Below are 113,794 nucleotides of genomic sequence, written 5' to 3'. Positions count from 1 at the left end.
ATCGTCAAGGAACTGCGCAAATGGAAGCAAGCCGAAGACGGCGACAAGTTCATTATCACCAAAGGCGATCTGAACGGCGTCGAGGGCGGCACCAACACGCTGAAAGTGGTTGTGGTCGGACAGGGCCTGACGCCTTAGCCGTTATTTGATTTCACAACTTTCGAGGGGTTGAAAAGTCCATGACGGATTTTTCAACCCTTTTTATTTTGCGCAACGGCAAATGGCCGTTACAGTTTGATGTTCAACGAGTGCAGCTTGCGGTATAAATGCGTGCGCTCCATCCCCACGATCGAAGACAGCTTGGCGACGCTGCCGCCGCTTCTTTCGAAATGGTATTCCAGATAAGCCTTTTCGAACTGGTCGCGCGCATCCTTCAACGGCAGATTGAAAAAATCCGGAACCGACGAAGACACGGGAACTTCGTTGCTCACCGTGCCCAGCGCCGACTTGACTTCTTCCAGTTCGATGTCTTCTCCGACGCCGAGAATCATCAGCCGCTGCACCAGATTCTTCAACTCGCGCACATTGCCGCGCCAGCTGTAATTGCGCAGAAAATTCTGCGCCGCCATCGAGAACTTCCGGAACGGCAGATTTTCGTGCTTTACGAAATAGTCCACATAAAAGCTCAACAGCCCCGGCACATCCTCGCTGTGCTCGCGCAAGGGCGGCATGGTCAGGGCCACCTCGTTCAACAGATAATACAACTCCTGCCGGAAGCGGCCGGCTTTGACTTCTTCGTCCAGAGGAATCCGGGTCGAGGCGATTACCCGCACGTCGACCCGCACCGCCTCGCTGCCTCCGACGCGCAGGAACGAGCTCGACTCCAGCGCGCTCAGCAGACGCAACTGCGTTTCCTTGTCCATTCCGCCGATCTCGCCCAGGAACAGGGTGCCGCGGTGCGCCCGCTCAAGCAGGCCCGGATTGATCTTGCCCGCACTTTCCTTGCCGAAAAATTCGACCGCCGAATTTTCCGGGGCGATGCTGCCGACCGCGACATCGACGAACGGCCCGTTCCGCCGCGGACTGTTGTTGTGCAGATAGCGGGCGAACAATTCCTTGCCGACGCCGGCTTCCCCGGCCAGCAAAACCCGCGCTTCGTGCTGCGCAAGGCGCTTGATTTGGTCCTTGATCCGGGCGATCGCGGCGCTTTTGCCGACCGGTTCGATGTCCGCGTACAGTTGCTGCCGGAGCCCGGCATTTTCCTTTTGCAGATTGCTCGTTTCCAGCGCACGGCCGACGATCAGCAGCAATTTGGCCAGCGACAGCGGTTTTTCGAGAAAGTCGTAGGCGCCCAGGCGTGTCGCTTCGACCGCCGTTTCGACCGACCCGTGCCCGGACATCATCACGACCGGACACAGCATCGCATCCTCGGCGACCCATTCCTTCAGCAGCGTGATTCCGTCGGTATCCGGCATCCAGATATCGAGCAAAATCAGGCTCGGGTTTTCGGTTTTCTTCAATTCGCGGGCCGCGGCGGCGTTATCCGCCATGGCGACTTCGTAGCCTTCGTCCGCGAGGATTTCGCCGACCAGGCTGCGGATTTCCGGCTCATCGTCAACGACGAGAATGCGAGTTTTGTTTGCGTTCATATCGGTTTGTTTGAAAGTTAAATGGCGGGCAGCTGAATGATGAAGCCCGCGCCTTGTTTGTGCCGGGTATCGACCCAGATCGCGCCGCCATGCTCCTCGATGATTTTTTTGACGATCGCCAGCCCGAGCCCGGTGCCTTTGGCTTTAGTTGTAACATAGGGTTCGAAAATTTGCTCGATTTGTTCTTCCCTGATGCCGGGCCCGTCGTCGAAGAACCCGATTTCGATAAAATCGCTGTTGTTTTTTTGCATCCGGCGTATGTCGATTTCGATATGGCCGTGGCCCTCGGTCGCTTCCAGGGCGTTTTTGAGCAGATTATGCAGCACTTGCCGGATGCTGATCGGATCGCCGTTGATGCAAAGCCGCTTTTTATCCTGTTCGGCCTGTACGGTAACGCCCGATTTCAGCGTATAAAGTCCGAGCACCTCCTGGACGAGCGCATAAAGGTCGACATTGACCGTCTGCTTTTTCGAAGTCTTCGCATATTCGGAAAAATCGTCGACCATTTCCTTCATCGCCTCGACCTGCTGCACGATCGTGCGCGTCGAGCGCTGCAGGATGTCGGCATCGCCGGATTCCAGCTTGGCGGACAGTTTAAGCTGCAAGCGTTCGGCTGACAATTGGATCGGCGTCAGCGGGTTTTTGATTTCGTGCGCGAGACGTCGGGCAACCTCGCCCCAGGCGGCGTTTTTCTGGGCCTGAATCAAATCGGTCACATCGTCGAACACCACGACCGCGCCGACGCGCGCACCGTCGTGCGAAAACATCGGGGTGCCGCGGCAAAGCAGCTCACGGCGGCCGTTCTGACCCAAAAACGCAATCCGCTGCTGCCAGATGTCGTCCGCCTGTTCCAGTAAACGCTGGATCGACTTCAGCGGTTCGGACAGTTCGCTATGCTCCTCGGCCAGCGATAACAGCGATTGGCCGATGAACTGGTTCACATGCACATGAAAAATCCGGAACGCCGCCTGGTTCGCGGTGCGGATCTTATACCTCGAATCGAAGCTGATCACGCCCGCGGTCAGGTTGGCCAGTATCGTTTCGAGATAGGCGCGCTGGTTTTCGACCTCGACGCCGGCGCGCCGGATTTCGTCGCGCGCCCGCGCGATGCGCTGGGTCATGATGTTGAACGACTCGACCAGAAAGCCCAGATCGTCCTGGGCGGCAACCGGCAATTGCTGGTCGTAATGCCCCGAAGCGACCGCCTGCGTGCCTTTGACCAGTTCCTTGACCGGCGCGACGATGTTGCGGATGCTGATGAAAGCGACCCAGATCGCCGCCAGCAAGCTCATCAGCAAAACCAGCGACAGCGCCAGCGAAAAGGTCAGTTTCAGCGAATCCCTGAGAAAATTCATTTCCTGATAGCGTACGAAAGCGAACTCGACCGAATCGGCCAGATCCGCAATCCGCAAAGGCACCGGAAACAGCGCCTGGATATACCAGGTATCGAGGCCCCGGACCGCCACGATCGAGCGGATCATCAGTTCGTTTTCGCTGACCGGCGCCAGCGCGACGTAATCGTCGCTCTGGCGCAACTGCAGCCAGGTTTGCTCGTCGGGAATGCTGGGCAGGATATCGGTCGGGTTTGCGCTGCTGGATGCGATGATTCGGCCCTGGCGCGAAAACAGCGTCATTTCGGCGGCGCCGACCTGCGCCCGGTAATTTTCGATTTCATGCGCGGTAAAGCCGTCGGAACCGAGCCGGAGTTTTTCGGCCAGCTGCCGGGTCTGCATCAAATGCCAGTGCATTCGCTGGTCCAGTGACGCCTGGCTCAATTCGAGCGCATCTTCCATCGCCCGGTCGATTTCGACGTTGAACCAGCTGTCAATGCCCTGATGCAGAAACTGCATCGAAAAATAAAACACGATCGCGGCCGGCGCCAGCGCCTGCAGCACGAACAATGAGAGCATCCTCGTCGTCAGCCGCGAGCCGGCTTCGCGTTTTTTGAGCTGGCGCGCCAGTGCGTAGATGTTCGCGACCACCAGCGCGAGCAGCACCACCGAACCCAGCGCATTGATCAGCAACAGCCAGGAATACAGTGCGCTGAGTTCGGACGACTCCTGAGTCGCCGTGCTCATCAGTTGCAGCGAAAACAGGATCAGCGCGAACAGGACCAGGATCGATGCACTGACCGGCGGTTTCAGTTTTTCAGATTCCATGAGTACCAGTCGCTCGATAAATACCACTGCGGATTGAGATAGGCGAAAGGACGCAGCGGCAAAGGCAACAATTCGCGGTCGAAGACGACCCGCAGGCCCGCCGTATAACGCTCGCCGGCGGCCAACTCCGATTTGGCCGCAACCGGCACGTATCGAATCGTCGACAGCGCATCCAGCGCCGAGGCCAGCGATGAAAAACTGCCGCCTTCGCCGCTGTCTTCGTTACGGACCCGGTAGACGTTGAGCAGGGCCTGATATTGAATTCTGAAGCGCAGACTTTTTTCCACGATCGTTTCGTCCGGCCAGAAGTCGCGCTGGCGCTTTACCCGGATATTGACCGCCCAGAACAGCGGCACGCCGTTTTTGAGGGCGTCGATCGCTTTCGGGCTGAGCCGGTAGCGAATCTCGGCGGATAATAAATATTCTTCTCCCTGTAAGCCCAGCTCGGCGTATTCGACAAGCGCAGAATAAGCGCCCGCCGACGCGGGCAAAGGTATCAGCCAGCCCAAAATCAGCAGACAGACCGCCGCCTTACGCTTTGCGGAGGCGGGCATAATAAAAACCGTCCATCGCCAGGTCGCCGGGCAGAATCTGCCGCCCTGCCGCGCGCGCGGCACCCCATTCCGCCGTGATCGGCCATTCGATCGCGTCGGGATGGCCGGCCAGAAAGTCTACAATTCGACGCTCGTTCTCTTCCTTCAACACCGAGCAGGTGGCGTACAGCAGGCATCCCCCCGGCGCCAGCAGGCTCCAGGCCGCGTCCAGGATCGCGCGTTGCAGCGCGGCAAGCGGTTCGATATCACCGGCGCGGCGCAGCAGTTTGATGTCGGGATGGCGGCGAATCACGCCGAGCGCCGAACACGGCGCATCGACCAGAATCCGGTCGAACTGCCGCCCGTCCCACCAGTCTTCCGGATGCGAAGCATCGCCGGCTACCGTCTTGGCCTCCAGCCTGAGGCGCCGTAAATTGTCCTCCACGCGGCGCAGCCGGTTTGCGTCGACATCGATCGCAACCATTTCTTTCAGTTGCGGCTGCATCTCGAGAATGTGCGCGGTTTTCCCGCCCGGCGCCGCGCACAGGTCGAGCACCCGCTGCCCCGGTTGTACGTCGAGCAGGCCGGCGGCCAGTTGGGCGGCGGTATCCTGAACCGAAACCAGGCCTTCGGCAAACCCCGGCAGCCTCTCGACCGGCACCGGCTGGTCGAGGATCAGCGCGGAAGCGCAAAAACCGGGCAGCTCGGCGGCGAGGCCTTGCGCGTTCAATAATTCACGATAGGCTTCCCTGGAAATCCGGGCCAAATTGACGCGCAATGCGAAAGGCGGCGGCTGGTTGTTTTCCCGCAGGCAGCGATCGGCTTCATCTGGCCAATCCTGGCGGATTTTCGCGATCAGCCATTCGGGATGGCTACAGCTTGCCGAAGCATTCTCGTCGGCCGCTTTTTCGAACGGTTCCCGTTCCCGGAGATAACGCCGCAACAGCGCGTTGATCAAGCCTTTCGCCCAGGGTTTGCGTCCTGCCGCATTCACCGTTTCGGAAACCGCCGCATGCGTTTTGATCCGCATGAAGCCGAGCTGGTAAAGCCCCACGAGAATCAACAGCCGGATGTGAATATCCTTCAGCGGCCTGTCGAGAAGTTGGGACAGAATGAAGTCGAGCCGGTGGTACTGCCGGCAGACGCCGTAGCACAAGGCCTGCACCAGGGCCCGATCCTGCGGGGACTCGACGGTTTGCAGAACCTGCTCCAGCGCCACGGTCAGGGATTGGCCGTCCACCACGACCCGGGTCAGCACTTTGGCTGCAAGCAATCGTAAGTTCACGGCGGATCAACCCAGCTTCAGGCCATGTACGTCATGCGCATTCAGAAACGCCTGCGCCGGCATCCGTTTGCCCCCGGGCAACTGCACTTCGAGCAGCCTGAGCCAGCCGCTGCCGGTCGCCACGTCCAGATGCTTGTGCGTACATTTCACCTGTCCGGGTTCCGTCCCCGTCTGTTCGAGGAGCGGCTGCGCGCGCCATATGCGCAGCGCTTCCTCCCGGTAGAGGGTTTGAGCGACCGGCCAGGGGTTCAGTCCGCGCACTCGCCGGTCCAGTTCGTCCGCCGGTTTCGTCCAGTCGAGCTCGGCTTCGCTCTTTTCGAGCTTGGCGGCATAAGTGACCTGGGCTTCGTTTTGCGGCTCGGCCCGCACCGTCCCGGCCTCGACCTGGCGCAAGACTTTTTCGAGGCCGATCGGCCCCAAGGCGGCCAGCTTGTCGTGCAGATCGCCAGCCGTATCTTCCGCACCGATCGCGATAGCTTCCTTGTGCAGCATGTCGCCGGCATCCAGCTTCAAGGCGATGCGCATGATCGTGACGCCGGTTTCGGCATCCCCGGCCATCAGCGCGCGCTGGATCGGTGCGGCGCCGCGCCAGCGCGGCAGCAGAGAGGCATGCACATTCAGGCAGCCGTATCTCGGCACATCGAGTACCGCCTGCGGCAAAATCATGCCATAGGCGACGACGACCATCAGATCGGGTTCGAACGCGGCAAGCAAAGCAATCGCTTCGGCCGATTTGAGCGAATCGGGCTGCAGCACCGGAATGCCGGCGGCCAGGGCGGTTTCTTTGACGGGGCTCGGTTGCAGCTTGCGCCCGCGTCCGGCGGGACGGTCGGGTTGGGTATAAACGGCGCAGACCTCGTGTCCGGAAGCCAGCAGCATGTTCAGGGTCGGCACCGCGAATTCGGGGGTACCGGCAAAAATGATCCTCATGCTTTGCCGGCTTCCATTTTATGTATTTTTTCGAGTTTCTTTTTGATACGCTGGCGTTTCAGCGGGGACAGATAATCGACGAATAATTTGCCGTCCAGATGGTCTATTTCATGCTGAATACAGACCGCCAGCAAGTCTCTCGCTTCAAGTTCGAACGGCTGGCCGTCGCGATTCAGCGCCTTGACCCGGACATGCTCGGCCCGCTGGACCTTCTCGAAAAAGCCGGGCACGGACAGGCAGCCTTCTTCGGATTCCTCGACGCCGTCTTTCGCGACGATCTCCGGGTTGATCAGGCAAAGCGGCACATTTTTTTCTTCGCTGACATCGATCACGATCACCCGCCGCTGCACATTCACCTGCGTCGCTGCCAGCCCCACGCCGCGCGATTCGTACATCGTCTCGAACATATCGTCGACCAGTTTCCGAATCGAATCATCGATCGCCTGGACTTTTTCGGCTTTTTTGCGCAACCTTTCATCCGGAAATTCCAGAATGGTTAAAATACTCAACGAACTCTCCACACTTGGTAACTGTTATCAATACTGGAATTCTATCTGAATTCATCTAAACTTTAAAATCAGACAGTTTAAAAACACTCGGCAGGTTTTTTATGGCTTTTCGAACGATTCTCAGCTTTATAGTTCCCTTGGTGTGTTGCTCTGCGGTGCTGGCCGAAGAAATCAGATTGAATCCCTCCCATCCCGACCGCTATACGGTCGTAGAGGGCGATACGCTCTGGGACATCTCCGGAAAGTTTTTAAAGAATCCGGGGCAATGGCCTCTTCTGTGGAGTTATAATAGTCAGATCAAAAATCCGCATCTGATCTATCCCGGCGACACGGTCTATTTTTCGATGGTGAACGGTCAGCCCCGGCTGAGTTTCTCTCCGACCGAAACGGCCGCCGTTTCTCCTTCCTCCGGACCTTGCGTCCTCAACGAAGCGGACATCCAAAACGGACGCACCAGTTTTGCGCTGTCCCCCGAAGGCAAGCTGCAACCCTGCATACGCGAGTCGGCAACCGCCAAGGCCGTACAATTGATTCCGGCCGGAGCGATTCAGAAGTTCCTGTCCCTGCCGCGCGTGCTCGGTGAAAACGAATTGAACCAGGCGCCTTATATAGTGGACATTGCCGGAGAGCATCTGATTGCAGGTAATGGCGACAAGGTGTATGTTCGTGCGATCGAACGGCCGGACAGTCTGACATATGCCGTCTACCGCGAAGGCGATATCTTGAGAAATCCAACCACCCAGGAAGTGTTGGGGCACGAAGCCAAGTACATCGCCGACCTGACCCTGCAGGAGCCCGGAGACCCCGCGACCCTGACGATTACGCAGGCTAAAGGTGAAATCCGTGCCGGCGACCGGGTTCTTCCCATCGGCGAAGAAGAGGTCATGCTGAATTATTTTCCGGTGCCGCCCGAAGAAAGCATCAAAGGCAGCATTATCGGCGTACTCGACGGCGTGACGCAAATCGGCCGGTATAATGTCGTGGTGATCGACAAGGGCATTTCCGACGGCCTAAAAACCGGCCACGAACTGGACATTTACCAGCGCGGCAAAGTCGCGTCGGACCCTTACAGCCCGGTCAAGAACGATACCGTGCAAATGCCCGACGAATACGCCGGCAAGCTGATGGTGTTCAGGCCGTTCAATCGGGTCAGTTATGCACTGGTGATGCAGGCGCAGCGAAACATTCATGTTCTCGACAAGGTTCAAACTCCGGAGTAACGTTACGTCAACCCCCTCTTGCGATCTTTCTTATTGGCTTGCACTGCTGCGCGTGCCGGGAGTCGGCAGCAGAACTTTTCTCGAACTGTTGGAAACGCACTCACCGGCGCAGCTGTTTTCCGAGTCTTCCTCCGCGCTGGCCTCCCTGGGTCTGAAGCCCGCCGCTATTCAGGCGATCAAGCATCCCGACTGGCGGTTGATTGAAGCCGATCTGGCTTGGTCGAGCGGAGCGGATCAACACATCGTCACGTTCGACGACCTTCTTTATCCCGAGTTATTGAAGCAAATCGCCGATCCGCCGCCGGTGCTGTTCGTGCGCGGGGATCCGGCTCTCCTGGCTCGGCCGCAAATCGCGATCGTAGGCAGCCGCAATCCCTCCGCACTGGGACGGGAAACCGCCTTCCAGTTCGCCAAAGTGCTTAGCGCACACGGCTTCGTGATTGTCAGCGGCCTGGCCCTGGGAATCGATGCGGCCGGCCATGAAGGCGCTCTGGAAGGGCAAGGGTTGACCGTGGCCGTGGTCGGCACCGGTCCGGACCGCATCTATCCCGCCGCAAACAAAAACCTGGCCATGCGCATCGTCGGGCAGGGCGCCATCATAACTGAACTGCCGCCCGGCACTCCTGCCAAGGCGCATCATTTCCCGCGCCGCAACCGGATCATCAGCGGTTTATGTCGGGGCCTTCTGGTCGTCGAGGCGGCCAGAGAAAGCGGCTCGCTGATCACGGCGCGCCTGGCGCTGGAGCAAAACCGCGAGGTCTTCGCGATTCCCGGCTCGATTCACAATCCCCTGGCGCGCGGCTGCAATGCGCTGATTCGGGAAGGCGCCAAACTTGTCGAAACGGTGCGAGATATTGTCGAGGAATTAGGTCAATATTATCAAGAAGATATGAATTACATCGCGACGCAGGAGCAATCAATGCTTGACCTGGAGCAGCAAACATTATTGAATCTTGTCATGTATGACCCCACATCCATCGACGATCTGGTCGAGAAAACCGGCAAATCGGTCGAAACGATCGCCTCAATGCTGCTAATCCTGGAGCTGAATGGTTACGTTTCAGCTGTCGCGGGTGGCCGTTATACCCGAATTAAATAATCTCTGGCGGGCGCTATGAAAGAAAATATTTTTGATGTTCTGATGTATCTCTTCGAAAACTATATGGAAGGCGAAACCGAAATTCTTCCCGACAGCGATGTGATCAGAACCGAGTTGCTGGAAGCCGGCTTCGAACAGATCGAAGTCAGCAAGGCGTTCGACTGGCTGGAATCGTTGAGTTTGCAAGGTGCGATTTCACCGACCGTCGCCCCGGCGTTCCGCATTTTTTGCGCCGAGGAAAAAGCCAAGCTGAGCACCGATTGCCTCGATCTGATCCTGTTCCTGGAGCAGAAAGGCATCTTGAGCTCCGCCAATCGCGAAATTGTGATCGATCGGGCGATGGCGCTCGAAAACGAGGAAATTTCGGTCGAAAAACTCAAATGGATCGTGCTGATGGTGCTGTTGAGCCAACCTGATCAGGAAATCGCCTTTTCCCGAATGGAAGATTTCGTTTACGATCTGATTCCAACCTATTTGCATTGATGTTTGAGGCTCGGGTACGCGATTCGAGGTTCGAAGACTTCACCGATTCATCCGATCGCCCGTACTTGGGCCTTGACTTTATTTAAGGATAAATGAGCAAAAATCTTGTTATCGTCGAATCTCCCGCCAAGGCCAAAACCATTGAAAAATACCTCGGCAAGGATTTTCAGGTGCTGGCGTCCTATGGACATGTCCGTGATTTGATCCCGAAGGAAGGCGCGGTTGATCCCGATCATCATTTCGCGATGAAATACGAGGTGATCGAACGCAATTTGCGCCACGTGCAGGCTATCGGCAAGGCGCTCAAAGACGCCGACGCCTTGTATCTCGCGACCGACCCCGACCGCGAGGGCGAAGCGATCTCCTGGCATCTCTATGAGTTGCTGAAGGAAAGAAAAGCTTTGAAAAACAAGGCAGTGCACCGGGTCGTCTTTCACGAAATCACTAAAAAGGCAGTTACCGAAGCGATCGCGCATCCGTCCGAACTGGCAACGAACCTGATCAATGCGCAACAGGCGCGGCGGGCGCTCGATTACCTGGTCGGCTTCAAGCTGTCGCCGCTGCTCTGGAAAAAGATCCGCCGCGGCCTGTCCGCCGGCCGTGTGCAGAGTCCCGCGCTCAGGATGATCGTCGAACGCGAGATGGAAATCGAAGCGTTCAAGAGCCGTGAATATTGGACCATCGATGCGCTGCTGACGGCGGACGAGCAGAACTTCAAGGCCAAGCTGACTCATCTGGCCGGCGAGAAACTGAATCAGTTCAGCATGACCGACCGGCAAACCGCCGACCGGGCCCGGCAAGCCTTGCTGGAGGCCGCGGACGGCCGCCTGATCGTTTCCAAACTCGAAAAGAAGCAGCAGAAGCGCAACCCGGCGCCCCCCTTCACGACCTCGACCCTGCAGCAGGAAGCCGCGCGCAAGCTCGGCTTTACCACCAAACGCACGATGATGGTCGCCCAGCAGCTGTACGAAGGCATCGACATCGGCGGCGAAACCGCCGGGCTGATCACCTACATGCGGACCGACTCGGTCAATTTATCGGTCGAGGCGGTCGCCGAAATGCGCGAGATGATCGCGGAAAACTACGGCCCCGAAAACGTGCCGAAAGAACCGCGGATATTCAAGACCAAATCGAAAAACGCCCAGGAGGCGCATGAAGCGATTCGGCCGACTTACCCCCGCTATCAACCGGCTCAGCTCAAAAAGCATCTCAGCGACGAGCAGTTCAAGCTTTATGACCTGATCTGGAAACGCACGATTGCCTGCCAGATGGCTCAGGCCACGATCAACATGATCGCGGTCGATCTGACCTGCGGCGAACGCAATGAGCATGTATTCAGGGCGACCGGTTCGACGATCGCCTCTCCGGGCTTCATGGCGGTTTATCTGGAAGGCAGGGACGACGCCGGCGACAGCGACGACAAGGAAAGTTTTCTGCCGCCGCTTGCGGAAGGCAGACCGGTGCCGCTGAACGACATCGTCAATGCGCAGCATTTCACCGAACCGCCGCCGCGCTACAGCGAAGCGAGCCTGGTCAAGGCGCTCGAAGAGCATGGGATCGGCCGGCCGTCGACCTATGCCTCGATCATTTCGACCCTGCAGAACCGTGACTACGCGACGCTCGAAAACAAACGCTTCCATCCGACCGATGTCGGCCGGATCGTGAACAAGTTTCTGACCGAGCATTTCACCAAGTATGTCGATTACGACTTCACCGCAAAGCTCGAAGACGATCTCGATGCGGTGTCGCGCGGCGAAAAGGACTGGATTCCGCTGATGGGCGAGTTCTGGAACCCGTTCAACACGCTGATCCAGGAAAAAGACGAAAACGTGCAGCGCAAGGACGTGACCCAGGAAGCGCTCGACGAAAGCTGCCCCGAATGCGGCAGCCCGTTGTCGATTCGCCTCGGCCGCAACGGCCGCTTCATCGGTTGCACCAATTATCCGGGCTGCTCCTATACCCGCAATCTGAACGAGGATCAAAACGAAGCCGCGGAGCCTGAAGTTGTCGATGGACGGACCTGCCCGAAATGCGCTTCGCCACTGGTGCTGAAATCGGGGCGCTACGGCAAATTCATCGGCTGCAGCGCCTACCCGAAGTGCAAACATATCGAACCCTTGGAAAAACCGCTCGATACCGGCGTCGAATGTCCGAAGTGTAAAAAAGGCAGCATCCTGAAGCGCAAGTCGCGCAGCAACAAGATTTTTTATTCCTGCTCGGAATATCCGAAATGCGACTATGCGCTCTGGAATGCACCGCTGAAGGAAAGCTGTCCGGAATGCAACTGGCCGGTGCTGACCGTCAAGGAAACGAAGCGGCGCGGCGTGGAAAAAGTCTGCCCGCAGAAGGATTGCAGCTACGCGACGCCTTATGAAGGCGACCCCGCAGACGCGCAAGGGCCGAAAGAGACCGTCTGATTTGTCGGGCCGATACCCGCTCCCGAACCGAATTTATGCCGAATATCATCATCTACACGACCAAAATCTGCCCTTACTGCATCATGGCAAAACGTTTGCTGGACAGAAAAGGCATCAGCTATACCGAAATCAATGTCGATGCGGAACCCGGCCTGCGCGAAGAAATGATGATCAAATCGAAACGCCGCACCGTTCCGCAGATTTTTATCGGAGACCGCCATATCGGTGGCTTTGACGAGCTGTATGCGCTGGACCAGTCGAAACAACTGGATCCGCTATTGGAGAAATGAGAAGCCGACGGAAGCGGGCCGGGAGTCGGGGCGATTGACGCCCCGGAAAGAATGAAGGCTCAAAACCCTAATTCAGCCTCGTCCAGATCGTCGAACTGCTCTCTGAGCCGCTTTTTTTCCCAGTAAATTTCAATTTTCCGGCGAGCATCGCGTTTGATGGTATCGCCTTCGCTCGAATCGAGCGCTCCAAATTCGGCATCGTCGAAAATGTCGTCCTCATGATCCATATGAGTCAAGGGTTCATCGGCTTTGCTCGCCAACTTTACAGAAGTTCTTGCCATAGTTACACTCTTCAAAAACAAGGATGCTTCCCGGCGGTTTTGCGGAAAGATCGGAAACAAATTGAATAACGCATTCGGTGTCCGGTCCGGCATCGAAACGCTATCCGTTTCAAACAGCCAAACCCAAGGGTCTTGAAATAATGGCGGCGGCTTTCTCGAATTTCAAGCCGTTCCGAAGTATTTCGTATCGAAAAAATCAGCCGTTTTCCACCGCGCATCCCCGCTGATCTACGATGTTAGTGGGGTCAAGAATCCCTCAGAATGGACGCCGGGAGAAACCCACCCTCTATCTTACCGATAAACAGTCGATTTCCTTTCTAAGGACCGGAAAAACCTTCAAAAGTTCTCTGTCGGCCCTCAATCTTTCAAGCCGACGCAAAGCGGAGCCGGAGGAAGGGCTTGAACCGCATCGCCCTTCCGACAGCCCCGCTTTACGGAGAGCGGATTTACCGCTTTTCGAGCAGATAATCCAGCCACAGATTCGACAGCTTTTCCTGCACCGTATTTTGACGCAGGCGCGCGTTCAGATGCGGGAAGTCGACCTTGTCCAGATCCTGATCCTGGTTGTAGCAGGAATACACGAAATATTCCTTGCCGGATTCCGCATCGACGTGCTTGCACAGGCATTGCGCGCAGATGCCTTTCATCATGCACTGCATCGGCGAGTTGATCGAACCGATGGCATGCTGGACCTTGTTCAGGTACGGCTTCAGCACATTGAAGCGGGCATCCTTCACCGCGGCCATCATCCGGTCCGAACCGATCACGATCAGGTGGTCCACATCGGCAAGCGGAATAGGCTGCTCGCCGAGTTCGCCCTTCGCATAGGCAACCATGCACTCCAGAATATTGCCGACGAAGGTCTTGTCCTGCGGCCGCGTCGGCGGGAACGCTTCGGCGCCCGGCGTATTGTCGATCGACCAGATGATTACGTCGGATGCCGCCTCGATGTCTTCGACCTTGAAAATGTCCCGGCGATACTTGTAGCCGGCGAAATAGATCACCTTGTTGCCGGCGTTGCGCAATGCCTTGCCGATCGAGAACAAGACCGCATTGCCGAGGCCGCCGCCGATCAAGAGCACGGTCTGGCCGGTCGGGATTTCGGTCGGCGTGCCGGTTACGCCCATCAGGATCAACGGATCGCCGACCTTCCAGGTCGCGCACAAGCGCGAAGACGAGCCCATTTCCAGCGCGATCAGCGAAATCGTGCCTTTTTCCTTGTCGACTTCCGCTCCGGTCAACGCCAGACCTTCGGACGCCAGCACGGTGCCTTCCTTGACCGGCGCATGGGCTTCGAAATTCTGCAGACGGTAGAACTGGCCCGGCTCGAATTTGGCCGCCGCCATCGGCGCCTTCACGACCACTTCGATGATCGTCGGCGTCAGCCGGTTGATCGCCACGATGGTCGCGCTAAAGGCTTCGTCCAGCGACGCGAAGAACTGTTTCAGGCCGGCGTTGCGTTCGGCTTGCTGGGACGGATCGAGTTCCGCCAGTTCTTTTTCGAATAGTTTCGCAATGTGCGGATAGCCGTTTTTCGCGCTCGCCATCGCCTTGACTACGTTGCCGGCATAGACCGGGTGGTTGTCCCCGTAGAAACTGATGAACCTGCCGTCCTTTTGATAGGAAGTCAGCGGCGCGGGCTTGCCGAGTTTCGGCGCGGCCTCGTCGTGCATCGCCACCAGTTCCAGGTTGCCGCCGTGCCATTCCGGCTGGTAGCGCTGGAAGAACCATTTATCCATCACGAAGGTATCCGGGTACTCGCTCTGGTAAATCGTGTTCGGCGAAGTGCCGGCCGCGATGTACAGGTTGCGCAACGGCACGGTCACCCTTTGCTTCTTGCTGACCCAGCGGCCTTCTTCGAACTCCAGTTTTTCGAATTCGACGGCTTGCAAATGACCGTACGGGTCAGGAATCGCGCTGACCGGACTCATGCCTTCGGCAAGCGCAATGCCTTCTTCGAGCGCTTCGGAAATTTCCTCGTGGTTTTGCCGGTAGGCCGGCGCATCCTTCATGCCTTTACGGTAGAACAGCGTCACGCCGCCCCAGCCCTCGACCAGCGGCTGGAAGTTCGGCGCTTCGCCGGCCGTGGCGGCGCGCTCGCGTTCGGTGCGGATCGCCCGGCCGTGCCCCAGGAATTCGTCCAGGATGATTGTTTCTTCCTGATCGTAGCGCTTCCGCACCGCTTCTTCGCCGTAGACCGACGCCAGCGTTTCGTAGCGGCCGAGCAGTTTTTCGACCTGCACCGGATAATAAGCCATCAGTTCGGTCGCGGTATCGATCGCGGTCAGGCCGCCGCCGATCACGCCGGCCGGCAGGCGTACCTGCAGGTTCGCCAGTGAAGACGACTTCGCCGCGCCGGTCAGCTGCAGCGCCATCAGGAAATCAGACGCCTTGCGGATGCCGCGCAGCAGGTTGTTCTTCAGATCAATGATCGTCGGCTTGCCGGCGCCGGACGCGATGCAGATGTGGTCGAAGCCCATCCGCCAGGCGTCTTCGATCGTGATCGTGCCGCCGAAGCGGATCCCGCCGTAAGCGCGGAACGCGTTCCGGCGCAGCAGCGTCAGGTAGATCACCTTCAAAAAGTTCTTGTCCCAGCGCACGGTAATCCCGTATTCGGCGACGCCGCCGAAACCGGCCAGAATCCGCTTGTCCAGGTCTTCATACAGTTCGCGGAAATCCGCAATCGGCGGAGGCACTGTGTCGCCATCGCCGGTCAACGCGGCAGGCAAAGGCTCCAGCTTCAGGCCGTCGATGCCGGCCACGCCGAAGCCTTCGTTCAACAGGTAATGGCTCATCGTGTAGCCGGCAGGGCCGAGGCCGACGACCAGCACGTTCTTGCCGTTGTAAGGCTGCATTACCGGACGCTTGACGTTCAAAGGATTCCAGCGCGTCAGCAGGCTGTAAATCTCGAAACCGTACGGCATGAACAACACGTCGGTCAACACGTTCGTTTCGATCTGCGGAATATTGACCGGATCGGTTTTCTGGTAGATGCAGCCCTTCATGCAGTCGTTGCAGATCCGGTGGCCGGTGCCGGGGCACATCGGATTGTCGACGATGATGATCGCCAGCGCGCCGATATTGTCGCCGCCGCGCTTGACCAGGTGCATCTCCGAAATCTTCTCTTCGAGCGGGCAGCCGGTCGTGGTGACGCCCAAAGGGTCGACCTTGTAAGTATTGGTTTTCTTGTTGCGCATGCCTTTCGAGCAGGAATCGGTATCCCGGTCATGGCAATAGATGCAGTGATCGACTTCGGACAGGGTTTGCCGCTCGTTGTAGCGCGGATCGGTCAGCTTGAAACCGTCGCGGCGGCGGCGGTGCGCCAGTTCGCCCATCCAGACCGAAAATTCGCCCTTGGCGACGACATCGTGCTCGACCAGATTTTCGAAATCGCGTTTTTCGGGAAATTTGAAACTGAGCCAGTGCTCGGCGATCTGGGGATCGTGCTGGGCAATGAAAGCCCAACGCTGGGCCAAGTCCATCAGCCCATCGACAAAGCTCGCCGCATCGGCTGCCGCGATGATTTCGGCGAACGCCTTTGCCGCTTCGGGATGCGCGGCAAGCTGCGCGCGCAGTTTTTCGGCGGCCGCGTCCGCATTCGGGTAAATGCCGTCCTTGCCTTTCGCAACCGCTTTGTAATGCGAGGACAACTGCCCGATCAGTCCGCCCGCGCGCGCAACCCGGCGCTCGGCATCGCTGTCGTTGACCGCTTCCGGAAACGCGGCCTGAATCAATAACTCGAAGCGGCTTTTGATCCCGCCGACGTCCCACTCGGAAATTGCCTGATTCTTGAAGACCAGATTCAATTTCGCGACGACTTCGTTCTTGTAAGTGAAGATGGTATCGAACTCTTCCCGAATCTTTGCCGCCTGGGCCTGATGCGCTTCCTCGACGCCGAACAGTTTCGCGACGAAACGCCCGACATAAGGCCCCATCTTGACCAGCAGATTCGATACCGCCTCGACCGCCATCCCTTCGCCCTGACATTGGCGGTAAGCGGCAAATTTCTCGAACAATTCGGGGTCATGGCGTTTCACCGAGGCATCGAACGCTTCGAGCAGATCGTTCAGGCGCCGGGCGTCGTACAAATCAGGATAAGTAAAGCCGGAAATTCCAAGCGTAAAGTCGTTATGATCCATAGTCACTTAGGGTCGATTAGCTCAAGACAGTCCAAACGTTGCGAAATTCGCCTGCGTCAGATCTTATGAGAATTGCAAATGAGTCGATGTAACAGGCCATTATATAAATTTTTTATTGACATTTCTACAAAAACCGAATCATTAACCCGCCTGGCTTCTTCAGGCCGGCAAATCTTACGGCACAGCCTGTTGTTGCCGGGCGAGATTTTTGGCGGTTCGGCAAAAAAACTCGGTTACGGCCTGCGATACGGGCCATCCACCTATCCTGTGGATAACTCTGTGGGTAAACTGCCGACAACTATCCGGAGCGCTTCCTGCGATGAAATCGGCAGCCTGGCTGGCGAGGCGAACAGGTCACTGCAGATTTAGAAATTTATAACTTAATATCAATGGGATATAGGATATCAAACGGCATTGCCGGGATGCTTCGATAAAAAAATAATGCTCGCCTTACGACCCGTCGGCCAGACCGGACAATGTTGCCGGCTGTGGAAAAACCTGCGGAGAACCCTGACGCTTTCGGCCAGGCGTTTCCGTGATTCGGGCAAACCGTTTAAGATTCAATGCGAATGGACCGATAGTATTATATAATGAGAAATTTTGAAACGATTCGCCGGATTATCGGCATTATTAAAGATCAGCCATGCGATGTCCGTTTTGCGCCGCCCAGGATACGCGCGTTCTGGATTCCCGATTGACGAATGAAGGCGACCAGGTCCGCCGACGCCGCGAATGCACGGCCTGCAAGGAACGGTTCACGACTTTCGAAGCCGCCGAATTGAGCTTGCCGCGCGTGGTCAAGCGCGACGGCAGCCGCCAGCCGTTCGACGAAAAGAAACTGCGCTCCGGGATGTTGAAGGCGCTCGAAAAACGGCCGGTCAGCGGCGATGATATCGAAATGGCGCTGAACCGGATCAAGAAAGCCTTGATGAGCTCCGGCGACCGGGAAATTACCGCCCAGCAGCTCGGCGAAAAAGTGATGCATGAATTGAGTCATCTCGATCATGTCGCCTATGTCCGCTTCGCCTCGGTTTACCGGAGCTTTCAGGATGTCAGCGAATTCACCGACATGATCAAGCATCTGCAAGAAAAATAGATGGATTCCGCAGACAGCCGGGATTTTCATTACATGGCCAGCGCCTTGCGGCTGGCCCGGAACGGCTTATACACGACCCATCCGAACCCGCGGGTCGGCTGCGTACTGGTCCGCGATGACGAAGTGATCGGCGAAGGCTGGCACGTCAGGGCCGGCGGCGATCATGCCGAAATTGCGGCACTCAAAAGCGCGGATAACGCGAGCGGTGCTACTGCCTATGTGACGCTAGAACCGTGCAGCCATCACGGCAAAACGCCGCCTTGCGCCGACGCGTTGATCGAGGCCGGCATCCGCCGGGTCGTGGCGGCGATGCCGGACCCCAACCCTCTGGTCGCCGGCAGGGGTCTGGCCAAGCTCCGGGAGGCCGGCATCGAAGCCGTCTGCGGCGTGCTGGAAGAAGATGCGCGCCGATTGAACCCCGGCTTCATCCAACGGATGACCACGGGGCGGCCTTTCGTGCGCAGCAAGCTCGCGATGAGCCTGGACGGACGGACGGCGCTGGAATCCGGCGAAAGCCGATGGATCACTTCCCGCGAAGCCCGGCAGGACGTGCACCGGCTCCGGGCGCAAAGTTCGGCGATCCTGACCGGCATCGGCACCGTGCTGGCCGACGATCCGGCGCTGACCGCCCGGATCGGGGACGACGTGCTGCAGCCGGTCAGGATCGTGCTGGATACGCACCTCAGGATGCCGCCCCACATGCAGTTGGCGAAATTGCCGGGGCGCAGCCTGATTTTGACAGCCAGCGGCGATCGGCGCAGAATGGCGGACTTGCAGAAAGCCGGTTTCGAAATTCACCGAATCGTCGAAAAAAACGGCCGCATCGATCTGAACGTCGTAATGACTTTTATGGCCGACCAGCAAGTCAACGAATTGCTGGTCGAAGCGGGACCGGTATTGAACGGCGCCTTGCTGGCCGAGAACCTGGCCGACGAATGGATTGTCTATATGGCACCTTGCGTATTGGGCGACCGGGGACGCGGCCTATTCACGCTGCCCGGCATAAGAACGATGGCCGACAAAAAATTATTGAAGCTGGCCGATGCCCGGCAGATCGGCCCGGACCTGAGATTGACTTACAAGATGTAGGGTACGCGGTGCGTACCTTTGCCAGAGTTGCCGGCCGACTTCCCACTTAGAAGAGGTACGCACAGCGTACCCTACAGTTTTTAAATATATTCGCTTACTTCATGTTCACAGGCATCATTCTGGCAGTCGGAAAAATCACCGCGATCGAGCAACAGGCCGGCGACTGCAGGCTCACGATCGACACCGGCAAGCTTTCGCTGCAAGACGCCGCGCTCGGCGACAGCATCGCGGTGAACGGGGTCTGCCTGACCGCGATCGCGCTGGGGCCGCATTCGTTTTCCGCCGACGTTTCGAACGAAACCCTGTCCCGTACCAGCCTGAAAAGCGCCACGGTCGGCACGCCGGTCAACCTGGAACTGGCGCTGACTCCATCGACCCGTCTCGGCGGCCATATCGTCAGCGGCCATGTCGACGGCCTCGCGACCGTGATCGACAAAAAACCGGATGCGCGCTCGGTGCGCTTCAAATTCAAGGCGCCGGACCCTCTGGCCAGATACATCGCCGAGAAAGGTTCGGTCTGCCTGGACGGGATCAGCCTGACCGTCAACGAAGTCGAAGGCAGCGTTTTCGGCGTGAACATCGTGCCGCACACGCTGAAGGAAACCACGCTGGGCTTTGCGGCTCCCGGCACCGTCGTCAACCTCGAAGTGGACTTGCTGACCCGCTATCTGGAGCGGCTGATGCTTGGCCAGAGCGCCCAGCCCGAAGAAAAGGTCACGCTCGACCTTCTGCAGCGCAGCGGATTTTTAGGCTGACCGAAATCAAAAGCTATGAACACGATCGAAGAAATCATCGAAGATTTGCGCCAGGGCAAGATGGTCATCATCATGGATAACGAGGACCGCGAGAACGAAGGCGACCTAGTAATGGCGGCCGCATTTACGCGCCCCGAGGACATCAATTTCATGGCGCGCTACGGCCGCGGCCTGATCTGCCTGACGCTGACCGGCGAACGCTGCCAGAAGCTGCGCCTGCCACTGATGACCAACGAGAACAAAACCGCGCATTCGACCAATTTCACCGTCTCGATCGAGGCGGCGACCGGCGTTACGACCGGCATTTCGGCCGCCGACCGGGCCCGTACCGTGCAGTGCGCGGTCGCGCCGGACGCCAAGCCGGAAGATTTGATCCAACCCGGCCACATCTTTCCACTGATGGCGAAATCGGGCGGCGTGCTGAACCGGGCCGGCCACACCGAAGCCGGCTGCGATCTGGCGCGCCTGGCCGGCGTCGAGCCGGCCGCGGTGATCGTCGAGATCCTGAACGACGACGGCACGATGGCCCGGCGTCCCGATCTCGAACGCTTCGCCGCGGAGCATAATTTGAAGATCGGCACGATCTCCGACCTGATCCACTACCGGATTCAGCACGAAAATACGCTCGAACGGATCAGCGAATGCCTGCTTCCGAGCGAATTCGGCGATTTCCGGCTTTACGCGTACCAGGACCGCAACGACAACAACCTGCATCTGGCACTGGTGATGGGGCAGGTGTCCGGCGACGAACCGGTGCTGGTCCGGGTGCATGCCCGCAACCTGCTCGACGACCTGTTCGCCTCGAAACGCAACGCGAGCAGCGTCTCGATTCGCGCGGCGATGCAGAAAATCGCCGAAGCGGGCCGTGGGGTGCTGGTGGTGATCCGGCGCAGCGACGATACCAAGTCGCTGGTCGAACTGATCCACCGCTATCAATTGCAGGATAACGGCATCCATGTCGGCGAAGACGAATTCGAAGGGCCGGACTGGCGGATGACCGGCACCGGCGCGCGGATACTGGCCGATCTCGGCGTGCACAAGCTGAAAGTGCTGGGCGCCCAGAAAAAATATGTCGGCCTGTCGGGCTTCGATCTGGAAGTGTCCGAACATGTCGGCGCGGACGCGTCGGACGAATCGTCCGCGTAGGGCGGATTCGGCGTGCTCGGCGCAAACCTGGCGGGTTCGTCAATGCGTTCCGCGCGCCGAATCCGCCATTGGCTGCTACCTCTCTGTCCAAAACGTCAGCCCCGCGTAAAGCCCAACGACTTTCCCCTGAGCGAGCAGGGCTTTTTGAACCCGCGTATTCTCGCGTACGAGCATACGCGCGCACGGCCTCTGTCTGCCGGCGCATTTCTCTTTATCTGTGCGGATTTTCTATGAGCATTACCACGTTTGAAGGCAATTTCTCGGCGGAAGGCGGCAAATTTTGCATCATCGCCTCCCGTTTCAACAGTTTCATCGTCGAGCAACTGGAGGCCGGCGCGATCGATACGCTGGTTCGCCACGGCGCGAACAAGGCGGACATTCATCTGGTCAAGGCACCCGGCGCGTTCGAATTGCCTTTGGTCGCGCAGCGCGTCGCCGCTTCGCAGAAATACCATGCGCTCATCGCGATCGGCGCGGTCATTCGGGGCGGCACGCCGCATTTCGAATATGTCGCGGGCGAATGCGTGAAAGGGCTGGCCGGCGTCTCGCTGCAATACAATGTGCCGGTCAGCTTCGGGGTATTGACCGTCGATACGATCGAACAGGCGATCGAACGCGCCGGCACGAAGGCCGGCAACAAAGGCGCCGAAGCGGCCCTGTCCGCGATCGAGATGGTTAGCCTGTTCAACCGGCTGGACAACTGATGAGCCAGGCCCGTACCCATGCCCGCCAAGCCGCTGTCCAGGCTTTGTATCAATGGCAGATGAGCGGACACAACCTCGGCGAGATCGAGCGCCAGTTTCTCGAAGACGGCCGCCTGAAAGATGCGCAGAAAAGCTATTTCAACGAGCTCTTGTTCGGCGTTCCGAAAAACCTGGAGGCGATCGATCAACTGCTGGCCGAATTTGTCGACCGGCCGATCGACAAGATCGATCCGGTCGAACGTGCGATCCTGCGGATCGGCGTTTACGAGCTGGAGTACCGCCTGGACATGCCGTACCGGGTCATCCTAAACGAAGGGATCAATCTGGCCAAGTGCTTCGGCGCCGACGGCAGCCATAAATATGTGAACGGGATTCTCGACAAAGTCGCGCAAAAAAAACGCGCCGCGGAAGTCAAAAGCAAAAAAAGCGCGGGAACCAAAATCCAGGGACCGGGGTAGGATGGGTAGAGCGAAGCGAAACCCATCAGTCGGTGTACGGCATGGTTATTTGTCGAGATGGGTTTGGATCGATAGGTTTCGGCTGACGCCTCTCGGCAACTGTTCCCAGCGTTGCTCTAGCTCCTGCATCCATGCAGTCGTACCCATCCTACCCTTGCCATCCGGAATGAATGCCCTAAAATCATGCCCCTCTCCGAATTTTCGCTGATACGGCGTTTTTTTACCGAACAACGAGCCGGCAATCCGAGCACCCGTCTCGGCATCGGCGACGATTGCGCCTTGCTTTCGATTCCCGAAGGCTACGAGCTCGCGATCACCGCCGACACGATGGTCGAAAACGTGCATTTTTTCGCGGGCGCCGATCCGCAACGGCTGGGGCATAAACTGCTGGCGGTCAATCTCAGCGATCTGGCCGCGATGGGCGCAAGCCCCCTGTCCGTTACGCTGGCGCTGACCCTGCCGAAAGTCGACGAAGCCTGGCTGGCCGATTTCGCGCAAGGCTTCCTGGACCTGGCCGCCCGCTACTCGGTCGACCTGATCGGCGGCGACACCACGTCGGGACCGTTGACCCTGACCGTGCAGGCGATGGGCCTGGTGCCGGCAGGCCAAGCCTTGAGGCGCTCCACCGCCAGGCCCGGCGATTCAATCTACGTGACCGGCCATCTCGGCGACGCCGGACTCGGCCTGAAGATCTGCCAGGGTTACCGCTGCGACCGGCCGGAGGCGGCCTTAAACCGTTTCCACCAGCCCGAGCCGAGGTGCGCCGAAGGCCAGGCGCTGCGCGGCATCGCGAACGCCTGCATCGACATTTCGGACGGCCTTGCCGGCGATCTCGGCCATATCCTCGCGCAAAGCGGCGTCGGCGCGACGCTCGACTGGGATGCGCTGCCGCTGTCGGCGGAAGTGCAAGCCTACATCGAAGCGACCGGCAACTGGCGACTGCCGCTGACCGCCGGAGACGATTACGAACTGTGCTTTACGGTCAGCCCCGAAAAAATTTCAACATTGCCTTTGGAATGTCATAAAATCGGTATAATCGGGCCGGAGCCGGGACTGCGGCTGAACAAAGCGGACACGATATATTTTTTGAAGGCGCAAGGCTATGAACATTTTTCATAAAACGGGACTGGGCCAAAACCAATTGACCGCCAAGCAGATCATGACCGATCCGGTGCTGTTCCTGGCCTTCGGGTTCGGCTCCGGGCTCGCCAGAAAGGCGCCCGGCACCTTCGGCACGGCCGCCGCGATTCCTTTGTACTGGCTGTTCGTGCAAATGGGCCTGCCTGTCTACAGCGTGCTGACCGTCGCCGCGATACTGGCGGGCATCCCGATTTGCGGGATCGCGGCCGCAAAACTCGGCGAGCATGACTTCAACGGAATCGTCTGGGACGAAGTCGCCGGCCTCCTGGTCACGATGTGGCTGGTTCCCTTTTCCTGGAAAGCCTTGCTGCTCGGCTTCGTGCTGTTCCGGATTTTCGACATCGTCAAACCCTGGCCGATCAAATGGATCGATCGGAAAATGATGGGCGGCCTCGGCATCATGCTCGACGACGTGCTGGCGGCGGTGTTCGCGGGCGCGCTGCTGTGGGCGGCGGCGCAGCAGGGCTGTCTTTGAGGGGGGCGTTGACCGTGGCGGATAACGGCGCCGAACCCCGGCCGCGTATCCTGAACATCGCTCATCGCGGCGCGCGCGCTTTTGCGCCCGAAAACACCCTGGAGGCGTTTGCGAAGGCGCAAACCTTCGGCTGCGAGATGATCGAGCTGGACGTGCACCTCTCCCGGGATAGCGAGCTCATCGTCCACCACGACGATAATCTGCTCCGCTGTACCGATATCGAGGATCAATTTCCGGGACAGCCGAGCTACTTCATCTCCGATTTCGCCTACGAAGAAATCCGGCAGCTCGATGCGGGCCGCTGGTTTACGCAGGAGCTGGCACTGGCGCCCGAAAAACGGCAAGGGTTCCTGCAGAGCCTGACGCCGGACGAATTCGCCCGCTACATTCCGCCCGAAGATCTCGCCCATTACGCCTCCGGCGCGGTCAGGGTGCCCACGCTCCGGCAGGCGCTCGAACTGGCCAGAAACCTGGGCTTGAAGGTCAACATCGAACTCAAGATGCTGCCGCGCATGTATTCCGGCCTGACCGACGCGGTGCTCGATCTGATCGAAGCACTGGCGATGCAGGCCGATGTCCTGATTTCTTCGTTCGATCACGAGCAAGTGCGGCAGGTGCGCCAGCGTACGCCGGCTGTAGCGACCGCGGTCCTGACCAACGAACGCCTAGCCTTGCCCGGCGACTACCTCGAACGCATCGGCGCGAATGCCTTTCATCCGGGTACCGAACCGCTAGGGCTTCATGCCGTCATCCGCCGCCTGGACAGCGAACCGATCGATGCCCTGCGCAGGCGGGGCAAACAGGTGAACGTCTGGACCTGCAATGACAAAGCGCAGATGCGGCAGCTGATCGCGGCGGGCGTGACCGGCCTGATTTCGGATTATCCGAACCGGGTTCGCGAGGTTCTCGACGAAACGTTCGCGCCGACGTCTTAAACCGGGAGATTGACTCATGAAACTCGAATTCCACGGCGCCGATCAAAATGTAACCGGCTCCTGTCATCTGCTGGAAGCCGCCGGCAAGAAAATGCTGATCGATTGCGGGCTCTACCAGGGCGGCCGCGAAATGGAAGAAGAAAATGCCGAACCGTTCGGCTTCGATCCCGCAGGCATCGATTACCTGCTGCTGACGCACGCCCACCTGGATCACTGCGGACGCATCCCGTTGCTGGTCAAACAGGGATTCAAAGGCGAAATCATCGCGACCGCGGCAACCTGCGAACTGGCGCGCATCGTATTGCTGGATTCGGCGAAGCTGCTCGAAGACGAAGCCAACTATAAGGCCAGGAAAGCTTCCAGGCACGGTCATGAAGCCTCGATCGAGCCGATCTATAATGTGGTCGACGTATTGAACTGCTTCGGTTTTTTCGGCCGCGCCGCGACTTACGACCAACCCGTTGCGATCGCTCCGGGGATAAAGGCGACCTTCATCGACGCCGGGCATATCCTGGGTTCCGCCGCGATCGTACTCGATATCGAACAGGGGGGGCGGCCACACAGGCTCCTGTTTTCCGGCGACCTGGGCTACAGCGGCCGGGCCATTATCCGGGATCCGGCGCCGCCCCCGCCAGCCGATATCGTGGTGATGGAAACCACTTACGGCGACCGTCTGCATAAAGCGCTGGAACCGACACGGGAAGAATTCTACGCGGCCATCCGCAAAACCCTGGGCCGGGGCGGCAATGTGATCATTCCCAGCTTCGCGCTCGAACGCGCGCAGGAGCTGCTCTATTACCTGCGCGAGGGGATCGAGCAGAGGCGCCTTCCACCTTACCTGCCGGTGTTTCTCGATTCGCCGATGGCCATTTCCGCAACGCAAATCTATCAGCGCCATCCGGAGTGTTTCGACGAGGAAACCCGTGCGACTCTGGCTTCGGGCCAGGATCCGTTCATGTTTCCCGGCCTGCGTTTCTGCCGGGAAACCGCCGATTCGATCGCGATCAACAATTTTGCCGGCGGCGCGGTGATCATCGCCGGTTCCGGGATGTGTACCGGCGGCCGCGTCAAGCATCATCTCAAGCACAACCTTTGGGGACGGAACAACGCGGTCATTTTCGTGGGTTTCGCCGCGTACGGGACGCTGGCGCGCCAGATTGTGGACAGCGCCGAGTCGGTCAGGATCTTCGGCGAAGAGATTCCGGTCAATGCCGAGATCCATACGATCGGCGGCTTCTCCGCGCATGCGGACCAGGCCGAACTGCTGGCCTGGCACAAGCGGGCCGGCCGGCCGAAGGTCACTTTTCTGGTGCACGGCGATAAAGAGGTGATTCCGATCTTCGCGAACAAACTGCTGAATACCGAGGTGGAGATACCGGCCCTGCATCAGCGTTACGATCTGGAAAAATGGCTTGAGTCGCCAGGAATGATTCCATCCTGAAATCCAACTGCTTGAGGTGCCGCCATGCCTGTAAATTCCACTTCTTCAACAGATCCGTTCATGCTGGCGGCGATTGCCGAGGCGGAAGCCGGCCTGAGTGAAGGCGGCATCCCGATCGGTTCGGTGCTCGTCCATCAGGGCAGGATCATCGGCCGGGGCCACAACCGCCGGATCCAGCAGGGCAGCGCGATCCTGCACGGCGAAATGGATGCGCTCGAAAATGCGGGACGGCTGCCCGCCTCGGTGTACACGCAGAGCGTCCTGTACACGACGCTGTCTCCCTGCGCGATGTGCACCGGCGCGATTTTACTTTACCGCATTCCACAGGTCATCGTCGGCGAAAATCTCACTTTTTTGGGCGAAGAAGCGTTGCTGCGGAACCGGGGCGTGAAAGTCGACGTGCTCCAGAATACCCGCTGCATCGACCTGATGAAACAGTTCATCCGGAATCATCCGGCACTCTGGAACGAAGATATCGGAGCCTGAATTCCGGCGTAACGGCACCTCGCTGCCCGCCGTACGGCGCGCTTCCGGTTGAACGCGCGGCGATCGGGCCGGAAACCCGCGGCATCGTCCCCCTTATACCGTCAATCGCCAGGGTTCGCCCAAGCGCGCATTCTGCAAAACACGGCCCGAATCCCCCGGAAACGGCGAAACATCCCGCGCAAACCAGCCGGCGACTTCGGCGGCGGGAACGGGGCGGCTAAAGTAAAACCCTTGCACTTCGTCGCAGCCTTCGTTTTTCAGAAAATCCAATTGAGCTTTCGTTTCCACCCCTTCGGCGATGACGGTAAGCTGTAAAGTATGCCCAAGCAGAATGATCGCCCTGGCGATCGCCGCATCTTCCGGATTGCTCGCCAGATCGCGCACGAAGGACTGGTCGATCTTGAGTTTATCGACGGCCAGCCGTTTCAGGTAGGACAGGCTGGAATAGCCCGTGCCGAAATCGTCGATCGACAGCTTGACTCCCCTCTCCTTCAATTCGGCGATGGTTTTTATGGCGGCTTCCTGGTCTTGCAGCAGGATGGATTCGGTCAGCTCCAGTTCGAGCAGACTGGGCGGCAAACCCGAGTCTTCAAGCGCATGCGTGACGGTTTCCAGAAGATTGCCGCGCTTGAACTGCAAGACGGAAAGATTGACCGCCACGACCAAAGGATGCCCTTCGTCGAACCATGCCTTGGCCTGGCGGCACGCTTCGTTCAGCACCCATTCGCCGATAGGGATGATCAAGCCGCTGCGCTCGGCAAGCGGAATGAACCGGGCGGGCGAAATCATGCCCCGCTCGGGATGTTCCCAGCGCAACAGCGCTTCAACGCCTGCGATGCATCCCCTGGATAAATCGATCTGCGGCTGATAGTGCAGCCGCAGCTCCCGGTTTTTCAGCCCGCCGCTTAACTGGCCTTGCAGCCACATCTGCTCCATCCCGTCGCTGTTCATTTGTTTGGTATAAAAACAGTAGGTGTTCCGGCCGCTGTCCTTCGCGTAAAACATCGCCGTATCCGCTTTTTTGAACAAGGCGTCAAAGTCGGCGCCGTCGTTCGGAAACACGCTGATGCCGATGCTGAAAGTGGCGTTGATGAGGTTGTTCTCGACCGCGAAGGGCTCGGCAAAAGCCTCGATGACGCTCCGGGCAACCGCATCGATGCAATCCGGCCGGCGCACATTCGCCATCAACACGACGAACTGATCGCCGCCGTTGCGGCCCAGCATGCCGGTGTCCCGGACGCAGCGGTTCAGCCTTTCCGCGACGAGAACCAATAGCCTGTCGCCCTGGCTGTGGCCCAACGTATCGTTGACTTGCTTGAAATTGTCCAGTCCGAGATAGAGCAGGGCTACCTGGGCGGCATTGCGGCCGGCGGGCACGATCTCCTGATCGAAGCGGGCATGCAGCAGCCGGCGATTGGGCAATTGCGTCAGAGGATCGTGGTAGGCCATGAAGGACAGTTGTTCCTCCGCCCGCTGATGTTCGGCCCTAGTGCGCAACGTCTCGATTCCATAGGCAAGGTCGCCGGCCAGCTCTTCCAGCAGTTGCACCTCCTCGGCGCTAAAGGCGAAGGATTCCTGCGAATAGAGGGTGAGCGCGCCCAAAACGCCTTTGTTGCCGATCAAGGGCAGTGCAATGCTCGACCGGTAGCCGCACTGCAACGCCGCTTCGCGCCAGGGAGCCATGCGCGGATTGTCCAGGTAGTTCTGGTTGATGTCGGTCAGGCCGGTTCTGATCGCGGTACCGGTCGGGCCGCGTCCGCGTTCGGTATCGGCCCAGGTGACGTTTATGTTGTTCAGATAGCCCATTTCGAAACCGGCTTGCGCTACCGGGCGAACGGTCTTGGCTTCGTCGTGTTCCGCAAATCCCACCCACACCAATAGATAGCCGCCCTGCATGACGATCAACCGGCATATCTCGGACAGCAGCTGATGCTCTTCTTCGGCGCGCACCAACGCCATGTTGCAGTCGCTCAACAGTTTGAGCGACCGGTTGAGCCGGCGGGTATGGGATTCGCTCTCCCTCAATTCGCGGGTCATATCCCGGGCCATCGCGAACGCGCGTTCGCGTCCCGTCACCAGCAGCCAGACGGTCAGGCAGGCAAGTAGACTGCCGAGTCCTCCGGCAATGCGGATGAATTGCGCATTTTGGCTTTTCAGTCTGGATTCGAAGTCGGGCAGCGAACGCACTTCGATTGTCCAGAGACGGCCGCCGACATCGAAGGTTCTGATCGAGCGGAAAACCGGCTCGCGGTCGTCGGCAGCAACCCCGGTTTCCGCGCCGGAGTTATACATCAAAGCAGCTTGCAAAGGCTGGTCCCCGTCATAGATATAAAAGATCAGCGAATTGCCGATCTCGCCGAAGTGTTGACCCAATATGCCGTGCATCAGGTCGAACATCCGGAAGGGCGCGTAGACCCAGCCGATCAGGTTTTTCCGCCGATCCGCCAGCGTATCGTCCGGCAGGCCGTTGCGATAGACGGGAAGATACATCAGAAAACCGGGCTGCATATCGTTTTCGGTCTCCTGCACCAGCGTCACCTTGCCGGAAACGATGGCCCGGTTCTCGTCGCGCGCACGCTCCATGGCGGCACGGCGCACCGCTTCCGAATACATGTCGTAGCCGAAGGCGCGCTGGTTGCGCCAGTCGAAGGGTTCCAGGTAAATAATGGAGGTATAGAGGTCGCGCACCCCGTCCGGACGGATCGTATAGTGGGGGAAGCCTTGATTGCGGATGCGCCTGATATGGGCCTTTTTGTCGGGCGCCTCGATCAACTGCGAAAACCCCACGCCCTGGATGCCGGGATACTGCTGTTGCAACATGAGCCTGCCGACGTATTCGCGGAATTCGTCGCGTTCCACGGAGACCGACGAGACGAACAGCGCTTTCGCGCCCAACAGCACCTGTTCGTAGCCCCGCAGCCGGTTTTCGATATTGACCACGATTTCGTTGCAACGAAAGTCGAAATGCTCGCGCACATTCTCCCGGTTATTGCGGGATACGGCATTCTCCAGCGTATAAGTCAGCAGCAGTACGCTGCACAGAACCAGCCACGGCAACAGCGACGGGATGGAAAATCTGCTTCGGGAAGTGGCATGTCGAGTTTCTGTTTTCACGCGGAAAGGGTAGCACAGGAATAGGACTTTGCGGAGTTGCCCCGCCTATTTTCGGTATTGCAAAGTCTTGCTCTCTCGGACCGCCCGCCACGGCTATCGGAAGTGGTCGGACCGATACGGCGAAACTGGCCGATGCCTTTATCTTCCGCTACACGGGGAGGCATCACTGCGCACTTGGCTTATTAACGGCAATGCCCCGGATCCTGTCCGAAACCCAAACGCTCCACAGGGGGCGGATTTCTGCGGCAAGCCGGATTCCCCCCCCCTTCCGGCTTACAGGCCGGAACGATGGTCAGTGACCAATATCTTGGGTTCCAACATTTCCATCATCGCATATTTCGGCCCTTCCCGTCCCAGCCCCGAATCCTTGACGCCGCCGTAAGGCATATGATCGGCACGGAAGCTCGGCGCTTCGTTCACCAGGACGCCACCGACATCCAGATTCTGAAAAGCATAGCGGATTTGCCGGCTGTCGAAGGTAAATAGGCCCGCCTGCAAACCGAAGTTCGAGGCATTCACCGCGTTAACCGCGACCTTGAAATCGGTAAAGGGTTCGATCACCACGAGCGGCGCGAACGCTTCCTGCGCGTAGACTTTCATGCCGCGATGGACGCCGGTCAATACGGTCGGCGCGTATAGGCAGCCCTGGCGCGTTCCTCCCGCCAATAACGTCGCTCCGCCCGCGACAGCTTCCTTTACCCAGGATTCGATGCGCATCGCATGTCGTTCGGAGATCATCACCGACAGATCGGTATCGGGTTTCTCCGGATCGCCGATCACCCATTTCACCATCGTATCCAGAAAATGGCTGACGAACGGCTCGAAAACCGGCCTTTCGACATAAATCCGCTGGGTATGGATGCATGACTGTCCGGCATAGGTAAAGCCGCCCTCGACCGCTTTCGCGGCGGCGGCCGCCACATCGGCGTCTTGCGAAACGATCAGCGCCGCGTTGCCGCCGAGTTCCAGCAGCACTTTCTTCTTGCCCGCCTGCTGTTTCATTTTCCAGCCGTTCTCCGCCGAACCGGTGAAGCTGAGCAAAGCGAAACGCGGATCGGTGACCAGCCGATTGCCGCCCGCGCGGTCCATCGGCAACACCGATAAGGCGCCTTTCGGCAGACCGGCACGGTCGATGATCTTGGCCAGCGTCAGCGCCGTGATCGGTGTTTTCGACGCCGGCTTCACGACAATCGGGCAGCCGGCCGCGATCGCCGGGGCGATTTTATGCGCGACCAGATTCAACGGAAAATTGAACGGGGTGATCGCCGCTACCGCGCCGACCGGAAAATAGTTGACGATGGCGTCTTTATGCAGGCCGGAACGGTGCCAGTCGATGCTGAGCACTTCGCCCGGCAGGCGCTTGGCTTCTTCGGCGGCGGTCTGAAAAGTCTGCGCCGCGCGTTCGATTTCGGTGTTCGCGGTCTTCAGCGGTTTGCCCGCTTCGCGCGCCATGATCACGGCCAGCTCGTCGCGGTGGGCAAGAATGCCTTGCGCAGTTTCGGCCAAAATTCGGAAGCGCTCGTAAACCGGTAAGTCGCGCATCGATCGGCGCGCTGCGCAGGCAGCGGTAACGGCCGCTTCATATTCGTCTGCGCCGGCGGTAAAAGTCCGGAAAACGCACTGCTGCGTATAAGGACTGAACACAGCGAGCGTATCGACGGCGGTTTTGAACTCTCCGGCCACGTAAATCGGATGAGGAGATTGCTGAATATCTGCCATACGCGTCTAGTCTCACGGAAATTCTCTTGCAGATCGGGAGCGAGCAAATCGCCCGTCCGGCTGAATCTTACCCTCCGGTTAGCGTCCAGGTTTAAGCCAAGGGATATAATCCTTCAGACAGAAAAACGGGGGAATTTATCCGGAAAACGGCGCCGGCAAGACCACATTCGCCCGGCCGGCGCTATAAAAGCGCCGAATGGATTTTCGTGAAGAGATAAATCGAGATTTCCGATGGGGCAACCCGAGCCGCATTCGCCGGACCGTAAAAATGTCCGAAGCCGGTAGCGCCGGCAACGAATGCCGATCGATAAAGCGCATGGCGGGCCGAAAAACCCGTCATGTCTTGGCATCGGCAATCAGTTATCGGCGCCGGATTCGGAATGCGCATTTTCCACCGTAACAGGAGCGGATTTAGCCTCGGCGCGGCGCGGGCGTTCCGGTTTCGGCGCGGCCTCCAGCTGCGGATCGGCGCCGGGAACAAAATCGTTCTTGGATGCGGAAGCCTCTTGATGGCCGGCGGTTTCGGCTCCGGCTTCTCCGGCGGCGCCATTCGCCTCCTGCCTTTTTTGCCCGGAATGTCTCGAACGGCGGCGCGGGCCGCGGCGCTTGCCGTTGAACGGTTTTTTCTGCTCGCCGTTGCCGTTGGTTTCAACGATCTGCATCTCGGCGTCAGGCACCACCGCCGCCGTTTCCGAAGCCTGCGCGTCAGGCTCCAAGGTCGGCTCGGACGCTTCGGGCTTTTGTTGTCCGGCCGGCTTCTGCGGCTCGCGCGGAGGACGCGGCGGGCGCGCCTCCTGTTGTCTTTCGGTCTGTTCCTTGCCTGGCCGCTTTTTGTTCCTGTCGTGCCGCGACGGTTTGTTTTTCTCCGCCGTCGGCGCCGGCTTTTCCTTGGCGGGCGTCTCGTCCGGCTGGGGTTTCGGCAAGCCGACCAGTTTGTGCCAGAAGCGTTTGATCAGGCTGGCCGCCTCGCTACGGTTCTGCATCGGGGCCGGCGATTCGGGCAGAAACTCCCGGATCGCGGCCTTTTCGACGCGCTGTCTCGCCTGTTGCGCAAATTCCGGCAGCGCAACCTCCTCGGCCTTGATCTGTTGATAGCTGACTTTTTCCTCCGTCGCATCCTTCTCCTTGATCCGCTCGATATCGTAGGCGGGCGTTTCCAGATGCTTGCTGGGCAGGATGATAATGTCGACCTTCAGCCGGTTTTCGATCTGCTCGATGTTGTTGCGTTTCTCGTTCAGTAAAAAGGTCGCGCAGTCGATCGGCAGATGCGCAATCACCTTTTCGGTGCCTTTTTTCATCGCTTCTTCTTCGATGATCCGCAGCACCGACAGCGCGACCGATTCGACGTTCCGGATCGTGCCCTGGCCCTTGCAGCGCGGACAGGGCAGTTGGGTCGACTCGCCGAGCGACGGGCGCATCCGCTGCCTGGACATTTCGAGCAGGCCGAAGCGCGAAATGCGGCCGATCTGGATCCTGGCCCGGTCGATCTTGAGCGCCTCGCGCAGCCGGTTTTCGACCGCGCGCTGGTTCTTGCTCGACATCATGTCGATGAAGTCGATCACGAACAGGCCGCCGGAGTCGCGCAGCCGCAATTGACGGGCGATTTCGTCGCAGGCTTCGAGGTTGGTGTTCAGCGCGGTTTCCTCGATGTCGCTGCCTTTGGTGGCGCGGGCCGAGTTGATGTCGATCGAGGTCAACGCCTCGGTATGGTCGATCACCAGCGCGCCGCCCGAGGGCAGCGGCACTTCGCGGCCGTAGGCCAGTTCGATCTGCGATTCGATCTGGTAACGGCTGAACAGCGGCACCGAATCCTGGTAGAGCTTGGCCTTGGGCAGGAAATGCGGCATCACCTGCTTCATGAAGCTTTTGACCAGGTTGAACGATTCCTCGTTGTCGATCAGGATTTCGTCGATGTTGCCGCGCAAATGGTCGCGCAGCGCGCGGATGATCACGTTGCTTTCCTGGAACACCAGAAAAGGCGCGGTCTGCTCGGTCGAAGAGCGTTCGATCGCCTCCCAGAGCTGCATCAGGTAGTTCAGGTCCCATTGCAGTTCCTCGGCGTTCTTGCCGCAGCCGGCCGTGCGTACGATCAGGCCCATGCTGTCCGGAATTTCGAGCGCGGCCATCACTTCGCGCAGTTCGCTGCGGGTATCGCCTTCGATGCGGCGGGAAATGCCGCCGGCCTTGGGATTGTTCGGCATCAGCACCAGATAGGTGCCGGCCAGGCTGATGTAGGTGGTCAGCGCGGCGCCTTTGTTGCCGCGTTCTTCTTTCTCGATCTGGACCAGGATTTCCTGGCCTTCCTTCAACTGGTTCTTGATCGATTTGCGGCCGCCGCCTTCGCTCTCGCCTTCTTCGGCGCTTTGACGGTAGGCGGGGGAGATTTCCTTGAACGGCAGGAAGCCGTGTTTTTCGGCGCCGTAGTTGACGAAGGCGGCTTCCAGGCTCGGCTCGACCCGGGTAATGATGCCTTTGTATATGTTCGACTTTTTCTGTTCTTTCGAAGGAACCTCTATATCAAAATCATAAAGCTTTTGACCATCTACCAAAGCGACCCGCAATTCTTCCGCCTGCGTGGCATTGATAAGCATTCTTTTCATTTTGTATCCTTGTTTGTATCCTGCTCCTTGGTCAGACTTTACTCTTGCAGACTGATCGTTGTCCCTTGACTGGTCCGGCTCGGCAAAACGCATCGAATCCTGGGCGTTTGCGGCCTCCAACGTGTTTGGCTTGGCTTGGCAGGGCTTGTTCACGGAGTCGAGGGGCTTTGCTCCCTGCCCGGAGATTCGGCGCCCAAAAGGCCGGCCGGATTAAAATCGTCTCAAGCTAAACACTTGCCATGCTGTCTTTCTATCGTCTTGACGGTAAATTCTGTCTTCAACAGGTGTTATAAATCGTTCTTTTTAATCGTTTTTGCTATTCGCGGGGGCATGTGCCCGGAATTCTTCGCCATCAATGACTTACGCCCTGGGCTGATCTTTTTGACGACGGTTCGGGGCGGTTTTCCGGATGGAAAAGCCGCCGGGAAAAGGGAAGTTCTTATACTATAGCCAGTCTAATATAACAACCTTATGGCTTGACATCAATTTAAACAATTAATCCGGCCGTAATGCTGGTATCATTTACCGCATGAATAAAGATTCCGAACCCTTACTACCTACCGTACAACTAGTCGAAATCACCGAAGACAACAACGATCAGCGCCTCGACAATTTTCTGCTGACCCGCCTCAAAGGCGTCCCGAAAAGCCGGATTTACCGGATCGTTCGCAAAGGCGAGGTACGCGTCAATAAAGGCCGCGTCGACGTCAATTATCGGCTGATGACCGGCGATATCGTCAGAATCCCACCCGTTAGGGTCGCCGAAAAAGCCGAACAGGCCGCCTTCGTGCCGCAGGCCTTGCGCGATGTGCTGCAACGCGGTCTTCTGTATGAAGACGAAGGCTTCATGGTGATCGACAAGCCGGCCGGCTATCCGGTGCACGGCGGCAGCGGCGTCGACGCCGGAATCATCGAAGGCTTGCGCCGGCTTCGCCCGGAGGCGACCTTCCTGGAACTGGTGCACCGGCTCGACCGGGACACCTCCGGCTGCCTGATCGTCGCGAAAAAGCGCAGCGCCTTGCGCAGGCTGCACGAGCTGTTCCGCGACGATCATATACACAAAACCTATCTGGCGCTTTTGGCCGGCCAATGGGCGCGCAAGAAAATGGTCGTGAACGCGCCGCTGCTGAAAAACGTCAGCAAGGGCGGCGAGCGGATGGTGGTCGTCAGCCAGGCGGGCAAGGCGGCCGAAACGGTGTTCCGGCGTCTGAAGTTGTTCAAAAACGCGACCCTGATCGAAGCCACTCCGAAAACCGGACGCACGCACCAGATCCGGGTGCATGCCGCCTGGCTCGGTCATCCGATCGTCGGCGACGAGCGTTACGGCTTGGCGGAGGTCAACAAAGCCTTTCACCGCAAAGGCTACAAGCGGATGTTCCTGCATGCGCGGGAACTGGCTTTCGAGCACCCGCTCACCGGCAAGCCGATCCGCTTCGAAGCGCCCTTGCCGCCGCAGCTGCAGGAACTGCTGGACCATGAAGAACCGGTTTGATTTGTTGATCTTCGACTGGGACGGCACGCTGATGGACTCGATCGGCTGGATCGTGCATTGCCTGCAGACCGCCGCCGGCCGGCTCGGCTGCCCGATCCCGGCGCCCGAAGCCGCCAAGGATGTGATCGGCCTGAGCATCGTCCGCGCGATGGATGCGCTGTTCCCCGAGGCCGGCCCCGAACTTCGGGAACAATTGGTGCGGGCCTACAGTCAAGAGTATGCGTCCAGAACCCTGGGGCCCGGCGATTTGTTCGCAGGCGTCCGGGACATGCTGGAAATGTTGAACGGCGCGGGCTACCGCCTGGCGGTCGCGACCGGCAAGACGCGCGCCGGGCTGCAAAAAGCGCTGCAGGCGACCCAAACCGAAGCGCTCTTTTATACCACCCGTGCCGCGGACGAAACCGCCTCCAAACCCGATCCCCTGATGCTGCTGGAGATCATGAACCATGCCGAGGCGGTGCCGGAGCGCACATTGATGATCGGCGATTCGATTCACGACTTGCAAATGGCGCAAAATGCCCGGATATCCGCAATCGGCGTTTGCTGCGGCGCGCATCCCGAAGAAATCCTGCAACAATACCGGCCGCTGCGATGCTTACGGCAACCGGCGGAGCTGCTGAATATCATTTGAGGTAACCATGACGGAAAATCAACAAGACAAAGCGGGCGCGAATCCCTCCGGCGAAGCGGGGTGGGAACGATCCGTGCTCGAAAAAGTCGCGCTGGCCGCGATCGAGGAGCAGGCCAGGGCGCGGCGCTGGGGCATCGTCTTCAAGTCCGCGACGCTCCTGTATCTGACCGTGCTGCTGGGCGTGGTCGCGCTGCCGGCGCTAAAAAAGGACATCGGCGGCGATAAGGAGCATACCGCGGTGGTCGAGGTGATCGGCATGATCGCGGAAGACAAGGCGGCGAACGCCGATTCGATCATCAAAAGCCTGCGCAAGGCGGTCAAGGACGAGCATACCAAAGGCGTGATTCTGCACGCGAATTCGCCCGGCGGCAGTCCGGTGCAGTCGCATTATGTCTATGAAGAAATCCGCAAGCTGAAGAAAGAATATCCGAAAACTCCGATCTATGCGGTGGTCGGCGATATCTGCGCCTCGGGCTGCTATTACATTGCCTCCGCCAGCGACAAGATTTTCGTGAGCCAGGCCAGCCTGGTCGGCTCGATCGGGGTAATCATGGACGGCTTCGGCTTCGTCGAAACGATGCAGAAATTCGGCATCGAACGGCGGGTGCTGACCGCGGGCGCGCATAAGGCGATGCTCGATCCGTTCTCGCCGCGCAAGGAAGACGAAACCCGGTTCATGCAAGACCTGCTCGAACAGGTGCACCAGCAATTTATCAAGGCCGTCAAAGACGGCCGCGGCGACCGTCTGAAAGACTCGCCGGACCTGTTTTCCGGACTGGTCTGGACCGGCGAGGAAAGCCTCAAGCTCGGCATCGCGGATGCCTACGGCAGCGACGATTCGGTCGCGAAGGAAGTCATCGGCGCGAAAAAGCTGGTCGATTTTACTGAGCAGGGAAGCGTGCTGGACCGGCTGGCCGGCAAGCTGGGCACTTCGTTCGGGCGCGAGATCGGCAGCCTGCTGCAAAACTGGGACCTGAAGTAACTGCGGTTCATGGCTTATTCAGCCAATTGGGTTAATATTGATTTTTAAACTAACCGTTTTTCAGTTGCAGGCATGCCGCGGCTCCCGCCTTCGAGAGCGCATGCCGGTGTCCGGATCATTATGAGACAGTTATCCGTGTTGCTTTTATTATGCGCTGCGTTGGCCGGCCATGCCGCAGCCGATGACTTCATCGTCAGAATCAGCCTCGATCAGGCGACCCGCCAGGTGCTCGGCAGCGGCAACCACCGTGTCCTGGGCGCGCAGACGATCAGGATCGACGGCAGGGAAGTGCATGTGATCAAGGTGCTGACGCCCGACGGACGCGTCCGCTATTTCCGGATCGACGCCGAAACCGGCGCCCCCGTGGGCTGATCGGCGCAGCAAACGGAGTTCTCATGCGTATTCTGGTAGTCGAAGACGAACAAACATTATCCGAGCAGATTCAGCGGTTTCTGGCCGACAAAGGTTTTGCGGTCGATAAGGCGCATAACGGCCGGGACGGCTTGTTCATGGTCAGGGAATACCCGGTCGATGCCGCGATCATCGACCTCGGCCTGCCCGATTTTTCCGGAATAGAATTGATCCGGCGTCTGCGCAAGGACAAAGTGACCGTGCCGATCCTAATTCTGACCGCGCGCAGCCGCTGGCAGGAAAAGGTCGAAGGACTCGAAGCCGGGGCGGACGATTACTTAGTCAAGCCGTTCCACTACGAAGAGCTCTTGGCGCGAATCAACGCCCTGCTGCGCCGTTCGGTCGGCCGGGCGCATCCGGTGCTGACCCACGGCAATATCGAGCTCGACACGGTCGCGCAGGAGGTCAGCGTCGACGGCGTCAAGCTCGAACTGACCGCCTACGAATACAAGGTGCTCGAATATCTGATGTTCCGGAAGGGCGAGCTGATTTCGAAAACGGTATTGACCCAGCACATCTACGACGAAGATTTCGACCGTGACAGCAATGTGATCGAAGTCTTTATCGGCCGCCTCAGAAAAAAACTCGATCCCGACGGTACCCGCAAGCCGATCGAAACGCTGCGCGGGCGCGGCTACCGGATTCCGCTGGAGCCTTCCTGAAGGGCCTGTGTCGGCGGCTGACAAAATTTGAAGTACGCCGGCCTGGGCTTGCGCCTCCCTTCTCCCGTTTGCTTGACGGTCAATCCCGCCTCCCATGAAAAGCCCGTCCTCTAACCCGGACTGCCGGTTTGAAAGTACCGCCGAGTTCCGTTTTTACGAAGAGCTGAACGATTTTTTGCGCCCGCAACAGCGCAAGCAAACGCTGATTTACCGCTTCAACGGCCATCCCGGCATCAAGGATCCGATCGAAGTGCTCGGGGTGCCGCATACCGAGGTCGATCTGATCGTCGTGAACGGCGCATCGGTCGGCTTCGGTTACCGTCTCAAAAATGCCGACCGGGTCGCCGTCTATCCGGTATTCGAAAGCTTCGACATTTCCCCCCTCGTCCGCCTGCGCGCGGCGCCGCTGCGCACTACCGCCTTCATCGTCGACGTGAATCTGGGCAAGCTGACCCGATTGCTGCGGCTGTTCGGTTTCGATACGCTGTTTGCCGACGCGCTGGACGACGGGGAAATCGTGGCCGCTTCGGTCGAGCGGCAGCGCATCATTCTGACCCGCGACCGGCGCATGCTATACGCGAAAGCGGTCACGCACGGCTATTGGGTGCGGGCGGTCAAGCCTTTGGATCAGCTCGCCGAGGTGGTAAAACGCTTCGACCTGGCTAATCAACTGAAGCCGTTCAGCCGTTGCACGGCCTGCAACGGCCTGATCGAGCCGGTCGAAAAACGGGCGGTGATGGATTTGCTGGAGCCGAAAACCCGGCGGTATTACGAACGCTTTTACCGGTGCCCGGCTTGCAGGAAAGTGTATTGGGAGGGATCGCATATCGATCATATTCGGCAGCGCTTTGCCGAATATCTTTGGTAAGATCAGGCAACTTCGTTTTCATCGTCAATCGATGCTTCCAATTGCCCAGGTTTGTAAAGCCCGGCAGGTCTTCGCAATCATCAATGCAATTCCCGGTGCCGGACGATCACGTTCAGGAACGGGCTGCGGAAACGCTTGGCCAGCGAGTCGATCAGGTAGACCGAGCGGTGCTGGCCGCCGGTGCAGCCGACCGCGATGGTCAGATAACTGCGGCCTTCGGCTTCGAAGCGGGCAACCCAGCGTTCGAGAAGACCGGCGATGTCCTGGTAAAACTCGTTGACCAGCGGCTGGCTTTTCAGAAATTCGATCACCGCATCGTCCTTGCCGGTCAAACCGCGGAGCTCGGGCAGCCAGTAAGGATTGGGCAGGCTGCGCGCGTCGAACACGAAATCGGCGTCCAGCGGAATGCCGTGCTTGAAACCGAAGGACTGGAACTGCAGCGAGATTTGCCGGGTATCGCGCTCGCCGATCTGATTGCGGATCAGTTCGCGCAATTCGTGGTAATGCGTCCGGCTGGTATCGATTACGAAGCTGGCGTAGCGCGCGATCGGGGTCAGCATTTCCTTTTCGATCCGGAGCGCTTCCTTGAGCGGGGTATTGAAATCGGTCAGCGGGTGCTTGCGGCGCGTTTCGCTGTAGCGCTTCAGCAGCACCGACTCTTCCGCCTGCATGAAGATCACTTCGCAATCGATTTTTTTCTTGCGAATCGCGTTCATGCTCTCGGAAAAATTCAGCAGGCTGTCCGACGGGTTCCGCGAATCGATTCCGATCGCGGTTTTGGCGTAAGTGACCTTATCGGTCAGCATCACGCGGGTGATGAAATCGTCCAGCAGCGAGACCGGCAGGTTGTCGATGCAATAATAACCGCAGTCCTCCAATGTATCGAGGGCAATGCTTTTGCCCGAGCCTGAAAGTCCGCTGACGATCAATAGTTTCATGGGAAAAAGGTCCAGGGTTCAGGGTTCACGGGGAGAGGCCGGATGCGGCTGCGCTATGCCCCTTGCACCCTGTACCCTGTGCCCGCTTTATCAATGCCCCAAATGCTTTTCTTTGTGTTTGATGATTTGACGGTCCAGTTTGTCGACCATATTGTCGATCGCAACATACATGTCGTCCTGCTGGTCTTCGGCGAACAACTTCGCGCCGCTGATTTGCAGAGTCGCCTCGGCTTTGTGAATCAACTTTTCGACGGCCAGGATGACATGGACGTCGGCCACGTTGTCAAAATGGCGAGCCAGCTTTTCAAATTTCGAATCCACGTGCGCTTTCAGCGAGTCGGTGATTTCGAGATGATGGCCGGTGACGATAACGTGCATATTAAACTCCTCTTTTGTTGAATGATTGTTATGCGAAGGCCTACAAAATGCGTTTTCTTTCGCTTGATGAGGCGATCAGCATGGCTTCGCGATATTTCGCAATGGTTCTGCGGGCGACTTGAATGCCCTTTTCTTGCAGCAGTTCGGCTATTTTACTATCACTGAGCGGTTTTGCCGGATTTTCGTTACCGATAAGTTCCTTGATGAAGGCGCGTATCGCGGTGGACGAGCATTCGCCGCCGCCTTCGGTCGAGACGTGGCTGGAGAAAAAATATTTGAATTCGTAGATGCCGCGCGGCGTGTGCATGTATTTTTGGGTGGTGACCCGGGAGATGGTCGACTCGTGCAGTTCGAGTTCTTCGGCGATTTCTTTCAAGACCATCGGTTTCATCGCGATCGAGCCGTGTTCGAGAAAGCCGGTCTGTTTTTCGACGATGCTGCGCGCGACCCGGAGCAGCGTATCGTTGCGGCTGTTCAGGCTCTTGATGAACCAGCGCGCCTCCTGCAGATGATCCTTCATGCAGACGTTGTCCTTGCTGTCGTCGGCGCGTTTGATCATCGACGAATAGTACGGGTTGATGCGCAGTTTCGGCGCGATGTCGGGATTCAGGCTGACCTGCCAGCGGCCGTTCCGTTTGGCGACGTAGACGTCGGGAATCACATAGCTCGATTCGGCCTCCTGGATTTTGGCACCGGGCTTCGGGTCGAGGGTCCGGATCAGCGCGACCGCGGCGGCAAGCTGCTGCTCGCCGAGATTCAATTTCCGCATCAGTTTGTTGCGTTCCTGCGTAGCCAACAAATCCAGATATTGGGTCACGATGCGCAAGGCTTCCGCGTGGTAAGGCGTATCCAGCGGTAACTGCTCCAGCTGCAGACGCAGGCTCTCGGCCAGATCGGCAGCCGCCACGCCGGGCGGGTCGAAATGCTGGAGCCGGTGCAGAACCGCCTTGACTTCGTCGACGTCGAGCTCGCCGATCTGGCTGGAAAGGCCGTCGAAAATCTCCTCGATGCCAGCCGTTAAATAGCCTTCTTCATTGATCGAATCGATGATCGCGAGCGCAATCGCATGGTCGCGTTCGGTAAATTTGGTCAGATCGACCTGCCAGAGCAGGTAGTCGTGCAGCGTCGACGATTTGCTGCGCTGGGATTCGAAATCATGCTCGTCCGAACCGTCGTTGCCGCTCCATTCGGGCGTGGCGTCGAAAATGTCTTCCCAGGAAGAATCGACCGGCAATTCGTCCGGAATGTCGGTCAGCGAACCTTCGCTGGTGACCGTGTCGGAGTTGTCGACCTTTTTTTCCGGTACCGGCTCGAGCATCGGCGCATTATTCTCGTCTTCGCCGAGTTCCAGCATCATGTTCGATTCGAGCGCCTGTTCGATTTCCTGCTGCAAATCGAGCGTCGACATCTGCAAGAGACGGATCGCCTGCTGCAATTGCGGCGTCATCGTCATTTGCTGGCCGAGTTTGAGATGGAGCGACTGTTTCATGGCGGTGAGTAAGGTAAGCGTTCGGATTTAAAGACTAAACTTATCGCCCAGATACACTTTGCGCACCTCTTCGTTGGCGACGATCGCATCGGCCCCGCCTTCGGCGATGACCCTGCCGTCGTTAAGTATATATGCTCTGTCGCAAATACCCAGCGTTTCCCGGACATTGTGTTCGGTGATCAAGATGCCGATGCCGCGGTCTTTCAGATGGACGATGATGTTTTTGATGTCTTCGACCGAAATCGGATCGACGCCGGCGAACGGTTCGTCCAGCAGGATGAAGCGGGGATGGGTCGCCAGCGCCCTGGCGATTTCCAGACGCCGCCGTTCGCCGCCCGAAAGACTCATGGCCATTTGCTTCCGAAGGTGCGGAATGTGCAGTTCCTCCAGCAGGTTTTCGATGGCCAGATTGACCTCGCCGCGGCTCAGGTCGCCGCGCAGTTCCAATACGGCCCGAATATTGTCCGCGACGCTGAGTTTGCGGAAGATCGACGCCTCCTGCGGCAGATAGCCGATGCCCAGACGGGCGCGCAGGTGCATCGGGTGATGGGTAATGTCCAGGTCGTCGAGGGATATCCGGCCGCCGTCGGCCTTGACCAGGCCCACCATCATGTAAAAGCTGGTCGTCTTGCCGGCGCCGTTCGGCCCCAGAAGGCCGACGATCTCGCCGGTATTCACTTCGAGCGAGACGCCTTTCACGACATGGCGCTGATTGTAGTTCTTGATCAGTTGGCTGGCGGTGAGTCGGGTCATCGCGGTTTATTTCTTGGCTTTCGCTTTCGGTTGCAGGGTTACGCGCACGCGCTTGGAATCGGTCGATGTGTCGCCGGCCTTGACCAGCGAAGTAGTGATGTCGTACTCGATATAATCGCTCTTGTAGGTGCCGTTGCCTTGTTTGACCGTGGCGTTGTTCTTCAGAATCAGCAGGTTCTTCTTCGGGTAATACTCGCCGATCAGCGCATCGCCGAGAATGTCTTCCTTGCCGGGGCTCGGTGTTTGCTTGAAATGGGCCGGATTACCGGTAAACACCAGTTTTTCCGCATCGCCGTCGACGAAATGCACGACCAGTTTGTCCGAATTGACCTTGATGCTGCCCTGAATCGAAATCACGTCGCCGGTGTAAATGCTGACCGCGGCCTTGTCGTCATAGGTCGCGGTATTCGAATCGATCGTGATCGGCTGCTCCGCATCGGTCGCCAATGCATAGGCATCGGTCTCGTATAGACCGGACAGCAGCAGACAAAGGCTTAAAAAGCCGCAAAATTTACTTGGTTTCATATTTACCCTGTACTTTCGACAGCAGCTGCAGATGCACCGGCTGCTCGAAGACCAGTTTCATACCGACGCCGACGGTACGGTTGGGCGGACTGATCAATTCGGCCCATTCGTCGGTTTCGGCGTAATGCGTTTCGGGTTTGACCCTGGCATTCGAGGTATTGATCAGCAGCGGCCTCACGCCTTTGCCCGCGGCCCGCTCGACCTTCACCTTGCCGTTCAATTGCAGATCCTTGCCGTCGGCGGACAAAATACCCGCTTCCGCATGGATCACCCAGGAAGGCGCCGTTTCATTATGGAAAATCATCAGCGGTTTGTCCAAATGGGTGGTGCCGTCGTCGCTGTAATGGGTCATCCTGTCGGCCGTCAATTGGTTCTTCAGCAGACCGTTTTCGCCCATCTCCCATTTGCGGTAGCCGACGCTGAAATAATCCGGGCTGTGCGGCGGCACCACCAGCACGCCGCCTTCCTCGGTGACGGTCAGCCTGACCAGCCCCCAGCTCAACAGGGCGAGCACGCCCAGCAAGGCATGCAGGCGTAAATGGCGCAGCCTCATTGCAGGTAACTGTTCAAAATCGCTGCGTAATTGCCCTGCGCCTGCATGATCAGATCGCAGACCTCCCGGACCGCGCCGCGGCCGCCGGGCAGTGCCGTACTCCAGTGCGCATGTGCCTTCACGTCCGGATGCGCGTCGTTCACCGCGACCGCGAGGCCGGCCCGGACCATTAGCGGCAAATCCAGCAGGTCGTCGCCGACATAAGCCGTCTGTTCGGGCGTGCGCCCGGTCCTGCCGAGCAGTTCTTCGAAGGCGTGGCGTTTGTTCTCGTGGCCCTGGTAGACGTATTCGATGCCGAGCATCTTCATCCTGATCGCGACCGACTTGGACTTGCGCCCGGAAATGATCGCGATATCCACGCCGGTGCTTTTGAGCAGTTTGATGCCGTGGCCGTCGCGGGCATGGAAAAACTTGTACTCGTTGCCGAAAAAATCGAACAATAGCCGGCCGTCGGTCAAAACGCCGTCGACGTCGAGCACCAACAGTTTGATTTTTGCGGCTCTTTCAATCACTGCTTGCATGAGTATTCCTAGACGATGCCGGCCCGGATCAGGTCGTGCATGTTCAACGCGCCGACCGCGCGGCGTTCGGCGTCGGTCACGATTAGCGCATTGATGCGTTTTTGTTCCATGATTTGCATCGCTTCGGCCGCCATCGTACCGCTGCCGATCGTGGTGCAGTTGGCGGTCATCACTTCGGCGATCCGGGTCTTATGGATATCGAAGTTCCTGGCGAGCATGCGGCGCAAGTCGCCGTCGGTGAAAATGCCCGCCACCTTGCTGTCCGCATCGACGATCGCGGTCATGCCCAGTTTCTTTTCGGTCATTTCGAGCAGCGCTTCGCTGATCAAGGCATTTTCGCGCACCGCCGGCATCTCGGCACCGGTATGCATGATGTCGCTGACCCGGAGCAGCAGGCGCTTGCCGAGGCTGCCGCCCGGATGCGACAGCGCGAAATCGTCGCGCGTAAAACCGCGCGCTTCCAGCAGCGAAACCGCGAGCGCATCGCCCATCGCCAGCGCGGCGGTGGTGCTCGACGTCGGCGCCAGGCCGAGCGGACAGGCCTCCTGGGCGACGCCGACATGGATATGCGCGGTCGCCAGCAAGCCCAGGGTCGAGGCCGGATTGCCGGTCATCGCGATCAACGGCACGCCGAGCCGCTTGATGATCGGCAGGATCGTCAACACTTCCTCGGTTTCGCCGGAATTGGACAACGCCAGCACCACGTCCTGCTGGGTGATCATCCCGAGATCGCCGTGACTGGCTTCGCCTGGATGCACGAAGAACGCCGGCGTGCCGGTGCTGGCCAGCGTCGCGGCGATTTTGCCGGCGATATGGCCCGACTTGCCCATCCCGGTCACCACGACCCGGCCGGCGCAGGCAAACATCAGCCGGCAGGCCGTGGTGAAATGCTCGTCGATGCGTTCGGACAGCGCCGCAACGGCCTGCGCTTCCACCTGGATCACCGCCAGCGCCAGGGCGCGCAGCTCCTGATCGTGCAGCATCATCTGCCGGGACGGCGGCCGGGCCGCAGAATTAAAATCATCGACGAGCATCGGTTAAACATAAGGCATACATTATGCCATGAGTCGGCCGGTAATGGTCTATAGGCGGACAGTGAAAATTAGGAAGGCGCGTCCGCAGGGGGTTGATTACCAAACCGCACGGGATGCGAAAGAAACCCGGCATCCCGGACGGCGGCGGCGCGGCGCCGCCCGTTCATGATAATGTATTGACTTTATAAGGATTACTCAGTGAGAATAGAAAGTTCATATTGCCATTCCCAACCTGAAGCCGCGCATGGAAAACCGCGTAAAACAACAAGACAATCTGGTCAGCGTGCGCAATCTTTCGTTTTCCCGCGGCGAGAAAAAAATCTTCGAGGACGTTTCGCTGTCGATCGAACGCGGCAAAATCACTGCAATCATGGGGCCCAGCGGCACCGGCAAGACGACTCTGCTGAAACTGATCGGCGGCCAGTTGGCGCCCGCCTCCGGCTCGGTTCACGTCGACGGCCTAAATGTGCACCGGCTTAAGCGGGCGGAATTGTACAATCTCAGAAAGCGCATGGGCATGCTGTTCCAAAGCGGCGCGCTCTTGACCGACATGAGCGTTTACGACAATGTCGCGTTCCCTTTGCGCGAGCATACGCATCTGCCCGAGTCGATGATCCGCACCCTGGTGCTGATGAAGCTGCACGCGGTCGGCCTGCGCGGCGCACGCAACCTGATGCCGAGCGAACTGTCCGGCGGGATGGCCCGGCGGATCGCCTTGGCACGGGCGATTGCGCTCGATCCGATGATGATCATGTACGACGAACCGTTTACCGGCCAGGACCCGATCTCGATGGGCGCGCTGGTGCATCTGATCAAATCGCTGAACACGACGCTCGGCCTGACCAGCATCATCGTTTCGCACGACGTGCAGGAAACGCTGGTGATCGCCGATTATGCCTACCTGATCTCGGACGGCAAGGTGGCCGGCCACGGCACCCCGGAAGAAATCCGGCAATCCCCGTCCGAGTGGGTGCAGCAGTTCATCACCGGAGCGGCGGACGGTCCGGTGCATTTCCACTATCCCGCCAAAGACTATTTCGACGACCTGATCTCGACAGGACGGCGGTACTGATTTCCGGACGATGATTAAGTTTCTGAATTTTTTGGGCAGGACAACCACGACCGGCTTCACCAAGCTGGGGCGAGGCTCCTATTTTCTGCGGGATACCCTGGCCGGCATCGGGAGCATGGCGCTGCGCCCGCGCCTGGTGGTCAACCAGATCTATTTCGTCGGCGTCTTGTCGTTCCTGATCATCGTGATTTCGGGACTCTTCGTCGGGATGGTGTTGGGCCTGCAAGGCTATTACATTCTGTCCGATTTCGGCGCCGAAGAAACGCTGGGCCTGATGGTGGCCGCCTCGCTGGTCAGGGAACTCGGTCCGGTGGTGACCGCTCTGTTGTTTGCGGGCCGCGCCGGGTCCGCGCTGACCGCCGAAATCGGCCTGATGAAGGCGACCGAGCAGCTTTCCGGGATGGAGATGATGGCGATCGATCCGATCAAGCGGATCATCACCCCTCGCTTTCTGGCCGGCTTCATCGCGATGCCGCTGCTCGCGGCCCTGTTCAGCGCGGTCGGCATCGTCGGCGGACAACTGGTCGGCACGGGGCTGCTCGGCGTCGACGACGGCGCCTACTGGTCGCAGATGCAGGCCAGCATCGATTTCGAGGACGACATCGTGAACGGCGTCATCAAAAGCCTCGTGTTCGGTTTCGTAACGACCTGGATCGCCCTGTTCGAAGGCTACGACACGGTGCCGACCTCCGAAGGCGTCAGCCGCGCCACCACCCGCACCGTCGTGAATTCCGCTTTCAGTATTTTGGGTCTCGATTTCATCCTGACCGCACTCATGTTTGGAGACGATTAACATGCAGCACAGCAACACCCAGGATACCCTGGTTGGGCTTTTTGTCGCCGCCGGCATTGCCGGCCTGTTTTTCCTGGCCCTGCAGGTCAGCAATTTGAGCTCTTTCGTCGAGCAAGACACCTACTCGGTCACCGCCAGCTTCGAAAACTCGGGCGGACTGAAAGTCAAGTCTCCCGTATCGGCCGCGGGCGTCAAGATCGGCCAGGTCAGATCGATCAGCTTCGATCCCAAGACCTACCAGTCGGTCGTCGAAATGGCGATTTACTCGAAATACAAGACTTTGCCGACCGACACGACCGCCAGCGTCTTTACCGCGGGTCTGCTCGGCGAGCAATACGTGAACCTGGAGCCGGGCGGTTCGGACGAGTATCTGCAGAACGGCGGCAAGATCGAGATTACCCAGTCGGCGATCATTCTCGAAAAGGCGATCGGCCAGTTCCTGTTCAAATCGGCCGAAGAAAAGGCCAAGAAATGAGCGGCCTGAACATCATCGACAAGGGAGCCGGCCATTATCTCGTCGAGGGCGATCTGACCTTCGCGACGATCGACAAGCAGACGGTCAAATCGCTGAGTTTCTTGACCGCCTACAAGGAGATCACGCTCGATCTCGGCCAGGTCCGGAATACCGACAGTGCCGGCCTGGCGTTGATGATAGAATGGATCAAATATTGTCGGGCCAAGCGCACTTTGCTCCGTTTCAGCAATGTGCCGAAACAGTTGCTGAGCATGGCCCGGCTGAGCGGTTTCGACCAGGACGCGCATTTCGCGGTCCATCTCGGATAAAACCGGCGCCAATGACTTTCTTACCGAATCTATTGTTTACAAATTTCCTATGGACAAACTGATCATCACCGGCGGCAAACCCCTCGCCGGCGAATTGCGCGTTTCCGGCGCCAAAAATGCCGCGCTGCCGATTCTGGCCGCCACCCTGCTTGCGGAATCTCCGGTTACCGTCGGCAACATCCCGCACCTGCACGACATCACGACCACGATGGAGTTGCTCGGCCGGATGGGCGTACGCCTGCTCGTCGACGAAAAAATGAACATCGAAGTCGACTGCCGCTTCATTCACAGCTATGAAGCGCCTTACGAACTGGTCCGGACCATGCGCGCCTCGATCCTGGTGTTGGGCCCGCTGCTCGCGCGCTTCGGCGAAGCGCATGTGTCGCTACCCGGCGGCTGCGCGATCGGCACCCGCCCGGTCGACATCCACCTGAACGGCCTGATGAAGATGGGCGCCGAAATCAAGGTCGAAAGCGGCTACATCCGCGCACGCGCCGAAAGACTGAAAGGCTGCCGCCTGGTGCTCGAACAGGTCACGGTGACCGGCACCGAAAACCTGATGATGGCGGCCTGTCTTGCGGAAGGCACCACGATCATGGAAAACGTCGCGAAAGAGCCGGAAGTGACCGACCTTGCACATTTCCTGAATGCGCTCGGCGCGAAAATTTCCGGCATCGGCACCGACGTGCTGACGATCGAAGGCGTCGAAAAACTCGCCGCCGAGAATGTCCATTACAACATCATGCCGGACCGGATCGAAACCGGCACCTATCTGGTTGCGGCCGCGATCACGCGCGGTTCGGTCAAGTTGAAGAACACCCGCCCCGACATCCTGGATGCGGTGCTCGAAAAGCTGGCCGAGGCCGGCGCCGAAATCTCGACCGGGCCGGACTGGATCAAGCTCGACATGAACGGCCGGCGGCCGAAGGCCGTGTCGGTGCGCACCGCGCCGTACCCGGCGTTTCCGACCGACATGCAGGCGCAGTTCATCGCGCTGAACTCGGTCGCGGAAGGAGTCGGGATCATCACCGAAACGGTGTTCGAAAACCGCTTCATGCATGTGCAGGAATTGCAGCGGATGGGTTCCGACATCAAGCTCGAATCGAATACCGCGATCTGCACGGGCGTCGACAAGATTACCGCCGCGCCGGTGATGGCGACCGACCTCAGAGCCTCGGCCAGCCTGGTGATCGCCGCATTGGCCGCCGAAGGCAGCACGGTCGTCGACCGGATTTACCATATCGACCGCGGCTACGACCATATCGAAGAAAAATTGCAGCAACTCGGCGCCACGATCCGCCGCGTCCCCAATTAAGGTAGCCCGATGCTGACCATAGCCGTATCCAAAGGCCGGATTTTCGAAGAGGCGCTGCCGCTCCTCGAAGCCGCCGGCATCACCCCGGTCGACGATCCGAAGACCTGCCGCAAACTGATTCTTCGAACCACCCGCGAGGACGTGCAGCTGGTGATCATCCGCGCCACCGACGTGCCGACCTTCGTCGAATACGGCGCGGCCGACCTCGGCATCGCCGGCAAGGACGTGCTGCTCGAACACGGTGCGGAGAGCCTGTACGAGCCGCTCGACCTGAACATCGCGCGCTGCCGGCTGATGACCGCCGCGCACAAGAACGCGCCGCCCTTGTCCGGCCGGCGGCTCCGCGTCGCGACCAAATACGTGAAGATCGCGCAGCGCTATTTCGCGAACCAGGGCATCCAGGCCGAGATCATCAAACTGTACGGCTCGATGGAACTGGCGCCGCTGGTGGGTCTGGCCGACTGCATCGTCGATCTGGTCGAAACCGGCAATACGCTGAAAGCGAACGATCTGGAGCCGCGCGACCTGATCATGCACATCAGCTCGCGGCTGGTCGTGAACAAGGCCGCGATGAAGATGAAAAACCGCGCGATCGCGGAACTGCTGAATCAATTCGAAGCGACTCTCGCCACTCAAGGTTAACGCCATGCCCAAGATCACCCTGACCCGCCTCGACGCCGCCTCGCCCGACTTTGCCGCCAGACTGGACCGGCTGCTGGCCTGGAACGAAAGCGACGACCTCTCGGTTCATCAGCGAGTGCTCGAAATCATCGCCGAGGTGCGCGCACGCGGCGACCGGGCGCTGATCGACTATACCACCCGTTTCGACCGGCGCGCATTGAGCGATGCATCCGAACTGGAGCTGGACAAGGCGCAGCTGCAAGCCGCTTTCGACACGGTGTCCGAAGCGCAGGCGAAGGCGCTGCAAACCGCAGCAAGCCGGATCCGTGCCTATGCCGAGCATCAAAAAATGGCATCCTGGCGCTATACCGAAGCGGACGGCACCGTACTCGGCCAGAAGATCACCCCGCTCGACCGGGTCGGCCTGTACGTGCCGGGCGGCAAGGCCGCTTACCCGTCGTCGGTGCTGATGAACGCGATTCCGGCCAAGGTCGCCGGCGTTCCCGAACTGATCATGGTCGTGCCGGCCCCGCAGGGCGAATTGAACCGGCTGGTGCTGGCCGCCGCCCATATCGCCGGCGTCGACCGCGTGTTCACGATCGGCGGCGCCCAGGCGGTTGCCGCCCTGGCTTACGGCACCGAAACCGTACCGCCGGTCGCGAAAATCGTCGGTCCCGGCAACATCTATGTCGCGACCGCGAAGAAACTGGTTTTCGGCCAGGTCGGGATCGACATGATCGCGGGCCCTTCCGAAATCCTGGTCATCTGCGACGGCAAGACCGATCCCGACTGGATCGCGATGGACCTGTTCTCGCAGGCCGAACACGACGAAAACGCGCAGGCGATTCTGATCAGCGACGACGGCGCGTTTCTGGATGCGGTCGAGCAGAGCATCGACAAACTGCTGCCGGAAATGGAGCGCGCCGAAATTATTGCCGCTTCGCTGAACGGACGCGGTGCGTTAATTAAAGTCGAGAGTCTGCTGCAAGCCGCCGGCGTCGCGAACCGGATCGCGCCGGAGCATCTGGAATTGTCGGTCGACGATCCGGAAGCATTGAGCGAACACATTCGCCACGCCGGTGCGATCTTCCTCGGCCGGCACACCGCCGAAGCCTTGGGCGACTACTGCGCCGGCCCGAATCACGTGCTGCCCACCTCGGGCACCGCGCGCTTTTCCTCGTCGCTCGGGGTTTACGATTTCCAAAAACGCACCAGCCTGATCAACTGCTCGCCGCAAGGCTCCAGCGAACTCGGCAAGACCGCGTCGATTCTGGCGCGCGGCGAAAGCCTGACCGCGCATGCGCGTTCTGCGGAATACCGGATCAAAGCCGGCTAAAAGGCTGAGCCAATGCTTAGCCAGCTCAGTAGCCTGAGCTTGCAAAACCGACTGTTTTACTTTATTTTAGCGAAACCCGTATAGGCTGGGGGTGCTTGCCGCGCGGCGGCAGGCTGAGAATCACCCTTTGAACCTGATTCCGGTTAATACCGGCGTAGGAAAGCCCTAACTTCCTTGCGCCTTGTCTGTTTTTTGTTGTTGGAGAAACGCAATGAGCGCCGTCCTCAAAGATCTGACCGCCGATGCGGTCAGCCAAGTCAAAATCGATCCTTATCCGGCCTCGGAAAAAATCTATGTGCAGGGCAGCCGCCCGGACATTCGGGTGCCGATGCGTAAAATCACCCTGTCCGATACGCCCGCGCATTTCGGCGCCGAAAAAAATCCGCCGCTGTATGTGTACGATACCTCGGGCCCTTACACCGACCCGAACGTTGCGGTCGACCTGAAGAAAGGGCTGTCTTGGGTCCGGGTGAACTGGATTCTGGAGCGTAACGATACCGAAGAACTGGAAGGCCCGACCTCCGCCTACGGCCATCAGCGCCTGCACGATCCGGCCACCCAGCACCTGCGCTTCGAGCATATCCGCAAGCCGCGCCGCGCGAAGGCCGGCATGAACGTCACCCAGATGCATTATGCGCGCAAGGGCATCATCACCCCGGAAATGGAGTTCATCGCGATCCGCGAGAACCAAAAGATGGACGCGATGCGCGAATTGTGGAAAGACCAGCATCCGGGCGAATCGTTCGGCGCCTCGATTCCGGACGTGATCACGCCCGAATTCGTGTGCAGCGAAGTTGCGCGCGGCCGCGCCATCATCCCGGCCAACATCAACCATCCCGAACTGGAACCGATGATCATCGGCCGGAACTTCCTGGTCAAGATCAACGGCAACCTGGGCAACTCGGCGGTCACGTCCTCGATCGAGGAAGAAGTCGAAAAGATGCTCTGGGGCATCCGCTGGGGCGGCGACACGATCATGGACTTGTCGACCGGCAAGAACATCCACGAGACCCGCGAGTGGATCCTGCGCAACGCGCCGGTGCCGATCGGCACGGTGCCGATCTATCAGGCGCTGGAAAAAGTGAACGGCAAGGCCGAGGAACTGACCTGGGAAATCTTCCGCGACACGCTGATCGAACAGGCCGAGCAGGGCGTCGATTATTTCACGATCCATGCGGGCGTCCGGCTGAAATACGTGCCGCTGACCGCGAAGCGGATGACCGGCATCGTCTCGCGCGGCGGCTCGATCATGGCGAAATGGTGCCTCGCGCATCATACCGAAAGCTTCCTGTACACGCATTTCGAAGAGATCTGCGAAATCATGAAGGCTTATGACGTTTCGTTCTCGCTGGGGGATGGCCTGCGTCCGGGCTCGATCTACGATGCGAACGACGCGGCGCAGTTCGGCGAGCTCGAAACCCTGGGCGAACTGACTCAGATCGCCTGGAAGCACGACGTGCAAACGATGATCGAAGGCCCCGGCCATGTGCCGCTGCACATGATCAAGGTCAATATGGAAAAGCAGCTGAAAGAATGCGGCGAAGCGCCTTTCTATACTTTGGGGCCGCTCACGACCGATATCGCGCCCGGCTACGACCACATCACCTCCGCGATCGGTGCGGCAAACATCGGCTGGTACGGCTGCGCGATGCTCTGCTACGTAACGCCGAAAGAACACCTGGGCCTGCCGAACAAGCAGGACGTCCGCGAAGGCATCGTCACCTACAAGATCGCCGCGCATGCGGCCGATTTGGCGAAAGGCCATCCCGGCGCGCAGGCGCGCGACAATGCGATGTCGAAGGCGCGCTTCGAGTTCCGCTGGGAAGACCAGTTCAACATCGGCCTCGACCCCGAAAAGGCGCGCGAATTCCACGACGAAACGCTGCCGAAGGAATCGGCGAAAATCGCGCATTTCTGCTCGATGTGCGGCCCGCATTTCTGCTCGATGAAAATCAGCCAGGATGTGCGCGATTACGCCGCCGAGAAGGGGCTGAACGAAGAGGAAGCGTTAGCGAAAGGCATGGACGAAAAATCGAAGCAGTTTCTCGAAGAAGGCGCGGATATTTACCACAAGGTGTAAAAAAACCAGGGCAAGGCGGAAAAACCCCGCCTCGCCTTTTACCGGCCTCGTTTCTCCCTTTTACGTTATCGCTAACCCCTCGGCAATCCCGGAGAACGGCCAATCTCCGCAGGGTAAGCGCCGCAGCCTGCCGCTTGATTCCAGCCCCACAGGGCCAGTGAACAGCCTTTTGAAAAAGTAATACATAACCTGAGTTCGGGATAAGAAATCCAGCGCACACCTTTTCGCGTAAAAATTCGTTTCAGCAAACTTAATACTGAACGGAATCGGCAGGCGCTTATCGACCGCTTCGTAGGGTACGCTGTGCGTACCTTTTTCGGCGGTAAACGGTACGCACTCGGCAATTGCTCCTGCATTGCTCTCGATCGCCTGTTCCCGACGCGATCTACCTTCTGCCTCCCTGCAGCAACTGTGTTAAAAATCAAGCTAAACTGCATAGCCGGGATCCCCTTCGCGGTCATTTTTCGTCAAGGTATTGAGAATGGTCAGCAGCTTTCTCATGCAGGCCACCAGGGGACCTTTTTGGGCTTGCCACGAGACAGCAGGCGGTCGTAAAAAGCTTTGGTCGGCTTATGAAACGGACGGCGCTCAGCGTTGCCATATACCGTGTCGATCGAATCAACTGACGTCCACCAAAGACCTGTCGCCGCCCTGCCTTTTGGCCGCTGTCCCGGCAATAAGGCGCCAAGCCCACCAACCCGTAAGGTGGAACCGGCTTGCCGGGTTCCGCCGAATGAGATTCTGCCGCGGAATGTCGGATCGCTTGAATCACGGACAAACACGGGGCATAGTCCATCCTGTTGTCCCGGCCGCCCATACCGAAGAACAGGAAGCGGCTATGGCGGCGTTTTTCATTCCCGTCGCGCAGCTCCATTGCCTCGTTCTCGCCGGTCGAGGCGCCGGATGGAACAGAAGCCGTACCGATCATACCGTTATCCAACCGGACGTTTACCCGCACCGTGGGGTTTCCTCGGGAATCGAGGATTTCATAGGCTTCGAGATTCTGAATACGCGCAGTCATGAGCCATCTCTCCATAATTAACGATGTGCTGAAAAAGAGGATATGCTGGGAATATTATCAATCCTTTCACACGCCGCCATGACCGGAACATGACAATTTTGCCAGAATCGGGTGCATCGCTGTGCGAAACGTTAAAGACGGGAGCATAATACTTTCCCGATATCATCCTTTGTTGGACTGAGAAAGTTGGAGACAGGTCATGACAAACCGGCAAATTACCGTGGTGCGAATTTATCTGCGCGAAAGCGAGCATCTCCTGCATAAAATCATCAAGCATTTGCACGATGACGCGAAGGTGCTTGGCGTCACCGTCTTCCGCGGCATCGAGGGTTTCAGTGAGGATGGGACAATACGTACTGAATCTTTAGTGGATTTATCGCTCGACCTGCCGCTGGTTGTCGAGTTTTTCGATGATCCGGACAAGGCTGAAGCCGTCGTCGAAACCCTGATCGACAAGCTGCACCTGCACCACATCGTAAGTTGGCCGGCACTCGCCCATACCCGGGTTTAACGAGATGATCAGTGAGGTATAAAAATGCTTGAGATCGACATTCCAGGATACAAAACTTTGCGGCTGGAACATTTGCTGCTGGATTACAACGGAACGTTGGCTTATGACGGCGAGCTTTTGGATGGCGTCGATGTCGATTTGTCCCAATTATCCCATAACTTGCATATCCACATTCTGACCGGCGATACTTTCGGCCGCGCGCGCGAAGAATTGTCCGGCATGCCTTGCGAACTGGTTATCCTGCCTGCTTGCAATCAAGACAGCGCGAAATTGGATTATCTTCAGCGATTGGGCACTAAAAATTGCGCCGCTATCGGCAACGGCCGCAACGACCGTCTGATGCTGAAAACCGCCGAGCTTGCCATTGCCGTCGCCCAGCACGAAAGCGTTGCGGTGGAGGCGCTGATGGCGGCGGACATTCTTGTCCCGAATATCGGTGCCGCCTTGGGTTTGCTTTTACATCCTTTGCGTTTGATGGCCACATTGAGGTCGTAAATGCTGCACCCGAAGCCGAGCGGAACCGAGTTGGCGGAGAGGCGAGTGTCCTATTGTCCTCGGCATTCGACCGCAAAGGCTCCGTTCTGGCAACCGCTATCAACACCGAATTGTCCGCAGTTCGCGCCAAGCTGCTGAGCGTGCTCCAGGCAACTGCCGATGCGTTCGGTTTGCGCCATCGATGAGGACGATCTGCCGAAACCCGCCAATCTTCCGGTATACGGTAAAAAGCGATTTTTTATTGGCGCAGCGCCCCATCGAAAACGATGGAGCGGGTTTGTCGTCTAATGATTTGGAAACGTTGCGGAAAGATGGGGAGTCGTTGCGGCAAACGAGTGGCTGAGCCATGCTTCCGGCAGACCCATTTTCTTTCCTCACTACATCGGCGGGAGCGGCACCATGAATCTTCGGCGCGTGGTATTGAATGTGGATATGGCGGTCAAACAACCGTCGCCGCATCCCAAGCACCGCCTTGATCTGGTCGCGGGTTGGCGCGACGGCATTTTGACCGCGTTGACGCTGGCGTCCGGCAGGCTGCTCGATGCCGATACGCCGATCGATGCCGGCCTGGCATTGCGTGTCGCCACGGCGGCCGCCGTGTCGGGAGGATTCATTTTGTTTGTCGCGCATTATGCCGAACTGCGCAGTGAATTGATTCATGCCGAACGGCAATTAAACTTAAGATCGCACGGCTGCCTCGCTGCCACGCGTCTAGGGCGCATGGCCCTGTATAACGCCGCCTAATTGCCGGCATATGCAGTTTTTGCGGAGCGCTGTTGCCCTTGCTGCTGGGAGTGCTTATGCCCCAGGTTTCGTGGTGCGCCATTGTCGTTGCGTTGGGCGTTTTGGCGTTGCTGGGCGGCGTACTGTTGGCGTATATCGGCAGCCGTCTGGAAATCATTTGACGCGCTCGCAGACTTGTTTCATCGCCCCTCAGAAATCATGAAGAAATCACGGCCTCCGCAGCAACGTAAATATTCTCCGCCGCCCTGGCATCTGCTCGAATCGTGGCAAACTACCGCCTGGCTCAAGGTCGATCCCGAAAAAGGTTTGAACCAGGATGAAGCGCGGCAGCGGCTGGCGGCCTACGGTCCCAACGTGCTCCGGGAACCGCGGCGCAGGAGCATGGCGAGGATGTTTTTCAGCCAGTTCGCCGATTTCATGATTATCGTGCTGATTTTAGCCGGCGCGGTATCGGGATTCATCGGCGAATTGACTGATACCGTCACGATCATCGTGATCGTCGTGTTAAACGCCGTCATCGGCTTTGCCCAGGAGTATCGGGCGGAACAGGCGATCATCGCGCTCAAGCGCCTGGCGAGCCCCATCGCCCAGGTGCTCCGGGACGGCGAAATCCGCACCGTCGCGGCACATGAACTGGTTCCCGGCGATCTGGTCCTGCTCGAAGCCGGCAATGTGGTTCCGGCCGACCTCCGATTATTGGACGTAGCCCGGCTGAAAGTCGAGGAAGCCGCGCTGACCGGCGAATCCCACCCTGCCGAAAAAACCGGCGCATTGATCAAGGAACTGGATTCGCCGCTCGGCGACCGCCATAACATGGCTTATAAAGGAAGCGTGGCCACCTATGGGCGGGGCGTCGGCATCGTCATCGCTACCGGAATGGACACCGAACTCGGCAAAATCGCCGAGCTGCTGCATCGCGAACGAGAAACCAAAACGCCGCTCCAGCAACGTCTCGCCCGTTTCGGTCAACGCCTGTCGTTATTGATTCTGGCGATTTGCGCCATCATTTTTCTGGCGGGTCTGCTGCGCGGCGAAACGCCGCTACAGATGTTCCTGACCGCGATCAGCCTGGCGGTAGCCGCAATTCCCGAGGCGTTGCCTGCGGTAGCCACGGTATCTCTGGCCGTGGGCGCACGCAGGCTGGTAAAGAAAAACGCGCTGATCCGGCGCCTGCCCGCGGTGGAAACGCTGGGATCGGTGACCTTTATTTGTTCGGACAAGACCGGCACGCTGACGCAGAACCGCATGGTTGCGGAAGCGTTTTATGTGGGGAATCGGTTACACAATAATATCGATGGCAATTTTCCCAGCTTGCTGCTGCGCGCTTTTGCCCTCAACAACGACATTCGCTGCGGCCGGAATGGCCGGCTGCACGGCGATCCCACCGAAATGGCTTTATACAAAGCCGCCGCCGATGCCGGTTATGACGGCGCCCAATTAGCCAAGGAGGCGCCGCGGCTGGATGAAATCCCTTTCGACTCCGAACGTAAACTGATGACCACGCTGCATTCGGAAAACAGCGAAGTCATTGCTTACAGCAAAGGCGCTCCGGAAAATTTACTGCCGCGCTGCGGCACACAATGGACGGCCGACGGGCCGCAAGCGTTGGATAGCAAAAAAATTATGGCCGCTGCCGAGCAAATGGCGGCGAACGGTTTGCGGGTATTGGCGCTGGCATACCGTCGTTTGGCCGAACAGCCGCAAGCGCCGAGCGCCGATGAAATTGAGACCGAACTGTGCTTTTTAGGTTTGGCCGGATTGCTGGATCCGCCAAGGCCGGAAGCCCGCGAAGCCGTGGCGCTGTGCAAGAGCGCCGGCATCACGCCGGTGATGATTACCGGCGATCATCCGGCGACCGCACTCGCCGTCGCAGTACGGCTAGGGATTGCCGAAAAAGCCGATAAGGTGCTTATCGGCCGGCAACTCGCGAACATGAGCCTTGCGGAATTCGAAAAAGAGGTCGAGTCGGTGCGGGTTTACGCGCGCGTTGCGCCGGAACAAAAGATCAAGATCGTCAAAGCGCTGCAGGACAGAGGCGAATTCGTGGCGATGACCGGCGACGGCGTCAACGACGCCCCGGCGTTGAGATGCGCCAATATCGGCATCGCGATGGGAAAAATCGGCACGGACGTGGCCAGGGAAGCGGCGCACATGGTGCTGCAGGATGACAACTTCGCCACCATTGTGACGGCGGTCCGCGAAGGCCGGCGCATTTACGACAACATCCGCAAGTTCGTCAAATATGTCATGACCGGCAATTCGGCGGAAATCTGGACGCTGTTTTTGGCGCCTTTTGTCGGTTTGCCGTTGCCTTTGCTGCCGATTCAAATTCTTTGGATCAATTTGGTTACCGACGGTTTGCCGGGGCTGGCCTTGGCGGCCGAACCGGAAGAACGCGGCACCATGCAGCGCCCGCCGCGGCCGCCGCAGGAAAGTCTTTTTGCTCAGGGCATGTGGCAGCATATCCTGTGGATAGGCCTGCTGATGGGTGGGATTTCGCTATTTTCTCAAGGCTGGGCTTATTTTGGCGGCTCCACGCATTGGCAGAGCATCGTGTTCACCGTCTTGACCCTGTCGCAGATGGGGCACGTGCTGGCGATACGTTCCGAATCGGTGTCGCTGTTCGGCCGGGGATTTTTTTCCAACCGGCTTCTTTTAGGCGCCGTGGCTTTGACCTTCGCACTGCAAATGGCGGTGCTGTATGTCCCGTTTTTGCAGCCTATCTTTAAAACCGAAGCCTTGAGCGCCACTGAACTGTTGTTCAGCTTGGCGCTTTCTTCGGTGGTCTTTTTTGCGGTAGAGATCGAAAAGTGGCTGCGCCGCCGCGGTTGGCTTTACCGAAACCATCACAACGGTTAAAGCCTTTTGCAGGCAATCGGAGAGATTCCATGAACAACAACGCTGCGCCTTTGACGGCCATGCGCTTTGTCGGCGCTGATCGGCAGCGTCAGCCTGTTCGCCGACATGACCTACGAAAGTGCGCGTGCGATCACCGATCCGTTTCTTGCCGTTTTGGGCGCAAGCGCCGCGACGGGGGGGTATTGTTGCGGGCTTCGGAGAACTGGTCGGTTATTTGTTGCGCCTGGTTTCGGGGTATCTGGCGGACCGGACGCGGCTCTACTGGCCGATCACGATGATCGGCTATGCCGATTAGCCGCTGATCGCCTATCATTTCGAAAAAGCACGGACAGTATGCCGGATGTTCCACGCGGCGGCGATAAACGCGGCAAAAAACAGCACGATGAGATCGTGCATCGGGTTTTATTAGCGCGTGGAGACGCGAAGTTGGCTTTTATGTCAGAAAGTTTTTTAAATTACTCGCCGGCAACATGACTGACGCCGGCCCAACTGACAATATGCGGCAAATGCAGGTGTTGGATGAGTTTATCGATCACGGCTTCCATCTGGGCCGGCTCTCCATAAAATTCCACGACCAACGGCAGATCGAGCGAAAGATCGACCAGTGAAGCGGTACGCAAGACGCCGTCCGGGCCGAATCCGCTGATGCCTCGAAAAACGGTTGCGCCCTGAACGCGCTCATCGTCGTGAAGTAATTTCATCACGTCATGCTGCTGATGTTCGCCCTCGCGCAGATAAACGCGCACTATCGTGACGGATTGAGCTGCCATAACCAATTTCCCATGACTGTACCTAACCAAACCGCCGCCACGCCGAACAACGCGTTGATGATGAAAAGACTTAACAAACCGTGAAATTCAAAACGAATTTCGGTCAAATTGAAGGCCAACCACAAGGTCGATGCGATGGTGATCAGCCCCAAAATCAGAATCAGGCCGACGGCCCTCATCTCCAAAGATAAATTGAAGCGATGAAACAGATATTCCGCCAGCACGGTCAACAAAAACGCCGCGATCACGCCCAATCCCAAATGCAGGTAAGGCAGGCCGTGACCCAGCCACGGGTACGAATCGCCGGTGAAGAGTTGCCGCCCCACGATCATGCCTATCCATACCGCGGCCAGGCAGAGCACAACGCTGAGAAAAATATTCAGCCCTGCTTTGAGCAGGCTGCCCTCTTCGAATAAATTCAACGTTTCCAGCGCGAATGTGGAAAAAGTCGTGTAAGCGCCTAGAAAACCGACCAGAACCGCCGCCCGATACTCCACGGCCACGGCGAAACGCTGCAGCATCAGCGCCGTCAAAAATCCCATGAGGAACGAACCCGACACATTGATAAACAAGGTGCCGTGGGGAAAACTGCGGCCCAGCCAGGTATAGATGCCGTTGGCGACAAGAAAGCGCGTGACTGCGCCGACCGATCCTCCCAGGGCGATGGCAATGATTTGATTCATCAGTCTGTGCTCAGCGTAAACAAGGCGTTGTCCATGATTTCAATTTAACGATTTTACGATCAGCGTCAGGCCGGAAACCGCCAGAAAAGCGGCAAAAAAACGCTGATACTTGGCGCGGTCGAGCGCGTTGTAGAGCATCTCGTCGCTGAGCATGAACACCAACATCCCGACCAGCAGATAAACGGCCGTATGGTTGATCGACAGGTCGATTTGTTGGGCGCTGAACAGCCATAGCGTCAGCAACTGCACGGCCGCGAAGGTGGCGTAAGACGCGGCGACGGTAACTCTGGCGGCGTCTTTTTCATAGTGTTTGTGATGCACCAGCGCGGTCAACAACGAACCGCCCAAATTGCTGACCCCATGCACGATGCCCATCAGCAAAAAATACGTTTTTTCAAACGCCATTATCCGGTCGAGCATTTTGGCGATCGACGCCGAGTATTCCTTGCAGGCGATAAATAATAAAAAGACGCCGATCAGCAAACTGATGTTGATCCGCGCATGCGTCACCAGAAACAGGAACAACGCAATCGGCGGCAAAGTTAAAATTAATACGTTACGGTAAAACGCGAAATCGATATGAACATGATGCTTGATGATTTGCAATAGGTTGATGCCGATCGAAATCGGCAACAACACGACCAGAACCTCCACGAACCCGTGCCCGAACAACAACAATAACGGCGTGCCGAACAGCAAAACGCCGGCACCGAATAGGGACTGGATCATTGTGGTCGCGACCACCGTGAGCATGATATCGACTGGCATCGGCTATTCCGCTTGTCATTGCTGATGAGATCAGAGTATTGCCATACATTTTTCGATATGGCGGAGGGAAAGGTAGAAAGTTTATTTTTTATACGCCTGATCTGTCAACAATCCCTTTTTAACGGCAAGCAAGGCAACAGCCAAAGGCGGAAGATTGTTCGCAATGGCTCTAATCCTGTCTGTCGATCGGTATTCGAGCCGCTTTTTTGCTCCGGCCTTTGTTTAAGGTCGGTTTCAAAGATTTGGCGCATAGGTTATGAACGCTTTATCCAATCATACCCATTCGGCTTCTTGCTTTATCGGATCTGGAGCGGTACATTCGCAGCTACAGGCAAAAACACGGAGGTTGGCGTCATGAAATTTCCTCACATGCGACGTTTATTCATCACCTTTCTTTCCGGCCTTGCGTTGACCCGGTTCAGGATGCGGGCCTGCCGATACGCTTCCACCGGGTCCGCGTAGCGCCTCCCGGCGTATTTTCATCTCATGTATCTGCAGGGAGTCGCGGATTTTCTCGACGACATTCTCGGTGGCTTTGCGCTGATCGGTTTCAGCGCGATCGTGGGCGGACTTCTGTGGCACCTGACGGTACTGGATACGGCCTCCGATACGCCTTCGGCTATCCCGATGCGGCGCCGGAACGCCTGGGGCATCGGGGCGGGCGCGGTCCTGCTGGCCGCAGCTACAGGGCTCGAACTGATCGTGAAAGCGGCCATTCTAGCCTCCGCGCTGGGCGAGTTTCCGTTCGCCGCCTATGCCGGCAGCATTCAATTCAAAGCCGGCGCATTACGCTGCCTGCTGGCCTTGGCGCTGGCGGGAACGGCCTACCGTTTGTTTCGTTTTCCGCAAAATGCGGTGGCCCGAAAGCTGGCCGCCATTCTGGCCGTCGCGTTGATTATCGGCGGCGCATGGCGGGCCCATGCCGTCGCCCGCTTCGAAAACCGCGCTTTGTTGATGGCGATTACGGCCGTGCATCAAGCGGCGGCCGGGGTATGGGTCGGCGGTGTCCTGCAACTGCTCCTGCTGCGCGAGCTCGGCCGCCGCGATGCCGCAGCCCGGGCTTTTTGGCCGCTGGCCCTGGCGCGGTTTGCCCGGCTGGGAATCCCGGCGGTTCTCGTCCTGACTTCAACGGGACTGGTATTGGCCTGGCACTATGTGGGAAACTTGAAAGGCATGGCCGGGACCGGCTACGGCAGCCTGGTTGCGGTCAAAATCGCCTTGCTGGGATGCGCGCTGGGTTTCGCGCTGCTGAACTATCGCGCCGCGCGGCAGCCGGCCTCCGGCGACATCGAGCGTAAGACGCCGTATTACATCGAGACCGAGTCCCTGGTACTGGTCACCGTGTTGTTCATCGCCACCGGCCTGGCGTCTCAGCCGCCCGCTGCGGACATTCCCGAGGCCACGGCCAACCTGTCCGAAGTGGCTGCCATGTTCATGCCCCGCCTGCCACGCCTCACTTCCCCCAGCCATGCCGAATTCCTGGCGGGCGAAGCCGGCCGCACCGCCGTCGTGGATCAGATTCCTTCCCGAGCGGCTGCAGCCTGGTCGGACTACAATCACAACGTCTGCGGGCTGTTTATCGCGCTGATGGCGATTGCCGCCCTCGTCTCCTATCATTCCCGCTTCCGCTGGGCGCGGTTCTGGCCCCTGGGCTTCGCCGGCATCGGCCTCTTCCTGTTCTTCCGCAACGATCCCCAGGCATGGCCGCTGGGTCCGATGGGCTTTTGGGAAAGTACGCTGGGCGACGGCGAAATCATGCAGCACCGTATCACCACGCTCTCGACCTTTGCGATGGGCGCGCTGGAGCTTCGGGTCCGCAGAGGAAAGGGCGGCGCCCGGCTGCCTTATGTGTTTCCCGCTTTGATGGCGCTCGGCGCCATTGTTCTGTTTGTTCACGGCCATGCGGGCTTTGAACTGAAAAGCGAATATCTGATCCGGTCCACCCATACCGCGATCGGGTTCCTGGCGATCGTGATGGCCGGCGGCCGCTGGCTGGAACTCCGCCTGATGCAGGCGGGGCATCGGACGGAAGGGCGTTTCGCCGGCATTGCCGGCTGCCTGGCCATGCTCGCGGTCGCCGTGATCCTGCTGTTTTACCGTGAACCTTTATACTGATGATGATCCGCGCCAGACGGGGCATGTTGCCCCGTCCGTAACGTTTACCGAGTATTTCCGAATATCATCAATTGTCAGAATGTTGGGGACGGGGCTGCAAACCCATACCGTTAAGATAAGCCGGAGCCAAGCCATTCCGAATGGAGTACAAAGCTGGCTTTGTCGCTCCGTTTCGTCAGTTGCAAAGCCAGCCTTGCAACGCCTCGGGGCTCAGCTTAACGGCATGGGTTTGCAACCTCGTCCCGCGTCATCTTCGACAGGTTGCGCAGGAAATAGGCGAATTGGCCTTGCCGGTAATAGCCTTTATACTGGTAAGGGAATTATTCGGTGAAATGGATCAAGTGCTATGGTAGAATGGTCCGTTTGCTCAGAAAATAAAATAAGAATATGTTTTTAAAAGCATTTTATGAGGATCGTGACGGATTTGCCGCCATTTCCGCCGAGCGGGCGAGCCGGTTTGCCAAAGAGGTCGCTCATGATTTCAATCCCCTGCACGATGTGGATGCCAAACGTTTCTGCGTACCCGGCGATCTGCTGTTTGCGCTGGCCTTGGAAAAATATGGGCTGAGCCGGCATATGCACTTCGTCTTTTCGGGCATGGTGGGGCATGGCGTGCTGTTGGATTTTCCCGACACCGATGCCGGAGAGATCGAGGTGAAAGACAATCAGGGCAAAGCCTATCTGCAGATCGAACGCTCGGGCGGCCTGAGCCGGGATTCGGCATTGATCGAAAGCTTTACTCGCGATTATGTCGCCTTTTCAGGGCAGAACTTTCCCTATGTGCTGGTCCCCTTGCTGGAGAAAGAAAACGTGATGTTCAGCCTCACGCGCCCGCTGGTGATTTACGAAAGCATGACCCTGTCGTTCGATCATCTTGATTTTCAGCAGGCGTCCGTGGAAATGATGGAGCCGAAGATGGAAGTCAACGGCAAGCGCGCTTCGGCTTATTTACACTTTCGGATCAAGGCGGGCGAAAATAGCGTGGGCGCAGGCTTTAAAAAACTCGCGATCAGTATTCAGGGCGGTTACGAATCCGGGCCGATGCAGGCATTTGTCGAAGAGTATCTGGCCAGAAAAAACGACTATCTCGGCAATTTGCCAGTTCCGTAGTGCGTGGATGCGCTGAGCTTGCGAAGCGCATCGATCGCGCCCTTTATACCCTAAAGGGCGCTCGGTGCAGCCTATCGTCACTGCATCCTACGGGCAGGGCGAGACTACCGTTAAATAAGCGGCGAGCGAAAAAGAATCGAGGCGGTTAGAGAAACGCCGCTCCCGCAAGCTTACCCATCGGTCCGAATCGTTTTACCCTATTTTTTGACTCTCTTCGCCCGCTCCGCAGAAAACGGGAACTACCGTGAGGGAGGCACGGCAAGCCACCGGACCACCGGGGCGCCAACCGGTCTGGAAAAAGTGAATTCGGCCGGTTTGAGCACGAGCGTATCGGCAAAAGTCGTAATGCTGTCGTGCGGGGGAAATACCGTTGCGGCCGCAGCCATCGGCGATAGGACGGCGAAAGTTCCGACTCCCAGCAGCGTGGCCAGGAATCCGGTCGGCCTGAAAAAGCCGATGTCGACGGCTTTATCCCACAGGGTAATTTCTTCGGATTGTGCCGGTGTCGCGCAGACAAGCAATATACAAATTAAGAGGTGTCTGATCATATTTTTGCGCCCATCGCTTTTATTTCAGAGTTTCCGGCTGCCCGGCCGCGTCATTTTATCCGCAAACGCGGCCGGCCGATACCCATTCCGGTACACATTCACAAAAATGGCCCTGCAGTCTTTCAAGTGGTCAACCCCAAAACGAACGGCGGAAGGCGCCGGCCAGAGCAAAAGCTCCCCGAAAAGCCAAAAACGGGCCATTGCAGCCAGCACCGGACGGTATGGCAATCAACGTCGACAGGATGCCGAAATCCCGCGCGGTGTATAACCACCGGATTACGGGGGCTTTTTCAACCATCAAGGCCGCCCATTCCGTTAATTCAATCGCCGCTATCTTTTAAGCGGCTGTTTTTAAAAATATTTAGTAAAAATAAACTTTTGGCATGCTTTCTGTATCTCCTGGATGTCGGAAAAACGATTTCGATAACATCGCCATGATCGATAACGGAACCCGGCATCGATCAACTTTATCTTGTGGAACATTGAGGAGTCTTTTATGTTCAAGATCATCAGTACCTTATTAATGGCTTCCGCCATCTCTTTTTCCTCCCATGCGGCAACGGAAGACGCTGCCTCGAAACGCGAAGAAGCGGCCAAAGCCCGTGAGGAATATATAAAACACCATAAAGCCGCCGCCGAACAGTACAAGGCCGGCAAATATGAGGATGCAAGAGGGCATGCTGAAAATGCCGGCAAGGATTGGGAAGCAGCCCATACGAGATCCAAAGAAGCTGCCGAACAGTACAGGGCAGGAAAACATGAAGAAGCAAGGGGGCATGCTGAAAATGCCGGCAAGGATTGGGAAGCAGCCCATACGAGATCCAAAGCCGCTGCCGAACGCTACAAGGCAGGAAAACACGAAGAAGCAAGGAGGCATGCTGAAAATACCGGCAAGGATTGGGAAACAGCCCATACTCGGGCCAAAGCCGCTGCCGAACGTTCCACCAAGTGATTCCTGTGTCCCCGGCAGCGTAACCGCTGCCGGGGCGTTGATGAAAATGCCCGAGCATCAACGGGAGAAAAAATGCGTTTTAATGGCCGGGCAAGCGACTCAGGCAACGGCCTCTGGAGAGATGGGTTAAAAAATCACCGAAAATTCGTTGACCGGGCTGCAAAATTCTAAAGTACCGTCAATGATTTCAGACAAGTTGCGGCATCCTCAGGGATGACTACCCGAGAAGAGAGACGCAAACGATCAACAACGCCGGAGTGCTCCGTGAAAGAGAATCGCCGAACCGCAAAAACAAAAGCCGATCCGGCCTTTTTCTGGTCCATTGGCGTGGAGCGGCATCTGGTGCGGTTGCAAACCTCGGCGCAAGGCTTGAGCGGCGGGGAAGCCAGAGCACGCCTTAAACGTTTTGGCATCAACCGATTGAACGGAAAGAAAAAAACGGGGGCCTGGCGGCTGTTTTTCGCGCAGTTCAAAAGCGCCATCATTCTGATTTTACTGTTCGCAACGGGATTATCCTTTTTCCTGCATGACAAAGTCGATGCGCTGATTATTTTATCCATCGTCCTGATCAGCGGCATCCTGGGGTTCTGGCAGGAAAAAGGCGCGGCCGATGCGGTGGAAAAATTGCTCGCGCTGGTGCAAATCAAGGTCGCCGTACTGCGGGACAATACCCTGGCGGAAATTGCGGCGGATGAATTGGTGCCCGGCGATATTGTCCTGCTGAAAGCCGGCGACATCATTCCGGCCGATTGCCAGTTGCTGGCGGCCGAACATCTTTTCATCGATGAAGCGATCCTGACCGGGGAAAGTTATCCGGTCGAGAAATCGCCGGAGCTCGTTGCCGCCGATGCGCCGCTCGGCCGGCGCAGCAATGCGTTGTGGATGGGAACGCATGTGCAAAGCGGCGAGGCGAAGGCCTTGGTTATCGCGACCGGCCGGAGTACCGAATTCGGCAAACTGTCCGGACGCCTCAAGCTCAAAGCGCCGGAAACGGAATTCGAACGCGGCGTCAGGCGCTTCGGCTATTTGCTGATGGAAGTGACATTGATGCTGGTGATCATGATTTTCGCGGTGAACGTTTATCTCCATAAACCGGTGATCGACTCCTTCCTGTTTGCGCTGGCGCTGGCCGTCGGGTTGACGCCGCAATTGCTGCCCGCGGTGATCAGCATCAATCTGGCGCACGGCGCCAAGCGCATGGCGGCCGAAAAAGTCATCGTCAAACAGTTGGCGTCGATCGAAAACTTCGGCAGTATGAACGTCTTGTGTTCCGATAAAACCGGCACTCTGACCGAAGGCAGGATTCAGGTGCACGGCATCCTGGACGTCGAAGGCAATCCCGGCGACAAAGTCTCGCGTTTCGCTTATTTCAACGCCTACTTCGAAACCGGCTTCAACAATGCGATCGACCAGGCGATCCGGGACTTTCGCAGTTTCAATGTCGAGAATTGCCGCAAATTGGCCGAAGTTCCTTATGATTTTTACCGGAAGCGCTTGAGCGTGCTGATTTCCGATGCCGGCGCGAACGTTCTGATTACCAAAGGCGCGCTGACCCATGTACTGGACGCTTGCTCCCACAGTGAAAACCCCGACGGTACCCTGACCGATATCGAAGCGGTGCGCGAGTCGATTCAACAACGCTACGAACTGTTCAGCGCTCAGGGACTTCGCACCTTGGGCATTGCCTATAAACCGCTGTCCGAAGTGCCGGAGCAAGTTAAAGACGAAGAACGGGGGATGCGTTTTTTGGGTTTTCTGACCCTTTTCGATCCCCCTAAAAGCCACTGCGCGCAAACGATCGGCCGGCTCAGGCAGCTCGGCGTCACACTCAAAATCATCACCGGCGATAACCGGCTGGTGGCCGAAACCGTCAGCCGGCAATTGGGACTGGACACCGCCGAAATGCTTACGGGGCGGGAAATCGAACAGATGAGCGGCAATGCGTTGATCCATCGGGTGGCCGGGATTAACGTCTTCGCCGAAGTCGAGCCCAACCAGAAAGAGCGGATTATCTTGGCCTTGAAACAGGCGGGTTTTGTGGTCGGTTACATGGGCGACGGCATTAACGATGTCTCGGCCCTGCATGCGGCCGATGTGGGCATTTCGGTCGACGGCGCGGCCGACGTCGCCAAGGAGACCGCGCAGATCGTACTGCTGGAAAAAGATCTGGACGTCCTGATCGAAGGCGTCAAAGAGGGGCGCATGACCTTTGCGAACACATTGAAATACGTCTTGATGGCCACCAGCGCCAATTTCGGCAATATGTTCAGCATGGCCGGCGCTTCGTTGTTCCTGTCTTTTCTGCCGTTATTGCCGAAGCAGATTCTGCTGACCAACCTGCTGACCGATATTCCGGAAATGACCATCGCCTCCGATAATGTGGATGCCGACATGGTGACCCAACCCCGGCGCTGGGATATTCGATTCATTCGCAAATTCATGTTCGTCTTCGGCCTCGTCAGCTCGCTATTCGACTATCTCACCTTCGGTTTGCTGTTATGGCTGGAAGTGCCCTCCACGCAATTCCGCACCGGCTGGTTTTTGGAATCGGTCGTGTCGGCCGCCTTGATCGTATTGGTCGTTCGCAGCCGCAAGCCGGTCTTCAAAAGCCGGCCCGGCAACGCTCTCTTAAGCGCGACTTTGGCGATCATCGTTTTGACGATCGCCTTGCCTTATCTGCCGTTCGCCTCATGGATCGGCTTTCAGCCGCTTCCGCCAACGATCCTGGCTTTGCTGGGGACTGTCGTGATTTTCTATATCGCGGCCGCCGAAGCCGCCAAGCGGATATTTTATCGCTTCGTCAAAATTTAAGGAGTCCCTTCATGATGCCGTTGCCCCGATCCCGCCTTACCTGGAAATTAGCAGCACTCCCGGTCTTTGTCGCGCTGGTTTTGCTGCTGGGACACGAACTCGAACTCTATCTGCCTGATGTGGAAGTCTGGATCCAGGGCTTCGGCGTGTTCGCGCCGTTGGGCTTTATCCTCCTGTTTACGGTGCTTACGCCGGTTTTTGTGTCGGTGGATGCGCTCTGTTTGGCGGCAGGGGTGTTATTTCCCCTTGCGACCGCCGAAACGGTGGTCATTATCGCCACTTATCTGTCGGCTTCCGCCATATTTTTTCTGGGGCGGGATTTTTTGCGGGCCAGGGTTGAGACGTTCCTTGCCGGACACCAGCGCTTTGCCGCCTTGGACAAGGCGATCAGCGGAAAGCGGGCCTTCCGGGTCATGTTTTTATTGCGCCTGACGCCGCTCCCTTTTGCCATGCTCGGTTACGCTTTATCGGTTACGGGGGTCAAGTTCCGGCCCTATTTAGGGGCGACGACCGGCATTTTGGTTTACAACGCCAGCCTCGTCTATTTCGGTTATGCGGCCAAGCATTTAACGGGCCTGGTTCAAAACCGGCCTGCGGCCGGCTTTGTTTCCTACGGTTTGCTGGTCTTGGGATTAGGGGTTTCGGTCGCGGTATTGATCTTTATTGCAAAAATGGCAGCCAATTTATTGAAGGAATTGAGCTTGGAAAATTCCGCGCATTGAAGCGGAAAAGGCGATAGGCCTCTCGCCCAGCGGCTTTTAAATCTTCGGAGAATCATGATGGCAACTCGACGCAATCCCGGGCTGATAACCAAAGTAATCATCATCGGTATCGTAATAGCGGTTCTCAGCTACCTGTTTCATCCCGAGGTGGGCCGGTTGAGCGTGACGATCGATGGCCAACCGGCCGCCGACCCGCTCGTCCGCATCGCCGCCATCCCGACCTTTCTGGCGATTGCAGGGCTCGCCGTTATCCTGACGATCATGCTGTTTCTAGGGATCGGAATGTTCATTTTTCTGGGCTCGCTATTGCTCGCTTTAGCGGCTTGCTTTATGTTGGCGCCCTATTTCTGGCCGGTACTGGCGATCGCTTTCCTGTTAATCGCGGTGATGTCGATCAGCCACGAAAGATGACGCGCTTTGAGGCCGGATTTTCTCTCCGCAAAAACGGCTCGCCGTCCCCCACCGCTACCCGATACCGACTTTCTACGTGTGCTTCCGCACAGACGCCTTCAAGCCGGCTGTCTTAATCTTCAGCTTGAGTAACCCGGCATGGTATTTTGCAACTGCCGATAAATCCTGAAACGGGATGACAGGGGCGAAAAACAATCCGCTTGGGCAAACGGTTCTGCCGGAAAACGATGCCCGCCAGCTTCTTGCGATGCACCGATCGCAGCGAAACCGAACCATTAGACAACAAGGATCCGTCATGAACAACGCCGAATACACGTTAGCGGCCCCGCGCCGCCCCCAGAAGATACGCAGCCGCCGCTGGCGGTTGCCACGCTTCAGCCGGATACGGACGGCTGCCCTGATCCTGGGAATCTCTCAGTTTTTGCTGCCCGGGTTAAACGCGGTGGAAGCGGCGAAAGCCGATAAATTGAACGGCCATGCCGTCGTTTTGGATAGCGGCAAGAAAATCATACCGTGGACGCCCAATCCGGCGCACGGCTATGGCGAGGTGATGGCCAGGGCCTGGGATTATTTCCTTAACCGCGTTCCCAACGATCCCGCTACCGGGAAGCCCGCCTACTTCAGCCAAAGTTATCTCAATCCCGATACCCAGCAGATGGCCAACTGGCCGCACAATCCGGCGGGACTCTACGCCATGCTGATAGAATCGGCGCTGAAATATTATGCGTATTCCGGCAATCTCGCGGTCATGCAAAAGGTCGAGGAATTGGCCGTTCACCAGTTGGATAACGGCATGACGCCCTCCGACTGGGTTTGGAGCAGTGTGCCCTATGCCAGCGGCGATGCCGGTTCTCTGACCTATCGGGGAGCCGCCTACGGGGACGAGTCGGGCCGCGGGGACGGAACCTTCTATCTCGAACCGGACAAAGTGGGCGAATTGGGTTACGGCTGGCTGCAGCTCTACCGGTTTAGCGGGAACGTCCGGTATCGGGATGCCGCCATCCACGCGGCCGATGTGCTGGCAAGCAAGGTACGGACCGGAGATTCCACCCAATCGCCCTGGCCGTTTCGCGTCCATGCCCAAACCGGGCAGATCCGGGAGAACTACTGCGCGCAGGTAGTCGGTGCGATCGCACTGTTCGATGAACTGATCCGGTTGACGCTGGGCAATACGGCCGATTACCGGACGGCGCGCCAAAGCGTGTGGAACTGGACGATGGCCTTTCCGATGCAAAACAATGTCTGGGCCAACTATTTCGAAGACATCCCGATTCAAACCGACCTCGGCAACATCAACCAGTTGAATCCGATGATGCTGGCCCGTTATCTGATGGAGCATCCGGAAAACGACGCGAACTGGGAAACCCATGTTCGCGGCCTGATTGACTGGGCCGAGAAAAACTTCGCCGACCCGCAATACGGCGCCAACATCATCCGGGAACAGGAGGAATTCCAGCATCCGATGGGCAGCCACACCTCCCGCTACGCCTCGATCAACGCCATGCTTTATGCGCGAACGGGCGATCAGGTTGCCAAGGAAAAAGCCTACCGGGCTTTCAACTGGGCGACTTATATGGCCAGGCCCGACGGTGTCGTGATCGATGGCCCGACCGTGAACAGCCAGTGGTTCACGGATGGATACGGCGATTATATCCGCCACTTTATGACCGGCTTGCAGGCGATTCCCGAATGGGCGCCCGCCGGCGAAACCCATATCACCGGCTCGTCGTCGATCGTCAAATCGGTGAGTTACAGCGCCGCCGGGGTGGACTACGTTACCGCGGACGCCGCATCGACCGAAGTGCTGCGGGTCGCCTTTGTGCCGTCCGGCGTGTCGGTTGACGGCCAACCGCTCGGCCAGCGAAAGGATTTGGCCGGGCCGGGCTGGACCTTTTCTCAGGCAACCGGCGTGATGCGTATCCGGCATGACAAGGGAACGTCCGTAAAAATTAACGCGAGTACCGGTTCCGGGAATAACGGCCTTTTGGGTAGCTGGAACGCCTACAGCCAGTCCAAACTGAAGGTCTGGCGGCTCGGCTCCAGGTCAGGCGCAAACGATTCGACCTTACAGTTCAACGACGATGGAGCCTTTACGCTAACCGAAACCGAACCCCTGCAAACCTATGTTTATACCGGCCATTGGGTGCTCGTCAACGGAAAGAAGCTGACCTTGGAGCTGGACCAGGCCGGCCAGTCGGAACTCATGCGCCTGTGGACGAACCGGCTGGAAGAAGTGGCGGCCGAAAAAAGCCTGTCCCTGGACGACGTCAACTTTTCGGGATTAACCTTCGCCTTGTCCCGGCCTCGCATTCCCAAGAATAAACGCGTGCCCAAAACGGTTATTCTCAAGGCCAGAGGCTGGATCAACGCTTCCGCGAATGGCCAGGAGATTAAGAGAAGGTTCGCATACAGAAACCGCATAACCTTTTTGCAGGGTTAGCCCGGCGCCAACCGGCCGAACCCTTCCCGCCGATAGCGGTAGAGAGCCTCGCTAGAGCATTTTCATATCGCCTATAGGGCGATAATGCCGTTAAGTCAAATCGTCATCTCGGCAGGGATTCATGCCAGGCTTTCCTGCCTGGCCCCCTTCGGGTCAATGCAAATCTGTTCCAGACAGATTTGTGCCGAGATCCAGACTGCAGGGATGCATTAAAGCTTACCATCCCTGGCTTCTGGATTCGGCAACCGCTCCCTGCGTTGCTCTCGATCGCGTGTTCCCGACGCGATCTACCTCGCCCTTCCTTGGGCTCGTCGATCGCGTGTTCCTGACGCGATCTACCTCGCCCTTCCTTGGGCTCGTATCTCCTGCATCCCTGCAGTCGTCCGGCAATCCCTGCCGGAATGACGCGTTTCCCCTCACTTTGCGGCATGGCTTATGACCGTAACACCCAAAACGAAAATGCTCTAGACGAAGCCCGGACCGTCACCGCGAATCGCATCGTAAAACAACGATACAGGGCATAACGGAGGGCGATCCCGAACTTCTCGTTCGGCAAAATAGCTTGGCTGACCTTATAAGAAAATGGTTCAGCACATCAACAAACTTATCAAAACTGCCATCAGCCTGCATTTCTCCGATTAGCGAAGCGTAATCGGAGAAATGCAGATTGCCGAATTCTAACGGCTTCTGGAAGCCTTAGGTTGTCCGCGACGGCAACAGGAATAGTTAGCCCGCACTGGATCGCCACATCGGAATAGGTCATGGGGCTACCGCGATAACCGGACCGCTCCGGTTGGTGCCGGCTTTCAATCTGGGGGTCTTCAAACCAGAGCGTCAAGGCGCCCCGATTGACCGGGGATTCATTGTACGCTCGCCAATTCTTGAGCTTGCCGCAGGTTTTCGGCTTCTTCATTTCCCTAAATTTGGGGCCGCTGGGGATTTATGCGACAAAGCCAACCGGTTCCGCCATTTTAAATTCTTAATTGCTTCCCCTACAGGTTGTGTTATTATCCCGGTCAGTTAGAAAATCTAAACGGCCAGATAATTAGGAACTGTTATTGGGTTCCTTGTGCCATTGATCACTAATACGATGGAAGAGTTTTTATTTAAAAAAATTGAAGTCTGGATTGTCGTTCTCCTTGGAATTTTTGGTGTGGCGGGAACAGTTTTCTTTGGCGCCGCCGTACGCTATCACGAAGGAGGAAATTCCGGTCAATTTGGCGCATGGGCCGATACCATCGCAGCCATTCCGTCTACCGCCAAGACAATCATTAAAGGCAAGCATGGCAAAGCCGCCATGGAAGCGCACGAACAGCGATTCGATGGTCACTCCGGGTTTGTGTTCAATTATCAAGCCGGAGAGCGTCCCGATTTAGGCTACCTCCTGCTCAATCGCTATGACTTTGATCTTGGCATGTCCGTGTCCGAATTGGTTGATTTGAACACTCAGGAAACCTTGCATCGATGGCATTTTGATGTGGACCCGCTCTGGAAACAATCAAAACGGGTCAATCATCTAGAAGTCGATCATGCGACAAAGCGGTTTCGCAACCAACACGCCTATTTATTGAACAACGGATCGATCCTAACAGGAGTACAAGGTCCTTTGCTTTCAGCCGATCTTTGTTCCAATCTCAGCCTAATAAATGACCAAGCTTCATATCACCATTCAATTGAAAGAGACGACAAGGGCAATTTCTGGATTCCCAAACATTTTGTACCCAAAACGGTAAAAATCGGCAGCAAGCAATTTTCCGATGATGGGATTGCATTGCTTACCCCTGATGGAAAGGTGCTTTCAGAAAAGTCCATCATCTCCATACTGGATCAGAACGGTTTGGGCTACCTGATTTACGGGATGGGCCGCTACAATGACGATCCAATCCATCTGAATGATATTCAACCGGTTCGGAAAGATGGCCTCTATTGGAAAACGGGCGACATCTTTCTGAGCATCCGCAATTTATCCATGATCTTATTGTACCGCCCCAGTGCCAATCAAGTGCTCTGGTACAAGCAGGGACCGTGGATCCATCAACACGATGTCAACATTTTGGATGATCACAGAATCAGCGTCTTTGACAATCATGCCAGATTTGAATTTGATAAATCCACTGAAAACTTGGTTGTCGATAGTTCAAACAATGTGTATATTTTCGATTTTCAGTCGGATTCCGTTACCTCCCCTTTCCAGAATGCGTTTACATCTCTGGATATCCGCACCCCCACGGAAGGTCGCGGAAAAATCATCAGTTCCGATGAGATCTTTGTCGAGGAAACGAACTATGGGCGATTGCTCCAGTTCAATAACCGGGGAGAGATTATCTGGCAATATATCAACCGCGCATCGAACGGCAAAGTCTACTACGTATCATGGTCTCGGTTAATCTCTAGAGCGCGTGGAGACCGGATACGAAACGCCATAAAAGAGAGCCAATGTTATGAAAACTAGCTATTTACCCTTTCTGATTTTTATCTTAATGTCAACGCCGGCATACGCCTACATTGGCCCTGGCATGGGGGCCGGTGTTATTGCAAGTGTCCTGGGTATCATTGCCTCGATCTTTCTCAGCATATTTGCCGTCATTTACTATCCCATCAAGCGGGCGTTAAAAAAGAGAAAGAATCGTTCGCCGGCACATGACGAACGGCATTAAAAAATTCAAAGAAAAAATATGAATGAATTAGCCATTATTGGCGCTACCTGTCTGAGTAGTGAAATGGTACTGTGGTTGCCTCTGCCCAAAACAGCTAGAACTTTGGTCGATACACTGCATAGATCAAAAAAGATACTCTTATCAAAACATATTTCCGATGATTGGAAAGAAAAAATTCTACCGGTCTATGCGTTTCGGATCTTTAAGCAAAGTGTATTCCTGCCGATATTAATCGCTCTGATCATGGCGCCCATTCTGCTTATTTCTTGGGCGCTTTCACCCTCCTTCATCAGGACGATCGTCGATCTCACAAAGCCGTTCACGTTATCGATAATGGTTGCCACATCGGTTGTATACCTCATGATTCGAATGAAATTTTCTAGATGACCGGTTATTCGATTTCTGATCAGATCCTTCATCGCTTTATTCTCGGTTCATCATTTATAAACGAGTTTCTATTTGATTTGGAATGCTCGATTTTCGAAGAAAAAAAAGCATCTGAATTGACTCATAGGCCGGTCTTCATCACAGGGCTTGCCCGCGCTGGGACAACTATTTTGATGAGATCGTTGTACGAGTCCGGTCAATTTGCATCTTTGACCTACGACGACATGCCCTTTGTCATGGCACCCAATCTTTGGCGACGAATGACGTCAAAAAATAAGAAGGTTCGCATCAAAAGTGAGCGCGCTCATGGCGACGGGATCGAAGTTGACTTTGATTCACCGGAAGCGCTCGAGGAAGTTTTCTGGCGTACCTTTCATGGAAAGGAATATATTCAGCGCACAAGTCTAAGACCTCACGAGATTTCTTTGGAGACCCATCGCGCGTTCGAAAGTTATCAGGATCTTGTGTGTAAGAAGTACGGCAAAGCGCGCTATCTCGCAAAAAACAACAATCATATTCTCAGAATAAAAAGCCTGGCACGCTACTGTAACCACGCAGCCATTTTGATTCTTTTCCGCGATCCCCATGACCAGGCCAGTAGTCTTCTGAATCAACACAATAAGTTCCTCACGAGTCCGCCATTTACTCGGACTTATATGGAGTTACTTGCTCATCATGAGTTCGGCGCTACCCACAGGCCTTTTATTTTTAAAAAAAATCAACCCATCGAAGGCGATCCAAAAACCCTCGACTACTGGCTAGACCGTTGGTGCCAATATTATCAGTACCTGCTCGAATTTCTTGCCGAGCACAACCCGCAGAATGTGATGTTGGTGTCGTATCAGCGCCTGTGCCGGGAGCCGGAATATTGGAAAGCCATCTGTAAATTTGTCGACATTCCTAATATCCCTGCAAATTTTTCGGCGCCGCCTTCCGAGCATTTACCATCATCAATTGAACGGATCGAGCACGCGAATGCGCTATATAACGCGCTCGAACAAGCGGCTGCGGCCAAGATCGCCGATCCTAAACAACATCCCAAGACCGAAAATATAACGGGCTGTTGAAAAACGGTAGAATATTTATGTTTCCCGCACCCACTGCCCGCTATAAAAGGACTGTATGGCGGTGCGTAGCTTCGGCATCGGGGGCCACGATTCCAGCTCCCAATCTTCGGCGGGTAGGCGTAGCCTTGATTGCGTAGGCGTAAAATGTCAATACCCTACTTACGCGCATCTGGAATCACTTAAAGCCATGCTTCGAGAATATAAAGCTTAAGAAAGCCTATAACCCTCCCCGGCAACCCTTGCTGCGATTTTGACTTCGAGTCGCTCTGCGCATATTCCGTGCAAACCCATATCGATAGCTCGTAGAATGCGCTGACCATCGGGAAGCGCATCGTTCGCGAGAGAGGCGCTTTCTTGCGTTGACATAGGGTGCGCGATCACGAACGACGCGCTTCACTTCATTCAGCACATCCTTGTAGCTCTTGTAGGGCGGATTCGCCGCTAGGCAATCCGCCTCGCTTTGAAGCTTGGTTTTTCTATTCACCGACTTTACTCGGCTAGAGTTTTAATATTTATTTTTCCGGATGAATCACTTTATTCTTGAGATTTAAGAAGGTACTTTTGACCTTATCCCAAGCAGCCGCGGATTTTTTTGAATGAATTACGTCCTTTATATCGTCAATAGCGGTATAAAGCAGCTTGTAATCCTCTTTTTCACCATAGCCCAATGTTTCGGCCAATAACAATTGACTTTTGGCATCATTGGTCAATTTTTGAATGGCTTCTCGGCTGGCTTGCTGCGATAGATCCTCTTTATGCTCCAACTCAGACGCTTCCGTTAACATCGATTCCGCCCGCAACAGCGGCAAAGGAATCATTTCAGTAATGTCGACCAGCGTATTTAGGGTTTCGTATAACGCCGTTTTAGCTTCATCCATTTTGCCTTTGTCGATGAGGGCAATGATGTCTTTAATGGCGGCAGGGAATGTGCCTAAAGGAATGCTTGTGGTGGTAATTCGCACTTCACTGACCAACTGGTCCAGAATTTTACGGGCATCTTGGACTTTGTGTTTCGCCAGAAGGGTATCGGTTTGGTTAAGCAGGGTCTGCACATCCTTGACGTCGGCGGACTTGCCGTTCAGTTCGAAATCGTTGACATCGGCTTCGACATTGGCCGGAATGAGTTCAAGATCTGGGTATTTAGCCAAAACAATATCCAGCTTACCCGAAACCTCCTGCAATAATGCCTTTGTCTTTTTCGAATCCTGTTTTTGCAAGGCTATCAATGCATTTTGAGTACCGGCGATAGCTTCCAATGCTTCATGCTCGACTTGTACCTGTCTTTCGCCCAGAAATTTTTGCTTCAAAGACTGGGACTCTTTATCTCCCAACTTCGCCGAAGGGCCAACTGTAGCGGTAGGGGGAGCCGCCGAAATCGACTGCATTGTTCCAACAGACGCGGCTAATACGATGGCTATCGCTAGGCCGGATTTTTTCAATTGATAACTTTTCATGCTTTACCTCGTATGTGAAAGAACCGTCATGAGCCGTGCAAAATTCACTCATGCAGGGATTGTCCATGATTGGATAAAAAGATTCTTATTACTTCGCAAAGGAAAAAGCAAACTGTGTGCCATCATATAAAGTAGTAATTCCGAAGGGGCTGACCCGATTAGTCCAGATATTTAAAAACCCTTGAAGGACTTAGACTTATTTTCATTTCCCTTGAATGTACATGCCATCAATTTGATTTAAACGGGAGGGTGCGTCCGCTCAAAAAAGATGTTTTTAATGGTTTAAATAAACGCATGATTTTGGTTGAATACCACCGATAGGAGAGAGACGATCGAACGATTGCCTGCAATCCGCTTACTACAAGGGTTTCAGAATTTTAATTCTGAGCCTGTTAAATACAATTACCGTTCCATCGCTATCCCATCCTTGATTCGTATAAGCCGATTAATATCGGCAAGAACCTTTCTGAAAAAATTGTCCCTGTAAGCCCCGCAACGGCTACAAAAAATAGAGAAGTAACTAATTTTCTAATCAAAGAACCATTTCTGGTTTGAAGAACAAATGAAAAACTAAAAGCAATGCTTGCAAACGAAGCCAATATCGAAGCCTTACTTGCGAGTGCTGCCGAAATGCTTCCGTGCGACGCAAGATTGGCTGAAGCGGCCACGGCACTGGCGCTCGACATTAACCCGCCAATAATGCTAACGGTATAAAATCCGGTTTCTCCGAAAATACTTTGGGATATTGTTCCAAATATGTGAATGACTAGAAATATAAAACCATATTTCAAGGCAGTCCATAAAGAAAACGGTAAACCCAGTTTTAATTGTATGGGTTCGTTTTCGACGATAGCTCTACCACTACGCTGGCTGATTAAAACCAAAACGGCGCTTGTAAAAAACATCAATACAAACGCCAGCCAATTATTTAATAAAACATTTGGCGCCAGGATAAGCAAGAGCATCGCATTACGCGCTAACATCGCCGTTGTTGCCAATAATATGCTTCTATAAGCATAGTCGACCAACTTATCGTTATCTTTAAGGCGACGGGTAAGTTCAATGACAGTAAAATTACTATTTACCAATCCTCCTAAAAAACCCGAAATTTCCGTGCCTCGCGCGCCATAAATCTTTAAAAGAACATAGTTGGCAAATCCTATGCCTGAAATTAATATGACTGTCACCCATGTCGCTCTTGGATCGATCAATTTCCAGGGACCAATTGAACCGGATGGTAGTGCCGGATAAATAACAATGGCCAGAATCGCCAAAAGTAGTGCAGAACGTAGTTCGCTTTCCGTTAATCCGACCGAAAAACCGCTTAGAGGTTCTTTCAAGGCCAAAAGTGCGGTGACTATAACCATAACCGCCGCGGGAGAAATGGTATGTCCTTGTCCGCATAGAATGCCAGCGAAACAGGTGATTAACATGGCGGCGGAGGTTGTTAACTCGATAGTTTTTTTAGTATGCAATAATTGAATATTTAGGGTATACGTCAATAGCCCGACCAGGAAAAGGCTCAGTAAGGCAAAATTTTCCCCCATTGCGCCTCCTATTCCGCCGAGTAATCCAATAAATCCGAATGTTCTAAGACCGGCTTCTTTGTCGCGTCTTTCTCGCTCGAGCCCGATTAACAAACCTAATATCAGACTCAGCGACAAACGAATTAAAGTTTCGCCGTAAGGCCAAATAATCGTAGGCAACAAAATGGATTGATTCTGCATGTTATTTTAAAAATTTAATGATTAATAGATTCTATATTCAACACTTAAGAAAAAGCTCACTTATCCCAAATACACGATAATATCCAATCCGTTGGATTGTTAGTCTTCAACCTCTGAGTTAGTCGACTTCCGAGCGAAAAAAGAGAGTTGTCAAATACGGTGCAAAAGTTAACAATAATGACGAGATAGCCTAATCCTTGAACAGGTCTTTTAAAATCGATATAGCCCGCCTTCGATAAATTATGCGTATCCTGCTCGCCGAAGACGATCCGTCGTTAGGCGCCACCCTGCAATCCTGGCTGCAACTCGACGGCTATGCGGTCGATTGGGTTAAACGCGGCGACCATGCCGAAACGGCGTTGCGCGCCCAGCCTTACCAATGCCTGCTACTCGACCGTGGTTTGCCGGGATTGAGCGGAGACCGTTTGCTCTCCGGCCTGCGGGCTCATGGCAACGACATGCCGGTATTGCTGATTACCGCCCGCGACGCCTTGTCGGACCGCATTGCGGGCCTTGATCTCGGCGCCGACGATTATCTGGTGAAACCTTTCGACTTGGAAGAATTATCGGCGCGCCTCCGCGCCGCTATCCGGCGCGGCTCCGGGCAGGCCGCCGGCGTGCTGCGTCACGGCGGCATCGTGCTTGACCCGGCAGGCAAACAGATTACCCAAAACGGGGCGGCCGTCGTGTTGACGGCACGAGAATTCGCCATCCTCCATGCCTTAATGCTGCACGGCGGCCGGCCGGTCAGTCGCGATCGGCTCGAAGACGCCCTGTACGGCTGGGGCGAGGAAGTGGAAAGCAATACGGTCGAGGTACACATTTACCACCTGCGCAAAAAGCTGGGGCGCCGCCTGATCCGCACCCTGCGCGGCCTGGGTTATGTGCTGGAAGCGCCGTGACCGGTTGGCTTTCGCAATGGCTGCGCGGCAAGACCGGCGGCGTTTATTCGCTGCGTAGGCGATTGTTGGTTTCGGTGCTGGGGGCCAGCGCGCTGTTATGGTCGATCAGTTTGGCGATCATGGTCAATATTGCCTGGGACGAAACCAACGATGTGTTCGACGACGGTCTGGAAGACGCCGCGCAATTGATTCGCGCGGCGGGAGCCGATTTGTCCGGGCCGGCCGTGGCGAATACCGACCCGATAGACCGCGATCGCCGCCATGCCGGCATTTATTACCAACTCGTCGCCAATAACCGCGTATTGCGCCGCACCGGGCCGACCCCCGATGAACCGTTCGTGACCGATTTCGATCGGCACAAAGGGTTTCGAACCGCATGGGTCGGCATGGCGCCGTGGCGGGTATTCGTCTTGCGCGACGAAGAGGGCGGCCTCGAAGTCCAGGTCGGCCAGCCGCTGGAAGCACGCACCGAAATTCTCGAAGAATTGGCGGACGATCTGATCTGGCCGGCCATGACGTTACTGGCATTACTCGGCGCGGTTATCTGGCTGGCGATCAGCCGGTTGATCGGACCGATCGAACAAACGGCGTTGACCATCGCCGGCAAGACGCCGGAAGACTTGACGCCGGTGGCGGTTGTCGAACAACCGGTGGAATTGCAACCGATCGTCAATGCGCTCAATACCGTGTTGGGCCGTTTGGACCATGCGCTGCAAGCCGAACGCCGCTTCACCGCGGACGCCGCCCACGAATTGCGCACGCCGCTGTCCGCGCTGCGGATGAAGATCCAGTTGCTGGAACGGCAGCATCCCGAGCATCGGCCGTCGTTACGCCAGCTCTACCAGGACACCGACCGCTGCACCGCGCTGATCGAAAATCTGCTGGCGCTGGCCCGTTTCGATGCCGCCCAGGCGTCGGCATTGCCGCGCGAACCTGTGGCGTTGCCGGATTTGCTCGACGAACTGCGCTGCTATCATTTGCCCCAAGCCGAAACCGGACAGATCGGGTTGGCCGTGGAGTGCCGCGTGGCGGCATTAGTCGGCAACACGGATCTGTTGCGTATCGCGCTGCGCAATTTGCTCGACAACGCGCTGCGTTACTGCCCGCCGGGGTGCCGGGTGCGCATCGAAGCGCAGTATATTGCCGGCGGGATACGTCTGGCGGTGCGCGACGACGGTCCGGGAGTCGAAGCATCCCAGCGCAGTCGGCTGGCCGGGCGTTTTTTTCGGGTGCTCGGCAGCGACCGGAGCGGTAGCGGCCTAGGGCTGTCCATCGTCGAGCGCATTGCCGCGCTGCACGGCGCCACGCTGCATTTCGAGACCGGCCTCGATCAACGCGGCTTGAGCGCAGTGCTGGACTTTCCCATCGCCGGGCAGGAAAAAAACGCCGTTTAGCTTCATATTCGCTTCATCGCCGCATGGTCAAATGGTTGCCACGATCCCGGTGCATACCCACGTTTGTACGGGACGTGCCTTTCATTTATCGATTATTTGGAGAAGCAGCCATGAAACGCTTATCGACCTTAACGACCTTGATTATTCTCGCTTTCGTTGCCAATGCCGCGCTGGCGGAATACGCCGGCCCAAGCAATGTGCCGGCCATGACCGTCAAGCAATTGCTGGATACCGGCACGGACGACCAATACGCGACCTTACGCGGCCGGCTAGTGTCGCACGACGGCGGCAAACATTACACCTTTGCCGATGACAGCGGTAAATTGCGCGTGGAAATCGAACCGCAACTGCTGCCGGCCGGCCAAACCCTTGACGCCAAGACCCGAGTGGAAATCAGCGGCGAGTTCGACAAAGACTTCGGCGAGGCGGAAGAATTGGAGGTCAAACAACTCAAAGTGTTGCCTTGATTTATCCAGGGAACGGCTGGCTTCGCTCCGTTCCCTTTTATGAATTTTGCAAAACAATACGGATGCCAACGATGTCCGGAATCGTTAGCAAAGCGCTAAACAATCTTCATTTCCACAAATTGCCCGCCAGATCGGCTGGGTTCGTCCTGCTGGCGGGCAGCCTGTGGGGGGCAACGGCACAAGCCGATTCCGTGGAAAACATGGCGGGCAGTTGGAGTTCGCTCACTCTTTCCGGAAAGCTCGGCGATTTCTCTCCCGGGCTTCGGGGATTCCGCTGGACCCTTATCGATCAGACGCGCCTGCGGGACGACAGTCCCTCTGCCTGGCGCCTCAACGAAGACCAGTTCTATGCGCAGATGGGCTTTTCCGTCAATTCCTACGCCAGCGTCTGGCTGGGCTATGTCCATGATTGGCATCATTCTCTCGGCAAGACCGACTACCACGAAAGCCGGCCCTACCAGGACCTGCTGTTCGACTTTCCGGTCGCGCGCTTCAAGGCCAAGCTCCGCACCCGTCTGGAAGAGCGGGTCAACCAGTCTACGGGCAACGTGGGTATCCGTCTGCGACAAATGGCCACGCTCCGGCTTCCCCTGGCATTCATCGATCCGAAACTGTCGCTGTACTTGGGCGACGAGGTGCTCTGCCATCTGAACGCCAATAGTTTCGGGGCGACGGGTTTCAGCGAAAACCGCGCGATGGTGGGATTCAGTTTCCAACTCAACCGGCAGCTCGGCGTGGACCTGGGGTATGTGGGGCAAACCATTCAGGAAACCGGCGGTGACGTAGTTCTCACGCATAACGTGAATGCCAACCTAAGTTATCGATTCTAATATCATACGGTTTAAATATATCAAATGACCACAGCAACCCGCTTGTCATGAAAGACTACCGATTTTCGGACCTATCTTGTGCTTTGACCGTCACGATTGTTTTGGCTTCTGGATGCGCTAGAGCATTTTCAGATTGACTAAACAACCACCTGCTAAAGCAGGTGGGTTCGAGTAACGGACTGAAAGTCCGGATACGCGTCGACTCAACGACGCGTCTTAATCCGGCTCCATCTTAAAATTATCGTTCGGGTTGGGTTCAAAATGATGCTCCAAATAATCTTTGATCATCTCTTCCTTCATCTGCCCTACTGTGGCGCAGAAATACCCTCGCGCCCAAAAGTGTTGCCCCCAATAACGCTTCTTCAAATGCGGAAACTCTTCAAAGAGATAACTCAATGTCCGACCCTTGATTCGCCTCATTATTTCGCTCGGTGCCATAGACGTGTAGGTCGGGCACGCGTTTTTTGTGCCCGACATTTCCCATGCTTTGAAAGGTAACAGGGTTTCAGACCCGCGCAACATTCCGAAGCAGGATCCTCGGGCAACGATAAAGCGGTTGCCCGACCTACACGGCTTGTTGCATTGTTAAAACGGCAGAGACGGGATTGCAATCCCGTCCCGCTTGGGGCACCTCTCTCGTGAACGATCACGAACGATGCATTTCACTTCGTTCAGCACATCCTATGGCCCTCTTGTAGGGCGGGGATTCGCCGCCAGGCAATCCGCCATTGTTTGAAGTCTGTTGGCGTTTTGCTATCGCGAAAACGCCCTACAACTTTGCTCTTACGCTTGACGTGGATAACAGCCTGTAGGATGGGTAGAGGCGTGGCCGAAACCCATCAACCCCACGCCCATACTCGGCCGCAAGCCAAAAAGGAGACATACATTTATTTTCAGCTCATAACCCAATTATCGCGACTCCGGTTGTAATGGGTTTCACTTCATGCTACCCATCCTACCGTGCTAAATTGCCGTTTTAGCGCGTTTCAATAGATCGATGATTTCTTTCAGTCGAGAGATTTCTTCTTTTAACCAATCGATTTCTTTGCTCTGGTGATCGATAATCAGATGCGCCTTTTCGAGTTCCTGAACGCATTGAGCTTCAGTCAAAAGAATGGTGTGCGCTAAATTGCTATGCGTACAATTTTCCGCAAAATTAAAGACCGTTTTATCGTTGGTATCGATCAGTTCTTGCGTATCCACGCCAATCGCGTGAGCGATTTTTTCCAGTTTATCTAACTTGATAGCTGTTTCTCCCCGCTCGATTTTTGCATAAGTATTGACTGCACAGCCGAGCTTCTCCGCAAGCGCTTCTTGCGTCCAGCCTTTCCATTGCCGCATCACTCTCAGCTTTTCGTGAATTTGCATCAAATACCCCTAAATTGAGTTGTCATCACTCTTTTTCGATCTGTAATCAGCATCGGCCCTTAAATTAAAATGAAGTCATTGGCGCGTGATGCTGATCGTTACTAGCGGTGTTTTGGGAATCGCTTGTACCGGCCGGATTTGTTTGAGCGATATGCGCTAACGGCAACTTCCGTACGGCAAAGCCAATTGAATATCGGCCAATTATAAAATCTGACAAGTTTTTGTCAAAACTAAAACCCGCATGGAATTCATCGATTAAACCGATTAGTGCCAGCGGAACCGGGTAGGTCGGGTAACAGCTTCATCGTTACCCGGTGTTTAGGAGGCAATCTTGCTCTGCTATTGCAACAATCCGAAACCGGCTACCCAATTAAAACCTGAAAATGTCGGGCTACAGGGCTGGGGCATGCGCGAATTGATCGTCATACGAATTACAAAACGATTTAACGGTGAATGCCCAACTCCGCTAGATCTATGCAATGGGCAACAATGGAGTAACGATGTCAAAAAAGATGAATTTGCTTTACTTGAGTATAGGAGTTTTGCTTACAGGATGCACTTCTCAACTCCTCTCGAATGAGCGTATTGCTTCTGAAACCGCAGGAATCATCGGCGTTTCTCCGCAAGAGGTAACAGTCGAGAATAGACGGACAGAAATGACGAATACCTATTACATTGCCAAGACCAAAGATGGCAGCAGAGAATTAAGTTGTGTCATTAACGGTGGAAACATTGTCACCTTTGGTTTAGTCAATGCGCCAAGATGTGCGAAAAAGGGAGAGCCGATTAACGCATCTATATTCCATTACTAATGGAATAACCCGGTAAGGTGGATTCGCCGATAGGCAATCCACCAGGCTTTGAAGCCTGTTGGTGTTTTGCTATCGCGAAAACGGGCTACGGGCTACGAGCTAGAAAGCGTTAGGTATGCAACTAACAATGATTAAGGCAGGCAGAAAACTACTTGTCGCAATGCTGAATATTCTCAAGTTAATCTGCACATTATCGAGTATTCGATTAATTAAAGTGCGGACATACCAATTTTGTAAATAAACGACAATGAGTAGGAGACAACGTGATTTTTAAGAATAAAATTCAGCAGATGGCATTATCATTTTTTCTGAGTATCGGCGTTGCCGCAACTCCCATCTCGCCACTATCCGCAGATGTAACCATCAATAAGTTTCGTGGAGCCTGGAATGACACGACCAAATATAAGCCAGGCAATATTGTGACATTTAACGGCGCAGTCTATTTGGCTTTGGTTAAAAATTTGAATATTGAGCCGGACACCGACTCCAGCCAATGGTTTACCCTAGCACCGAACCATGATGCCGCTAATACCAGCGTGAATACTTTATCTAGCCAAGTGAATAAGCTAAGTGACGACGTAGCTTATTTACAAGGGCATCCTGCGCCAACACCCATCGCGTTAACGTATCAAAACCAATTTATTAATGCTCAGGTCACTGCCGTATCGTTGATTCGTGGTAAGTATAATGGTACTTACACTGATGACGTGACGACAAGCTTTACAATTACAAACAAAACATCATTAGATATTTATGTATTAGCAAAAAGTAGTTCTTTTTATATAACTACCAACCAGGGTGGAGCTTGCGAACAAAGGAGTCCCAGTGGACTAGATGCTTCACCTGGTAATAATAGTACAGGGCGATTAGATAGTAAAAACTTTGCGAAACTCGCTCCTGGATCAAGCTTATCACTAACTCTTAAGTGTACTGTTGATTACCCGCCATCTAGTGATACGCTTCCAACATCTGTTAATTTTGGCGGCGTTTTCTATTATTTTGATGAGGCGAATCCCAATGCTTCGTTCTCCGTTGCCTTTACCGGCGTAGCACCTAATTGATCGTACACGCCAAGTAAGCCCGGTAGCCCGGTAGGTCGGGCAACAGCTTCATCGTTGCCCGACATTTGGGCTACGGATATTTTCTACAATCGAAGATAGCGTAAACATAGGAAAAAGCGAGGTCAGGGTTGGCCGAGGCCAACGCGCTATCCCTCACCCCTAAAGGACGGTGTTTCTCGCGTACAAATTGATGAAAATTTTGTTGGTATCCACAGCATTTAATGGTTTAACTCAAAAATTTTTTAATGAATTGAGAGATAATAATCATGATGTTTCTGTTGAATTGCATCACGATGACGATCAACATCTGATCGATGGTGTTGAAAGATTTGACCCAGATATCATTGTGTGCCCATTCTTGACTAAAAAAATTCCAGCCGAGATTTATAATAAAAGGCTTTGCATTATCGTGCATCCAGGTATTCGCGGTGACCGTTCGGCCTCTTCATTGGATCACATGATCATGCGAAACGATGCCGAATGGGGCGTCACCTTGTTGCAAGCTGACGATGAAATGGATGCGGGAGATATTTGGACATCGCATAATTTTCAAACCCGCTGGACAACAAAAAGCTCAATCTACAATCGCGAAATTTCGGATGCTGCCCTGAAAAGTTTGAAAACACTGTTGATGTGCGTTAGTTCAACGCATTTCAAACCAGTACCCTTGGATTACAGCGATCCTTCCATAAAAGGATCTTTTCAGCCATTTCTCAAGCAAGCGGATCGAAAAATCGATTGGAAAAAGGATACTGCTGAATTGATTTGCAGAAAAATTCGTGCCGCTGATGGCACTCCAGGCGTGCTGGATATTGTTAACGGAAAAGAATATTTTCTGTTTAATGCCTATGTCGCTAAAGATTTCTCCGGAAAACCAGGGGTTTTGATCGCTCAAGCTAATAAGGCGGTTTGTATCGGGACAGTTGATGGTGGGGTATGGATTGGCCACTTGAAACCAAAAACAGCCGATAATACAGGCATTAAACTTCCAGCAATGCTTCATTTAAAAGCTCAATTGCCAAAAGTTGATATTGATTACCAAAAAGAAGGGCGACAGTTGCCTGTGCAAGAAGTTTGGCATGTTATTGAAAACAATATCGCCTATTTGCATTTTGAATTTCATAATGGAGCAATGAGCACAGAGCAATGTAATTTGATGCTCGATGTCTATCGGTATTTAAAATCGCTCAATGTTAAGGCAATTGTTTTAATGGGTGGTGAAGATTGTTTTTCTAATGGCATTCATCTAAATACAATCGAACATGCGGGCGCTTTTAGCTTAACTGAAAACGAAAAGCACAAAAAGCAAGCTGATGAATCTTGGGCCAATATTCTAGCGATCAATAAGATTGTAAATGAAATAGTTAATACCACAGACAAAATGGTGTTTAGTGTTTTTTCAGGTAGTGCCGGTGCTGGTGGCTTTTATCTTGGTCGAGCTGCCGATATTTGCTATGCGAGAAAGAATATAGCGATAAATCCGCATTATAGAAATATGGGCGGCCTATATGGTTCGGAAGCACATACATATATGCTTAAAAAGTATGTAAAAAATCAGGATGAAGCCCGAAAATTGGTTACCAAATGTTTGCCAATTAGCCCTGTAAAGGCACATGCATTAGGTTTGATAAACTATGTGTTGGATATGGATCACAGTGATTTTTATAATGAAATCCGCAGCCAAATCAACAAAACTGTGCATGATGAGGTTGTGTTTTCTGGGTTTATTTCCCAAAAGAATTTCGATAGGAAAAAGGAAGATCGCGAGAAACCTTTATCGAGTTATTTCGAGGAAGAGCTGAAGGAAATGCGTATTAATTTTTATGGGAAGGATCGTAGTTATCATTATGCCCGTGAACGATTTGTTTTTAAAGTAACTAAAGTAACTTGCGGAAAAACGCCAAGTAATATTGCTTTTCACAGAAAAAATGAAGAGGTCATGGCAGCCGGGTAGATCGGGCAACAGCTTCATCGTTGCCCAACGTTTAGGAGGCAATCTTGCTCTGTTATTGCAACAATCTGAAACCGCCACCCAATTGAAACCCTGCAAATGTCGGGCACAAAAAGCGTGCCCGACCTACAGGGCTTTATACACGGGTTAAAATAAGTCCTCCAGGGATTGCAGCAGCGCCGGTAAAATTTCTCCGGCACGGCCTTGGAAGTTGTAATGGACTTGACTATCTAGCGGCGTAGACGTAGCATTGATTTGTATGATCTTTGCTCCATGCAGCTTCGCTCTTTCCGGTAGTTGAGAGGCAGGCCGCACTAACCCGGAAGTCCCGATAGAAAAAAATACATCGCAAGCCATCGCCGCTTGCTCGGCAATCTCCCATGCCGATGACGGCAATGTTTCGCCAAACCAAACCACCCCCGGACGTATAGCGCCCTGGCATTCGCTGCATCTGGGCGGCTCTAAGCGTCTCCCTCCCGCCGGTTCCTCGGGAAGACCGGAAGGAAATGCATAAGAAGAGCCACAATCGAAGCAGCGGGGATGATGCAGGCTGCCGTGCAAATGTGTAACGCCGCAACTGCCGGCGCGTTCATGCAGATCATCGACGTTTTGAGTAACGACGGTCAGACGCTCGACAAAGCTCGCCAACTCGGCGATCGCATAATGCGCGTCATTAGGGGCAGCTTCTAACACTTGCATTCGCCGCCATTCATACCAGCCCCAAACCAAAGCTTGATCCGCTATAAACCCCGTGGGACTGGCTAAGGCATGTGGATCATAATGTTCCCATAGTCCGGTTTGTGCATCTCGAAAAGTCGGTATCCCGCTTTCTGCCGAGATACCTGCGCCGGTAAATACGACGATATGTTCGGCTCTGAGCAAGCCCATTAAAAAATCATTGGAAAACATTACTTACGCTCGAATTTTCATGAGGACGACCTAAGACTTGCAGGCTACGATGTTCGGAATTTTATCCAGCCCGCGCAGCATGTCATTCTTGCACACCTACCGAATCAGCACAGCCGGGTAGGTCGGGTAACAGCTTCATCGTTGCCCGACGTTTAGGAGGCAATTTTGCTCTGCTATTGCAACAATATCTGAAACCGCTACCCAATTGAAACCCTGCAAATGTCGGGCACAAAAAGCGTGCCCGACCTACAGGGCTGATGGCGGTATCTGAGAGCGGCATGACGGTACAAGCTCCGGCAAAGTGCGATATACCGCCATTTATACCGTCCAGTGTGACGGTATGTCAATGAACTTAGTTGGGTCTTTTTTGGACAATAAAAAACCCGCTAAGCCAGTAAACTTGCGGGTTTTTTGAATCTCGTTAAATGCTCAGTTGGCGGAGAGAGAGGGATTCGAACCCTCGATACGTTGCCGTATACACACTTTCCAGGCGTGCGCCTTCGACCGCTCGGCCATCTCTCCGAATTTTGAGCCCATCAGTATGGGAACCGCCAATGATACCGGTTTTTCGCTTTTTTGGCAATGTCTTGCTCAGCCATTTTCACCGGCCAGCGCTTCCAATTCGTCCCAGCGCTGGTAGGCTTGCTCCAGCGCGGCGATGGTCTGGTTCAGTGCGTCCATCGTTTTCGCGATCGTCGCCTGGTCGTTCTTATAGAACTCGAACGAATTGATCAGGCCGTTCAGTTCGGCCTGGCGCGTTTCGAGCCGTTCGATTTGTTCGGGCAGTTGGTTCAGTTCCTGCTGCTCCTTGTAGCTGAGCTTTTTCTTTTTGGCCGGCTGCGGCTGCTCGGCTTTTTCCTTTTCCGGCGCTTTCTTGGCCGGCTGCGCTTTCTGTCCGGGTTCGGGGCGCTGCCGGAACCAGTCGCTGTAGCCGCCGACGTATTCCTCGATGTTGCCGGTGCCGTCCAGCACGAAGACGCCGGTGACCACGTTGTCCAGAAAGGCGCGGTCGTGGCTGACCAACAGCAGCGTGCCATCGTAATTGACCAGTTTTTCTTCAAGCAATTCGAGCGTTTCGAGGTCGAGGTCGTTGGTCGGTTCGTCCATCACCAAGAGGTTGGCCGGTTTGGTGAACAGCCGGGCCAGCAGCAGGCGGTTCTTTTCGCCGCCGGACAGGCTTTTGACCGGCGAACGGGCCCGTGCCGGCGAAAACAGGAAGTCGGCCAGATACGACATCACATGCTTCTTGCCGCCGGGCAGGTCGACGAAATCGTTGCCGTGCGCGATCGTGTCCGCGACGGTCATTTCGGGATCGAGCTGGTCGCGGAGCTGGTCGAAATAGGCGATTTCGAGCCGGGTGCCCTGTTCGACCGTGCCGCTGTCCGGTTCGATCTGTTTCAGCAGCAATTTCAGCAGCGTCGATTTGCCGGCGCCGTTCGCACCGATCAGGCCGATCTTGTCGCCGCGCTGGATCAGCGTCGAAAAATGGCTGACGATGGGCCGGTCGCCGTAGGCGAAGCGGATGTCGTTCACTTCGATCACTTTTCTGCCGGAGGCTTCGCCGCGCTCCAGGATCATGCTGGTCGTGCCCTGCCGCTCGCGGCGCTGAGCGCGTTCGCGGCGCAGTTGCTCCAGGGCGCGCACGCGGCCTTCGTTGCGGGTGCGCCGGGCCTTGATGCCCTGGCGTATCCAGACTTCTTCTTCGGCCAGTTTTCGGTCGAATTCGGCGTTCTGGTTCGCCTCGTCTTCGAGCGCGGCGGCTTTCCGGCGCAGGTAGTCGTCGTAACTGCCCTGCCAGGACACCAGTTTGCCGCGGTCCAGATCGACGATCCGGGTCGCGAGTTTTTGCAGGAAGGCCCGGTCGTGCGTGACGAACAAGACCGCACCCTGGAACATCAGCAGTTGCTCTTCGAGCCAGGCGATGCTTTCGAAGTCGAGGTGGTTGGTCGGCTCGTCGAGCAGCAGCACTTCCGGCTCGATCACCAGCGCGCGGGCCAGTGCGACGCGGCGTTTCCAGCCGCCGGACAGTTCGCTGATCCTCAGGTCGCCGGGCAAGGCCAGCCTGCTCAGCGTGGTATCGACGCGGTTGCCGAAGTGCCAACCGTTATGCGCTTCGAGCTTGTGCTGCAGTTCGCCGAGTTCGCGCAATGCCTGCTCGTCGTGCGCGGACTGCGACAGATGATGGTAGCGGGTCAGCCACTCGCCGAGTTCGCCGAGTCCGCCGGCGACTGCATCATAGATCGTCGCATCGGCCGGCAGATCGGGGGCCTGTTCGAGCCAGGCCAGTCTCAGGCCGGGCTGGCGCCAGATTTCGCCGTGGTCGGCCTGGATCTGCCCGGCGATGATCTTCATCAGCGTCGATTTGCCCTCGCCGTTGCGGCCCAAAAGGCCGACCCGTTCGCCGGCGTCGAGCTGGAAGTTGGCGTTGTCTAGCAGGGCATGAACGCCGAAGGCGATCGAAAGGTTGGTTAAGCGTAGTAACGGCATGTTTATCGATTGTCTTGTAAGTGGCGGCGCAGCAGATCGAGCCCGAACAGCGCGGCCTGATTTTGCTTGCGCTCTATAGGGCCGGCCAGGATATGGCGGCTTTGCTGAAAGGAATTTTCGGTCAACAACGTATTATAGAGGATGATCGTCCGGTCTTTGTCGCGGAATTGGGACTGGCTGCCTTCATGAAGCTGGACCAGTACAAAATCGGCCGCCCGTTGATCTTGTAATGCTTTCGCAAGTCGCGCTCCCGTCTTGCTCAAATCATTTTCGTCAACGGCTGTGCCGAAACGTTCGCACAATGCGCTCGGCGACCGTTCAAATACGGCGATCTTGAGCCAGGCAGATCCCATGCATTTGGCAGAGAGCAGACCCTGGTTGACAGTCTCGACGACGGCTAGCGCCGCTCCCGTCTCGCACATCAGTTTGTCGACGACCGCGGCGAGGCTGCCGACTTTTTCGGTGAGTCCATCGATGCCGAATACGAAGCGGGAGCTCAAGCGTTCGGCGATTGTATAAGTCAATGCGGCTGTTTCTTCAGCCGGATAATCCGCCGGAAACAACAGTTTGGTTTGTACTTCGTCGATACCGGCACGGAAGCCGAGTTGCACCGAAGGCGGTATTTGGAGTCCGTCGAGACGCTGTTGAATGTCCGATTCGCCGATCCCCACGGTTTTGATCGTGACCAATCTGGAAGGGGTTAACACGAAGCGATCAGGCAGCAACGGCTTGACGCGTTCCAGAAAGATATTGCGCATTTCCGACGGCACGCCGGGCATGAACGCAAACCAGCAGCGGCCGGCCTGCAAGGCGAAGCCCGGCGCGGTGCCCCAGTCGTTGTCGAGGCGGATCGAACCTTGCGGCAGCAGGGCCTGCTTGCGGTTCACCTCGGGCATCGGCCGCTGGCGGTTGCTGAAATAGGCTTGAATCTGCCGGTAGGCGATCTCGTCGAATGCGAGCGGCAGCCCGAACGCCTTGGCGACCGCTTCGGCGGTCAGGTCGTCGCTGGTCGGCCCGAGCCCGCCGGTGCAAAGGCAGCAGTCGGCGCGTTCGGAAATTTCCTTCAACAAGCCGATCAGGTCGCCGAGTTTGTCGCCGACCGCGGTATGCCGGGCGACCGTAAAACCGAGTTGCACGGCTTGCTCGGAGAGCCAGGCGGCGTTCGTGTCGACGGTCTGGCCGGTGACGATTTCCTCGCCTTGGGAAAAGATTTCCAGGATCGGCATGCTCTTAGGTCCGTATGAATCAAAATCCGCCGGCCGCGACCCGATGCCAGAACGGCAGGGTAATAAGGCTCAGCAGGGTGCTGAGCGTGACCGACATGGCGTAAAGCGCGCTGTCGAGCCGGTAACGGTCGCAGAACACGATGCCGAGCACCATGCACGGCATCGCCATTTCCAGCGTCAGGGCGTTTTTATGCGCCTGGTCGAGCGTCAAATACTGGCTGAACCAGAGCGCGAACAAGGGCATCAATCCCATTTTGATCAGGATCACCGGCGCTACGTGCGGCAGATTGCGCAGCGTGACGGCACCCCAGCTCAGCGCCAGGCCCAGCGAGATCAGCATCAGCGGCACCACGCCTGCGCCCAGTTTTTGCAGCACCGAGGCCACCCCATTGGGCAGCGGAACATGGCAAAGATTCAGGATCACCGCGAGTATCGCAGCCAGAAAAGGCGGCGTCGTCAAAAACGATCCGACCGGCTGGCGAACGCTGTCGCCGTTTTGGCCGAAATGGCGCGCGGCCGCAATCCCGACCGTGAACAAGACCGGCGCGACCGCGAACAGATCGATCTGGATCGCCACCGACCGGGCCCAATGGCCGAAGGCCTGTTCGAGCACCGGCAGGCCGAGGTAGGTTACGTTCGGAAACACCGCCGCCAACAGAACCGCACCCATTTGCGGCGGCTCGAACCGGAGCAGACGGCCGCACGTCCAGATGCCGAGCATCCCGAACGCCAGGCAGACGGCGCCGAATAGGGTATATTGCAGCGAGTGGAGTCCGACATCGGCCTTCCAGAGCACTTCCAGTACCAGTGCCGGCAGCAGCAGGTAATAGACCAGGGTGGTCAGCACGGTCCGTGTCTGTTCTGCGGACAATCCGGCCGGGCGTGCGCAACGCCATGCCGCGCCGCAGGCAATCAACGCGAACATTTGCCACAATGTCGAAGTCATGAAGTCCCTGATGATTTAACGATGCGCTATTCTAACATCCGGCATCGCAAAGCAGGATTTCGGCCGCGGAAAGAAGCCGCTGGGGATGAGGGGGAGAAGGAGGCGAGGCGGAGAATCGGGTGGTGATCCGGCTGCAGGCTTTTATCGGCCTGCAGCCGGAACAAAGAAATCAAAGCGGAGTGACTTCTTCGGCTTGCGGGCCTTTTTGACCTTGGGTAATGTTGAATTTTACTTTTTGGCCTTCGTCCAGGGTTTTATAGCCCGTGCCGACAATATTGCGGAAGTGTACGAAAACGTCGGGGCCCGATTCCTGTTGAATGAAGCCGAAACCTTTTTCTGCGTTAAACCATTTTACGGTACCAGTTGCCATTGTTTATGTCCTTTAAAAAAAATGAAAAATAGCCTTCAAGGCGGGTGGTTAGAGCCGGGGAATAACGCGAATCACTTATGATAAACAGGACAAGCAAAAAACAAGGAACTGCGTAGAGATAAGCAACGGTAAATCACTCAGACTCGATTCATCTTAAAGGACACCTACGCTCCCTGTCAACAGCTTAGCTTTTAACCTAGCTTGAATCCCAACGAAAAGCCGGCCACGGCGCTAACGCCACGGGTCGTAATCGTCGACAGGCGGTCGACCAGGAAGCTGCCCGAATTCTTGGCGGCCTGGGTCGCCGCGTCCGCCACATGTTCGAGTTGCGCGCCGTTGATCGTGACCAGGCCGTAATACTCGCCCGCGAACATCAGCACGATCAGCCCGCCGCCGACGAACAGCGCGGTCTTCAGCATCTTTTTGGCGAAATAGCCGACCGCCATGCCGATCACGAACGGCGCGCCGACATTGCCCAGCAAAAAAGGCGCGCTGAAGATATCGTTATCGGAGGCCGAAGGAATGTCGATGGATTTTTGAGTCATACCGGTAAAAAGCAGATGGGCTGGCTTTACGCTGCCCGAATTTATCGCCGATAGTATATAGAATTCAGAACGGCAAATACACTTGAGCGTGTCGATCTCCGGCATCTAGAGCATTTTCGTATCGCGTGTAGGGAAGTCCTCACCTGCTGAAGGGCGCCATGCCGTTAAGTCCAGCCAGCCCCGTAGGGTACGCTGTGCGTACCCTCGATGTCGAAAGGTACGCATAGCGTACCTTACGGGGCTGCATGCCGGACGGGATATTTATCCCATCCGTAACGTTTAACACCGCGCGAACACAGACGAGGATTTTATGCTGCCGGTAGGTCTTCAAACGTGGGGAATGGGGTTATCAACCCATAGGCGCTAATCTAAGATATAAGATATAAGATATAAGATATAAGATATTGAAAATAAAAGGAATTTCACCTTAAAGTTTTACTTTGATTTGCCGTTCAAAGAGCAGCAACACATTGAAAATTAATGACTTTTATTGGAATGGGTCAATTTTTAAGTTAGCGCCTATGGGTTATCAACCATCCCGCTCAGGGGATTGCCGAGATCCAGATGATAGGGAGGTATGAGGGCTAATCCTCCTGGGTTTCGGGATTCCAGCAATCCCTGACCGGGGCAGGCTCTGCCGGAATGACGTGTTTTCCTTACGAAGGCCATATACCCCAAGCAAAAATGCTCTAGCGGCGCGGCTATCCGGAACCTTCTTCGTCACCGGCCTGACGGGTTCAAGCGTTCGCCTTCGCCGGTGGTTTGGCGGATAGAAAGCGGCTGGAGAACTTATAAAACCAGGGAACGAAGCGTTTAGCGGCCGGTCCGACTGATGTAACACCTTTACATCAGAGGAGAGCGTCATGACAACGCTCAAGAAAAAAATATTAAAAAACCCGCCCATTACGCTGGCGATATTATCCGTAACTCTGCTCCCCCTCAACGCCGGGGCCAATGACGGGCTGGGTACGGGAGCCGTGCTCTATACGACTCCAGCTTACGGCCCGGCCATTCACAGCTATCCCGGCAGTACGGTGGAAAAAAAGTCGCCGCGGCCGGAAATCGTTTACGTCAGCCTGGCTTACGGCCCGGCGATTTACGGTTATCCGCATGCGGGCCGCGAAAAAACCGTGCCCTGGAATGTCGAGTATGTGGATCCGGCTTACGGTCCGGCGATCTACAGCTATGACAGAATTCGGGTTCAGGACAAAGCCAGCGTGTTCTCGCTTCTGTTCGATTGAAGCGGCACGAAGATCGAAAGCCGGTTTAATTGCTGAAAGGCGCTGACAGACCCGCCGGGTTTTTAAAGTCTGGCGGGTTTTTTTGCGAAATACCATTTTGCGCGCGAATGCCGCGGGCCTACATCAACGGCAGGATTTGGTCGAGAAGCTTGCCGTTGGTCGCCAGGATCTGTTTCGGAAACAGTCCGGGGTTGCCTTTGAAGTCGGTCAGAGTGCCGCCCGCTTCCAGTACGATCAATGCACCGGCGGCGACGTCGTACAAATTCAGTTCCTGTTCCCAGAATGCATCGACCTGCCCGTCCGCGACCATGCACAGGTCGAGCGCGGCCGAGCAGAAACGGCGCTGTCCGGTGGTGCGCTGGGCGATCCGGCAGAAGCGTTCGAGGTTGTTGTCGGCCAGGTAGTTGCGCAGGCAGGCGAAACCGGTCGAAATCATCGCATCGCCGAGCACCGCTTCGTCCGAAACATAAGTCCGCTCGCCGTTCTTGACTGCTCCCTTCCCTTTTTCCGCGAGATAAAGATCGTTCAATACCGGGGCATGCACCGCGCCGAGCACGATCTCTCCGCCGATTTCGAGCGCAATACTGATCGACCAGCCGTACTGGCCTTTCGCGAACGAATGCGTGCCGTCGATCGGATCGACGATCCAGCGGCTGCTCTGGTCGGCGCTCTGTCCGGTTTCCTCTCCCCAGAAACCGTATTCGGGATACTCCCGGGTCAGCGTTTCCTTCAGGAATGCCTCGATCGCGACATCGGCTTCGGTCACGAAATCGCGCGCAGCTTTTTTGTTGATCGCGATGTTCTTGCGGTTGTTGAAATATTTCATGCCGATCACGCCGGCAGCGCGAATCACTTTTTCAAGCGCGGCTGGGGTGACCCTCATAGGGACAGTTCCGATAACGGCGGGGTTTGTCATAACGCAGCAAAAATCAATGAAAAAACGCCATTATACCAGCCGCCCCGCTTCGGCCGGCCGAAAAAGTCCCGAGTTGCCTTGCGCGGGGCGGAGATTTTGTTATATTGGCCCGCTGATCGGGGCGCGATGAAATCGCCTCTCGGAATATTGCGGATTTATTGATGATATTTCATGCTCAATTTTAAAAATATCGCTCTGCGCCGGGGCGCCAGACTGTTGTTCGACGAAGCGTCGTTTACGATTCACCAGGGCGAAAAAGTCGGGATCACCGGCGCGAACGGGGCCGGCAAGTCCAGTTTCTTCGCGCTGATCCGGGACGAACTGCATCCCGACGCGGGCGATTTTTCGATGCCGCCGGGACTCGAAATCGCGCATGTCGCCCAGGAAACCCCAGCCGCCGACTGCAGCGCGATCGACTACGTGATGGACGGAGACCGCGAACTGCGCCGCCTGCAGGCCGAACTGAAAGCGGCCGAAGCGGCTCATGACGGCCTGAAGCAGGCCGAGCTGCATGCGGCGCTCGACGTGATCGGCGGTTACGAAGCCCAGGCGCGCGCCTCGCGGCTGATGAGCGGGCTCGGCTTCAAAGCGGCGCAGGAACAGGCCGCGGTCGGCGCTTTTTCGGGCGGCTGGCGGATGCGGCTGAATCTGGCGCAGGCGTTGATGTGCCGTTCCGACGTGCTGCTGCTCGACGAGCCGACCAACCACCTCGACCTCGACGCGGTGATCTGGCTGCAGGACTGGCTGTGCCGGTATCCGGGCACGCTGCTTTTGATTTCGCACGACCGCGATTTCCTCGACGCGATCGCCGATCACGTCGCCCATATCGAACAGGGCAAGGTGAATCTTTATACCGGCAACTATTCGGCGTTCGAAAGAATGCGCGCCGAGAAGCTCGCCCAGCAACAGGCCGCCTTTCAGAAGCAGCAGCGCGAGATTGCGCACATCCAGAGCTTCATCAACCGCTTCAAGGCCCAGGCCACCAAGGCCCGGCAGGCGCAAAGCCGGATCAAGGCGCTGGAACGGATGGAGTTGATCGCGCAGGCGCATGTCGACTCACCGTTCCATTTCAGTTTCGCCGAACCCGGCCGGATGTCGAATCCGCTGTTGACGCTGGATGCCGCGGATATCGGCTACGGCGACAGGATCGTGGTCAACAAGGCCGGCCTGTCGCTGTCGCCCGGCGACCGGGTCGGGCTTTTGGGACCGAACGGCGCCGGCAAGTCGAGCCTGATCAAGGTGCTGGCCGGCGCGATGGCGCCTTTAGCCGGTAAGCGAAACGAATCGATGCACCTGAAGATCGGCTATTTCGCCCAGCATCAGCTCGAACAGTTGCGGATGGAAGAGTCGCCGCTCTGGCATTTCCAGAAATTGGACCCGCAGGCGACCGAAAAGGACCTGCGCAATTTTCTGGGCGGCTTCGATTTTCAGGGCGACAAAGTGATGGAGCCGGTGCGGCCGTTTTCGGGCGGCGAAAAAGCGCGGCTGGTGCTGGCGCTGCTGGTCTACCAGAATCCGAACTTGCTGCTGCTCGACGAGCCGACCAACCATCTGGACCTCGAAATGCGCGAGGCCCTGATCATGGCGCTGCAGGACTATCAGGGCGCCCTGGTCACCGTCTCGCACGACCGGCATTTGCTGCGTTCGGTCACCGACCGGCTGCTGCTGGTCGCGGACGGCAGGGTCGAGCCGTTCGACGGCGATCTGGACGATTATAAGAACTGGCTCGGCGAGCAGAAAAAAGCCGAGCCGAAGGAATCGGCGATCGAACCGGCGTCCGGCGTCAACCGCAAGGATCAGCGCAGGCTGGACGCCGAGCGCCGGCAGCGCAACAAACCGCTGATGGACGCGTTGAAGAAAGCCGAGCAGGCGGTCGAAAAATTCCATCAGGAACAGCGGCAACTGGAACAACAATTAGCCGACCCGGCGATTTATCAGGATGCGGACAAAAACCGGCTGAAAGACGTGATGGCACGAAAGGCGCAGGTGGACAAGGCGCTCGAAGACGCCGAGGCGCTCTGGCTGGAGGCGGAGGAAAAGCTCGCGGCGGCGCAGCAGGATTGAGCGGTCGCGGACATGCACCCGTAGGGTACGCTGTGCGTACCTTAACCATGCCGCCTCTGCGAAACGCTGTATTATTAAGGTACGCACAGCGTACCCTACCCGGAATGACGTGCTTTCCTTACGAAAAGGCCATATACCCAAAGCGAAAATGCTCTAGAAGCAAAGTAGGAGGCCCGCCCATGTACGAACTGATCGTTCTGCTCTTCGATATCTGCCGGTTTAAAAAGGGGCCGGAGGATTTGCCTTATTCGCTGGCGTTGCTCAAAATAGTCGCGGCCGCCTTCGCCGTGGTCCGGGTGCTGATGCATTACCGGGGACATAACCTGCTCGGCGCGGTTCTTGAGACGGCGGCGGAAGTCGGGTATATCGGGCTGTTCAGCGGCGTGATGCTGCAGACGCACCGCCACCTGAACCGTTATTACCAGGTTGCGGGCGCTTTTTTCGGATGTTATGCGCTGATCGGTTTTATCGCCTGGCCGGCTGCCGCGATGCTGGCGGTCGGGCAGTCCGCCGGTCTTGCCTTCATTTTGGCAATCGGCATCATCGTCTGGCTCTGCGCGGTCACGGCGCACATCGTTTATCATGCGCTCGCGCCGAACATTCTGGTCAGTTTGGGTTGGGCGCTGGCGTTTTTAGTCGGTTTCGTATTGCTGGCCATGTCTTTCGGGCAGGTCGACGGCATCGGTTAGGAGGAATTGTGAAGTCATACAAGCACATATTATTGGCGGTGGATTTTTTCGACCGGCAGACGGTCGTCGCCGAGCGCGCGAAGGATCTGGCCGAACGTTACGGGGCCAGGCTCAGCCTGATCCATGTGGTCGATGCCCTGCCGATCGGCGATCCGGCGAACGATGTACTGGTTCCTTTCGAAATGGATTTGTCGCAGGAATTTATTGCGCTCGGCCGCAAAAAACTGGCCGAACTGGCGTCGTCGTTGGGCGTTCCTGAGCATCAGACCTGGCTGGAAACGGGCAGTCCGAAACAGGAAATCCTCCGGATCGCCGAAGAAAACGGGGTCGACCTGATCGTGGTCGGTTCGCACGGGCGGCATGGCTTGGCGCTCCTGCTGGGCTCGACCGCGAACGGCGTTCTGCATCATGCCAATTGCGACGTGCTGGCGGTGCGTTTGCAGCATCCGTAGAGCAGAATAATAAACGGGCGTCCGCCGGGCGGCAGCGGATCCGCGGGTGAACGTCTTTCACATGTAAGGTAGGGGAAAATGATAGGAAAAGTACAAAGTTTCGATCCCGAATCGGGGAGCGGCGCGATCGAAAGCGAAGGCCAAACATATCCGTTCGAGATCAAGGACTGGGTCGAGGGCGTTCCGCCCGAAGCGGACGACGAGGTCCGCTTCGACCCGGAAGGCGGTCATGCGGTTCGCGTCGGTTTGCTCGGCGTTTCTCGCGAGGAACCGAAAGCGGTCAAGTCCAAATACCTGGCGGGCCTACTCTCGCTGTTGTTCGGCTGGGCGGGGTTGTCGCGGTTTTATCTGGGCTATTACAAGGTCGGCTTCATTCAGGTCTTGCTGACGCTCTTTTTGGTGTATGCGAAGTTCCTGGTATTCGTGCCACAGTGGGGCTTTTTGGAAGCGGTATTGCTGCTTTCGAGCAAGTTCGACCGCGACGCCAAGGGAAGGCCGCTGAAATAAAGCGGAGCGATCCGGCGCCGGCTTCGGGGAAACCCGCGAGGTTTTAAACCTCACGGGTTTTCGGCCGGTATTTTTAAAAGCCGCCCGCTTCAGGTAAATATTTTGTAAAGGCCGTCCAGCACCAGCGAGTTCGGGCTGACGATGCCGACCACTTTCCGATCCTCGATCACCGGTGCCCGGACCAGGTCATACTGCGCGAACAGCCTCGAACAATAGCGGATATCCATCTCCGGATGCACCGAAATGACCGGTTTGTTCATGATTTCATAGACATTGACCCGTTCCGGCGCCCTGTCCTTGGCCAGCACGTGGCGGGCGATGTCGCCGCAGTTGATCATCCCGTATTCGTCGTCGTCGTGGCGTTTGTTCACGATCAGTACGGCGGTCTGCATTTCCTTCATTTTCTTCAGCGCTTCGGCCACGGTAGCGATACCGTCGATCGAGCCGAAGTCGGTTTTCATCACGTCCCTGACGCGGATAATAAGGCGGTTGTTCATAGGGAGCCCTCCAGTTCTTGTTGCAATACCTCAACCTGATGCATCACGCCGATCGCGTCTTCGACGTCGATTTGAATCGCGATACCGGTGCCGGGCGTGTTGTCGAAATCGGCGACGGTCGCGATTTTTTCCATGATGAAGCGGCTGAGGTGTTCTTCGACCAGCATCAGCACGACATCGCGCTGCGCTTCGAGCGTCAAACCGAAGAAGGTCTTCGATTGTTTCATGCCTTGACCACGGGCGTTGTTGATCACGGTCGCACCTTTTGCCCCGCCTTGGCGAGCCGTATCGAGCACCAGATCGGTTTTGTCGTCGTCGACGAATACAATGATGAGTTTGAAATGCATGATGTACCTCAGGATTTTGACGGGTAACGGACTTGATTCAGCCATTGCGCGATTTGAGCATAACCCAGCACCGCGATGACCGGAAACAAACTGGCGTAGGCGATTAGCCCGAATCCATCCAGTAGCGGATCGCGCCCGGGCACGGCTTCGGCCAGGCCCAGGCCCAGCGCGGTGATCATCGGCACGGTCACCATCGACGTGGTGGCCGCGCCGGAATCGTAGGCCAGGCCGAGGATCAGTTCGGGAGCGGAGCGGGTCTGAATCACTACCATGAGATAACCGCCGAGAATGAATAAAAAGAATTCGGAGCCGGTCACGATGCGAAAAGCGCCGAGCGCAATGCCGAAACCCACACCGAGCGCGACCGAAATACGTAATCCCCAGGCCCGGATCGTGCCTCCGGAAATTTTCTCCGCCTTTAGCGCGACCGCCAGCAGCGAGGGTTCGGCCAGCGCGGTGGCGAAGCCGATGCTGGCGGCGAAAGCATAAACCCAGGCATAATCGCGCCAATCGACTTTGCCGGCAGTCGGTTCGACGCCGAGAAATTCGGGTAGGGTCAACTGGGCGGCCATCAGCTTGCCAAGGGGAAACAGCGCCATATCCAACCCCTTGAGAAAGAAAACGATCCCGAACAGCACGGAAACGAAACCGATCAGAATTTTTCTGGTGTGGGCGATCGGACGGCGGATAACCAGCAATTGAAAGCCGATGATGGTCGCGGCAATCGGCAACACATCCCGGCAGATTTCCAGCAGGGTAAATACAAACTGTATCACTACGTCAATCATACGGCCATCCCATAGATCAGTACGAAAATAATCGGCGTCAACGACGCGAAAACCACGATGCCGAAGCCGTCGGTCAGCGGGTTGCGCCCCTTGATGGCGGTCGCAAGGCCAACGCCGAGCGCGGTCACCAAGGGGACGGTAATGCTGGAGGTCGCGATGCCGCCCGCATCGTAAGCGATGCCGACGACTTCCTTCGGCGCAAACGGGGTAATCGCCGCCACGCCCAAATAGCCGAGAAAAACCGGTATATAGACGGGCCAGCCGCGGATGATCCGCACGACGCCGACGATCAGTGCGAGTCCGATCGACAGCGCAACCGTGACGCGAAGCCCCAGCGCATAATTTGCTCTCTCGGCATCGCTGGAACCGATGATGTGGCCGTCGCTGGCAATCTGCGCGGCTTGCTGGGCCGCGGCGATCAGCGCCGGTTCGGCGATCGCCGCGCTGAAACCCAGACAGAACGCGAAGAGCAACAGCCAGAACACACTGCCCTTGCGGGCGAAGTCGTAGGCCATGTCTTCGCCGAGCGGGAACAGGCTGAGTTCCAGCCCTTGGACGAACAAGGTCAGGCCGACGATCAGAAAAAGCGATCCTTCGATCAGGTTGGCCAGGTCGGGAGGCGGCTGTTTAATCACCAAACCCTGAAAAACCAGCACGACCGCAAAAATCGGCGCCAAATCCCGGCAACTGCCCAGCAGGTATTTGATGAAGCGATTTTTGAACATGTTGATTCCTGTAATTTCCAAGTCCGGAGGGATTGTATATGAAAGCGCGCGGATAAGGCTAATCGGAAGGCCGTTGCAAGACAAAAATGTGGCCATCGATAAGTGTCAGTCAGGGGCCGGCCCGATGTCGTTAAAGAAGCTCTGATTTTTGCAAGCTCCGTCGCTCTTTTCAGTTGTAGGGTACGCTGTGCGTACCTTTTCAACCTCCATGGTACGCACAGCGTACCCTACCACGGTTTAACCCAAGCCGGCACGATAAGCGCTCGGCGAAGGAACGAGAGAGGAGAAGTGATGATCGACCCAATCCTTAGGAGCATTGAGCGCGGACCTGGAGACATTTCCCCCGTAAAGGAATTCCTGCGCACGGAGACGGCTCGAACGTTATAAAATAAGGCAATCTATTCATCTACCGCAATTATCGCGATAACCTCCGAGGCATTTGCATGAACAAAACGATCACCAGTCTGATTCTTGGCTTGGGCATAACCTGGACAGCCTTTGCCGAAACCGGGCAGCCGGCGGCCGAATCCCCCCCGGCATCTCCTGCCGTCCCGGCAGCGCCCGAGACCGGCAAGCATCACGGCATCAAGCTGAAACAATTGAGCCAGGAGCTCGGCCTGAGCGAAGAACAGGAATCCAAATTCAAGGCGCTGTTCAAAAAGCACAAACAAAAAATCAAGGAAATCCGCGAGGAAGGCCAGGAAGAGGCCAAAGATACGCTGACGCCGGCGCAAAAGCTCAAATTGTACCAGTTGAAAGAGAAAAACAGCGAAAAGCTCAAGGCGTTAAAACAGGCCGTCAAGCAAGAAGAAAACAATCCTTAGAGCATTTTCATATCGCCTATAGGGAGATAATGCCGTTAAGTCAAACCGTCATCTCGGCAGGGATTCATGCCAGGCTTTCCTGCCTGGCCCCCTTCGGGTCAATGCAAATCTGTTCCAGACAGATTTGTGCCGAGATCCAGACTGCAGGGATGCATTAAAGCTTGCCATCCCTGGCTTCTGGATTCGGCAACCGCTCCCTGCGTTGCTCTCGATCGCGTGTTCCTGACGCGATCTACCTCGCCCTTCCTTGGGCTCGTATCTCCCGCATCCCTGCAGTCGTCCGGCAATCCCTGTCGGAATGGCGCGTTTCCCCTCACTTTGCGGCATGGCTTATGACCGTACACCCAAAACGAAAATGCTCTAGCCTCTTGGAGCGAGATCGCGTTACGGTTTGAATGCGGCGACCCGCCGTTTCAGCCGCTCGATGTTCTGGGGATTTGGCCGCCTGCCGTAACGCAGATTCATGAAAATTTCTGTGATTCCGTCCACTTCGTCCGCATGCTCCGGCAGGGCGGCCTTGACCCGTTCGGCGAAGTCTTTCGGGCCTTCGCCCGTGCCTTTGACCAGTCCTTTCCGGGCGAGTCTGCCGCAAAAGCGCGCGTAAATCCGCAAGGCCGGATCGAGTTGCCGGCGCCTTCGGTATAGGATCGCCAGGCTCGACAGCACGGTAACGGCGAGCAGGATCGCGCCCAGCCAGTTCAGCATCGCCCGGCTGCCCTTGATTCCGAAGCCGGCCAGGAAGTGGGCCTGATGGGTGCCGTTATAGTTGATGATCCAGCGCTGCCAGCCGTAATCCACGGTATCCCAGATCAGTCCGGCCTGTTTGAGGAAGCTGACGATCTTGCCGAATTCTCCGGCGGCGCTTTCAAAGTAGATAGTTTCACCCGGACTCAGACGGCTCACGTCGAGCGGATATTCGATTCTTTCCGGCGCCACCGCCGCGGTCGGGTCGTAGCGGACCCAGCCGTGTCTGTCGAGCCAGACCTCGGCCCAGGCATGCGCATCCGCCTGCCGGACCTGGATGAAATTGCCGACCTCGTTCGTTTCGCCGCCCTGGTAGCCGGTCACGACGCGGGCCGGAATCTGCGCGGCGCGCATCAGGTACACGAAGGCGGAGGCATAATGGCTGCAGAAACCGGCGCGCGTATCGAACAGAAAAGACTCGATCGGGTTGGCGTCGAGCTTCGGCGGCTCCAGCGTGTAGCGGAAATTCTCCCGGCGAAAATGGTCCAGCAGGTTCTTGATGAATAGCTCGGGCGCTGCGTCGTAGCCGTGCAGCCGGGCGACCAGATCCTTCACGCGCGCCGAAGGCGTGCCGGGCAGTTGGGTCGCGTCCCGGTATTCGGCGGATGACAGCGGGCCGGTATTGTAGTCCGGATAGGACGTCAGCTTGTAGGCCGCGCGCTGTCCCCGCATCTCGGAAGTGACCATCTGAAAATTCGCATTGCGGCTTAACGGCGGCGAAAATTCGGCCGGCATGTCGAGCGCGAACACCCAGTTCTTTTCCTGAGGCTCAAGCAGCAGGGTGTAACGGTAGGGCCGGCCGGAAACTTGCGGATCGGGCTTCGGATAGCGTTCGAAATTCTGCGCCTGCACCCAGCGTTTGCCGTCGGTCGCCGCCATCACCGGGCCCCGCCAGTAACGCTGATGCGGCGGCGGCAGCGGGCCGTCGAAGCGGGCGCGGAACACCAGTTCGTCGGACAGTCCCAGATTGGTGATCGAGCCCGGCTCCAGCACTTCGCTGAGGCCGGTCCGGTTTCGGGTTTCGCTGCCGATAGCCAGCCATTTCGGCGGGTCGAGGCGCGGAAACAGGATGAACATCGCGGCCGCCAGCGGTGCCGCCTGCAGGACGAAAACCATCGCCAGCTTCAGCGCCTGCGCGATGTGATGCTGCAGGCCGTTCATCGCAATCAGCAGTGCGAGCAGCAGGCAGCAAACGAGGCCGATATAGGCGCCGAACAGGATGCTTTGTTCGTAAAGAAACTGGGTGGCCGCCGCGACGAAGGCCATATAAACGATCAGGCAGGAATCGCGTTCCCTTTTCGTTTCCATCAGTTTCAAGCCCAGGGCGGTAATGAACAGGTTGGAGCCGGCGTCGCGGCCGAGAATGCCCTGCCGTTCCGTGAACAGCAGCACGATGCCCAGGAGCAGCAGCAAAAACAGGACGCGCCGTCCGGGGAGCCAGGCGGGATGCCGGACGCCGAGCAGGCGCCAGCCCAAAAGTGCCGCGAAAAAACCGAAAGAAAGGGGCGGAAGATGCGGGTAATGCGGCAGCACGGCCAGGCCTACCGTTCCAAACAATAAAAATTGCAATTTTTGATGGGAGGCGGTCGCCTTCATAGCGGATACAGTGCCAGGGCTTCGAGACAGGACTGCCGGTGTTGCGCGCCGTCCGCGGGCATGATCCGGTTGCCGGGCAAGCGCAGGCCGTAACGCAGGCCGGCCTGGTCGGCTTCCAGCACCCAGCGGCATAACCGGCTCAATCTTTCTTCGGTCCCGCCGCCGGGCGTTTCGTCGAAGTCCAGCCAGAGCTCGCCGCTGCCGCCGCCGCGGTATTGCTTGCTGAGTACGCCGTAGCCTTTCGCATAGGCTTTCCAGTGGATGCGCCGGACCGGGTCGCCGGCCGAGTAGTTTTTCAGCCCATAAAATTCATCGCTGCCCTGGCGGCCGACGCCATCCCGGTCCGGGCCGGCGGACAAAGGCGGGAGAGGAACGCCAGCCTCGGCGAGCTGCGGATAGACCAAGATTTTCATGTTGAAGCGCAGCGGGGACCAGGCGCGGAACAGGCCGAGCGGAAAGGTGCTGCAGAGCGTGATCGGGCCGGCCTCGCACCAGCCGCGCCGCGCGGCGGTCCGGTGCACGAAGATTTGACTCCGGCTTTCCGGCGGCAGCGTCAGTTCGGTTTCGGGCTGGCCTTCGATTCGGATTTGCGGCCGGAGCAGCGAGGTCGGATTGTCGATATGGATCGGAAAGGCCGCCGTGTCGCCGGCGAACACCGGTTTGCCGTAACCTTCGCGGATCACCAGTCCGGCCAGCGTCCGGAAGGTATGGACGGTGGAGAGGAAAAAGATGCCGGCCAATAAAAACGCCAGCAGGTAAACCGGATTGTTGTTGTACACGAACCCGATGAAAAACAGCAGCGTGGCCAGGAACGCGAAACCGAGGCCGCGCCGCGTGGGCAGGATGAAAATGCGGCGATGATTCAAGATCACCGGATCCGGCGAAGCTTTCTCGCCGCGCACGAAACGGCTGAGCCGGAAGCGTTCCTTCATCTTCAGGCCCGGCGCGTTCATCACACGGCGACCTGGTTCAGGATCGGCGCCACGACCGCAGCGGCGTCGAGATGCCCGGAGCGGATTCGGTGGCCCGCGACCGCGGCCAGCACAGCCTGAATGTCTTCCGGAATCGCCGCGTCGCGTCCGTCCATGTAGGCCCAGGCTTTGGCGGCGGTCAACAGCGCCAGTCCCGCGCGCGGCGACAGGCCGGCCGGGTATGAAGGCGATTCGCGGGTGAAACGGATGATCGCCTGGCAGTAATCGAGCAGTGCATCCGAAGCGTACACCCGAAGCACCTCTTTTTGAATGCGCTGGAGCTGCGCGGGCGGCAGCGCCACGGCCAGGCCGTCGATTAAACTGTGGCGGCTGTGGCCGGTCAAAAGTAAACGCTCGGCGGCGGAATCCGGATAACCGAGTTCGATCCGCATCAAAAAGCGGTCCAACTGCGATTCGGGCAGCGGGAAGGTGCCGATCTGGTGCGACGGGTTTTGCGTCGCGATCACGAAAAACGGCTCCGGCAGCGGATACGTCTTGCCGTCCACGGTGACCTGATGTTCTTCCATCGCTTCCAGCAAGGCGCTTTGCGCCTTTGGCGTCGCCCGGTTGATTTCGTCGGCCAGCACCATCTGGTTGAAGATCGGCCCCGCATGAAAGTTGAATTGCTGGTTTTTCGCATCGAACACCGAGCCGCCGATCATGTCGGCCGGCAGAATGTCGCTGGTAAACTGAATACGCTGGTAATCGAGGCCGAACAGCCGGGCGAGCGTATGCGCCAGGGTGGTCTTGCCGACGCCGGGAATGTCTTCGATCAACAGGTGGCCGCGGGCGAGCAGGCAGCAGACCGCCAGCCGGACTTGCCTTTGCTTGCCGAGCAGGATTTGATTGGCCGAATCCAATAACGCATTGATTGCATTTTGCATGAGTGATGATACGATGGCTGAGCGGAATATGTCAGGCTTGCGACAAGCCTGGCAGGAACCTTGCAAGTATAGCAGGATGTGGCGCCACGTCCTGACGGGCGCAAGACGGTGCGCCGGCTGATGTTAGACTGACATGGAGGAAATCCTGTGGGCGGATATGAAGAAATACGCGGTAATTTGATCGGCATGCTGGAAGAGCTGAACGACCGGCTGAGCAAGATCACCGAAGACGTCAAGCATGTCGCGGAGCCTCCGGAGAAAGACTTTGCGGAACAGGCCGTCCAGGCCGAGAATTACGAAGTGATTGATTTTCTGGGCAATCGCGCCAGGAACGAGATTGCGCAGATCAAGGACGCGATCGCCCGGATCGACGCTGGCCAGTACGGGGTCTGCCAGAGCTGCGGCGAGCCGATCGGCGAAGCCCGGCTGAAGGCATTGCCCTATTCCGACCTCTGCATCAAATGCGCGAGCCAGCAAGGCTGCTGAAACGCCAAAGCGCGCCCCGCATGACTGAACTTTTATCGATAGCCCGGCAATTTGCCGGGTCGAGCGCGGCCGTCCTGCCGCTGGGCAACGGCCTGATCAACGAAACCTATCAAGTGCTCACCGCCGCCGAGCCTTTCGTGTTGCAGCGCATCAATGCGCATGTGTTTCCGGAGCCGGAAGCGGTGCTCGCGAATCTGGCCGAAATCGCCCGGCATCTCGACCGCAAGGCGCCCGAAGATGTCGAACTGAAAATTCCCCGGCCGCTCGAATCCGAAGCCGGGCTTTTCCATGTGCGCGACGGCCGGGACCGGCTCTGGCGCGCGCTCGACTATATTCCCGACACGGTCAGCCTGGAGTCGGTCGGCGATCCGGGCGAAGCGCGCGAGGCCGGTTTTGCGCTGGGGCATTTTCACCGCCTGCTCGGCGACCTGGACCCGGCGCGGCTCAAGGATACCCTGCCCGGATTCCATATCGCTCCGGCTTACCTTGCGCGTTACCGTGAAGTGCTCGCCAACGCCGATTCCCGCCTGATCGACGCGGACTGCGCTGCTTTTATCGACCGCCATCAGGCGATTGCCGATAACCTGGAATCCGCGAAACGGCAGGGGCTGCTGCCGCTCCGAATCATCCACGGCGACCCGAAGCTGAACAATTTTCTGTTCGGCAAGGGCCGGCAAAAAGTGGTCGGCGTGGTCGACCTCGATACGGTCAAGCCGGGCCTGCTGCATTACGACATCGGCGACTGCCTGCGTTCCTGCTGCCATCGCCCCGAAAACGACGCGTTCGATCTCGGCATCGGCGAAGCGATACTGGGCAGTTACCTTGGCGAAGCCGGCCGGTTTTTTACCGGCCCCGATTACGATTATCTGTTCCCCGCGATCCGGCTGATTCCTTTCGAACTGGGAATTCGCTTCTACACCGATCATCTCGAAGGCAACCGCTACTTCAAGGTCGAAGACCCCGGGCAGAATCTTCACCGCGCGCTCGGGCAGTTCCGGCTGTGCGCGAGCGTGATCGATCAGGAACGGGCAATCCGGGCGCTAATCGCTTCGCTGCGCGGCAAAACGGCGGAATGAGCACGGACGATCGGCGATTTGCTGCAATGTTTTCCGGTGGCGGGCGACCGTAGCATAATGTAAGACAGGCGTGCAGCCGACCCTCGTCATGCTGGTTTTCGATACGCTTCCGGCGCCAACTTATTCGCTTCCCTGCGGTCCAATAGCCAGTTGACCCAGCCGGAGGACATCCGCATGACTCTCCCCGAAACCGAAATTCTTGCCGCTCTGGCGCCGCAATGGGTGTGCCTGGAGTGCGGCTACAACATGATCGGCGAAATGCCCGACGTGTGCCCGTTCTGCGGCGCCCGGCACGACCGTTTCCTGCCTTGGGATACCGTCGAAAAACAATTCCGGGTGACCGGGACGCCGGTGAGCGAGGGCGTTACCCAGTTGCTGTCGGTTCCGAAACTCGGCTACGAGCATGCCGCCTACCGGATCGAGACGGAGCAAGGCGGCGTCTGGATCGACGCGCCGTCGGCCTTCAACCGCGATCTCGAACCGGTCAGGGCGATCCTGTTTACGCATCTTCATTTCATGGGCGCTTCGAATCAGTATCGCCGGCTATGGCGGGCGGAAGTCGGGCTGCACGAGCTCGATGCGAGGCATCCCCTGGCCGCGCGGTTCGATGTCGACCGCCGTTTTACCGGAGACTTTACCGCTTTCGGAATCGAAGCGCATCATAGCGGCGGACATACTCCGGGTTTCACGTTTTATATTTACCGCGATGTGCTGTTCATCTGCGACTACGTCTTTTTGACGGCCGACGGCGGAATGATCTTCAATCCTTACGGGCCAAAGCGCGAAACGCGCCGGCAGGGCGCCGTAATTTTCGAAAACCTGAAAGGCCGGCCGCTCAAAACGGTCTGCGGTTACGACTATGTGATCCCTTTTGCCGACTGGCTGGCCCGCTTCGAACGGCTGGCGGCCCGGAGCGATCGTTGATCGAAATTTCGTCAATCTAAATTTCCCGGAACTTTTTCACCCTCCGTTCGCTCTCAATGACGTACGCCTCACAACGGCGTCGGATCAGCCTCGCTCTCCCCCTGCATTCGGCTGATTTTCTTCAAACCCCAAAATACCGCTCCGGTATTTTGGGGTTTTTTCTTTTCTACGGGTCCTCCGGCCGTTAAATTCCGTTTTCTTTGCTATGCTCATAATAATCTTTTTTCATTTTGTGCCAAAGCATGGAAAGTCCGAATTACGCCGAACTCGTTGCCCTGGTGGAAAAAATGCCCGCTTTTCCGAAAAGCGTACAGCGAGTGGTGCAGTTGACCGCCAATATCGAGGTGCCTGCGAAGGAGATCGTGCAAGTGATCGAATGCGACCCGGTGCTGACGGTGAAGATTTTAAAGGTAATCAATTCCGCATTTTACGGGCTATCCCATAAAATCAATTCGATACAGCGCGCAGTCGTGCACGTCGGGTTGAACACCGTCAAGAATCTCGCGATGAGCATCGCCGCGATGGGGATGCTGAAAACTTCGAACAAGGCCGGTTTCAACCCGAGCGCATTTTTGCTGCATGCGTTGACCACCGCCGAGATCAGCCGCAAACTCGCCGAGAGAGCGGGCCTGAGTCAGCAGGCATGCGGCGATTGCTTCGTGGCGGGGTTGCTCCACGATTTCGGCAAGGTGGTGTTTGCGGAGTTCAGGCCGGAAGGCTTCAAGCTGGCATTGGCCAAAAGCAAAGAGGAGAACATGCCGCTGCATCTCTGCGAGCAGGCTTTTCTCGGCATCGACCATGCCGAAGCCGGGGCGTTGCTGGCCGAAAAATGGGAGCTTTCCGAGCTGTTGACCGAAACGATCCGGCATCATCACCACCCTCCGGACAATGCTTTCGGCGAATGCCTGTTTGCGGCGAACCAGATCGGCAAAAGGCTGCGCTACGGCGATGGCGGCAATCCGGTGACCGAGGCCTTTCCCGAGACGGTGGTAAACCGTTTCGGTTTATCCCTGGAAGCCTTGATCGACGACCTCGGCAATCTGGACGTCATCGCGCAGGGAGCCGAACTTTTCATCAAACCGTAATTGCAAAGATAGTTTAATGAAATTCAAATTCTGGGGAGTGAGAGGATCGATTCCGACGCCGGGGCCGATGACCGTCAAATACGGCGGCAACACGACCTGCATCGAAATCCGGACGGAGCGGGACGAATTGATCATTCTCGATGCCGGCACCGGCATCCATGCGCTGGCGCAAACCCTGCTCGGCAGCATGCCGATCACCGCGAACATTTTCATCACCCATACCCACTGGGACCACATCCAGGGCCTGCCTTTTTTCCTGCCGATATTCTTTAAAAACAACCGGATCAACATTTACGGCGGACTCGACCCGGTCACCGACGAAAACATCAACCGGGCGTTGTCGGTGCAGTTGCAATACAGTTATTTTCCGATTCATGAAGCGCAGTTGAAAGCCCGGATCGAATATCTGACGGTCCGGCCCGGCGAAACGGTCAGTGTCGGCAGCGCCCGGATCACCCCGATCATTTTGAATCATCCGGTGCTGAATTTCGGCTACCGGGTCGAGTGCGACGGCGCCTCGCTGTTTTTCACCGGCGATTTCGAAAATCCGGTCAACATTTATCAGCCCGAGGACGATTACTACGAGTCTTTCCAGTTGTTCCTGGTCGAAAAAAACCAGGAAATCCAGGCGGCGATGCGGGGAGTGGATGCGCTGATCGTCGATTCGTCCTATACCGATGAAGAGTATGCGATTCGGCAGGGCTGGGGGCACGGCACTTACCGGTCCGGGATCAAGCTGGCCATCGAGGCGAATGCGAAGCGGCTGTTTCTGACCCACCATGAGCCGACCCGGACCGATGCCGACCTCGACCGGATTTACCGGGAATTGAAGGAACAGCATCCGCATTTTACGGACAGGCTGTTCATCGCGCACGAAGGCATGGAAGTCTGCCTCTAATCCGCGGCCGGCCGGGCGAATAACCGGTCGAGCGCGGCGTGCGCCTCGTCCACCCCGTTTTTCTTCAGCGACGAGAACAACTGCACGCTCAGCGGAATCGGCGCGCCGCTCAATTCTTTTTGGACCTCCAGCAGCGCATTCTTGGCCGCGCCGAAGCTGAGCTTGTCGGCCTTGGTCAGCAGAATGTGCGCGGGCAGCTGCGCATGTTCGCACCATTGCAGCATCTGCCAGTCGAATTCGGCCAAAGGGTGGCGCACGTCCATCACCAGCACGATCCCGCACAACGATTTCCGCCGGTTCAAATAATCCTCGATCGCCTTGCGCCACTGCTGTATGGCCGCGAGCGGCGCGGTTGCGAAGCCGTAGCCGGGCAGGTCCACGAAGCGCTGCCCCTCGGTGATTTCGAAGAAGTTGAGCATCTGGGTCCGCCCCGGCGTTTTACTGATTCGGGCCAGCGCATTTTGCCGGGTCAGGGTATTCAGCGCGCTCGATTTACCGGCGTTGGAACGGCCCGCGAAAGCCACTTCCAGTCCGTGGTCGGGGGGCGCATGTTTCAGATTTGGAGCACTGTTAATAAATTTTGCTTGATGATAAACTGGATTCATTGCTGTCTCGATCCGCTAAGATAAATGGGGTAGAATCCCGGGCCAAGCCGGAAACAGCCAGTTCCGAACGTCATAAAAATAACGAAAAATTCCGAAGGGGAGTCTGATGAAAATAAAGTTCCTGGCCGTTGCAGTCGGTATCGCGATGTGCGGCGCTTCCGCTATTTTACATGCGGAGGGCAATCCTCGCGCAGGAAAAGACAAAGCGGCCGCCTGCAACAGTTGCCACGGCGACAACGGCAACAGCATGGCGCCGAATTTTCCGAAACTGGCCCAGCAACATGCCTCCTACCTGGCCAAACAACTGCTGGCATTCAAGAGCGGCGCCCGCAACGATCCGATGATGTCGGCGATGGCGCTGCCGTTGTCCGACGGAGACATGGCCGATATCGCCGCTTACTATGCGGCGCAGAAAATTTCGGCGAATGCGATGCCGGTGCTGCCGCCGCCCGATGAGGACGAAGACGAGGACGAGCAGCCGGCCGCGGCCCCGGTCAAATCCAAATCGGTGCCCGAACTGATCGCTCAAGGCAGCGACCTGTACCGCAACGGCGACCGCCAGCGCGAGGTGTCCGCCTGTATCGCCTGCCACGGCCCGTTCGGCGAAGGCAACCAGCCGGCGGCGT

Annotated in this window: 109 protein-coding genes, 1 tRNA gene, 2 pseudogenes and 1 riboswitch (2 of these 113 cut by a window edge); of the genes and pseudogenes, 67 read left to right on the top strand and 45 right to left on the bottom strand. The window is 56.8% G+C overall.

Translation table 11 applies throughout. From position 1 onward, the window contains the following. Positions 1-138, top strand: the end of a protein-coding gene (gene pyk, locus METAL_RS01380; protein WP_005368886.1) for a pyruvate kinase. Its footprint begins 1,308 nt before the window's first position; the window shows 138 of its 1,446 coding nt (coding positions 1,309-1,446); its start codon lies beyond the left edge, outside the window; it ends in the stop codon at positions 136-138. An 89-nt stretch (positions 139-227) separates the two neighbouring features. On the opposite strand, the gene METAL_RS01375 is transcribed toward pyk, so the two are convergent. From METAL_RS01375 to def, 6 genes are read right to left on the bottom strand one after another with little or no spacing between them, the layout of a single operon-like run. Further along, positions 228-1,589, bottom strand: coding sequence for a sigma-54-dependent transcriptional regulator (locus tag METAL_RS01375; RefSeq protein ID WP_005368884.1), 1,362 nt, complete (start codon positions 1,587-1,589; stop codon positions 228-230). A 17-nt stretch (positions 1,590-1,606) separates the two neighbouring features. Continuing rightward, on the bottom strand, positions 1,607-3,748 hold the full coding sequence (locus METAL_RS01370; protein WP_005368882.1) for a sensor histidine kinase: 2,142 nt from the start codon (positions 3,746-3,748) through the stop codon (positions 1,607-1,609). After that, positions 3,730-4,302, bottom strand: a complete 573-nt coding sequence (locus METAL_RS01365) for a DUF4390 domain-containing protein (RefSeq protein WP_005368881.1) — start codon at positions 4,300-4,302, stop codon at positions 3,730-3,732. Before METAL_RS01365 ends, METAL_RS01370 begins: the two co-directional genes overlap by 19 nt. Continuing rightward, entirely contained in the window at positions 4,280-5,566 is a 1,287-nt protein-coding gene (gene rsmB / locus METAL_RS01360; protein WP_005368879.1) for a 16S rRNA (cytosine(967)-C(5))-methyltransferase RsmB, read from the bottom strand. Before rsmB ends, METAL_RS01365 begins: the two co-directional genes overlap by 23 nt. A 6-nt stretch (positions 5,567-5,572) precedes the next feature. Further along, a complete protein-coding gene (gene fmt / locus METAL_RS01355) occupies positions 5,573-6,496 on the bottom strand; it encodes a methionyl-tRNA formyltransferase (protein WP_005368877.1) in 924 nt (307 codons plus the stop codon). Beyond that, positions 6,493-7,005 carry a peptide deformylase gene (gene def / locus METAL_RS01350; RefSeq protein ID WP_005368876.1) on the bottom strand — a complete coding sequence of 171 codons (513 nt, stop codon included), beginning with the start codon at positions 7,003-7,005 and terminating at the stop codon, positions 6,493-6,495. Before def ends, fmt begins: the two co-directional genes overlap by 4 nt. Before the next feature lie 101 nt (positions 7,006-7,106). Here def and METAL_RS01345 point away from each other — a divergent pair, with 101 nt between their 5' ends. From METAL_RS01345 to grxC, 5 genes are all read left to right on the top strand, one after another. Next, positions 7,107-8,225 carry a LysM peptidoglycan-binding domain-containing protein gene (locus METAL_RS01345; protein ID WP_005368875.1) on the top strand — a complete coding sequence of 373 codons (1,119 nt, stop codon included), beginning with the start codon at positions 7,107-7,109 and terminating at the stop codon, positions 8,223-8,225. Beyond that, positions 8,194-9,324: a DNA-processing protein DprA gene (dprA, locus tag METAL_RS01340; RefSeq protein ID WP_005368873.1), complete on the top strand. Its 1,131-nt coding sequence runs from the start codon at positions 8,194-8,196 to the stop codon at positions 9,322-9,324. Before METAL_RS01345 ends, dprA begins: the two co-directional genes overlap by 32 nt. A 15-nt stretch (positions 9,325-9,339) precedes the next feature. Continuing rightward, positions 9,340-9,807, top strand: a complete 468-nt coding sequence (locus tag METAL_RS01335) for a Smg family protein (RefSeq protein ID WP_005368871.1) — start codon at positions 9,340-9,342, stop codon at positions 9,805-9,807. A 92-nt stretch (positions 9,808-9,899) separates the two neighbouring features. Beyond that, the gene (gene topA / locus METAL_RS01330; RefSeq protein WP_005368869.1) at positions 9,900-12,224 is read left to right on the top strand and encodes a type I DNA topoisomerase; all 2,325 of its coding nucleotides are present in this window, start codon (positions 9,900-9,902) and stop codon (positions 12,222-12,224) included. A 35-nt stretch (positions 12,225-12,259) separates the two neighbouring features. Beyond that, entirely contained in the window at positions 12,260-12,514 is a 255-nt protein-coding gene (gene grxC / locus METAL_RS01325) for a glutaredoxin 3 (protein ID WP_005368868.1), read from the top strand. Between the two features lie 59 nt (positions 12,515-12,573). Here the strand turns inward: grxC and METAL_RS01320 are convergent, their stop codons facing one another. Both METAL_RS01320 and METAL_RS01315 read right to left on the bottom strand, forming a co-directional pair. Next, a complete protein-coding gene (locus tag METAL_RS01320; RefSeq protein ID WP_036304347.1) occupies positions 12,574-12,795 on the bottom strand; it encodes a PA3496 family putative envelope integrity protein in 222 nt (73 codons plus the stop codon). Between the two features lie 446 nt (positions 12,796-13,241). Further along, entirely contained in the window at positions 13,242-16,934 is a 3,693-nt protein-coding gene (locus tag METAL_RS01315) for an FAD-dependent oxidoreductase (protein WP_005368864.1), read from the bottom strand. Positions 16,935-17,577: 643 nt separating this feature from the next. Between METAL_RS01315 and nrdR the strand changes: the two genes are divergently transcribed. The 11 genes from nrdR to METAL_RS01260 all read left to right on the top strand — a co-directional run bounded on the left by nrdR (position 17,578) and on the right by METAL_RS01260 (position 26,659). Beyond that, positions 17,578-18,030, top strand: a complete 453-nt coding sequence (gene nrdR, locus METAL_RS01310) for a transcriptional regulator NrdR (RefSeq protein ID WP_005368862.1) — start codon at positions 17,578-17,580, stop codon at positions 18,028-18,030. Beyond that, positions 18,031-19,119: a bifunctional diaminohydroxyphosphoribosylaminopyrimidine deaminase/5-amino-6-(5-phosphoribosylamino)uracil reductase RibD gene (gene ribD / locus METAL_RS01305; protein WP_005368860.1), complete on the top strand. Its 1,089-nt coding sequence runs from the start codon at positions 18,031-18,033 to the stop codon at positions 19,117-19,119. It abuts the gene before it with no gap. A gap of 101 nt (positions 19,120-19,220) precedes the next feature. Next, positions 19,221-19,874 carry a riboflavin synthase gene (locus METAL_RS01300; RefSeq protein WP_005368858.1) on the top strand — a complete coding sequence of 218 codons (654 nt, stop codon included), beginning with the start codon at positions 19,221-19,223 and terminating at the stop codon, positions 19,872-19,874. Positions 19,875-19,889: 15 nt separating this feature from the next. Next, entirely contained in the window at positions 19,890-21,020 is a 1,131-nt protein-coding gene (gene ribBA, locus METAL_RS01295) for a bifunctional 3,4-dihydroxy-2-butanone-4-phosphate synthase/GTP cyclohydrolase II (protein ID WP_005368857.1), read from the top strand. A gap of 230 nt (positions 21,021-21,250) precedes the next feature. Next, on the top strand, positions 21,251-21,724 hold the full coding sequence (gene ribH / locus METAL_RS01290) for a 6,7-dimethyl-8-ribityllumazine synthase (protein WP_005368855.1): 474 nt from the start codon (positions 21,251-21,253) through the stop codon (positions 21,722-21,724). Beyond that, a complete protein-coding gene (gene nusB / locus METAL_RS01285; RefSeq protein ID WP_005368854.1) occupies positions 21,724-22,182 on the top strand; it encodes a transcription antitermination factor NusB in 459 nt (152 codons plus the stop codon). Before ribH ends, nusB begins: the two co-directional genes overlap by 1 nt. Positions 22,183-22,365: 183 nt before the next feature. Then, entirely contained in the window at positions 22,366-23,301 is a 936-nt protein-coding gene (thiL, locus tag METAL_RS01280) for a thiamine-phosphate kinase (protein WP_005368851.1), read from the top strand. Beyond that, positions 23,285-23,797, top strand: a complete 513-nt coding sequence (locus METAL_RS01275) for a phosphatidylglycerophosphatase A family protein (protein WP_005368849.1) — start codon at positions 23,285-23,287, stop codon at positions 23,795-23,797. Before thiL ends, METAL_RS01275 begins: the two co-directional genes overlap by 17 nt. A 14-nt stretch (positions 23,798-23,811) precedes the next feature. Continuing rightward, the gene (locus tag METAL_RS01270) at positions 23,812-24,732 is read left to right on the top strand and encodes a glycerophosphodiester phosphodiesterase (protein ID WP_040578410.1); all 921 of its coding nucleotides are present in this window, start codon (positions 23,812-23,814) and stop codon (positions 24,730-24,732) included. 16 nt (positions 24,733-24,748) lie between these two features. Beyond that, positions 24,749-26,173, top strand: a complete 1,425-nt coding sequence (locus METAL_RS01265) for an MBL fold metallo-hydrolase (RefSeq protein WP_005368846.1) — start codon at positions 24,749-24,751, stop codon at positions 26,171-26,173. Positions 26,174-26,197: 24 nt separating this feature from the next. Then, positions 26,198-26,659, top strand: coding sequence for a nucleoside deaminase (locus tag METAL_RS01260; protein WP_005368844.1), 462 nt, complete (start codon positions 26,198-26,200; stop codon positions 26,657-26,659). Positions 26,660-26,752: 93 nt separating this feature from the next. Here METAL_RS01260 and METAL_RS19695 read toward each other — a convergent pair whose 3' ends face one another. From METAL_RS19695 to METAL_RS01245, 3 genes are all read right to left on the bottom strand, one after another. Next, positions 26,753-29,716, bottom strand: a complete 2,964-nt coding sequence (locus METAL_RS19695; protein ID WP_005368842.1) for a bifunctional diguanylate cyclase/phosphodiesterase — start codon at positions 29,714-29,716, stop codon at positions 26,753-26,755. Positions 29,717-30,046: 330 nt separating this feature from the next. Further along, a complete protein-coding gene (locus METAL_RS01250; protein ID WP_005368840.1) occupies positions 30,047-31,492 on the bottom strand; it encodes an aldehyde dehydrogenase family protein in 1,446 nt (481 codons plus the stop codon). Positions 31,493-31,848: 356 nt separating this feature from the next. Beyond that, positions 31,849-34,092 carry an Rne/Rng family ribonuclease gene (locus METAL_RS01245; protein WP_005368838.1) on the bottom strand — a complete coding sequence of 748 codons (2,244 nt, stop codon included), beginning with the start codon at positions 34,090-34,092 and terminating at the stop codon, positions 31,849-31,851. Between the two features lie 529 nt (positions 34,093-34,621). On the opposite strand from METAL_RS01245, the gene rluC reads away from it, so the two are divergent. From rluC to METAL_RS01215, 6 genes are all read left to right on the top strand, one after another. Further along, entirely contained in the window at positions 34,622-35,584 is a 963-nt protein-coding gene (gene rluC, locus METAL_RS01240; RefSeq protein ID WP_005368836.1) for a 23S rRNA pseudouridine(955/2504/2580) synthase RluC, read from the top strand. Further along, positions 35,568-36,215, top strand: a complete 648-nt coding sequence (locus METAL_RS01235) for an HAD-IA family hydrolase (protein WP_005368835.1) — start codon at positions 35,568-35,570, stop codon at positions 36,213-36,215. The genes rluC and METAL_RS01235 overlap by 17 nt, the downstream gene beginning before the upstream one ends. 7 nt (positions 36,216-36,222) lie before the next feature. Next, positions 36,223-37,197 (top strand): signal peptide peptidase SppA, encoded by a 975-nt coding sequence (gene sppA, locus METAL_RS01230; RefSeq protein ID WP_005368833.1) that lies wholly within the window; start codon positions 36,223-36,225, stop codon positions 37,195-37,197. 120 nt (positions 37,198-37,317) lie between these two features. Continuing rightward, the gene (locus METAL_RS01225) at positions 37,318-37,569 is read left to right on the top strand and encodes a PepSY domain-containing protein (protein WP_031430453.1); all 252 of its coding nucleotides are present in this window, start codon (positions 37,318-37,320) and stop codon (positions 37,567-37,569) included. Between the two features lie 23 nt (positions 37,570-37,592). Further along, positions 37,593-38,270 (top strand): response regulator transcription factor, encoded by a 678-nt coding sequence (locus METAL_RS01220; protein WP_005368830.1) that lies wholly within the window; start codon positions 37,593-37,595, stop codon positions 38,268-38,270. A gap of 94 nt (positions 38,271-38,364) precedes the next feature. Beyond that, positions 38,365-39,138 carry a Mut7-C RNAse domain-containing protein gene (locus METAL_RS01215; RefSeq protein WP_005368828.1) on the top strand — a complete coding sequence of 258 codons (774 nt, stop codon included), beginning with the start codon at positions 38,365-38,367 and terminating at the stop codon, positions 39,136-39,138. An 80-nt stretch (positions 39,139-39,218) separates the two neighbouring features. Here the strand turns inward: METAL_RS01215 and rapZ are convergent, their stop codons facing one another. The 8 genes from rapZ to METAL_RS01175 form a co-directional block, all read right to left on the bottom strand. After that, the gene (gene rapZ, locus METAL_RS01210; protein WP_005368826.1) at positions 39,219-40,076 is read right to left on the bottom strand and encodes an RNase adapter RapZ; all 858 of its coding nucleotides are present in this window, start codon (positions 40,074-40,076) and stop codon (positions 39,219-39,221) included. 90 nt (positions 40,077-40,166) lie between these two features. Continuing rightward, positions 40,167-40,454, bottom strand: a complete 288-nt coding sequence (gene hpf, locus METAL_RS01205; RefSeq protein ID WP_005368825.1) for a ribosome hibernation-promoting factor, HPF/YfiA family — start codon at positions 40,452-40,454, stop codon at positions 40,167-40,169. Between the two features lie 40 nt (positions 40,455-40,494). Continuing rightward, positions 40,495-41,943 carry an RNA polymerase factor sigma-54 gene (locus tag METAL_RS01200; protein ID WP_005368822.1) on the bottom strand — a complete coding sequence of 483 codons (1,449 nt, stop codon included), beginning with the start codon at positions 41,941-41,943 and terminating at the stop codon, positions 40,495-40,497. 27 nt (positions 41,944-41,970) lie between these two features. Then, positions 41,971-42,696 (bottom strand): LPS export ABC transporter ATP-binding protein, encoded by a 726-nt coding sequence (gene lptB / locus METAL_RS01195; protein WP_005368820.1) that lies wholly within the window; start codon positions 42,694-42,696, stop codon positions 41,971-41,973. Positions 42,697-42,702: 6 nt separating this feature from the next. Further along, a complete protein-coding gene (gene lptA / locus METAL_RS01190; protein ID WP_005368818.1) occupies positions 42,703-43,221 on the bottom strand; it encodes a lipopolysaccharide transport periplasmic protein LptA in 519 nt (172 codons plus the stop codon). Continuing rightward, on the bottom strand, positions 43,208-43,774 hold the full coding sequence (gene lptC, locus METAL_RS01185; protein ID WP_005368816.1) for an LPS export ABC transporter periplasmic protein LptC: 567 nt from the start codon (positions 43,772-43,774) through the stop codon (positions 43,208-43,210). Before lptC ends, lptA begins: the two co-directional genes overlap by 14 nt. After that, positions 43,771-44,295, bottom strand: coding sequence for a 3-deoxy-manno-octulosonate-8-phosphatase KdsC (gene kdsC / locus METAL_RS01180; RefSeq protein WP_005368814.1), 525 nt, complete (start codon positions 44,293-44,295; stop codon positions 43,771-43,773). Before kdsC ends, lptC begins: the two co-directional genes overlap by 4 nt. 8 nt (positions 44,296-44,303) lie before the next feature. Further along, on the bottom strand, positions 44,304-45,281 hold the full coding sequence (locus METAL_RS01175; protein ID WP_031430445.1) for a KpsF/GutQ family sugar-phosphate isomerase: 978 nt from the start codon (positions 45,279-45,281) through the stop codon (positions 44,304-44,306). A gap of 292 nt (positions 45,282-45,573) precedes the next feature. Here METAL_RS01175 and METAL_RS01170 point away from each other — a divergent pair, with 292 nt between their 5' ends. The 8 genes from METAL_RS01170 to thiC all read left to right on the top strand — a co-directional run bounded on the left by METAL_RS01170 (position 45,574) and on the right by thiC (position 53,329). Further along, positions 45,574-46,401 (top strand): ATP-binding cassette domain-containing protein, encoded by an 828-nt coding sequence (locus tag METAL_RS01170; protein WP_005368810.1) that lies wholly within the window; start codon positions 45,574-45,576, stop codon positions 46,399-46,401. A 10-nt stretch (positions 46,402-46,411) separates the two neighbouring features. Next, on the top strand, positions 46,412-47,194 hold the full coding sequence (gene mlaE / locus METAL_RS01165; protein ID WP_005368808.1) for a lipid asymmetry maintenance ABC transporter permease subunit MlaE: 783 nt from the start codon (positions 46,412-46,414) through the stop codon (positions 47,192-47,194). Between the two features lies 1 nt (position 47,195). Further along, a complete protein-coding gene (gene mlaD / locus METAL_RS01160) occupies positions 47,196-47,669 on the top strand; it encodes an outer membrane lipid asymmetry maintenance protein MlaD (protein ID WP_005368806.1) in 474 nt (157 codons plus the stop codon). Further along, entirely contained in the window at positions 47,666-47,977 is a 312-nt protein-coding gene (locus METAL_RS01155; protein WP_005368805.1) for an STAS domain-containing protein, read from the top strand. Before mlaD ends, METAL_RS01155 begins: the two co-directional genes overlap by 4 nt. Positions 47,978-48,026: 49 nt before the next feature. Continuing rightward, positions 48,027-49,292, top strand: a complete 1,266-nt coding sequence (gene murA / locus METAL_RS01150) for a UDP-N-acetylglucosamine 1-carboxyvinyltransferase (protein ID WP_005368803.1) — start codon at positions 48,027-48,029, stop codon at positions 49,290-49,292. A 9-nt stretch (positions 49,293-49,301) separates the two neighbouring features. After that, a complete protein-coding gene (gene hisG / locus METAL_RS01145; protein WP_005368800.1) occupies positions 49,302-49,934 on the top strand; it encodes an ATP phosphoribosyltransferase in 633 nt (210 codons plus the stop codon). 4 nt (positions 49,935-49,938) lie between these two features. Then, complete coding sequence (gene hisD, locus METAL_RS01140) at positions 49,939-51,249, top strand: histidinol dehydrogenase (RefSeq protein WP_005368798.1); 1,311 nt, start codon at positions 49,939-49,941, stop codon at positions 51,247-51,249. A 77-nt stretch (positions 51,250-51,326) separates the two neighbouring features. Then, positions 51,327-51,427, top strand: a riboswitch (TPP riboswitch). A 33-nt stretch (positions 51,428-51,460) separates the two neighbouring features. After that, complete coding sequence (gene thiC, locus METAL_RS01135; protein WP_005368796.1) at positions 51,461-53,329, top strand: phosphomethylpyrimidine synthase ThiC; 1,869 nt, start codon at positions 51,461-51,463, stop codon at positions 53,327-53,329. A gap of 844 nt (positions 53,330-54,173) precedes the next feature. On the opposite strand, the pseudogene eno reads toward thiC, so the two are convergent. Further along, positions 54,174-54,350 (bottom strand): annotated as a pseudogene (eno, locus tag METAL_RS21365) (phosphopyruvate hydratase); the annotation flags it as partial. A 199-nt stretch (positions 54,351-54,549) separates the two neighbouring features. On the opposite strand from eno, the gene METAL_RS01125 reads away from it, so the two are divergent. The 6 genes from METAL_RS01125 to METAL_RS20305 all read left to right on the top strand — a co-directional run bounded on the left by METAL_RS01125 (position 54,550) and on the right by METAL_RS20305 (position 59,254). Next, on the top strand, positions 54,550-54,861 hold the full coding sequence (locus METAL_RS01125) for a DUF190 domain-containing protein (RefSeq protein ID WP_005368791.1): 312 nt from the start codon (positions 54,550-54,552) through the stop codon (positions 54,859-54,861). Between the two features lie 24 nt (positions 54,862-54,885). Further along, positions 54,886-55,356 (top strand): HAD family hydrolase, encoded by a 471-nt coding sequence (locus METAL_RS01120; RefSeq protein WP_005368790.1) that lies wholly within the window; start codon positions 54,886-54,888, stop codon positions 55,354-55,356. Positions 55,357-55,409: 53 nt separating this feature from the next. Then, positions 55,410-55,541, top strand: coding sequence for a hypothetical protein (locus tag METAL_RS21780; protein ID WP_281023974.1), 132 nt, complete (start codon positions 55,410-55,412; stop codon positions 55,539-55,541). Positions 55,542-55,755: 214 nt separating this feature from the next. After that, positions 55,756-56,100, top strand: a complete 345-nt coding sequence (locus tag METAL_RS20310; protein WP_213069428.1) for a hypothetical protein — start codon at positions 55,756-55,758, stop codon at positions 56,098-56,100. 198 nt (positions 56,101-56,298) lie between these two features. Further along, positions 56,299-58,959, top strand: a complete 2,661-nt coding sequence (locus METAL_RS01110) for a cation-translocating P-type ATPase (RefSeq protein ID WP_005368787.1) — start codon at positions 56,299-56,301, stop codon at positions 58,957-58,959. A gap of 124 nt (positions 58,960-59,083) precedes the next feature. Continuing rightward, positions 59,084-59,254 carry a hypothetical protein gene (locus METAL_RS20305; RefSeq protein WP_213069427.1) on the top strand — a complete coding sequence of 57 codons (171 nt, stop codon included), beginning with the start codon at positions 59,084-59,086 and terminating at the stop codon, positions 59,252-59,254. 160 nt (positions 59,255-59,414) lie between these two features. Here METAL_RS20305 and METAL_RS01105 read toward each other — a convergent pair whose 3' ends face one another. From METAL_RS01105 to METAL_RS01095, 3 genes are read right to left on the bottom strand one after another with little or no spacing between them, the layout of a single operon-like run. Beyond that, positions 59,415-59,729 (bottom strand): DUF190 domain-containing protein, encoded by a 315-nt coding sequence (locus METAL_RS01105; protein WP_005368785.1) that lies wholly within the window; start codon positions 59,727-59,729, stop codon positions 59,415-59,417. Continuing rightward, positions 59,705-60,412: a fluoride efflux transporter CrcB gene (gene crcB, locus METAL_RS21920; RefSeq protein ID WP_005368783.1), complete on the bottom strand. Its 708-nt coding sequence runs from the start codon at positions 60,410-60,412 to the stop codon at positions 59,705-59,707. The genes METAL_RS01105 and crcB overlap by 25 nt, the downstream gene beginning before the upstream one ends. 39 nt (positions 60,413-60,451) lie before the next feature. Next, positions 60,452-61,180, bottom strand: coding sequence for a TSUP family transporter (locus tag METAL_RS01095; RefSeq protein ID WP_005368781.1), 729 nt, complete (start codon positions 61,178-61,180; stop codon positions 60,452-60,454). A 486-nt stretch (positions 61,181-61,666) separates the two neighbouring features. Here METAL_RS01095 and METAL_RS01090 point away from each other — a divergent pair, with 486 nt between their 5' ends. Then, complete coding sequence (locus tag METAL_RS01090; protein WP_005368779.1) at positions 61,667-63,295, top strand: copper resistance D family protein; 1,629 nt, start codon at positions 61,667-61,669, stop codon at positions 63,293-63,295. Positions 63,296-63,682: 387 nt separating this feature from the next. Continuing rightward, on the top strand, positions 63,683-64,405 hold the full coding sequence (locus METAL_RS01080) for a DUF3581 domain-containing protein (protein WP_005368777.1): 723 nt from the start codon (positions 63,683-63,685) through the stop codon (positions 64,403-64,405). Between the two features lie 239 nt (positions 64,406-64,644). Here METAL_RS01080 and METAL_RS19690 read toward each other — a convergent pair whose 3' ends face one another. Beyond that, a complete protein-coding gene (locus tag METAL_RS19690; RefSeq protein WP_005368776.1) occupies positions 64,645-64,953 on the bottom strand; it encodes a hypothetical protein in 309 nt (102 codons plus the stop codon). A gap of 496 nt (positions 64,954-65,449) precedes the next feature. Between METAL_RS19690 and METAL_RS20300 the strand changes: the two genes are divergently transcribed. The 5 genes from METAL_RS20300 to METAL_RS01045 all read left to right on the top strand — a co-directional run bounded on the left by METAL_RS20300 (position 65,450) and on the right by METAL_RS01045 (position 72,289). Continuing rightward, positions 65,450-65,905 (top strand): hypothetical protein, encoded by a 456-nt coding sequence (locus METAL_RS20300; RefSeq protein WP_005368774.1) that lies wholly within the window; start codon positions 65,450-65,452, stop codon positions 65,903-65,905. Between the two features lie 264 nt (positions 65,906-66,169). Beyond that, positions 66,170-68,716 carry a magnesium-translocating P-type ATPase gene (mgtA, locus tag METAL_RS01060; RefSeq protein ID WP_005368773.1) on the top strand — a complete coding sequence of 849 codons (2,547 nt, stop codon included), beginning with the start codon at positions 66,170-66,172 and terminating at the stop codon, positions 68,714-68,716. Between the two features lie 11 nt (positions 68,717-68,727). Continuing rightward, positions 68,728-69,438 carry a TVP38/TMEM64 family protein gene (locus METAL_RS01055; protein WP_005368770.1) on the top strand — a complete coding sequence of 237 codons (711 nt, stop codon included), beginning with the start codon at positions 68,728-68,730 and terminating at the stop codon, positions 69,436-69,438. A gap of 57 nt (positions 69,439-69,495) precedes the next feature. Further along, positions 69,496-69,849, top strand: coding sequence for a hypothetical protein (locus METAL_RS01050; RefSeq protein WP_031430435.1), 354 nt, complete (start codon positions 69,496-69,498; stop codon positions 69,847-69,849). Between the two features lie 295 nt (positions 69,850-70,144). After that, on the top strand, positions 70,145-72,289 hold the full coding sequence (locus METAL_RS01045) for a hypothetical protein (RefSeq protein WP_005368768.1): 2,145 nt from the start codon (positions 70,145-70,147) through the stop codon (positions 72,287-72,289). A 619-nt stretch (positions 72,290-72,908) separates the two neighbouring features. On the opposite strand, the gene METAL_RS22045 is transcribed toward METAL_RS01045, so the two are convergent. Beyond that, on the bottom strand, positions 72,909-73,202 hold the full coding sequence (locus METAL_RS22045; RefSeq protein WP_213069426.1) for a transposase: 294 nt from the start codon (positions 73,200-73,202) through the stop codon (positions 72,909-72,911). A gap of 177 nt (positions 73,203-73,379) precedes the next feature. Between METAL_RS22045 and METAL_RS01040 the strand changes: the two genes are divergently transcribed. From METAL_RS01040 to METAL_RS01025, 4 genes are read left to right on the top strand one after another with little or no spacing between them, the layout of a single operon-like run. After that, positions 73,380-74,741: an arylsulfotransferase family protein gene (locus tag METAL_RS01040; protein ID WP_005368766.1), complete on the top strand. Its 1,362-nt coding sequence runs from the start codon at positions 73,380-73,382 to the stop codon at positions 74,739-74,741. Next, positions 74,731-74,946, top strand: coding sequence for a hypothetical protein (locus METAL_RS01035; RefSeq protein WP_005368764.1), 216 nt, complete (start codon positions 74,731-74,733; stop codon positions 74,944-74,946). The genes METAL_RS01040 and METAL_RS01035 overlap by 11 nt, the downstream gene beginning before the upstream one ends. 18 nt (positions 74,947-74,964) lie before the next feature. Beyond that, positions 74,965-75,333: a hypothetical protein gene (locus tag METAL_RS01030; protein ID WP_005368763.1), complete on the top strand. Its 369-nt coding sequence runs from the start codon at positions 74,965-74,967 to the stop codon at positions 75,331-75,333. After that, complete coding sequence (locus tag METAL_RS01025; protein ID WP_005368761.1) at positions 75,330-76,400, top strand: sulfotransferase; 1,071 nt, start codon at positions 75,330-75,332, stop codon at positions 76,398-76,400. Before METAL_RS01030 ends, METAL_RS01025 begins: the two co-directional genes overlap by 4 nt. A 512-nt stretch (positions 76,401-76,912) precedes the next feature. On the opposite strand, the gene METAL_RS01020 is transcribed toward METAL_RS01025, so the two are convergent. After that, the gene (locus METAL_RS01020) at positions 76,913-77,854 is read right to left on the bottom strand and encodes a YfdX family protein (protein ID WP_005368759.1); all 942 of its coding nucleotides are present in this window, start codon (positions 77,852-77,854) and stop codon (positions 76,913-76,915) included. 416 nt (positions 77,855-78,270) lie between these two features. Beyond that, a complete protein-coding gene (locus tag METAL_RS01015) occupies positions 78,271-79,581 on the bottom strand; it encodes an MgtC/SapB family protein (RefSeq protein ID WP_031430431.1) in 1,311 nt (436 codons plus the stop codon). A gap of 242 nt (positions 79,582-79,823) precedes the next feature. Here METAL_RS01015 and METAL_RS01010 point away from each other — a divergent pair, with 242 nt between their 5' ends. The 4 genes from METAL_RS01010 (at position 79,824) to METAL_RS00995 (ending at position 83,174) form a co-directional block, all read left to right on the top strand. Continuing rightward, on the top strand, positions 79,824-80,483 hold the full coding sequence (locus METAL_RS01010; protein ID WP_005368755.1) for a response regulator: 660 nt from the start codon (positions 79,824-79,826) through the stop codon (positions 80,481-80,483). Next, positions 80,480-81,877: a sensor histidine kinase gene (locus METAL_RS01005; RefSeq protein ID WP_005368753.1), complete on the top strand. Its 1,398-nt coding sequence runs from the start codon at positions 80,480-80,482 to the stop codon at positions 81,875-81,877. The genes METAL_RS01010 and METAL_RS01005 overlap by 4 nt, the downstream gene beginning before the upstream one ends. Before the next feature lie 110 nt (positions 81,878-81,987). Then, complete coding sequence (locus tag METAL_RS01000; RefSeq protein ID WP_005368751.1) at positions 81,988-82,344, top strand: YgiW/YdeI family stress tolerance OB fold protein; 357 nt, start codon at positions 81,988-81,990, stop codon at positions 82,342-82,344. Between the two features lie 71 nt (positions 82,345-82,415). Continuing rightward, a complete protein-coding gene (locus METAL_RS00995; protein WP_005368748.1) occupies positions 82,416-83,174 on the top strand; it encodes a DUF2490 domain-containing protein in 759 nt (252 codons plus the stop codon). 216 nt (positions 83,175-83,390) lie between these two features. Here METAL_RS00995 and tnpA read toward each other — a convergent pair. Both tnpA and METAL_RS00985 read right to left on the bottom strand, forming a co-directional pair. Further along, a pseudogene (tnpA, locus tag METAL_RS00990) lies at positions 83,391-83,615 on the bottom strand (IS200/IS605 family transposase); the annotation flags it as partial. A 522-nt stretch (positions 83,616-84,137) separates the two neighbouring features. Further along, on the bottom strand, positions 84,138-84,542 hold the full coding sequence (locus METAL_RS00985; RefSeq protein WP_005368744.1) for a helix-turn-helix domain-containing protein: 405 nt from the start codon (positions 84,540-84,542) through the stop codon (positions 84,138-84,140). Positions 84,543-85,042: 500 nt separating this feature from the next. On the opposite strand from METAL_RS00985, the gene METAL_RS20290 reads away from it, so the two are divergent. The 3 genes from METAL_RS20290 (at position 85,043) to METAL_RS00980 (ending at position 88,369) form a co-directional block, all read left to right on the top strand. Further along, the gene (locus METAL_RS20290; RefSeq protein WP_005368742.1) at positions 85,043-85,354 is read left to right on the top strand and encodes a hypothetical protein; all 312 of its coding nucleotides are present in this window, start codon (positions 85,043-85,045) and stop codon (positions 85,352-85,354) included. Positions 85,355-85,617: 263 nt separating this feature from the next. Next, positions 85,618-86,415 (top strand): putative carbohydrate binding protein, encoded by a 798-nt coding sequence (locus METAL_RS20285; protein WP_005368732.1) that lies wholly within the window; start codon positions 85,618-85,620, stop codon positions 86,413-86,415. A gap of 190 nt (positions 86,416-86,605) precedes the next feature. Further along, positions 86,606-88,369: a hydrogenase maturation protein gene (locus tag METAL_RS00980; protein ID WP_005368730.1), complete on the top strand. Its 1,764-nt coding sequence runs from the start codon at positions 86,606-86,608 to the stop codon at positions 88,367-88,369. A gap of 144 nt (positions 88,370-88,513) precedes the next feature. Here the strand turns inward: METAL_RS00980 and METAL_RS20280 are convergent, their stop codons facing one another. The 7 genes from METAL_RS20280 to METAL_RS00945 all read right to left on the bottom strand — a co-directional run bounded on the left by METAL_RS20280 (position 88,514) and on the right by METAL_RS00945 (position 94,849). Then, entirely contained in the window at positions 88,514-89,275 is a 762-nt protein-coding gene (locus METAL_RS20280) for an SIR2 family NAD-dependent protein deacylase (RefSeq protein ID WP_005368729.1), read from the bottom strand. Positions 89,276-89,709: 434 nt separating this feature from the next. Continuing rightward, positions 89,710-89,797 (bottom strand) — tRNA-Ser (locus tag METAL_RS00970). A 69-nt stretch (positions 89,798-89,866) separates the two neighbouring features. Continuing rightward, positions 89,867-91,762: an ATP-binding cassette domain-containing protein gene (locus METAL_RS00965; RefSeq protein WP_005368728.1), complete on the bottom strand. Its 1,896-nt coding sequence runs from the start codon at positions 91,760-91,762 to the stop codon at positions 89,867-89,869. A 2-nt stretch (positions 91,763-91,764) separates the two neighbouring features. Beyond that, positions 91,765-92,988 (bottom strand): competence/damage-inducible protein A, encoded by a 1,224-nt coding sequence (locus METAL_RS00960; protein ID WP_005368727.1) that lies wholly within the window; start codon positions 92,986-92,988, stop codon positions 91,765-91,767. A gap of 19 nt (positions 92,989-93,007) precedes the next feature. After that, on the bottom strand, positions 93,008-93,934 hold the full coding sequence (locus METAL_RS00955; protein ID WP_005368726.1) for an AEC family transporter: 927 nt from the start codon (positions 93,932-93,934) through the stop codon (positions 93,008-93,010). 169 nt (positions 93,935-94,103) lie between these two features. Then, on the bottom strand, positions 94,104-94,304 hold the full coding sequence (locus METAL_RS00950) for a cold-shock protein (protein WP_005368725.1): 201 nt from the start codon (positions 94,302-94,304) through the stop codon (positions 94,104-94,106). A gap of 191 nt (positions 94,305-94,495) precedes the next feature. Next, on the bottom strand, positions 94,496-94,849 hold the full coding sequence (locus tag METAL_RS00945; RefSeq protein WP_031430426.1) for an FUN14 domain-containing protein: 354 nt from the start codon (positions 94,847-94,849) through the stop codon (positions 94,496-94,498). Positions 94,850-95,712: 863 nt separating this feature from the next. On the opposite strand from METAL_RS00945, the gene METAL_RS00940 reads away from it, so the two are divergent. Beyond that, positions 95,713-96,090, top strand: a complete 378-nt coding sequence (locus METAL_RS00940; RefSeq protein WP_005368722.1) for a hypothetical protein — start codon at positions 95,713-95,715, stop codon at positions 96,088-96,090. A gap of 118 nt (positions 96,091-96,208) precedes the next feature. On the opposite strand, the gene METAL_RS00935 is transcribed toward METAL_RS00940, so the two are convergent. After that, positions 96,209-96,973: an inositol monophosphatase family protein gene (locus METAL_RS00935; RefSeq protein WP_005368720.1), complete on the bottom strand. Its 765-nt coding sequence runs from the start codon at positions 96,971-96,973 to the stop codon at positions 96,209-96,211. 204 nt (positions 96,974-97,177) lie between these two features. Between METAL_RS00935 and METAL_RS00930 the strand changes: the two genes are divergently transcribed. The 4 genes from METAL_RS00930 (at position 97,178) to METAL_RS00915 (ending at position 100,718) form a co-directional block, all read left to right on the top strand. Continuing rightward, the gene (locus METAL_RS00930) at positions 97,178-99,070 is read left to right on the top strand and encodes an ATP-binding cassette domain-containing protein (protein ID WP_005368718.1); all 1,893 of its coding nucleotides are present in this window, start codon (positions 97,178-97,180) and stop codon (positions 99,068-99,070) included. 179 nt (positions 99,071-99,249) lie between these two features. Then, on the top strand, positions 99,250-99,759 hold the full coding sequence (locus METAL_RS00925) for a hypothetical protein (protein WP_005368717.1): 510 nt from the start codon (positions 99,250-99,252) through the stop codon (positions 99,757-99,759). 8 nt (positions 99,760-99,767) lie between these two features. Continuing rightward, positions 99,768-100,211, top strand: a complete 444-nt coding sequence (locus METAL_RS00920) for a universal stress protein (protein WP_005368711.1) — start codon at positions 99,768-99,770, stop codon at positions 100,209-100,211. 78 nt (positions 100,212-100,289) lie between these two features. Continuing rightward, entirely contained in the window at positions 100,290-100,718 is a 429-nt protein-coding gene (locus tag METAL_RS00915; RefSeq protein ID WP_005368710.1) for a TM2 domain-containing protein, read from the top strand. 89 nt (positions 100,719-100,807) lie between these two features. Here the strand turns inward: METAL_RS00915 and METAL_RS00910 are convergent, their stop codons facing one another. The 4 genes from METAL_RS00910 to METAL_RS00895 are packed head-to-tail and all read right to left on the bottom strand — an operon-like array spanning position 100,808 to position 103,075. Then, complete coding sequence (locus METAL_RS00910; protein WP_005368708.1) at positions 100,808-101,215, bottom strand: CBS domain-containing protein; 408 nt, start codon at positions 101,213-101,215, stop codon at positions 100,808-100,810. Next, entirely contained in the window at positions 101,212-101,562 is a 351-nt protein-coding gene (locus METAL_RS00905; RefSeq protein ID WP_005368706.1) for a P-II family nitrogen regulator, read from the bottom strand. Before METAL_RS00905 ends, METAL_RS00910 begins: the two co-directional genes overlap by 4 nt. An 8-nt stretch (positions 101,563-101,570) precedes the next feature. Next, positions 101,571-102,350, bottom strand: coding sequence for a DUF1538 domain-containing protein (locus METAL_RS00900; RefSeq protein ID WP_005368704.1), 780 nt, complete (start codon positions 102,348-102,350; stop codon positions 101,571-101,573). Next, on the bottom strand, positions 102,347-103,075 hold the full coding sequence (locus METAL_RS00895; protein WP_005368701.1) for a DUF1538 domain-containing protein: 729 nt from the start codon (positions 103,073-103,075) through the stop codon (positions 102,347-102,349). The genes METAL_RS00900 and METAL_RS00895 overlap by 4 nt, the downstream gene beginning before the upstream one ends. Before the next feature lie 443 nt (positions 103,076-103,518). On the opposite strand from METAL_RS00895, the gene METAL_RS00890 reads away from it, so the two are divergent. Then, entirely contained in the window at positions 103,519-103,899 is a 381-nt protein-coding gene (locus METAL_RS00890) for a hypothetical protein (RefSeq protein WP_005368700.1), read from the top strand. A 384-nt stretch (positions 103,900-104,283) separates the two neighbouring features. On the opposite strand, the gene METAL_RS00885 is transcribed toward METAL_RS00890, so the two are convergent. The 3 genes from METAL_RS00885 to METAL_RS00875 are packed head-to-tail and all read right to left on the bottom strand — an operon-like array spanning position 104,284 to position 108,094. Continuing rightward, positions 104,284-106,239 carry a transglutaminase TgpA family protein gene (locus METAL_RS00885; protein WP_005368698.1) on the bottom strand — a complete coding sequence of 652 codons (1,956 nt, stop codon included), beginning with the start codon at positions 106,237-106,239 and terminating at the stop codon, positions 104,284-104,286. Next, on the bottom strand, positions 106,236-107,192 hold the full coding sequence (locus tag METAL_RS00880) for a DUF58 domain-containing protein (protein ID WP_005368696.1): 957 nt from the start codon (positions 107,190-107,192) through the stop codon (positions 106,236-106,238). The genes METAL_RS00885 and METAL_RS00880 overlap by 4 nt, the downstream gene beginning before the upstream one ends. Beyond that, entirely contained in the window at positions 107,192-108,094 is a 903-nt protein-coding gene (locus tag METAL_RS00875; RefSeq protein ID WP_005368693.1) for an AAA family ATPase, read from the bottom strand. Before METAL_RS00875 ends, METAL_RS00880 begins: the two co-directional genes overlap by 1 nt. A gap of 147 nt (positions 108,095-108,241) precedes the next feature. Here METAL_RS00875 and METAL_RS00870 point away from each other — a divergent pair, with 147 nt between their 5' ends. The 5 genes from METAL_RS00870 to METAL_RS00850 all read left to right on the top strand — a co-directional run bounded on the left by METAL_RS00870 (position 108,242) and on the right by METAL_RS00850 (position 112,563). Then, entirely contained in the window at positions 108,242-108,580 is a 339-nt protein-coding gene (locus METAL_RS00870) for a TraR/DksA family transcriptional regulator (RefSeq protein ID WP_005368691.1), read from the top strand. A 20-nt stretch (positions 108,581-108,600) separates the two neighbouring features. Further along, positions 108,601-109,656 (top strand): phosphotransferase enzyme family protein, encoded by a 1,056-nt coding sequence (locus tag METAL_RS00865; RefSeq protein ID WP_031430422.1) that lies wholly within the window; start codon positions 108,601-108,603, stop codon positions 109,654-109,656. Between the two features lie 174 nt (positions 109,657-109,830). Next, positions 109,831-110,580 (top strand): MBL fold metallo-hydrolase, encoded by a 750-nt coding sequence (locus METAL_RS00860; RefSeq protein WP_005368688.1) that lies wholly within the window; start codon positions 109,831-109,833, stop codon positions 110,578-110,580. A gap of 242 nt (positions 110,581-110,822) precedes the next feature. After that, a complete protein-coding gene (locus METAL_RS00855) occupies positions 110,823-111,665 on the top strand; it encodes an HDOD domain-containing protein (RefSeq protein ID WP_005368686.1) in 843 nt (280 codons plus the stop codon). A gap of 16 nt (positions 111,666-111,681) precedes the next feature. Continuing rightward, complete coding sequence (locus tag METAL_RS00850) at positions 111,682-112,563, top strand: MBL fold metallo-hydrolase (RefSeq protein ID WP_005368685.1); 882 nt, start codon at positions 111,682-111,684, stop codon at positions 112,561-112,563. Here METAL_RS00850 and yihA read toward each other — a convergent pair. Next, on the bottom strand, positions 112,560-113,168 hold the full coding sequence (gene yihA, locus METAL_RS00845) for a ribosome biogenesis GTP-binding protein YihA/YsxC (RefSeq protein ID WP_005368683.1): 609 nt from the start codon (positions 113,166-113,168) through the stop codon (positions 112,560-112,562). The genes METAL_RS00850 and yihA overlap by 4 nt on opposite strands. A gap of 106 nt (positions 113,169-113,274) precedes the next feature. On the opposite strand from yihA, the gene METAL_RS00840 reads away from it, so the two are divergent. Further along, positions 113,275-113,794 carry the 5' portion of a c-type cytochrome gene (locus METAL_RS00840; RefSeq protein WP_005368681.1) on the top strand. It continues 167 nt past the right edge of the window, so the window shows 520 of its 687 coding nt (coding positions 1-520); it begins with the start codon at positions 113,275-113,277; its stop codon lies off the right edge, out of view.

The organism is Methylomicrobium album BG8, from assembly GCF_000214275.2.
Classification (GTDB): Bacteria; Pseudomonadota; Gammaproteobacteria; order Methylococcales; family Methylomonadaceae; genus Methylomicrobium; species Methylomicrobium agile.
This window is presented reverse-complemented; position numbering and strand designations above follow the sequence as displayed.

What these genes read in the sequence shown, in the direction of transcription:
- METAL_RS01375 (WP_005368884.1), bottom strand. Translation starts at nt 1,589, where the DNA reads ATGAACGCAAACAAAACTCGCATTCTCGTCGTTGACGATGAGCCGGAA.
- METAL_RS01370 (WP_005368882.1), bottom strand. Translation starts at nt 3,748, where the DNA reads ATGGAATCTGAAAAACTGAAACCGCCGGTCAGTGCATCGATCCTGGTC.
- METAL_RS01365 (WP_005368881.1), bottom strand. Translation starts at nt 4,302, where the DNA reads ATGCCCGCCTCCGCAAAGCGTAAGGCGGCGGTCTGTCTGCTGATTTTG.
- fmt (WP_005368877.1), bottom strand. Translation starts at nt 6,496, where the DNA reads ATGAGGATCATTTTTGCCGGTACCCCCGAATTCGCGGTGCCGACCCTG.
- METAL_RS01345 (WP_005368875.1), top strand. Translation starts at nt 7,107, where the DNA reads ATGGCTTTTCGAACGATTCTCAGCTTTATAGTTCCCTTGGTGTGTTGC.
- dprA (WP_005368873.1), top strand. Translation starts at nt 8,194, where the DNA reads ATGTTCTCGACAAGGTTCAAACTCCGGAGTAACGTTACGTCAACCCCC.
- METAL_RS01335 (WP_005368871.1), top strand. Translation starts at nt 9,340, where the DNA reads ATGAAAGAAAATATTTTTGATGTTCTGATGTATCTCTTCGAAAACTAT.
- topA (WP_005368869.1), top strand. Translation starts at nt 9,900, where the DNA reads ATGAGCAAAAATCTTGTTATCGTCGAATCTCCCGCCAAGGCCAAAACC.
- grxC (WP_005368868.1), top strand. Translation starts at nt 12,260, where the DNA reads ATGCCGAATATCATCATCTACACGACCAAAATCTGCCCTTACTGCATC.
- METAL_RS01320 (WP_036304347.1), bottom strand. Translation starts at nt 12,795, where the DNA reads ATGGCAAGAACTTCTGTAAAGTTGGCGAGCAAAGCCGATGAACCCTTG.
- METAL_RS01315 (WP_005368864.1), bottom strand. Translation starts at nt 16,934, where the DNA reads ATGGATCATAACGACTTTACGCTTGGAATTTCCGGCTTTACTTATCCT.
- nrdR (WP_005368862.1), top strand. Translation starts at nt 17,578, where the DNA reads ATGCGATGTCCGTTTTGCGCCGCCCAGGATACGCGCGTTCTGGATTCC.
- ribD (WP_005368860.1), top strand. Translation starts at nt 18,031, where the DNA reads ATGGATTCCGCAGACAGCCGGGATTTTCATTACATGGCCAGCGCCTTG.
- METAL_RS01300 (WP_005368858.1), top strand. Translation starts at nt 19,221, where the DNA reads ATGTTCACAGGCATCATTCTGGCAGTCGGAAAAATCACCGCGATCGAG.
- ribBA (WP_005368857.1), top strand. Translation starts at nt 19,890, where the DNA reads ATGAACACGATCGAAGAAATCATCGAAGATTTGCGCCAGGGCAAGATG.
- ribH (WP_005368855.1), top strand. Translation starts at nt 21,251, where the DNA reads ATGAGCATTACCACGTTTGAAGGCAATTTCTCGGCGGAAGGCGGCAAA.
- nusB (WP_005368854.1), top strand. Translation starts at nt 21,724, where the DNA reads ATGAGCCAGGCCCGTACCCATGCCCGCCAAGCCGCTGTCCAGGCTTTG.
- thiL (WP_005368851.1), top strand. Translation starts at nt 22,366, where the DNA reads ATGCCCCTCTCCGAATTTTCGCTGATACGGCGTTTTTTTACCGAACAA.
- METAL_RS01275 (WP_005368849.1), top strand. Translation starts at nt 23,285, where the DNA reads ATGAACATTTTTCATAAAACGGGACTGGGCCAAAACCAATTGACCGCC.
- METAL_RS01265 (WP_005368846.1), top strand. Translation starts at nt 24,749, where the DNA reads ATGAAACTCGAATTCCACGGCGCCGATCAAAATGTAACCGGCTCCTGT.
- METAL_RS01260 (WP_005368844.1), top strand. Translation starts at nt 26,198, where the DNA reads ATGCCTGTAAATTCCACTTCTTCAACAGATCCGTTCATGCTGGCGGCG.
- METAL_RS01250 (WP_005368840.1), bottom strand. Translation starts at nt 31,492, where the DNA reads ATGGCAGATATTCAGCAATCTCCTCATCCGATTTACGTGGCCGGAGAG.
- METAL_RS01245 (WP_005368838.1), bottom strand. Translation starts at nt 34,092, where the DNA reads ATGAAAAGAATGCTTATCAATGCCACGCAGGCGGAAGAATTGCGGGTC.
- rluC (WP_005368836.1), top strand. Translation starts at nt 34,622, where the DNA reads ATGAATAAAGATTCCGAACCCTTACTACCTACCGTACAACTAGTCGAA.
- METAL_RS01235 (WP_005368835.1), top strand. Translation starts at nt 35,568, where the DNA reads ATGAAGAACCGGTTTGATTTGTTGATCTTCGACTGGGACGGCACGCTG.
- sppA (WP_005368833.1), top strand. Translation starts at nt 36,223, where the DNA reads ATGACGGAAAATCAACAAGACAAAGCGGGCGCGAATCCCTCCGGCGAA.
- METAL_RS01225 (WP_031430453.1), top strand. Translation starts at nt 37,318, where the DNA reads ATGAGACAGTTATCCGTGTTGCTTTTATTATGCGCTGCGTTGGCCGGC.
- METAL_RS01220 (WP_005368830.1), top strand. Translation starts at nt 37,593, where the DNA reads ATGCGTATTCTGGTAGTCGAAGACGAACAAACATTATCCGAGCAGATT.
- METAL_RS01215 (WP_005368828.1), top strand. Translation starts at nt 38,365, where the DNA reads ATGAAAAGCCCGTCCTCTAACCCGGACTGCCGGTTTGAAAGTACCGCC.
- rapZ (WP_005368826.1), bottom strand. Translation starts at nt 40,076, where the DNA reads ATGAAACTATTGATCGTCAGCGGACTTTCAGGCTCGGGCAAAAGCATT.
- hpf (WP_005368825.1), bottom strand. Translation starts at nt 40,454, where the DNA reads ATGCACGTTATCGTCACCGGCCATCATCTCGAAATCACCGACTCGCTG.
- METAL_RS01200 (WP_005368822.1), bottom strand. Translation starts at nt 41,943, where the DNA reads ATGAAACAGTCGCTCCATCTCAAACTCGGCCAGCAAATGACGATGACG.
- lptB (WP_005368820.1), bottom strand. Translation starts at nt 42,696, where the DNA reads ATGACCCGACTCACCGCCAGCCAACTGATCAAGAACTACAATCAGCGC.
- lptA (WP_005368818.1), bottom strand. Translation starts at nt 43,221, where the DNA reads ATGAAACCAAGTAAATTTTGCGGCTTTTTAAGCCTTTGTCTGCTGCTG.
- lptC (WP_005368816.1), bottom strand. Translation starts at nt 43,774, where the DNA reads ATGAGGCTGCGCCATTTACGCCTGCATGCCTTGCTGGGCGTGCTCGCC.
- kdsC (WP_005368814.1), bottom strand. Translation starts at nt 44,295, where the DNA reads ATGCAAGCAGTGATTGAAAGAGCCGCAAAAATCAAACTGTTGGTGCTC.
- METAL_RS01175 (WP_031430445.1), bottom strand. Translation starts at nt 45,281, where the DNA reads ATGATGCTGCACGATCAGGAGCTGCGCGCCCTGGCGCTGGCGGTGATC.
- METAL_RS01170 (WP_005368810.1), top strand. Translation starts at nt 45,574, where the DNA reads ATGGAAAACCGCGTAAAACAACAAGACAATCTGGTCAGCGTGCGCAAT.
- mlaE (WP_005368808.1), top strand. Translation starts at nt 46,412, where the DNA reads ATGATTAAGTTTCTGAATTTTTTGGGCAGGACAACCACGACCGGCTTC.
- mlaD (WP_005368806.1), top strand. Translation starts at nt 47,196, where the DNA reads ATGCAGCACAGCAACACCCAGGATACCCTGGTTGGGCTTTTTGTCGCC.
- METAL_RS01155 (WP_005368805.1), top strand. Translation starts at nt 47,666, where the DNA reads ATGAGCGGCCTGAACATCATCGACAAGGGAGCCGGCCATTATCTCGTC.
- murA (WP_005368803.1), top strand. Translation starts at nt 48,027, where the DNA reads ATGGACAAACTGATCATCACCGGCGGCAAACCCCTCGCCGGCGAATTG.
- hisG (WP_005368800.1), top strand. Translation starts at nt 49,302, where the DNA reads ATGCTGACCATAGCCGTATCCAAAGGCCGGATTTTCGAAGAGGCGCTG.
- hisD (WP_005368798.1), top strand. Translation starts at nt 49,939, where the DNA reads ATGCCCAAGATCACCCTGACCCGCCTCGACGCCGCCTCGCCCGACTTT.
- thiC (WP_005368796.1), top strand. Translation starts at nt 51,461, where the DNA reads ATGAGCGCCGTCCTCAAAGATCTGACCGCCGATGCGGTCAGCCAAGTC.
- METAL_RS01125 (WP_005368791.1), top strand. Translation starts at nt 54,550, where the DNA reads ATGACAAACCGGCAAATTACCGTGGTGCGAATTTATCTGCGCGAAAGC.
- METAL_RS01120 (WP_005368790.1), top strand. Translation starts at nt 54,886, where the DNA reads ATGCTTGAGATCGACATTCCAGGATACAAAACTTTGCGGCTGGAACAT.
- METAL_RS20310 (WP_213069428.1), top strand. Translation starts at nt 55,756, where the DNA reads ATGAATCTTCGGCGCGTGGTATTGAATGTGGATATGGCGGTCAAACAA.
- METAL_RS01110 (WP_005368787.1), top strand. Translation starts at nt 56,299, where the DNA reads ATGAAGAAATCACGGCCTCCGCAGCAACGTAAATATTCTCCGCCGCCC.
- METAL_RS01105 (WP_005368785.1), bottom strand. Translation starts at nt 59,729, where the DNA reads ATGGCAGCTCAATCCGTCACGATAGTGCGCGTTTATCTGCGCGAGGGC.
- crcB (WP_005368783.1), bottom strand. Translation starts at nt 60,412, where the DNA reads ATGAATCAAATCATTGCCATCGCCCTGGGAGGATCGGTCGGCGCAGTC.
- METAL_RS01095 (WP_005368781.1), bottom strand. Translation starts at nt 61,180, where the DNA reads ATGCCAGTCGATATCATGCTCACGGTGGTCGCGACCACAATGATCCAG.
- METAL_RS01090 (WP_005368779.1), top strand. Translation starts at nt 61,667, where the DNA reads ATGTATCTGCAGGGAGTCGCGGATTTTCTCGACGACATTCTCGGTGGC.
- METAL_RS01080 (WP_005368777.1), top strand. Translation starts at nt 63,683, where the DNA reads ATGTTTTTAAAAGCATTTTATGAGGATCGTGACGGATTTGCCGCCATT.
- METAL_RS19690 (WP_005368776.1), bottom strand. Translation starts at nt 64,953, where the DNA reads ATGATCAGACACCTCTTAATTTGTATATTGCTTGTCTGCGCGACACCG.
- METAL_RS20300 (WP_005368774.1), top strand. Translation starts at nt 65,450, where the DNA reads ATGTTCAAGATCATCAGTACCTTATTAATGGCTTCCGCCATCTCTTTT.
- METAL_RS01055 (WP_005368770.1), top strand. Translation starts at nt 68,728, where the DNA reads ATGATGCCGTTGCCCCGATCCCGCCTTACCTGGAAATTAGCAGCACTC.
- METAL_RS01050 (WP_031430435.1), top strand. Translation starts at nt 69,496, where the DNA reads ATGGCAACTCGACGCAATCCCGGGCTGATAACCAAAGTAATCATCATC.
- METAL_RS01045 (WP_005368768.1), top strand. Translation starts at nt 70,145, where the DNA reads ATGAACAACGCCGAATACACGTTAGCGGCCCCGCGCCGCCCCCAGAAG.
- METAL_RS22045 (WP_213069426.1), bottom strand. Translation starts at nt 73,202, where the DNA reads ATGAAGAAGCCGAAAACCTGCGGCAAGCTCAAGAATTGGCGAGCGTAC.
- METAL_RS01040 (WP_005368766.1), top strand. Translation starts at nt 73,380, where the DNA reads ATGGAAGAGTTTTTATTTAAAAAAATTGAAGTCTGGATTGTCGTTCTC.
- METAL_RS01035 (WP_005368764.1), top strand. Translation starts at nt 74,731, where the DNA reads ATGAAAACTAGCTATTTACCCTTTCTGATTTTTATCTTAATGTCAACG.
- METAL_RS01030 (WP_005368763.1), top strand. Translation starts at nt 74,965, where the DNA reads ATGAATGAATTAGCCATTATTGGCGCTACCTGTCTGAGTAGTGAAATG.
- METAL_RS01025 (WP_005368761.1), top strand. Translation starts at nt 75,330, where the DNA reads ATGACCGGTTATTCGATTTCTGATCAGATCCTTCATCGCTTTATTCTC.
- METAL_RS01020 (WP_005368759.1), bottom strand. Translation starts at nt 77,854, where the DNA reads ATGAAAAGTTATCAATTGAAAAAATCCGGCCTAGCGATAGCCATCGTA.
- METAL_RS01015 (WP_031430431.1), bottom strand. Translation starts at nt 79,581, where the DNA reads ATGCAGAATCAATCCATTTTGTTGCCTACGATTATTTGGCCTTACGGC.
- METAL_RS01010 (WP_005368755.1), top strand. Translation starts at nt 79,824, where the DNA reads ATGCGTATCCTGCTCGCCGAAGACGATCCGTCGTTAGGCGCCACCCTG.
- METAL_RS01000 (WP_005368751.1), top strand. Translation starts at nt 81,988, where the DNA reads ATGAAACGCTTATCGACCTTAACGACCTTGATTATTCTCGCTTTCGTT.
- METAL_RS00995 (WP_005368748.1), top strand. Translation starts at nt 82,416, where the DNA reads ATGTCCGGAATCGTTAGCAAAGCGCTAAACAATCTTCATTTCCACAAA.
- METAL_RS00985 (WP_005368744.1), bottom strand. Translation starts at nt 84,542, where the DNA reads ATGCAAATTCACGAAAAGCTGAGAGTGATGCGGCAATGGAAAGGCTGG.
- METAL_RS20290 (WP_005368742.1), top strand. Translation starts at nt 85,043, where the DNA reads ATGTCAAAAAAGATGAATTTGCTTTACTTGAGTATAGGAGTTTTGCTT.
- METAL_RS00980 (WP_005368730.1), top strand. Translation starts at nt 86,606, where the DNA reads ATGAAAATTTTGTTGGTATCCACAGCATTTAATGGTTTAACTCAAAAA.
- METAL_RS20280 (WP_005368729.1), bottom strand. Translation starts at nt 89,275, where the DNA reads ATGTTTTCCAATGATTTTTTAATGGGCTTGCTCAGAGCCGAACATATC.
- METAL_RS00965 (WP_005368728.1), bottom strand. Translation starts at nt 91,762, where the DNA reads ATGCCGTTACTACGCTTAACCAACCTTTCGATCGCCTTCGGCGTTCAT.
- METAL_RS00960 (WP_005368727.1), bottom strand. Translation starts at nt 92,988, where the DNA reads ATGCCGATCCTGGAAATCTTTTCCCAAGGCGAGGAAATCGTCACCGGC.
- METAL_RS00955 (WP_005368726.1), bottom strand. Translation starts at nt 93,934, where the DNA reads ATGACTTCGACATTGTGGCAAATGTTCGCGTTGATTGCCTGCGGCGCG.
- METAL_RS00950 (WP_005368725.1), bottom strand. Translation starts at nt 94,304, where the DNA reads ATGGCAACTGGTACCGTAAAATGGTTTAACGCAGAAAAAGGTTTCGGC.
- METAL_RS00945 (WP_031430426.1), bottom strand. Translation starts at nt 94,849, where the DNA reads ATGACTCAAAAATCCATCGACATTCCTTCGGCCTCCGATAACGATATC.
- METAL_RS00940 (WP_005368722.1), top strand. Translation starts at nt 95,713, where the DNA reads ATGACAACGCTCAAGAAAAAAATATTAAAAAACCCGCCCATTACGCTG.
- METAL_RS00935 (WP_005368720.1), bottom strand. Translation starts at nt 96,973, where the DNA reads ATGAGGGTCACCCCAGCCGCGCTTGAAAAAGTGATTCGCGCTGCCGGC.
- METAL_RS00930 (WP_005368718.1), top strand. Translation starts at nt 97,178, where the DNA reads ATGCTCAATTTTAAAAATATCGCTCTGCGCCGGGGCGCCAGACTGTTG.
- METAL_RS00925 (WP_005368717.1), top strand. Translation starts at nt 99,250, where the DNA reads ATGTACGAACTGATCGTTCTGCTCTTCGATATCTGCCGGTTTAAAAAG.
- METAL_RS00915 (WP_005368710.1), top strand. Translation starts at nt 100,290, where the DNA reads ATGATAGGAAAAGTACAAAGTTTCGATCCCGAATCGGGGAGCGGCGCG.
- METAL_RS00910 (WP_005368708.1), bottom strand. Translation starts at nt 101,215, where the DNA reads ATGAACAACCGCCTTATTATCCGCGTCAGGGACGTGATGAAAACCGAC.
- METAL_RS00905 (WP_005368706.1), bottom strand. Translation starts at nt 101,562, where the DNA reads ATGCATTTCAAACTCATCATTGTATTCGTCGACGACGACAAAACCGAT.
- METAL_RS00900 (WP_005368704.1), bottom strand. Translation starts at nt 102,350, where the DNA reads ATGATTGACGTAGTGATACAGTTTGTATTTACCCTGCTGGAAATCTGC.
- METAL_RS00895 (WP_005368701.1), bottom strand. Translation starts at nt 103,075, where the DNA reads ATGTTCAAAAATCGCTTCATCAAATACCTGCTGGGCAGTTGCCGGGAT.
- METAL_RS00890 (WP_005368700.1), top strand. Translation starts at nt 103,519, where the DNA reads ATGAACAAAACGATCACCAGTCTGATTCTTGGCTTGGGCATAACCTGG.
- METAL_RS00885 (WP_005368698.1), bottom strand. Translation starts at nt 106,239, where the DNA reads ATGAAGGCGACCGCCTCCCATCAAAAATTGCAATTTTTATTGTTTGGA.
- METAL_RS00880 (WP_005368696.1), bottom strand. Translation starts at nt 107,192, where the DNA reads ATGAACGCGCCGGGCCTGAAGATGAAGGAACGCTTCCGGCTCAGCCGT.
- METAL_RS00875 (WP_005368693.1), bottom strand. Translation starts at nt 108,094, where the DNA reads ATGCAAAATGCAATCAATGCGTTATTGGATTCGGCCAATCAAATCCTG.
- METAL_RS00865 (WP_031430422.1), top strand. Translation starts at nt 108,601, where the DNA reads ATGACTGAACTTTTATCGATAGCCCGGCAATTTGCCGGGTCGAGCGCG.
- METAL_RS00860 (WP_005368688.1), top strand. Translation starts at nt 109,831, where the DNA reads ATGACTCTCCCCGAAACCGAAATTCTTGCCGCTCTGGCGCCGCAATGG.
- METAL_RS00855 (WP_005368686.1), top strand. Translation starts at nt 110,823, where the DNA reads ATGGAAAGTCCGAATTACGCCGAACTCGTTGCCCTGGTGGAAAAAATG.
- METAL_RS00850 (WP_005368685.1), top strand. Translation starts at nt 111,682, where the DNA reads ATGAAATTCAAATTCTGGGGAGTGAGAGGATCGATTCCGACGCCGGGG.
- yihA (WP_005368683.1), bottom strand. Translation starts at nt 113,168, where the DNA reads ATGAATCCAGTTTATCATCAAGCAAAATTTATTAACAGTGCTCCAAAT.